The sequence below is a fragment of the Halomonas sp. A40-4 genome (genome assembly GCF_015767635.1).
Lineage (GTDB): Bacteria > Pseudomonadota > Gammaproteobacteria > Pseudomonadales > Halomonadaceae > Vreelandella > Vreelandella janggokensis.
This window is the reverse complement of the sequence record NZ_CP065230.1, coordinates 748,503-863,845: the sequence shown is the minus strand read 5'-3', so window position 1 is coordinate 863,845 and position 115,343 is coordinate 748,503. Positions and strand designations below refer to the sequence as shown.

The following is a 115,343-nucleotide window of genomic DNA, read 5'->3' as shown; positions in this document are numbered from 1 at the left end:
ATCCAGCAGCGAAAGGTTGTGAAACAGCCGACCCAGGTGCCAGTCGGCGGTGTGCAGTAGGCGCATGGCAAACTCAGCAACAAGAAGAATGACGGCATCATACTAGCAAAACGCCCCGCTGTTGGCGGGGCGTTAAAGGACAAGCTCAACCGTCAGTGAATCAGCGGCGGAAAGCGTCGGGGTAGCTGGTCAAATCAACGCCCCACATCATCGGCAGCAGGATATAGACCGCCGCGACGATCAACACCAGCGCCAGGATATTGAGCCCGAAGCCGTTGCGCACCATCTCGGCGATCTTGATTTTGCCCGTGGCGAAAATGATCGCGTTGGGCGGCGTACCCACCGGCAGCATGAAGGCGCAGTTGGCGGCCATGGCCGCGGGCACCATCAGCACGAAGGGATGCACGTTTAGCGCCAGCGCCAACGACGCCAGCACCGGCAAAATCATCGTCGCCGTGGCGGTATTCGAGGTGATCTCGGTCAGGAACAGTACCATGGCGCTGGCCATCAGAATCACCAGCAGGAAGTTGACGCCTTCCAGCACGCTCATCTGCTCGCCGATCCACTCGGCCAGTCCCGAGGCGCTGAAGCCCGCCGCAATCGCCAGACCGCCACCGAACAGCAGCAGAATGCCCCAGGGCACATCCTTGGCCACCTCCCAGTCCAGCAAGCAGCCGCCGCGACGTTTGGAGGGAATCAAAAACAGCGCAATGGCCGCCACCATGGCAATCATGGTGTCGTTGATGCCGGGAATATTGAGCAACTGTCCTTCCCATAAAAACGAGCGCGTGATCCACATAAAGGCGGCGAACAGGAACACGGCCAGCACGGCTTTTTCTTCAAAGCGCGTGGCGCCCAGGGCCTGCTTCTCCTTGTCGATCACCGCCTTGCCCCCAGGCAAATCGGCAAACCTGACGCGATAAACTACCTTGGTCAGCAACAGCCAGGCCGCAAAGAGCAGAATCACCACCACGGGAAAGGCGAAGAACATCCATTCGGCAAAGGAAATCTGAACCCCAAACAGCTCCGATACGGTGGCTGCCAGGATGATATTGGGCGGCGTGCCAATCAAGGTGCCCAGGCCACCAATGGTGCCGCCGTAGCCGATACCAAATATCAGTGCCTTGCTGAATTTATCGATATCGTCGCTGTGGTCGCCATCTGTTTTGCTCAGCTCCTGGGTAACCTGGTACACAATCGCCGTGCCAATCGGCAGCATCATCATCACCGAGGCGGTGTTGGACACCCACATCGACAAAAAGCCGGTGGCCGCCATGAAGCCAAGCACGATGCGATTGATACTGGTTCCCAGCAGGCCAATGATCACCAGCGCAATACGCTTGTGCAGCCCCCATTTCTCCATGGCCAGGGCGATCATGAAGCCGCCCAGGAACAGGAAGATAATCGGGTTGCCGTAGGCCGCTGTCACCCGACTGCTTTCCAGCGCCCCGGTGATCGGCAGCAAGACAATGGGCAGCAGCGACGTGGCCGGAATCGGGATCGCCTCGGTAATCCACCACACCGCGACCCATAGCGTCGTGGCCAGCACCATCTGGCCTTCAAAACTCAGGTCGGCAGGATGAAAGAACAACACCACAAAGGCGAACAGCAGCGGGCCAAGCAGCAGCCCTACTTTTTGCGGCTTTGTATACGCCGGTGGACGCGGCTCGGGGCCCGCGCCATTATTGCCAGACGCACTACCGCTTCCCGAACCGCCCGTGGTAGGTAGCGCGCACAGTAACAGGGTTTTTGCCTGCTGGTGGGAAGCCCAAAGCTGGTTCCACACCGTCATCATTCCATTGCTTAGCATACGACGTACTTCGCTCACCGAAAGTGTGTAAGGTTATGAAGAATACACACGACCCACCCATAGCGACCGGAACCGTCAGGGCAAGCGCCTTCTTCGGCCCCCGTTTTCCATGCCCCTGCGCCTGGCGTCCAGTGATTTATTCATCATTGATACTAAAGTATAACGACTTTAGTTTAATTCATAAGCATGGCCTCATAGGCCGGGTCGCCGCTCGGCCGGTATGTTAGCTTGCTGGTTTCATCGTCATTCTCCCCAAGGAGCGCCGTATGCTAGACCGCTGGACCATGCCCCTGACCCATCGCCCACTTGAACGGCTCGCCCATCGGCTTACCGGGCGTGCCACGCCCGACCAGGTGACCTTTATCGCTTTCCTGATCGGCATCACTGCTCTGCCCTTGTTGGCATGGGAGCATTACGCGCTTGCCTTGGTGGCAGTATTGTTGAATCGCCTGGGAGATGGGCTGGATGGCGCCTTGGCTCGGGTGAGCGGCCAGACGAGCGAGGCAGGGGGGTTTCTGGATATCGGTCTGGATTTCGTTTTTTATTCAGCCGTCGTGTTGGGCTTTGCGTTGGCCAACCCGGCAGAGAATGCCCTGGCTGCCGCTTTCCTGCTGTTTACCTTTATCGGCACCGGCACGTCGTTTCTAGCGTTTGCGATTGCCGCCAAACAGCGCGGCGTCGAGCGGCCCGACTTTCCGACAAAAGCGTTTTACTACCTGGAAGGGCTCACCGAGGGCACCGAAACCTTTGTTGCGTTGGTGGTGTTTTGCCTGTTTCCTCAGCATTTCCCGCTACTCGCCAGTATTTTCGCGGTGGCCTGCCTGATCACCACCACCACACGGCTATGGGGCGGTTACCTCACCCTTAGGCGTGATGTTTAGACACAAAAAAACCCCCTCTCGGGGGCCTTCATGCATCTCACCGACTTCCTGTCGTTTGTATCCCTCCTGGATACCTTTCCATGGCATGTGCTGTATGACGTCCTGTCATTTGATTTCCTATCGGGCTTGCTGGCTTATCCGTAAGCCTGCCTTCCTGGCGAGCCAGACGATTCCTTGTCCTACACACCGGTAACCTTAGATGCTAACCGCCAACATTGCAAAGATTTGCATAAATTTTTTACTGGGACGCGAACCATGGGTGACACTACCAGGCTCATAACTCCAGCCCCCTTCATTGAAATATAAACCCATGTTATTTAAATAAATGCGGTAGAAAATTGAAGGCAATTGCTGTTCAGGAAGGTGAATCTGCAATAACCTTTCGTTTGCATATCCCAGGTTATCGCACGATGAGAAGCATTATAATAGGCTCCACCTCGTACAATATAGGTACAACATAATAAACATCGGCAGAGCCCGATATTGACGACCCCGCATTCACAAGGAGACGTGCTATGCAACGCGAACAGCGTATTGAGATTTCACAGGCCGGACTGCAACTCGCCATTCAGGAAATCAAGGACGACATGTTTGACACCCCCGCCTGCGATTACACCGTGGCCAAGCTGCTTAGCCACTGCGGCCGCTTTAACGAAGCCGAACAGTTAATCGACACCATGCTGTTGCGCTGGGGCTCATCCCCGGACGTGGTTGCGCTGGTTGAAAAGGGCTACGCAAATATCGATGCCATGAGCGTGCCCATTGCGACGCCCTCAAAAAGCGCCGCCTTAGCCTAGCGGGCTATCTTCCCTCGCCCACTGACGACGGAGCATAGCCTAGCAAGCAGTTTGACAGCCGCCTGTTCTTTATATAGAACGTTCTATAAAAGGAACATTTATAAAGCCAAGAGGCGGCGCTCCCATGGATTCACTTTCACTCAAGACCCTTGGCCACCATTTACAAAGACTCCGCCTTGAACGTGGCTGGTCGCTTTCGCAGCTAGCCAGCGAGGCAGGCATCGCCAAATCCAACCTGTGCCGCCTCGAACAAGGCAACGGCAACCCCACCCTGGACACGATCTGGCGCCTGGCCGTGCAGTTGAATGTGCCCTTCGGCACCTTGGTCGCGCCTATTTCCGTGCCGCTCGGCGAAGACGGCGTTCAGGTACGCCTGATCGATCAGGGCAAGGATTGCCCCCAGGTGGATGCCTACTGGATGCGCTGCGCACCCCATACATTGCGGCATGCTGAAGCCCATACAGCGGGCACGCGAGAATCCCTCACGCTGATCAGCGGCTGGCTGGAAGCCGGGCCTGAGGGTGACACGACAACACTGACCCCCGGGTGCCATGTCACCTTTTGCGCTGATCAACCCCACCTCTACCGCACCCAATCAGCGGCGGCCACCCTGCTAATGACGATTACCTATGGCAAAGAAGGCGAAACACCATGAGCCAGATTGCCCAACATTCGCCCGCCCGAAGCGCGTTGCAGGGCGTTCGTGAAGCCATTCCGCTACTGGGCGGCTACATACCGGTGTCCCTTTCGTTTGGCTTGATTGCCACCCAGGCAGGCTTCAGCACCTGGGAAGCGGTCGTGATCTCGACGCTTATTTACGCTGGTGCTTCGCAGTTCCTGTTCGTGGGCATGGTGGCCGCGGGGTCTCCACTATGGCTTGTCGTAGCCATGACAATGCTGATTAACGTACGCCATGTGGTGTACGGCCCTAACCTGGCGGCGTTATTACCGCGCAGCCGCCACTGGCCCTGGCTGATGCACGGCCTGACCGATCAGGTGTTTGCGCTTGCCCTGACGCGCTTACCCCAGCTGCCTGACGCCAAACGGTTTAGCTGGTTTGTCGGCGCCTCGCTGCTGGCCTGGGGCACCTGGATCATCGGCACTGCCGTGGGCGCCACCGCCGGGGAAGCGTTTACCGCCCGCTGGCCGCTATTGGGCGAGATTATGCCCTTCGCGCTCCCCGCGCTGTTTCTTACCATGGTGGCGCCTCGCTTTACCGATAAACGCTGGGCAATGGCCATGGGGCTCACCATTCTGGCTGCGCTGGGTTTGACGCTGATCGGCTGGAGCAACGTGGCGATTCCGCTGGCGGCTGCCTGCGGCGCGCTATGCTTCTATACGGTCAAATTCGAAAAAAGGAGGCGTGACTCATGAGCACCGCGCTTTGGCTCGCCGTTGTAGTGTCGGCCTTGGGGACCCTGCTGATGCGGGTGGTGCCATTCATGTGGATGCAGCGCCGCCTGGATAGCGACACCGGTATGAATGCCATGCCCCAGTGGCTTGGCATTCTCGGTCCGCTGATGATTGCCGCCGTGCTAGGCGTTTCGATTGTGCCAGTGAGCCCTAGTCTCATTTCCTGGATAGCGACCGTCATCGGGCTTGGCGTCACGCTGTTGGTGTGGTGGCGATTACGCTCGCTGGGTTGGCCTGTTGCCGCTGGCGTCAGCGTGTTTGGCCTGGTGGAAATCGTGGCGGCGTTAGTGGGGTAAACCCTCGTCAAACCGCCGCCTACCACGCCGGGATCAATCGCTTTATCGCGTCACCAGTACGATGCCAATCAGGATAACGCCGCCGTCGGCAACAACAGCAGCACCGTCACACTCAATTGATAGCTCAGAGTGAGCTCCACGGGCGCTTCGGAAAGCGAGGTCTTGCGGATCACCACCGTCGTTGCTGCCCAAGATAGCCCTGCCAGCAACCCCTGCCCATCGCCGATCAGAATATCGATGCTATAGGCACCGCTCGGCGCCATGGCAATCACCATGCCCAGAAACGCCAGGCCAACGCCCCACCACTGGTGGCCGACCGGCTCGCCAGCGGGGTGTTGGTGCGCCCATTTGCGGAACAGTATCCGCTCGCTTCTCCGTTCGCCTATGAACTGATTCTGCCTTCTGAAGGCGTTACGCCACCGGCGGTGGCACGCTTCATCGAATGGTTAGAGCAAGAAGCGGCTCGCTTTCGTGGCGCAGCACGTTAGGATTTTGCTTCGGCTTCACGTTTATAATCCTGAAACAACCCATACTGCCACTGCCTTACCGCCAGCACAGATGTGGTGCCAAACCGCTGGTGAATAGGCAGCCCGCTTTCTCGTTCACACAGGGAGTGGAACTCTTTAGCAAGACGCTGCATGGTCTGCTGCCATTCGGCATTACCCGCGGGGGATAGCAAGCCATTGAGTACGACCAGCTTTTCGCTGTCGCTATCAAAGCGAGAGCGGAAAAACTCGTTGGCGATGTACTGCTGGAAGAAACGCTGGATCGGCCCGTTCACCCGCCAGCGAAAATTAGCGGCTAACCGCCGCCTGATACGGTTACCGGGGAGTAGCTCAATAAGCTGAAGCCGCTCAAGCTTGAGTAACTGCCGGGTACACTCCAGTTCGCTTAGCTGGTACTGGTGATGAATTTCGTCGAAGCTATAGCCATTGATAACGCAGACCGCTACCAGAAACAGCTCACGGTCATCGACGATACTTTGCTCCTGGGCCTGAGTCAGTTCCTGCAGACGCTGCTCCCCTGCCTGCATGGTCTGCACCAGTTCGACGAACTCAAGGTTAAGCTGATCACAGATGCACTCTAGCCGCGCCAAAGTAAAGTGCTTTTCAGCGAACAGGCGCTTCACCGAGGCCTCGCTCAGCCCCAACCACCGGGCAACATCGGCATAGGTTTTACCCTGAGCACGAAGCTGGCGTTTTAGCGTTTCAATCAGCGAATCGGCTTGGGACATAGACATCTCGTAAGCGGAATGAAGGCGCACCATACATAAAAAGTAGCAGATAGTGATACCAACCGGCACTTATAACACAACTTTTCGCAAACTAGTTGCAACAAGCAAGCCTTACTTAGAAAGTGCGAATACTTACAGGGACTTATAAGGCTACACAACCATGCACCGACTGCTGCAATTGAAAGGCGCTTTGCCCTACCTGATCGCCATCTTCCTCAATGCTTTTGTGGATCTGGGGCACAAGATTGTCATTCAGAACACGATCTTCAAAAGTTACGACGGTGAAACGCAGGTCGTCCTCACCGCGTTGGTCAACGGACTTATCCTGCTGCCCTTTATTTTGCTGTTTAGCCCGGCGGGGCACGTGGCAGACAGCTACCCCAAGGTGCGCATTCTACGCACATCAGCCTGGGCTGCCGTTGTGGTTTCACTGGGCATCACCGCCGCTTACTATCAAGGCTGGTTCTGGCTGGCCTTTGCGATGACGCTACTGCTGGCGATCCAATCGGCTTTCTACTCCCCGGCCAAGTACGGCTTGGTAAAAGGGCTGTTCGGCAAGCCGCGCCTGGCAGAAGCCAACGGGTTGATCCAGGCCGTCACCATTGGGGCCATTCTGGCAGGTACCGTGGCGTTTACCGCACTGTTTGAAACCTGGATAACACCTACCGATCAAACGCCAGCGCAGCTGTTGCGCCAGATAGCGCCCCTGGGCTGGCTACTGGTACTCAATAGCGCTATTCAGGTGGCAACGCTTTACCGTCTTCCGCTTGATAGCACTACGCAATCTGATACTCCATTGACTTGGCAACGCTACATTAGGGGTGCTGCACTAAAAGATAACCTGCAGATTATCGTCCGCCAGCCCGTCATCAGGCTGTCCATTATCGGCCTGGCCACCTTCTGGTCGGTGGGCCAAGTGCTACTGGCGGCCTTTCCCGCCTATGCAAAAGACGCCCTCAGTATCGATAACACCCTGGTACTGCAAGGCATTCTGGCGGCTAGCGGTATCGGGATTGCGCTGGGCTCCATGCTTGCCAGCAAGCTTTCACATAACCGCATAGAAACGGGCTTGATTCCCGTCGGTGCTGTTGGGGTAGCCGTGGGGCTATGGTGCCTGCCGCTGTTCACCACACCTGTTGGTCAAGCGCTGAACTTTGTGTTTATTGGCATGATGGGTGGACTGTTTATCGTACCGCTTAACGCGCTGATTCAGTTTCACGCCGCCGACAACGAGCTAGGCACCGTGCTGGCTGCCAACAACTGGATTCAAAACATCGCCATGCTGGGCTTTTTGGTGCTCACGGCGCTGTTCGCACTGGCAGGAGTAGACAGCCACTACCTGCTGTTGCTCATTGCCACGGTGGCGATGGTCGGCGGCGGTTACACCATTGTTAAGCTGCCCCAAAGCCTGGTGCGCTTCCTGTTGAGCTTCTTGATGACTCGTCGCTACCGGGTCGATGTGCATGGCTTGCAGAACCTGCCCGCCCAGGGAGGTGTGCTGCTACTGGGCAACCATATCAGTTGGGTGGATTGGGCCATGGTACAGATCGCCAGCCCCCGCCCCGTGCGCTTTGTCATGCTCAGATCGGTTTACCAGCGCTGGTACCTGCGCTGGTTCTTAAAATCCTTGGGCTGCATTCCCATCGAGCGTGGCAGCGGTGCCGAAAAGGCCCTGGCCGATGTTGCTGAACAACTCAACGCAGGCGAGGTGGTGTGCCTGTTTCCTGAAGGGGCGATCAGCCGCACTGGCCAGCTGGGTGAGTTCCGCCGGGGCTACGAGCGCGCCTGTGGAATGGCTAACCCCGACGTAAAAATCGTGCCTTTCTACCTGCGCGGCCTCTGGGGTAGCCAGTTTTCCCGCTCGTCCAGCAAGTTAAAGGAGCTGCGCAATGCGCCCCTGCACCGCTCGGTCGTGGTCGCCTTTGGCAAACCGCTGCCCAAAGATACCCCCGCGGATGTGCTGAAACGGCGTATTTTCGAGCAGGCGACCCGCTCCTGGCAGCAGGCCATGGACGACCTACCCACCCTGCCTAATGCCTGGATTCAAAGTGTTAAGCGTCGCCCTGGCGAACTTGCCTTGGCCGATACCCAGGGCCACCCACTCAACGCAAGCCAGGCACTCACCGCCAGCCTGCTCATGGCTAAACGGATTCGCAAACTCAACCCAGGACAGAACGTTGGCCTGCTGCTACCCACCAGCAGTGCCGGGGTTATCGCCAATATGGCCACGCTGCTGGCGGGTAAAACGCTGGTGAACCTGAATTACACCGCCGACCAGGAAGCATTGACGTCCGCCCTTTCCCAGGCGGAAATCACCACCGTATTCACCTCACGGCGATTTTTGAAGACGCTTGAGCAGCGCGGACTCGACGGTAGCCAATGGCTTGGTGAGCAGCAGGTGGTCTTTTTAGAAGACCTACAAACCAAGATTGGCCGCGCCGAGCGCTTGAGCACCTGGCTTGCAGTGAGGATATTGCCGACGTGGCTAATACAACGTTGCTTCTGCCACGGCCACGATGCCGACGCGACTGCCGCCATCCTGTTCTCAAGCGGAAGTGAAGGCGAACCCAAGGGCGTGATGTTGAGCCACCGCAACCTGATGGCCAATATCAAGCAAACTTCTGACGTGCTTAACACCCAGAGCAACGACGTGGTAATGGGCTCACTGCCACTGTTTCACGCCTTTGGCCTTACGGTCACCCAACTGCTACCGCTGATTGAAGGGCTGCCGTTGGTATGCCACGCCGACCCCACCGATGCTCCAGGTATCGCCGGCGCCATTGCCAAGTACCAAGTCAGCCTTATGTTTAGTATGCCCAGTTCGCTTCCGTTGTTTGTCGATAGCTCAGAGGTTTACCCGCCGATGCTGGATAGCTTGCGGGCGGTCGTCGTAGGGGCAGAGACGTTCGATGAGAGCGTACGCGCCAGCTTTGCTCAAAAATTCAGCACGCCTATCTACGAAGGCTATGGCGCGACTGAAACCGCACCGGTAGCATCGGTCAACCTGCCCGACGCCATGGGCGCTAACTACCAGCAGGTGCAACGCGGCAGCAAGCCAGGCACCGTGGGCATGCCACTGCCCGGCACCAGTTGCAAAATCGTTGACCCTGAAAGCTTTGCAGAACTAACTACCGGCGAGGCGGGCATGATATTGATCAGCGGGCCGCAGGTGATGAAAGGCTATCTTAGTGACCCGCAGCGCACAGACGCCGCCATCAAGGAGCTCGACGAACAGCGTTGGTTTGTCACCGGCGATGAAGGATTTATCGATGAAGATGGTTTTTTGACCTTGATTGCTCGTTAACCTTTCAGTCATTGAGCAATCGTGGTCAGGGTAAAATGATGCACAGTGAGTTATAGATGTTTTGAAAAGAAACCCATCAGCAACTCGTAATGCCTATTCTGCCCAGCGCTGCTGGGTATATGATCCTCGTCTTCGTAGTAGTGCACTTCCGGGCTGCGACCGTGCTCACGCAGGCGTTTTTCCAGGCACTTGGTCATTTCAACCGACCACACCGCCGCTTGAGTAGCCATAAGGGAACGCCAAGAAGCCATGGGCGGCGAATAGTACCGCGTCCCGGTGGCTCCCCCCACGCGCCTTCAGAGCCATGCAGCAGCATGATGTCAGGAAAGGGTCCATCAACCGGCGGGCCGTAAGTAGCGCCCCAGTCGGGCAACTCGCGCTGCACGATGTTTAAAGGCATTTAGACTCCCTGCAGGCTTCCCTCATCCTCACCCCCGTCGCCTACCGTCGACGCTGATGCATTCTATTCCGACGGCTCCCCCTCAGCGTTATCCGCCTCCGAGGAGCTTTTAACTTTCGCCCCACGCGCAACATCCTGATGACTGATAACCACGACGTCTCTCGGCCACCATTCGGGGTGATTATCGCGGATAAATGCCATGAGCTTTTCTCTTACGTTCATTTCCGCTGTCCACCCGGCCATGGGGTCAGAGGTCATTAAATAACAGGACACGGTTTGCGCCGTTGCCGTCTGGGCCGTCACATAACACAGCAGCTTGTGGTGCTCGATAACGCAGTCCTCTTCCTTTGCGAACTCCAGAAACTTGTCTCTGATCAGCCCGATATCCGCACTCAGGTGCAGGGTCAGTTCCACGTATCGGTACATCTTGATACTCTTGACCGAGAGATTCTGGAAAGGCTTGGACGTAAAGTACGTAACAGGCACGATCAACCGCCGTTCGTCCCAGGTTCTCAAGCGGATGAAGGTATAAAAAATGCCTTCTACATAGCACCACTGGTCTTCAAAGATCACCAGATCACCAATGCGAATCGGCTTGGCAAACGATAATTGAAAAGACGCTAGAATATTGCCCAACACCGCCTGACCGGCAACACCCACCAGTACCGCCAGAACGCTGGCAGACGCCAGAATGGATAACCCCATGGATTCAAAAAGCTGTATCTGGCCGAGGACATAAATCGACACGCCGGTGACGGAAACCAGGATAATGATGCGGCGTAGCGCGTAGAGCGACGTCAGTAATTTGCGATCATCCTTGGGCTTGGTGTCATCAATTTCCCCTACCATGCGTCGGGTCATGCGCAGCATCAGGGTATCCACGAAGCGCATCGCGATGGTGCCAGCCGCCCAAGCAAGAATACCAATGAGTAGAACACGAAAAGTGGTCGTCGCCACCGCCGAAAACGAGACGACGTAATTCAACAGCATTTGGGTGAATAGCGACATCACGATCAATGCCGTCGGCATACCAATCTGCTCGGCAAACATGCGGAAAGCGCCGGCGGGCAACCAGTTCGACATCAAACCGATCAAGCGATGGACCCCCCAGCCCACCATGCCCACGAACAACAAGAAAACCGGAATAGCGAGCCATTCCCACAGTCGCAATATGCCAAACGACGTCTGCAAGCGTTCAGGGATATATTGCTCCAGCATCGATGGCCCGAACTCTTCATACAGCACTGGAATATACGAGACGCTGATGGGCATGATCAGCCACATCGGTTCATCATCACCCACGCGATAGCGAGCAAGCCGGATATCATAGGTTTGCCCGTTAGCCCGTAATGATGCCAACTCCAGGTTACGCCGCGTTTCGCCAACAAGGGGGTTTTGGCCAGCGGGGTCTTCTATCACGGCGTCTTCTCGCCCCGACAGGTTATCGACGCTGATCCGTTCGCCACGCTTGAACACTTCCGCCAACTGTCGAGCCAGTTCCTGGCCTTTTTCGCGCTGCTCACTGTTGCTCAATTCCGACAGATTGAGTATGTGCGCCGCTTTTTCGTACTCCCCCTGTTCGGTGAGATCAAGAAAGCTTCGCATGGCTTCACGTGGCGTGACGCGGTTGGCTTCTTCAGGTACTTCGCCAAGCCCCGTATTGAGCGAATCAACGCTAAACCACCGACGGTTCTCGCTCTCTTCTCCTTGAGTTTGCGCCGCGCACAGGCTGGAAAAAGTGAAGGTCAGAACCAGCACTAGCCACGCGGGCCACGAGACGGTTGCTTTCATACTTACCTTATTGATTGAGATGGGCCACTTGTCTGCCGACGACAGGCCGGGAATGCGCCATTCCAGGCCTTCCTGGTCAGTGAAGTCAAGAGTACAGCCTACCTGGCTTTATGAAGCAAGGTGGAGTGCATCAATAACCTGCGGCGATGCAGGCGACTTGGACAAGGAAGTTGTTAACTTAGTCCACTCACCGCTCGCCTTTCGTTCCAATATCGCAACAATGATTCCCAAAAACCCCATCTACTGCGCCTTTTGTTCTAGCAGTATGATTTCTGCGTGACAACATATCTCTGCCAACAGGAGTACATGATGAAAAAACTGTTGCGTGTGACGAATGCGCCACGGGCTCATTGGGTAGGCGATGGATTTCCTGTTCGTTCGCTTTTTTCCTATGGTCAACGTTCAGAACAGCTGAGCCCTTTTCTGTTACTCGATTACGCGGGCCCTGCAAACTTTACGCCTGCAAAACGGCCTCGCGGCGTGGGGCAGCACCCGCACCGTGGGTTCGAAACGGTAACGATTGTTTACCAGGGTGAAGTGGCGCACCAAGACTCCACCGGTAAAGGGGGTGTCATCGGCCCCGGGGATGTGCAGTGGATGACCGCAGGCGCAGGCATTCTGCACGAAGAGTTTCATTCTCCGGCATTTACGCAGTCAGGCGGCTCGCTGGAAATGGTCCAGCTGTGGGTCAACCTGCCAGCAAAAGACAAAATGGCAGCCCCTGGCTACCAGGCTATTTTTAATGCTCAGATCCCTGTGATCGAATTGCCGGATCAAGCAGGCCAAGTACGCGTTATTGCCGGTGAGCACCTTGACCATGCAGGGCCTGCGCGCACTTACTCCCCCATGAACGTCTGGGACGTTCAGTTAAAAGGCGGCAAAGTCGCCACGCTGAACCAACCCACCGGTTGGACGACGCTTCTGGTGGTACTGCATGGCACCGTACAGGTCAATGGCGAACAGGTAGTTCGGGAAGCACAGGTTGTCGAACTCTCAAGGGAAGGAGAAGCAATGAGCATCGAAGCCAATAACGACACCTCTTTTCTGCTGCTCAGTGGTGAGCCGCTGAATGAGCCAGTCGTAGGTCACGGACCTTTTGTCATGAACAGCGAGCATGAAATCATTGCGGCAATCGATGATTTCAACTCTGGACGTTTTGGAAAGATGCCCGCCTGAAGCTCACTTTTGAGCTAACCCGCTAGCTGCCTTGGGCAGCTAGCTTTTGGTTTTATGTTCCAGGCTGCCCTGGGAAAGGAATAAATTCCGCATCATCGCCCTGGGGAAGGCGAAAGCGACCATGCTCAAAATCCGCTTCTACCCAAGCCTGCTTGGCAGCCTCCAGTTTTTCACGGGAAGAGGCGACGAAATTCCAAGAGATATACCGTGGCCCATTCAGGGTTTCGCCTCCCAGTAACATCAACCGAGAACCCGCTTTTCCTGCCACCACTGTTATCGGGTCGCCCGGTCGGAAGACCATCATGCGGCCAGCCTCAAAGGTCTCGCCTGCGATAAGGACACTGCCGGACATCACATAAATACCTCGATCTTCATGATTATCCGGTAACGGTAGCTTTGCGCCTGGCTGCAATATCGCATCCGCATAAAACATTTCGGAGAAGGTCTCTACCGGCGCCCGTTCTCCCCATGCCGTACCCAAAATCAGGCGCACTTCCTTGCCCTCGCCTTTAAGTATCGGCATTGCTTCCTCGCTGTGATGCTCAAAGCTGGCTGGCTTGTCTTCATGCGTCTCAGGGAGCGCTACCCAGGTCTGAACACCTAATAGCGGGTGTTTGTGCTGGCGAGTGATCGCACTGGTGCGCTCAGAGTGGGTGACCCCATTGCCCGCCACCATCCAATTAACCGCGCCAGGACGGATCATTTGGTCAGTACCCAGGCTATCGCGATGCTGGAACGCCCCCTGATACAGGTACGTCACCGTGGCAAGCCCAATATGCGGATGGGGGCGAACATCAATGCCTTCACCCTTCAGAAACTCAACGGGCCCCATCTGATCAAAAAAGATGAAAGGTCCCACCATCTGGCGTTTAGGAGCAGGAAGCGCACGGCGCACCTCGAAACCACCCAGGTCCCGAGCACGGGGAACAATCAGTGTCTCGATATCATTCACGCTACCGGCGGATGGGCATTTGGGCTCTAAATCAGGCATCCAGCTCATAGGATTTTCCTCCAGCAGTGAGAGGCAGACAACGATGTCGTGTGCCTGGTTGTATGAGGCAGTCAACTGCCAGTACTTGCTTCTATTACGTTAATCCATATCAGCGAAACATCCATGGGGCGACCAGACGGACGACGCGAGGCATCACCACATAGACCACCAGCCCTACCACGCTGGCCGCGACGATACCGTGCCTGATCCCCCACGTACTCAGCCAGGGGAGCAGTGCAAAAAGCGGTGTCAAAAGAACAGGAACCAGAAGGGTAAGCGGCCAGATAACCGAGGTGGTCACGAGCCACTGTTTCCAGCGCACAGGCTGCTTGTTGGTGGGCGCACTAGGTGGCGAAAACCAGTAGTCGATACCGCTCTGAATCTCGATTACCTCCTCTTCCCGAAAAGCAGGTAACGCATCATTGATCAGTGCTTTTCGCTCGGCAGACTCAAGCCATCTTCCTGCATCGGCATGGGAGGCAAACCTTAGCGCGATTTCATAGTCATTGTGCCCCTCAGCAGGGCGCAAAATATGCACGCCTAGATGCCCCGGATACTGAGCGGCCACATGAATAATTCTTTTTAACCATGACTCGTACTCGGCCCGGGCATCGGACTTTACACGATGGCATATCTTCAGTGTGATCGCCCTCGACTCGCTAGGTGGAGCTGCAAGAGATTCAGAGATCATTTTGATCTTCCATCACCAATGGACACGCGGTGGGTGCCATCCTGAAAAGCCATGACGGAGGCGCACTCGCCCCCGTCATGGGCACGATTTACTTGCTGGTCAGCGTGCTGTAACTATTCATTAAATTACGGTAGTCAGGTAGGTGGTTGGCAAACAGCGTGCCGAGACCTTCTACATCATTGCGCCAATCGCGATGCAGCTCACAGGCTGCGCCAAACCATGTCATCAGTTGTGCGCCTGCAGTGGACATACGGTCCCAGGCGGCATCACGAGTGAGCTCATTAAAGGTGCCCGAAGCATCGGTAATCACGAAGACGTCAAATTCCTCTTCAAGAGCAGAGAGCGCCGGGAAAGCCACACACACTTCGGTTACCACACCGGCGATGATCAACTGCTTTTTGCCCGTTGCTTTTATGGCGCTAACGAAATCCTCGTTATCCCAGGCATTGATCTGCCCAGGACGTGCGATGTAGGGGGCGTCTGGAAACATCGCTTTCAGTTCGGGCACCAGAGGGCCATTGGGACCGTCTTCAAAACTCGTGGTGAGAATGGTGGGCAGTCCAAAATATTTAGCCAGATCCGCCAGCGCTAATACGTTATTTTTAAAACGATCCGGATCAATGTCACGTACTAGCGACAGCAACCCGGTTTGGTGATCTACCAACAGAACAGCGGCATTTTCTTTATCAAGACGAACATAGGGCTTGGCCATGATGTACTCCTTTTTATCTACAAGGCTGCGTGAGCAGTGGCTAATGAAGTGCCAACATGCGTTTCCACATGCTTTATAGAGTGTATTCCGCTTATTCGAGGATTAGATAAAGAAATTAGGACACAGCGTTGCATAGGGAGAACACACATGACGGCCCCCAACCTTAACGATCTGTATTACTTTGTGAAGGTCGTCGACCACGGTGGTTTTTCGCCAGCGGGGCGTGCCTTAGGCATCGCAAAATCCAAGCTGAGCAGGCGCGTGGGCGAACTAGAAAATCAGTTGCATGTTCGCCTGATGCACCGCTCGACCCGCCACCTGACGCTTACCGATATTGGCCAACGTTATTACCAGCACTGCAAGGCGATGCTGGTGGAAGCGGAAGCCGCCCAACAGTTCATTGAAGAGAGCAAGCAGGCCCCTTGCGGCGTTATCCGTATAAGCTGCCCCACCGGGCTGTTGAGCTTTCACGTGAGTGCCATGCTGGCGGACTTCATGACCCTTTATCCCGAGGTAGAGGTTCATCTCGAAGGCACCAATCGGCGCATTGAGCCGCTCGTTGAGGGTATGGATATCGCCCTGCGTGCCCGCCCCTTCCCCCTTGAAGACAGCGACCTGATTCTTAAAGTGCTGTCGGATCGAGGCCAATGCCTGGTAGCAAGTCCGGCACTGCTTGAGCAGCATGGCGTACCCTCTACCCCCGAGATGCTCGCCAACCTGCCCAGCTTAAGCCGGGCGCGGCCGGAAGAACCGCATGTTTGGCGCTTGCAGCGGGACGGTGACGAGAGTGTGGTGGAACATTCACCGCGCTTTATTACCACTGACATGACCGCGCTCTATAAAGCGGCTTTAGCTGGCGTCGGCGTGGTGCAACTGCCTAGCTTGATGCTGGGAGATTCGCTCAGGTCAAAAACGTTGGTGCAAGTAGTGCCCGAGTGGGAACCACGGCGGGAAGTCATTCATGCGGTTTACCCATCGCGACGCGGCTTACTGCCTTCGGTCAGAGCGCTGCTGGATTTTCTTGCCGAACGCTATGCCGCGCTTGGTTCTGAATACTGACATGGGAGATTACCGAGCCGACGCTCCCAGCAGATTAAGCTCACTATCATGGAGAGAAACCAGTAAGGGTTCGCCATCTTCATTGATACGAAAACGGCCGTAACGGGCAGGCTCGTAGCGTTCAACATGACCTTCCTGGAAAAAGAAGGCATCAGTGGCAAAGCGCACTTGGCCATTACGAATCCGATAGCGCAGTTGCTGTTCGTCGTCGGCTAAAGAGGTGCCATCATCCAGGCGCTGAAAGTGGGCGATACGCTGTTCATCCAGGCGCACAATGACATCACCATTCTTTGCCTTTGGGGTGCCTTCTTCGTGGTGCTGACGAAGTGCGCGCTGAATAGCATTACTCAACTCAAAATTGAGCGCCATATAGTCACCCTGCATCAGTGAACGCGGGTCGACGGGCGCCAGCTCAAGGTAAACGATGTCACCCTCGGCCAGGTGGCGCTCTTTCTCCCAAATTGCCCAGTTGACCACCGCAAGAATCAGCAAGGTGGTCACAATAATGACAACGCGGCTCCACTTGGCACTAAGCATCATGACCTGGGCTCCCGCGGTGTGATGGCGCCATGCCACACACGCAGTGACTTGCGCAGCACCCAACGCAGCACGAAAGACAGTACCCCTATCACTAACAGCGTTAATGCCTTGATGAGTAGCGTCGTATCCAGCCAGTAGTAATAGCTGCCCATCCCCACCAGCAGCGACAGCACACCTAGCCCCATCAGTAGGCGATGACCTATAGCAACCCCCAGCAACATCACCACGACACCTTGCACAACCATTGGTACGTATAGAGACATCAAGAGCAACGCGGCAACCCCTACAAAGACGCTCCAATGCCGCGGTTGCGTTTTGAAAACCCTTTGCAGCAGCAGTGCCAGCGTCAGCGCTAATACGAGGGTATTCAACCACGGCGCCAACCACCCTCCGGTGCCTGTACTGTGACTTTCAAATTGAATCAATAACGGCTGCCCGACATGCGCGACTCCCTGCAATACCAGCAGGCCCACCAAGAGGCCATAGCCCCAGGCCTGGACACTTCTGATATGCCTGGGCCAGCGAAACTCATTCAGCCAGAACAGCGTAAGCGCCAACAGCACCAGCCCGCTCGCGGCTTGGTCCAAAGCACTCATCGCCAAGGCCATATACAGCGCCAAGCTGGCGGCAAAGGCAGAAAAGCTTCGATGAACCAGACTCGGCATGACCAGCGCCAGCACGACCTGCAAACCCAACAGTGGCCACCAGAGATAAGCAGACGTTTCCCAGACCATCACCCATGCCCAAGCCACTAACAGTTGGCCGACCAAACTCACTGCCAGCGCCAAGTGTTCAAGCACATCACTGCGAGCCGCACGTAATAATGCAAACGCGGCAACGATCATGGCGATTCCCAGCCCCATCGACGCCGTCGAACTTTCCACCACCGACATAGCCCCCAGGCCGATAAAGCCAAGCAGGAACAACGCCGCCAGCCAACCGGAAAATGCCTGCAACAGGCGTACAAACCAAGGCACTTCCGGGGATGCTGCTGTGTCGTGCTCGTTTAACGGGATACCCGCCTGATCCAACCGGATGATTAGAGGTGTCGTTTCGCGCGTCATTGGGTAACCTCCAAGTGTAAACGCTTCAACCACACCACGGCCCCAGCCCCCAGTGCTAACACCACAAGCGCAAGCATCAGCATACTGCCCGCCTGCCACTCGTCCTTCCCTATCAAGAACCTGGCCATCAGTAACGTCACGACACTAATCACCGATACACAGCCCCCCGCCACCAACAGTAAATCGGGGCGCCAGAGGCGATACATGCTATACAGGGCCAACAACCACAGCGGGTAAACCACTAGCGTCGGTGCAAAAGACGCCGAATTGACGATCCATGTCATCATCAGGAACGTGACAGTCACCCCACTTCCCAGCGCCAATAAGCGTATCCCCCAACGACTCGAGCGCCAGCCCCTGCGCTGTAGCCCCCACTCCCACACAGCAAGTGCGAAAGTATTGAGCGCAAATAGCCACCAGAAAATGGCATCACTGCTGATAAACCAAATATCCAGCGCCCCGCCCCAAGTTCGAAAATAAAGCCAAAGCGACACGTTAAGCAGCCCGAGCCACAACACCCAGAGCACTTCAAAACGCGCCACCCAAACCCAGGGCAGCGTAAGCACCGCCCAAGCAAAGAACAATTGCCATGGGTCAGCGCCGGTTTGATACACCTGACCCAACAACGCCAAGAGCACCCCGACCAGCAGGCACGCTGCCATTATCGCAACCCTAAAGATCAACCGCCGAGTAGTGCCCCAAACGGCAACCCCGGCTGCCAACACCAGCGCCACCTGCACCAGTGCAAAACGCGGCCAGCGGCCCATCTCTGCCCAGTTATACGCGATGAAAAACAGCACTGCGAAAGCCAGCGCCAGCCCGCCTAGCCATAACAGCAGCCGATCAATCAGCACGGCCCAGGCCCGGGAGGAAGGAGACAACTCGGCAACGTCCACCGCGCGCGCCACCTGCTCGGGCGGTAGTGTTCCCTGTTCAATTAACGACACCAGTTCACGGCGTTTTGAAGCCATGGTTTTCCTTGTCAGTCGGTCAGAGCAATAAGGTTTTGAAACTGTCTACTGAATAGGATGACCGAGCCAGCGTTCATCGTTACACCCGCTCGGCAAGAAAAAGATCACCTGCAACTTGTTTTTATAAGCTTTTGCATACAAGTTATGTAGAACCCTTCATCCAATTCAGCGTCGAATGCGTATGCTTTAAAACGATGCTGATGTTATAGCGAACCCAGCCACCCTCTGTCGACGGCTTACCCCCACAGGAGGCATCCAATGCTTATAAAGATTGCCAAACCGAGTGACTTGCACGAATCCGATGTCACGCCCGAGTCTATCTACCTATCCCGACGGCGCTTTATGGGCGGCATGGCAGGCCTGGGGGCAGGGCTCGCGCTCTCTGGTGGTGCCCAGGCCGCCGCCGACGACTATTCGGACGTTCCCGAAGGCGATGCCCCCGGTTGGCTGAAAGAAAAGATCAGCGACGCCAAGTGGGATGCCATCACCCCAAGCGACCCTGAAAAGGACAAGCTCGCGCCCTTTGATGACGCCAGCCAATACAATAACTTTTTTGAATTCGGCACCGACAAGGGCGACCCTGCCCGCCATGCGGGTAGCCTGGAAACCCAGCCGTGGAGCGTGGTGGTCGACGGTGAGGTGAACAACGGCGGACGTTTTGCGCTTGAGGACCTGGTCAAACCGTCGCAGTTTGAAGAACGCATTTACCGCCTGCGCTGCGTCGAAGCGTGGTCGATGGTGATTCCCTGGCTGGGCATCCCGCTGGCCGAAATCATCAAGCGCGCCGATCCTACCAGCAAAGCCAAGTACGTACGTTTTGAAACCCTGGTCGACCCGGAGCAGATGCGCGGTCAGCGTTCATCCTTCTCGATCATCGACTGGCCCTACGTGGAAGGCCTGCGCCTGGACGAAGCCATGCACCCATTGACGATAATGGCCATGGGCATGTATGGCCGCGAACTGCCCAACCAGAACGGCGCCCCCTTGCGGCTGGTGGTTCCCTGGAAGTACGGCTTCAAGAGCATCAAGTCGATTGTGCGCATCTCGCTGGTCGAAGAACAACCGGTCAACTCCTGGCAGAAGATTGCCTCGGATGAGTACGGCTTTTACGCCAACGTTAACCCCAATGTGGACCATCCCCGCTGGAGCCAGGCAACCGAGCGCCGCCTACCCAACACCCTCTTCAACTCCAATACCATCGACACCCGGATGTTCAACGGCTACGAAGATGAAGTCGCCGAGCTCTATGCGGGCATGGACTTGAGGAAGCACTACTGATGGCAACGCAGCGCAAATGGTTGGCCTGGCGGGTGGCAGTGTTTCTCGCTGCACTCGCGCCGCTGATAGTCTGGAGTTGGCAGGTGGCGAACAACGCCGCTGGCCCGGAGCCAGGGCGCTACCTGCTGCTCAACATCGGGATTGGCGGGCTGTGGATGCTGCTGTTTACCCTCAGCCTGACGCCGCTGACCAAGCTAACCCGCTGGAAAGGCTTCGCGCTGATCCGGCGCCAGTTGGGTTTGTGGACGCTCGCCTACGCCACCCTGCATATGCTCAGTTACGCGCTGTTTATTCTGGGGCTTAACTGGGCACTGCTGGGCAGCGAAATCGTCAAGCGCCCGTATATTATCGTCGGCATGATCGCGCTAATCGGCCTGGCCGTACTCGGGGCAACGTCCAACAAATGGTCGATGCGTCGCCTGGGCAAACGCTGGAAGCCACTGCACAAATTTTCCTACGCTATCTTGGGCCTCGTTCTGCTGCACTTTTTCTGGGTGGTACGCGCCGATATGGGCGAATGGGCAATGTATGCGGCCATTGGCGCGCTCGTCATGGCCACCCGTCTGCCCCCTGTCTCGCGCACGCTGCCCAAACTACGCCACCGGTTGAGTCGAGCGTAGGTAGCACAACGCAATGCATCTTATGATTGGCGTCTAGCCGTTATGCCGTTCACTCCAGTTTAGTGAAACGCAATTGAGCAATCCGCGAAGGCGGTAAGAACGAATCTGACCGGGCGTTTTCCCAGTAGTGCTCAAAGACTGTGTGATGGCAGTTCCCGGTCAGCAACTCGTTAGGCTTCAAGAACGTGAAAAGCTGATCGTAGGATTGAATCTCATTTTCTGACACCCGCCGGATAATGTGCTCTGGGCCCAGCTCACTGGTATGACCAAGCCCGGCGGCGGCCAGCATCTCTGCCAACGCTCTTAGGGTGTTGCGGTGGTAGTGATAGACCCGTTCAGACTTATCGGCGACATCCAAATGCTGCCCCCGCTTCGGGTCCTGGGTTGCCACCCCGCTGGGGCATTTATCGGTATGGCAGTTGAGCGCCTGAATACACCCCAGTGAAAACATGAAGCCTCGACCGGCGTTGCACCAATCGGCTCCCAGGGCGATAGTGCGGGCAATATGAAAACCGGACATGATCTTGCCCGCCGCTCCAATGCGAATTTCGTCACGCAGCCCAGCACCCACCAGCGTATTGTGAACCAGAGTCAGCGCCTCGGTTAGCGGTACCCCGAGCCGATTGATAAATTCCAGCGGCGCTGCCCCTGTGCCGCCCTCGCCTCCGTCAACCACAATAAAATCCGGCCGCTCGCCGGTTTCAAGCATGGCTTTGACAATGGCAAACCACTCCCATGGATGGCCAATCGCCAGCTTGAAGCCCACCGGTTTACCTTCGGAAAGCTCACGCAGGCGGGCGATAAAATGCATTAACGCCAGCGGCGTTGAAAACGCCGTATGGGCGGCGGGTGAGACAACATCCTCGCCTATCGGTACGCCCCGCGCCTCAGCGATTTCAGCAGTCACCTTGGCGCCTGGCAGAATGCCTCCATGACCGGGCTTTGCCCCCTGGGAAAGCTTGATCTCTATCATCTTCACCTGATCGTCGCAGGCATTCGCCGCAAAGCGCTCCTCGCTGAAGGTTCCATCGTCGTTACGGCAGCCGAAGTAGCCCGAGCCTATCTCCCACACCAAATCACCACCGTGCTTGCGATGGTAGCGGGAGATCGATCCCTCACCGGTATCGTGATAAAAGCCACCCTTGTGCGCTCCGGCATTAAGCGCCTCAATCGCATTGGCCGACAGCGAACCAAAACTCATCGCCGAAACATTGAACACACTGGTGGAATAGGGCTTACGGCAGCGGCTGCCGCCCACCTGAACACGAAAATCGTGATCGTCGATAGTGCTGGGTTGAAGGGAATGATTGATCCATTCATGGCCCGGCTGATACATGTCCAACAACGAGCCAAACGGCTTCTTGTCGCTTTCATTCTTGGCACGCTGATAGACCACCGCCCGCTGTTCCCGCGAGAAAGGCCGCGCGTCCAAGTCCGACTGGATAAAATACTGCCGAACCTCCGGGCCTATCGACTCAAGGATATAGCGTAGGTGGGCCAGGATGGGGTAATTACGGCTAACGGTACGCCGACGCTGACGTACATCGTGGACCCCAAGCGCCGACAGCAGGCCGAAGACCACCACGCCCCACAGCCACATCATTGAAAACATCAGCCCAATCAGCGAGATCGCCAACAGCAACAAACAGGCAATAAAGGTGGCATGTCGGAGAGGAATGCGGGTAAGCCCCCGGGGGTTGATCATAAGCGTACAAACTCCGTTTGAGTCGTTTCACACCACATGGCGAAACCGCCTAGCATAACGCAGAGAGTGCACGATCGACCAAGCCGCTTTTACCCCATGACGGGCGCATGCTGCGCCATCAACTCGACGACCCAATCGATGAACACACGCAGCTTGGCACTGACGTGTCGATTGGGTGGAAAGGCGATGTACATTGGCATCGGCTCCAAGTGCCAATCATCAAACAAACGTACCAACTCGCCGCAAGATACGTGATCCCTAGCCATATAATCAGGCAACCAAATAACGCCGAGCCCCGCCAGGCCCGCGGCAAGCCCAGCATTGCCATCGTCGACCGAGATCACATAGCGCCCCTGCACGGTGACACGCTCTGAGTTGCGGTGCAGGGCATAGGGAAAGGCAGAGCCTGTGCGTGCCCATCTGAAACCGACAATGTAGTGAGGCGGGAGCGACAGTTCTTGGGGGTGCGAAGGAACACCTGCCCGTTTTAGATAGTTTGGTGCAGCGTAAACACCCAGCGTCAGATCACCCACGCGACGTGCCATCAAAGATAAATCGGTAAGCTCTCCGCCCCGCACCACACAGTCCACGCTTTCATCGATTAAATCCACCATGCGATCACTGACGCCCATATCGATTTGAATATCGGGATATTGAGCGTGAAAAGCAGGTAAGGCAGGAATCAGGATCATGCGAGCGAAAGGGCTGGGCACATCTACTCTCAGTCGGCCGCGAGGCAACACCGAGGCGTTGGACAGGCTGGTTTCGGCATCATCCATATCAGCCAGCAGCTTGATGACGCGCTCGTAGTAGGCGGCACCGTCCGCCGTGACGTTAACCTTGCGGGTGGTGCGATTGAGCAGCTTGACGCGCAGGCGCGCTTCCAGTTGTTGCACGAGCCGCGTCACGCTGGTCTTGCTCATGTGAAGTGTGTCAGCCGCCTTGGTAAAGCTGCCCGTCTCCACCACCCGAGCAAAGGCCTGCATTGCATTGAAACGATCCATGGTTGCGACAAGCACCTCGTGATTGTTTGAAAACTACAAACAATGTTGAACAGAATCCCCCGTTTATCCACCACAAAGACAGGCCTAAAGTGATATCACCGTAACTCACCGGTCGAATTCGACCACTGAAGGAGATTCACATGGCTAAGCGAGACGTCGTTTTTCCCCAGGGCCGCCAGGCGCTTTATGAGCAGAACACCTATTCCGCCGCCGTCCGCTCGGGCGACTTTCTGTTTGTGTCGGGCCAGGTCGGCAGTCGTGAAGACGGCTCCCCCGAGCCGGACTTTGCATCTCAGGTGCAGCTTGCCTTCGACAATCTACACAGTGTCCTTGAAGCAGCGGGGGCAAGCTTCGACGATATCGTCGATGTGACGAGCTTCCATACCGACCCGGAAGCCCAATTCCCTATCTGGTTGGAAGCCAAGGCGCGCGTTTCCGGAAAAACCCTACCCGAACTGGACCGCGGTCGGCGTGACGTGGCTGGCGGGGTTCGACTTTGAAATCAAGGTCATTGCCAAGCTACCCGAGTAAACACCCTGATAACTCAAGCGCCTACTCATCTCGGCTGAGCAGCGCTTCTACTGGCGGCCCCGATAGTTTTCTGCAAGCGCAGCGCGTCACGCTTTGGTGGCATCTTGAAAAGGCGACCGTATTCGCGAGTGAACTGAGAGACACTCTCGTACCCGACTTCAAAGGCGGCATTGCTCGCGGTCACACCTTCGTCAAGCATCAGGCGGCGTGCTTCGATCAAGCGCAGCCGCTGCTGGTATTGGCCCGGCGTTAGCGACGTCATGTGTTTGAAATGCTTGTGAAACGAGCTAAGACTCATGCCCGCCTCAGTCGCCAACTGTTCCACCGGCACACGTGACGTGTAGTTAGCTCTGAGAATCTCGATAGCGGCCGCGAGGCGGCTTGCGTAGCTATCCGGATCGGCAATCTCACGCAGTGCATTGCCGTGAGGCCCCGAGAGCAGCCAATAATGCAGCTCCTGCATGATGCCGGGACGCAGAAGCGGCGCGGAATCGGGGCGATCCAGCAGTTTTATCAGCCGGGATGCGCAGTCAATCAACTCGGCTTCAGTGTCTTCGGCGAATAGTGTCTGCATCTCGGATGGGCGCTGGGTGCGGGTGCTGCCCATATGCGCGGTAAGCTCGCGCAATATTCTTCTATCCAGGTCAATCGCAACGGCCAGGTAGGGCTCGTCCTGACTGGCTTGGATAATCCGTCCGACGACCGGCATATCCGCGCTCACGAGCACCGACTCCCCACCAGCGACCACTCGGGTCTGGTGCCCGACCGTCATCCGCTTTGCCCCCTGTAACACCAGGCAAACCAGCGGTTTGTAGACCGATTGCAAATCACTGGCGGGGGTTTCGACGCACATCATGCTAAGCCCGGACACTGAGGTGAACACCAAGCCATCGTGATTGGCGTGGTGCTTGGCATAGACTTGAACCGCCTGTTTGAGTGAATTCATCTGCTTTCCTCTCGCCGCCTGTTGATCAACGTTAGCATCCATCAACAGGAAACTCGCTGCACTTACAGGATTAGGCAAGTTTTGCGCATGGGCTGGCAAGCCCCGCCGTCACTGAATGATTAACACTGGGGCAGCTCGGCGATCACACCCACGCCGAAGGCATTCGTCATACCGAGTTATTCAGAAATGGAGGCGTTAACCATGAAAACATCAGGCAATACCATGCTCATTACCGGCGGTGGTTCCGGGATTGGCCGCGAACTAGCCTTGCGATTCAACGCGCTGGGCAACACTGTGATCGTCGCCGGGCGGCGCATGGAGCCGCTAGAGGAAACCATTGCAGGCCAGCATGACATGCACGCAATGGCCCTCGATGTCGAAGACCCAACGGCCATTACCACCTTTGCGGAGCGCGTCGTCGCCGAGCATTCCAGGCTCAACGTTTTGATCAACAATGCGGGCATCATGCGCCGCGAGGACTTGACCAGCACCCATGACATCATTGATGCCGAACAGACGATCGTCACCAATCTGCTCGGCCCGATCCGACTGACCAATGCCCTGACCGACCACCTGGTCAACCAACCGTACGCCGCCATCGTGAATGTCTCCTCAGGGCTGGCGTTTGTGCCGTTAAGCGGCACGCCTACCTACAACGCCACCAAGGCAGCCATCCATTCCTATACGATCTCGCTCCGCGAGCAGCTCAAGGGCAAGGTTGAACTCATCGAGCTGGCCCCACCTGCGGTACAGACGGAGCTGACACCTGGGCAGTCGACCCGCGAAGGCTATATGCCGCTTAATGACTATATGGAAGAGGTCATGACACTGTTTCAAAAGCAACCCACGCCCAAGGAAATCCTGGTGGAGAACGTAAAATTCCTGCGTTGGGCGGAGCGCGACGGACACTTCGATCAGGCGGTCGAGATGCTCAGTAAAATGTAAGCCCTTTCCTCTAGCCTTCTAACTGGCAAATGCACTGTTTGCTGACGCACTGCAGTGCATTCTTCCATTGACTCCAACTGATATGGATAAAGCAAAGAGAGGTGAAGACAACTCCTTACTGCAACGCTAACTCAATATTACGCTCTATCAACTTCAATGTTTTTAATTACCCGAGCAGGATTACCGCCGACCACCACATTATCCGGCACATCCTTAATAACGACGGCACCCGACGCAATAACAACGTTATTGCCTACGCTAACGCCCGGGTTAATAATGGCACCGCCACCAATCCAGACGTTATCTCCAAACCTAATCGGCTTTGCGTACTCTTTACCCGCATTGCGCTCATGCGGATCGAGGGGATGCGTGGCCGTATAAATCTGCACATTCGGCCCCAGCATGCAGTTATCGCCAAAGCGTATTTCACAAACATCCAACAGTATGCAGTCGAAATTGGCAAAGAAGTTTTCACCAACATGAATATTATATCCATAGTCCAGGCGAATATTGGGCTCTACATAAAGACACTCCCCTGTAGAGCCAAATAACTCTTTTAACGCTTTCAAGCGCTGAGCGTCGGTTTCCAGTACTTGATTGTACTGCCTCACTTTGCGCCTTGCTTCCTCCTGCTCTTTTCTCAATACCGGGTCAGCAGGATTATAGAGTTCTCCTGCTAGCATCTTGTCTTTTTCTGTTCGCATTAGTCGCTTTCCTTGCTAGAGCCCCATGTTAATCAACCTCGGCCCTTATTGTCTCGCGCCGGTTCGTCGTCGAGCGGTGCAGCAAATTCACGATATCATCGACACCACGGTAGACAACGGGAATCACTAGCTGGCTCAGAAGCGTAGACGTGATCAATTCGCCAATGACCAGGAAGGCCATGGCGGTTTACCGCCGTTTAATAGCATACTGATACGCATAGATTACCTATAGAAACTAAACGTTTTGGGTGGTTAACATAGCGGTTCTCTCGTCTCTGCTCGCCGTTAGCCAAGCGCCTATCATTCGCGAGAAGGAGAAACGCATGATGATCACGTCACGGGAAGACCTGGATGCCATCAAGCAGTCGTGCCAGGCAATGGTCACGAACAGCTCACGCCTTTCAGCCGGCGCGCCGATCATCCCCCTGCCGGGGGTGGATGTAGGCTCAGACGTCGCCATCTTGATGCGGCTGATCCCCAGGATTAATCACCAGTTCGGGCTAACGCCTGACCAAATCGAAGGTTTGGATACCGAAGCCAAGCTGTTCGTGATGACGGCCATTTCCAACACGGGCAGCAAGATGGCGGGGAAATACATCACCAAAAAGCTGATCGTGATGCTGCTACAGAAGATGGGCGTCAGGGTCGCTGCAAAAGGCGTCTCCAAGTTCGTACCCTTCGTTGGCAGCGCCGTGGCAGGCGGCATCAGCTACACCGCCATGAAGATGATGGGCAACCGTCATATCGAAGACTGCTATCAAGTTGCCCTGGCAACGCTGGAAAATGACCGGGAACTGGTTGTTATTGCAGAGGACCCGGCAAAGTCACTAAGCCGCGATGATTAGGTTATCAGCGTCATGACGCTCACACCGGCTTGCTTCGAGCGATCAAAATAGGTGGAAGCCTCTAGCAGCGGGTAGGGGCGCAAGGAGGCAAGGGGCCTTGCTTGGCATCCTTTTGCTGTACCCTTGAGCGACAGCCAAAGTGATCTCCGATTATGGCCCCGCTGACACCAAAACCAATCGGCATCATTCGATCCCGAGCCGGTGCGTCAGACCTTTATTCCAAACAGCTTTTCTGCATTTCGGAACGCAATTTTTTCCTTGGCGTCACGGGGCAGGTCCACCGCTCTAAACCAGTCGGTGCCTTGCTTCATGTCTGCAAACGGGTAATCCGTTCCAAACATCACCCGATCCACACTGATGTACCTCAGCAAAAGATGAAGCAGTTCATCCTGGAAGAATGCGCTGGTTGTATACCAGAAATTGTCACTGAAGTATTGCCCGATAGGCTTGTTCAGCGAGTCTTCAGTCGACTCGCTCATATCACCCACTATACGCTCGTAGTAGAACGGCAGGCCCTCTCCCATATGGCCGATAATCATCTGCAGTTTAGGAAATTTATCGAACACCCCAGTGATGATCAGTCGAAGACATTGAGTCAGCACCTCCTGATGCCATCCATATCCTGAACCGCTGAAAATGTAGTTCTGGAACAATTGGTCATACCCTGGCCGCATGGTGTTGTAATAAATATTGAACACGTCTTCCGGGGGGAAGCCTGGATGCAGGTATATCGGCACATCAAGTGCCTCGGCGCGCGCCAGAAGGGGCTCGAAATCCGGGTGGTCGAGGAATTTGTTGCCAATGAATCCATTGGTCATGGCCCCCAGAAAGCCATCTTCCCGAACGGCGCGTTCCAGTTCGTCCGCTGATGCTTCCGGGTTCTGCAGAGGCAAGGTTGCATAGGCCTGGTACCGCCCCGGGTAGGTGGCCATCGGGCCATCGGCAATCATCTTGTTGAGACGATAGGCGAAATCGATGCCCTCCTGACCAGGGACATTCTGCACGCCCGGCGTATGCGCGGAGAGGATTTGAACATTGATCCCCGCCTTATCCATTGCGCCGATGCGGCCAGGGCCAAGTTCTGCAAGACCCGTTTCCCTGAGGTACTCTACGTGTTGATCGTTAATCGCGTTCAGCGCGATCAGTTCCTCGGTAGTATAGGTCTCTTCCGTGGCGATAAATGGCAGATCCTGGTCTCGCAATGCGATGACCGATTTCTCTGTCGCAGCAGCACTGGAGATAATGGCAGGCGCAGACAACCCGGCACCAACACCAAGTGCCGCCGCGCCAGTTAGAAAACTGCGGCGTCCCATTGTCAGACTCTTTAGTTTTTTTTCGATCTGTTTCATGACAATTTCTACTCCGATGTTTGCGTTGCGTGGTTTGGGCGCAGCTTGAACCGCCCCAGGATATTGCCGATGTCATCCACGTAGCTGTACACCACCGGGATAACCAGCAGGCTCAAAAGCGTTGAAGTGAGCAGCCCACCAATGACCACAAAGGCCATGGGAGCCCGGAAGCTGGGATCGCCCGCCCAGCCCAAGGCGATCGGCATCATGCCCGCCCCCATGGCAATGGTGGTCATCACGATGGGCCGGACACGTTTTTTGCAGGCATCAAGAATGGCGTCCACGCGTTCCAACCCATGCACCCGGCGGGCGATAATGATGTAGTCGACCAGCAGGATCGAGTTCTTGGTGGCGATGCCCATCAGCATGATCAATCCGATCATGGCGGGCAGCGACACGGGCGTCTGCGTGAGGAACAACGCCAGGAAAGCCCCGGGGATGGAGAGCACCAGCGCCACCAGAATGGTGACCGGCTGCGTGAAATCCTTGAGCAGCAGCACCAGCACCATGTAGATACACAGCACGCCGGTCAGCATGGCAATACCGAAGCTTGAGGCAAGCTCCTCCATTTCCTCCGCATCGCCTTCTGCGGCCTGAAACACGCCGCGCGGCAACTGACGTAAACTGGGCAGTGCCTGCACGGCCTGTTCGATTTCCCCCAAAGGCTGCCCTTGCAGGCTCACCTCGAAATTGACGTTGCGCAGACGATCATGCCGGGTAATTTCCGAAGGGCCGCTGCTCCACTCAAAGGTAGCCACGCTCTCCAGCGGCACGGGTCCGTTCGCGCCAGGCACGGGTAGCCGTTTAAGGGTCGCCATATCCTCCCGCGCGGCATCCGCCAGTCGGACCATCACCGGCACCTGACGCGAGCTGAAGTTCAACTTAGGAAGGTCCTCAGCGTTGTCGCCCACGGTTGCGATGCTCAGCGTGTCGGCGATGGCCTGAGCCGAGACCCCAAGATCAGCGGCGCGGGCAACATCAGGGCGTACAATGAGTTCAGGCCTGACCAGGCTGGCCGTCGAACTCACCGCACCGATGCCGGGAATAGCGCGCATCTCCCGCTCGACTTGGCGAGCATGCAGTTCAAGCACCCGGCTATCCTCACCGGCGAGCACCAACTCATAGCCATCCCCCTCGTCGCCTACGCGAGTTCGCACGCCGGGAAGTGTGGCGAGTGCAACGCGCAACTGCTGCTCTATGTCTTGCTGAGTAACGCCCGCGCGGGTTGCGCGTTCCGCCAAACCAATGGTCAGTTCCACAGAGGTCACATCAAAGTCACTGCTGCCGGAGTTCTCACCGATGGCCGCAAAAACGCTGACGACATGCCGTTGCGTCACCAGCCGTGAGCGTGCCTGCTCGGCAAGCGCCACCGCTTCAGACAAGGTGCTACCGGGCGGCAAGGTGAGCGTCGCCTGCGTCTGGGAATTATCATCGGGGGGTATGAAGGTTCCCGGCAGGGTCGAGGCCAGCCAGATACCGCCTGCAAAACAGGCCGCCGCCGCGAGGAGCGTTGTCTTACGGTGGCGCAGGCACCAACGGGCAACGACCAGATAGTGGCTGATCCAAGCTGGATCGCGAGGGGGGTGTTGGGGTGCGCGCAGCAGATATGCAGCCAGCATGGGCGTCAGCAGGCGCGCCACCAGCAGCGAAAACAGCACCGCTACCGAGGCCGTCCAACCGAACTGAACGAAGAATTGCCCGACGGTGCCGCTCATGAAGGCGGTGGGCAGAAACACGGCAATCAATGTAAAGGTGGTGGCGACGACAGCCAGGCCAATTTCCGCCGCCGCGTCCATGGCGGCCTGGCGCGGGGGCTTGCCCATTAGCAGGTGCCGTTCGATGTTCTCAATCTCGACAATAGCATCGTCCACCAGCACCCCGATCACCAGCGAGAGCGCCAGCAACGTCACCACATTGAGCGTGAAGCCCATCAGGTGCATGAACGCGAAGGTGGGGATGATCGAGAGAGGAAGCGTGACCGCCGCAATCAGTGTCGCCCGCCAATTGCGCAGGAAGCAGAACACCACCAGCACCGCCAGCGCCATCCCCTCGAATAGCATGTGCAAGGAGCCTTGATAGTTCTCCAGCACCGGCCCGACGAAATTGAAGGCCTCTTCGATCTCGACATGGGGATATTGCACCTGCAACGCCGCGAGCGCAGACTGCACCCCCTCGGCCACATCCACCTCGCCGTACCCCTCGGCACGGGTCATCTCGACGCCGACGACGGGCGCGCCATCAAGCAATGCCATCGAGCGCCGCTCGGCCACGGTATCGGTAACCGTCGCCACCTCATCAAGGCGAATGCGCCGACCGTCGCTGAGCGCCAGCTCCATTGCCGCCAGCTCGGCGGCGGATTCAGCGTTGGCAATGATGCGCACGGCCTGTTCGGCGCCGCCGACATCCACACGTCCACCGGGCGCCTCCAACTGCGCCTGGCGCAGCTGGCGTGAGATATCCAGCGCTGTCGTATTCAGTGCCAGCAGGCGGTCCGGATCCAATGCCACGCGGACTTCGCGATCGACCCCGCCGATACGCCGAACCGAGCCAACGCCTGGCACCGACAAGACGGCCTTGGTCATTTTGTCATCGACGAACCAGGAGAGTGCCTCATCGTCTAGATCGGAGGAGGTCACCGCGTAGCGTACAATCGGCTCACTGAAAAACTCACCCTTCCGAATCACTGGATCACGCAGGTCGGCGGGTAGCTCCGTGCGAATGCGAGCAACCGCGTCGCGCACATCCTCAAGAGCCTCTTGCAAGGACTTTTCCAGCCTGAATTCGATAGCAATGTCGGCATTGCCATCCGTCAGCGTTGTAGAGATGTTTTTGACGCCGGATATGGTAGCGATGGCGTCCTCGATCTTGCGGGCAACCTCGTTCTCCACTAAGGCAGGGGCCGCCCCCGGCAACGAGGCGGAGACCTCCACAAGGGGCAGCTGCACATCCGGCAAGTCCTGAATAAACAAGCCTCGGAAGGAAATGAGCCCCCAGAAGGTCAATAGGATGAAGAGCAGAACCACCGGAATAGGATTGCGAATCGCCCAGGATGAGGTATTCAACGTCATACCCCCTCCTCGACGTCGGTCTCAATCACCCGCACCTGGTCACCATTGCCGAGAAACGCACCGCCAGAGGCAACCACCCGGTCATCGGGCTCAAGCCCTGAGACAATTTCGATTCGATCCTCAGTGTGCTGGCCGAGGGCAACTTTCTGCTCCGTTATCTGGCCTTCATCGCTGACGCGATGGACGTAGCCAAAGCCATCGCGTAGCTGAACCGCGGCGCGGGGTAGCGTCATCACCTGGCGGGTGCCCAGCTCGAATTTACCCCTTGCAAACATGCCCGCTCGGGCGACGTCGCTTACTGGAAGGTCGACATAGACCAGGCCATTGCGGGTAGCGGTGTCCACTAGCGGCGCGATGGTGCGCAAGCGCCCTTCGAGCTCATATCCACCGGGCACGGTGACCCTGGCAGTCTGGCCCGGTCGCAGCTTATTCAGATCGGACGCGGCGACCTCTGCCCGCCACTCCAGGCGACCATGGCGCGTCAACCGAAACAGCTCCTGATCAGTGCCGATGACAGCGCCTACCGTGGCTGTACGGGAGGTAACTAAGCCATCGTCCGGGGCGACCACCTCCGTCTGCGCCAGGCGTAGCGCTTGAGCTTCATTCTCGGCTTGTGCAACATCTAGCCGCGCTCGTGCGGTGAGCTCGGCGGTTTCATATCGCTGAATCTGCTGTTCTGAAAGCGATCCGGTGGTTTTCAAACCGCGGGCACGCTGGGCGTTGGCCGTTGCTTCCGCAAGCGTTGCTTCGGCTTCCGCCACGGCGGCGCGGCTTCTCGCCAGCTCTGCGCGCACCGTGGTGTCGTTATAAACGGCCAGCACTTGCCCTTCCCTAACCTCATCACCCACATCTACCTTGACGTCTACCAGCCGCAGGCCGCTAATTTCGGTGCCGATACTGATCTCCTGCCACGCCGCGATATCACCATTGGCCGCAATCGTCGTCGGAAGTGTCTGAGATTCTAAGGTCGTCACGTTGACGGATAGTGAGGGCTGCGCCGTCGGTTCGGCGACGGCATCGCTTTCCGACGACACCGCCTGCATACACGCCAGCGCGGCAACGCTGGCGATCACGACAATCATAATGCCGAAATACATTTTTCTGGTCGGAGGTGACATAATTCAGGCCTGTTCCAAAATGTTCTGTTCGTTGATGAAAAACGACATCAAGCATTTCTTTTGAACCACTATCGGCCTGCCTTCCTTTCTCATTTCTTACTGAGGTAACGTTTTAAAAAATCCGGCACCAGTAAGAAACGCGTAAGATAGCGCTCCTGATGATGGCACTTCCATACCGTTCTCACTTACACACTATGCTAGGAGTGCAACCATGAGTTCTCATCAGTCGCTATTGCTGAACGGCCGCCTCATCACTATGAGATTGGCAACCGCCACCTTTATTGGTGGTCTTGTTATTGCCTCTCCGTTGGCGTTCGCTGACGAAGAATATTCAGACGGAACCACTTGGGGATTGGGCATAGGTGCAATAAGCGAACAGGACCCCTATGCCGGTATCGACAGGGAAAACACCCCCTTCCCCTTGTTCCAGGTCGAAAACCGGTACATTAGTGTCTTCGGTCCGGAAATCGAATTTAAACTGCCGAGTCTTGTCATCAGCAACTCACAACAGCTCAATTTCGGTATCGTCGCCCAGTACGATGAGAGCGGCTACGAGCAAGGCGACGCCAAAATTCTCAACGGCATGAACGAGCGCAAAGGGGGCTTCTGGGCGGGGGCCAACGTGGAGTGGGAAAACGAGCTGTTCGAGGTCAGCGCCGAATGGCTCACCGACGCCTCCGGCAACAGCGACGGGCAGCGCTTCGACCTAGGCCTGGAGAGAACGTGGGAATTCGGCGAGCATATAATGCTAACCCCACACGTGGGAGCGTCCTGGCAGAACGACAAGAACATCGATTACTACTTCGGCGTTCGCGATAGTGAAGTTCGCTTCGATCGCCCTGCCTATTCAGGGGAATCGGGTGTCAATATCGAGGCGGGGGTGCGCGGCGTGTACCAGTTTGACCAGCATCACTCTGTGCTGATAGGTGTTGAGGTCACGAGCCTGGCGGACGAAATCAAAGATAGTCCACTAGTGGATCGTTCGACCCAAAACGCCGTGTTAGCTGGCTATCTTTATACCTTCTGATGAGCCGCATACTGTTGATCGAGGACCACGACCGGCTAGCGCATTTGATGTGCAATGGGTTGGTGGCCGCTGGCATCGCCGTTGATGTGGTCGACCGCATTGATTCGGCTTGGGCTGCCGTGCAGCAGATGCCCTACCAGGCACTGGTGCTCGATCGCGGCTTGCCGGATGGCGATGGGCTGCTATTGCTCAAGAAGTTGCGCAACGCGGGCCTTAGCGTGCCCTGCCTGGTGTTAACGGCCCGCGATGCGCTGCATGACCGGCTAGAAGGCCTCGAAGCCGGTGCCGACGACTACCTTCCCAAACCGTTTGCCATGGATGAGATGGTGGCACGTGTCCGTGCCTTGCTGCGCCGCCCGGTGGAATTCCACCCCATCGATACGAGTTATGGCGACCTGAGACTGCATACGGAAAGCGGCGTTCTGTTTAGCGGCGACAAGAGCATTACTCTTGCCCCAGCGGAGCTGCATATTATGCAGCTACTTCTCTACAAGCACGAGGAAGTAGTTCGCCGCAGCGCGCTGGAGGCGGCGGCCTGGGGGCTAAGTGAGGCGGTGACACCGAACGCCCTGGATGTCGCCCTGCACCGTTTGCGCCGAAAGCTTCTTGCTATCGGTTCGCGCCAGCGGATCGCCAACGTCAGAGGGATGGGATATGCGCTTCGTCAAGCGGATGACGCTCAATAGCCTGAGGCTGAAGGTGCTGCTGGCCTATTTGGCGGGTATGGTGCTGAGTATCACACTGCTGGTCATTGCCGCCGCAGTGGTGCTTCAGAGCGATCTACTGCCTCGTATGGATATGGCCGACGCGGCCGAGGGGCTGGTGGATAATATCGAGTTCGACAGTCGTGGCCGGCCCGTCGGTTTCGACGCCAGCATGAACGACCGCGCTTGGCTCTACGAAGGCCCACAACGCGAGACGGCGTTCCGGATTCTGGATGATGCCGGGAACGTGGCAGTGGCCTCGAGTGCCGGAGAAGCTTTCTGGCCAGCCGACGGCGAGGCTCTACGTTTGGCGCGTGGCACCTTTTCCTTTGAGTATGATGACAGAACTTTCTACGGCGCCACGGAGCCCTTTGAGCATGGTGGAAGAACGTGGTATCTGCAGTTCGTCGCCAGTTCAAGATTCGTTGATGTCCTCTATCTCGTCGCCTTTCCACTGGTGGCAGCGGGCGTACTGGTGTTTGGCTTTGTCATGTTCGTTGCCTTCGGTCTATGCGCCTACATTACCTTGCGCTTAACCCTCAAGCCGCTGCGCGATGTTTCCAAATCGGCGGCGGCTATCTCGCCGCGCTCTATAGACGCCCGGCTCGATACGGACGCCGTGCCTGTGGAAATTGCCCCGCTGGTACATAGCTTCAATCACGCCCTGGAACGCCTTGAGCGTGGTTATCGCCTCCAGCAGGAGTTTCTCGGCCACGCGGCCCACGAGTTAAAAACGCCCCTGGCGCTGATCCGCGGGCAGGTTGAGTTGCTTGAGGAAGGGCGAAATGACCGCCAGGCGCTATTGAGCGATGTCGAGTACATGACCCGGCAGGTGCAACAACTGCTACTGCTGGCCGAAGCGAGCGAGGCGCACAACTACCAGTTTAGCGTTGTTCGAATGCACGACATCGCCCACGAAGCTTCCACCTACTTGCAACGCATGGCGGAATCCGCCGACGTTCATTTAACGGTGCTTGCCGCGGATCAAGGAGTGACATGGAAGGCCGATCGCGGGGCATGCTTCACCCTGCTCAAGAACTTGCTGGAGAACGCTATTCAGCATGCCCCCGAGCAGACGCTCGTCAGCATGGAGATCCAGGAAAATATAATAACTGTGCGTGACCGTGGCCCAGGCGTCGAACCAGAGCAATTGGCCCTGCTGTTCTCACGTTTCTGGCGTGGGGCGCATCGGCGCGACCATGGCGCTGGGTTGGGGCTGGCCATCTGCCAGGAGATTGCCATGGCACACGGCTGGGTGCTTACGGCCCACAACGCCCACCCCGGTTTGGCCATGACGCTATGCAGAGCGAGCAATGCCAATGATAGCGATTGATTTAAAAGCGCTCTGTAGCGCATCACGCCCAATGGATCGAGTGATCGTGATAACCATCAGCTTACCAACGAGGTTGCTATGCAAATCTTAAGGCGCCAACCCCTGAATCCGACCAACCTGCCCGATACCCTGGACGAGGGCCACAGCCAGGCCGTGCTGGTCCAGGGTGGATGCCGGGTGCTGATGTCCAGCCAGGTAGGCGTCGATACCCAGGGCCACTTGGCGGGGCCTGAGCTGGCAGCGCAAACAGAGGCCGCACTGGACAACGTCGAACGGTTGCTATTGAACCTTGATGGCGACCTTTCGCGGGTAGTGATGCTGAGAATCTATCTGGCCGAATCGGCCCGTTACGAGCAGGACGTGGTAATGGAAGCGCTTAAGCGCCGCTTCTCCAGTGCGCCACCAGCGGCCACATGGCTGATGGTACACGGCCTAGCCGAACCGGAATGGTTGATCGCTATCGAGGCCGAAGCGGTGCTGCCAGGGTTCACCTTGAACAACTGAATCATCGTCGGCGCTCATGGCGTCCTTGTTCTGCTTGTAAGCTAACGCCTCGCCCGTTTACCCGACCATTCCCGGTAAGCAACGCATAGCGACGCGCTGACAAAGGTAAGCACCCACCGATGGAGACTTCCATGTTTCTTCGCCTAAGCGTACTGCTTTCCGCCCTGGTATTGCTGGCCTCTTGCGCCGTACCGCCGGACTCCCCGCGTTTCCAACCTTCGGGCAGCCTGCCGCGCCATGATCAACCAAGCTTCGATGAGTACGTTCGCGACACCCGGGCGTGGATTGCCGACAATCGCGCCTTCATCGGTGACGACCGCCACCGCGAGATAGCGCTCAACGCACCGTTTGAGCGCCGTCCGGCGACACAGGCAAAACGCGGCATCCTGTTCGTGCACGGATTGGGCTCAAGCCCTTGGTATTTCACGGATATGGCCAGCGCCATGGCGGAAGACGGCTGGCTGGTACGTTCGATTCTGTTGCCCGGCCATGGCAGCCGCCCCGCCGACCTGATGTTGCCGGACCATGACGATTGGGAAAGCGCCGTTGCCCATCACACCAAGCTGCTTGCAGATGAAGTTGATGAACTCTGGTTGGGTGGCTTCTCGACCGGAGGCAACCTGGTCACCTCCCATGCGTACCACGACGACAATGTCGACGGGCTGCTGCTGTTTTCCCCAGGCTTTTACCCCGACAGCCACTACCTGTTTCTTGCCCCGGCGATTGCCCATTTCTGGGACTGGCTCGACATCGACGACGAGGACAATATCGTCACGTACCGGTCGCTGCCGTCGCGCGGTGCCTCGCTGTATTATCGCTCGGTCAGTGCCGTGCAAAAAAACCTCCATGCCGAGCGCTTCGATAAGCCCGTGCTGATGACTATGAGCCAGCACGACAGCGTTCTCGACCCCGACGCGACGCTCGATGCCTTTCAAACCCGCTTTACTCATCCGTCATCACGCTTCGTATGGTACGGCGACACCCCGGCTCACCTCGACGATCCCCGCGTTACGCCCCTCACCAGCTACCTGCCCGACCGGCGGATCAGCAACTTTTCCCACATGAATGTGCTGTTTGCGCCGGAGAATAGGTATTACGGGGAAGCGGGAAGCTACCTCATGCTGGAAAACGGCCAGGACGACCTCACCCCGCCCGATGACCCTGACACCCTGTGGTTTAGCGCATGGGGGCAGCGCGATGCGGACAAATACCATGCCCGATTAACCTGGAATCCTTATTTTCTCGAACTCCTCGATAATATCCGCGAGGTGACAGGTGACTAAGCGACGAAAAATCGACTGAAGTTAGCAGGATTCCTTGAGGTGAGCCGCCCGATCAATAGTAACGAAGGTCGAGCGATCACCGTATAGCACATGAACGTTGAGAAAAAACAGGTGAAATAACATGCTTATATCCAAGTCTTCACTATCCAAGTATTTTTTTCTAACGCGACGCGTGGAAGAGAAGACTTTATTTTCAAACGTTTGGTTATCTGATGCTCCTGAAAGCTTAAGCCATTTACAGCACTTTGCTTTACGCATAGCAACTTCTTTAACTCTTTTTCTAGCTTTACCCATTATCATGCTTAATGCAAAGTCAATTGAAATCATCATTGCCGTCTTCAGTGTTGAAGCTAGCACGACAGCCTTAATGTTTTCCAAAATAACTTCAAAAGACACGACAGCTTGGCTGCTGAGTCATATTGAGGATGAGATAGTAGAGCTCACCAATATAATAGGAGTGGCAGGTACTGGATCTCTCGTCGTTATATATATGTTGGCATAGAATTAGCGATAGAAGCTCGACAGCGCCCTGAGTACTTCGTTCGACACCCGGGCCTCAAGCTCGATATCGTCAAGCTCGTTCATGCGGTAGTCATAGACTGCGAAGGCTCCTGTCGGGTGCACGGCCACCTGATAGTCGGGCATCAAGATGCCATAACCCATGTAGCTGCCTGAAAGCATCCAGTCGCGATGGGGTTCGACGTTCAACAGGCTTTGCCCCAGGGTGTAATGCTGAGGCGCCGACTCACAGTCGAGCAGTTCCTCGAGCAGCGTCGGTGCGATATCGGCGTGGTGCGTTCGCCGCTTCAGCGCACCACCGGAGCGTCCCGGCAAATGCATCACCAGCGGGACCTGGACCTGCTCCGGCGTATAGTTGCTGCCATGCCCCCAGTAGTTCTTGCCATGTTCGTTGAAGGACTCCCCGTGGTCGGAGGTAATCACAATCGCCGTATCCTCAAGCCGCCCACGGCGTTCCAGGTCATCGAGTACCCGCCCCAATTGCTGATCCACATAGCGCGCTGCCGTGCGATAGCGGTTCCAGTAAGGTTCAGGATCAAAGTCAGGCCCCAGGCTCAGGTGGTTGATATGCTCCCAATAGGGCGTGAAGCGCGGGAAGTCTGGCGGATGGCTATAGCCGTGCACGGCGTCATAGAACAGGAAACCAAAGAACGGGCGCTCATCTGACTTTGCCTCTTCGTTGTCCATCCAGGCTAGCCAGTCATCGGTGACCTGCTGATCGCGCTCCCAGGGCTCGCCCTTTGCTGGCTCCAGCGAGACATCCTTGAGGCCGGCAAAAACGTTACGGTCAAAGGCAGGGCTCACCAACGTCGCCGAAGAGAGGACCTGAAAGCGGTAATCGGCGGCCTTTAATCGCTCCATCAGCACCGGGGGCGTCTGGCTGGCAGTAAATGCATCCCAGTAGGTGACGGGCAGGCCATAGAAGAGGCTGAAGACGCCGGCCTTGGTGGAGTTACCCCCACTGATATGCTCACGTGCCCTGAACCAACCGGGTTGATGGGCGTACCGGTAAAGATTCGGCATCACCTCAGGCGTGAGCATGTCGTGACGCAAGGTATCCAGCAGTACCAGCAGCAGGTTGTCGGTAGACACCGACGGCGAGCAGCTCAGGGGCGCGGAGGGGTAGACCAAATCCTGCGCCTCGCCCTCCGTCGCCTCGAGATCCACCCGATCACGTACCGCCTGGGGGTCGACCCACCCGTGCTTGACGAAGAAGCGCTTGGCAGTGGCCGGATAGAAGACCGGCACATGACGCGTCATGCCGGTGATGTCGCGGTCGTAGTGGGCATCCGCCCAGGCATGCCAACCGTGCACCCCCAGCAGGGCCAACAAACTCACTACCAGCATTGCGCCCACAGGCCGTGACGGTGGACGCCGCCTGAACAGCAGCCCGAGACCACCCTGCACCGCCAACATGCCCAGCACGCCACCGACGGCCAGTGCCCAGGCAACCCATGAGAAGCTGAACACGTCTCCCCCGGCGTTGAGCAGCAGGTCAAGGATGAAGCCGCTCAGGTGGAAGCGATACTGAGCGTAGACGAAAGTATCAAGCAGCAGCAACAGCTGCAGGCCACTCGCCCACAGGGTCGTCATCAGCCATAGTCCGATGCCGCGTAAAAGTGTGGCCAGCAGGAACATCGGCAGAGCGGCCAGCCATACCAGCAGCGAGAGATGGCCGAGGAAAACCATCAGCAGGTAGCTCCACTGCTCGGCCCCCTCGGGCTGGATATAGCCGACATAGCGCAGCGAGATCATCCAGGTAAGCAGCAGGTTGGCCAGGGTCCAGGCGCCAAGCCAGCGCCACCGGTGCAGGAGTCGGTAGATCATGCGCGAAGTCTCCAAAGACCAGAGGCCCTTCAGTCAACGTTGAATGGAAAGCGTGTTGACTGTCACAGCCGCTCACTTACTGAAGACTTACGCAATACTTCTTTATCGTTCCGACCCCCGCCAAGACTTCTTAAAGACGCATTACCGTACAGCCTCGTCCCATGCGACGAAGATCAATCCATGCGAGCGCTGGCGTCCGACCAAAAGGTCAGACACGGTGCCGAATAAGCCGGCACCGTCCGATTCGCATTTGTTATTGTCACTAGATTGTCGCTTTCACATTTCAGCGACGTTTTAGTCACATCCGCTTTGCTAACCTGTCAAAGTTTCATCAAGGCAGCGAGGCCGAGCCACTAATGGGTCTGCGACCGGGTTATGCCTGAAAGGGGAGATCAGCAGATGGGAAACGTGCTTGGAGCGGCACCGGTTAGAGTGCTGATTGTCGAAGACAACCGCGACATTTGCGAGAACATCGCTGCGTATCTTGAAAAGCATAGCTATGTTGTGGATTTTGCCTATGACGGTATCAGCGCGATGTACCTGGCGTTGACGAATCCATTCGACGTTATCGTCCTGGACCTGATGCTTCCGGGGATGGATGGCCTAAGTTTCTGCACAAAGCTGCGGGCCGATGCCAAAGTAGAAACGCCCGTGCTCATGCTAACGGCGAGAGACACGCTTGACGATAAGCTTAAGGGGTTCGAGGCGGGCGCCGATGACTATTTGGTCAAGCCATTCGCCTTACAAGAGCTACATGCGCGACTGCAGGCGCTTTGCAAACGTAGTCACGGAAAGACTGACGACCTGTTGACGGTTGGTGATCTGACGATGAATAGATCCACGCTGCAAGTGCATCGTGCGGGTCAGCGCATCGACCTTACCCCTGCCGGCATGCGACTACTGCAACGATTGATGGAAGAAGCGCCGTCTGTTGTGGCTCGCGATGACCTCGAAACCTTGTTGTGGGCTGAGGAGCGCCCCGATGGCGATGCGCTTCGCTCGCACTTGTACAAGCTGCGCCAGGCTATCGATAGGCCGTTTAATAGCCCGTTAATTCACACCGTGCATCGCATCGGTTACCGAATTGCAGAGGATACTCAGTAATGTACCGGCACAGTTTACGCACCCGTGTCGCCATTGCATTTGCAGTGTGCGTTGCTGTACTGAGCGTGGCCTGGGGGCTCGCTTTCTTCGCGGCGATCAGGTTTACCGAAGACCGGGTGCTCCAGCATCAGCTGCAGCGTGCCGCAGAGAGCTACCCCGCTATGCCGATGAACCTTCGCGGATACGATGAGATCGGTCGCTTGCCTGAATCACTGCGGGAATGGGCGCAAACCAATCCCCATGAAGGGTTGTACGAATTCGAAGAAAAAGAACTGCATGTCGCGGTAGTACCTACCGACAATGACCAGCAACACGGCTTTGTGGTGTTCGATGTTGCCGGGATTGAAGCGGCGTCGTCAGAGGATTGGTGGTGGCTGCTTTTTATTACCGGTGCCGTTGGAGCACTCGCGACGCTTGGTTTCGCGCTGGGCGTGGTGGTTATGCGCAAAGCCGTCGCCCCCGTGGCGCAACTCGCCGAAGCGGTCGCAGACATCGACCCGGAACGACTATCGGCCGAAGATCATAAACGCATAGAGGCCAGCCGATTCGGTGATGATGAGGTTGGCGTGCTCGCCAGGACCATCGAGAAGACGCTTGAGCGTATCAGCGCATTTGTTGAGAGGGAAAGATATTTTACCAGTTCAGCCAGTCATGAGTTGCGGACGCCGATCACGGTCATAACAGGCGCACTTGAGCTGCTGGAACAAAGCAACCTGTCAGCGACCGATGTGAAGGCGCTTGATCGAGTGAGGCGCGCAACGCTCGATATGAAAACCACGATTGAAATGTTCTTGTGCCTCGCTCGCGAAACCGACGACGGGTTATATGACGAGCAGTTTTTAGTGATGCCGCTGGTGAGCAAGGCTATTGATCAGCAGCGCTACCTGCTGACCCGCCAGTTCGTCGATGTGGATATCGACGAACTCGCAAACCCCAAAGTCAACGGACATCCGCAGGCCTTTTCTATTGCGGTCAATAATCTGGTGCGAAATGCGTTCGAGCATACGCTCCACACGCACGGCCCGATCACGATTCGTATTAAAGAGCATGAGCTCCTGGTCACCAATCAGGTGAGCAGTGACGCTGAAAAGCGGCACGCGCCGACTGAGGTGTCCTCGTCGCGGGGGTATGGTCTTGGTCTGGGTATCGTGCAACGGCTTTGTGAGCGCAATGGCTGGTCGTTTTCGCTACTCGCTGATGAGAAGCGTGTCGTCGCCCGTCTTTCATGGTGATCCAAAAGACCAGGTTAATACAATTCTTCAAATGGCGGTTCAAGGAAGTCAGCTCTGACTTTATTACGGCCGCATAGGTAGGCAACCGGGGGGGTACAGGGTGACCTTTATACGCAAGCCGCAAGCGTCCGCCGCAGAGTCCGCGCCTGTCGCGTCTCAAGGTAGAAAGAGACAAGTTTCAATGACGCCACCGATGGATATTGTCCATCTAAAGAGCATGGTAAACGCAACCTTGCTGGAGCTTATGCCAGCTCAGGAAACATCGCCCACGCATCTGCATCAAGGCATGCATTACGCCCTGTTGGGTTCAGGCAAGCGCTTGCGCCCGCTGCTTACGCTTCTAGCTGCGAATGTGGCCACTGACAGTCACACCCTCCGTATGGCCTGCGTGTCGGAACTGGTGCATACCGCTTCGCTGATTCTCGACGACCTGCCCTGCATGGACGATGCGACTATGCGCCGCGACCGCCCCTGCACGCATATACGCTTTTCCGAAAGCACCGCCATTCTTGCCTCAACCAACTTCCTCAACCTCGCGTACGGGGTTATCGCCGATTGCCCCAACGTGGATGCTTCCACCAAAGTCGCCGTTAGCGCTCACCTCAGTCATGTTATTGGTTCTATGGGGTTAGTGGGCGGGCAGATCGCTGATTTACAAAATCACCCCGTGGGCACCAAGAGCGCCATTGAGCAACTCTACCACCAGAAAACAGGCTGCCTGTTTGAGTTTGCTGTCGTTACCGGTGCACGACTTCGGGGGCTGGATGCAGAAGTGATAGACGCATTGACGCGCTTTGCCCGTGCCTTTGGTCTGCTGTTTCAGCTTTACGATGATATGTTGGATCACAGTACCTTTGTGCAGGAGACCGGTAAGGACGTGCAGCAGGATGCGGCGAAAACCACCTTGCTTTCTCTTTACACACCCGAAGAAGTTCGCGGCGCATTGAGCAATGCACAAGCCATGGCAAGAGAGCAATTGCGTAGAGCCGGATACGATGAATCCTCACTCGCAGCGCTCGTGGAGCAACAATTCGTTGCCTTCAACGGTGCGGCGCAAAGGCTTGGGGTTTAGACCTTGCGAATGACGACGACTGCAGCACTCACCATTGATCGACTAAGGGTTGTCTACGGCAGCCACAGCGCCTTAGACGACGTTTCTTTACAGGTACGTCCAGGTGAAATACTCGGTATCCTCGGGCCTAATGGTGCCGGGAAATCGACATTGTTGCGCGCCATCACCGGCAAGCTGCGCCCCAGTTCCGGGCAAATATTCATTGCCGGAAAAGCGCTTTCTCCGGGTAAGGCCTATCAACACTCCATCGGCTTCACCCCCCAGTTCCTGGGTTTATACCGGCACTTGACGGGGCGGGAGAACCTGGCGTTTTTCGCGCGCTGCACAGGTGTCAGCCGCCACCAGTTGCCCGCCCGGGTCAGTCAAGCGCTGGAAGAAATCGAGTTAACAGACAACGCCGATGTGCGGGTCGACCACTTGTCCGGTGGTATGCAGCGGCGCTTACACCTGGCAGCCACCCTGGTCTCCCATCCTTCTCTGCTCGTGCTGGACGAACCCACGGCCGGGGTCGACTTGGGTGTGCGCCTGTCAATCCACGACCTTATTCGCCGCCGCGCCGAGCAAGGTGTGGCCGTGGTCGTTGTGACCCATGAGTTAGATGAAGCTGAAGTGCTATCCCACCGCGTCGCCCTTCTTCATCAAGGCCAACTGAAAGCCCTGGACGAGCCCCAGGCGTTGATACAGGAAACCTTCGGCAACCGTCAGCTATTCGTTGTGCGTACGGTTCACATGCTGCCCCCGGAACTCTGTGAGCGGCTGCAGGAGATGGGTTTTCGCCCTCGCAGTGATGAGAGTAGTGAATGGTGGCTGCAAAGTGACCTGCCGCTGGATAGAATGATCGACCACCTCTACCGCGACCTGGGCGGAGCACGTGAGGCCATTGCCGAGGTATCGATACGCCGACCCGGATTAAAAAACGTGATGCAGCACGTTACCGGTGCCCGAAGCGATACTGCGGTGGAGACAGTGTCATGAGGGCAATTTTCCGAGTGATGGTCCTGGGCTTGTGGCGTGACCGCGGTGCGTTACTCATGGCATTTGCTTTGCCCAGCCTGGTATTCGCCATCTTTGCCAGCATCTTCTCCGGCGCCACGGAAGGCGACCTGCACTTGCGGGTCGGTCTTGTGGTGGAAACCGAAGATCAACAGATGCAAGAGTTTGCGCAGTACCTGACGCAGACCGAAGAACTGGAGATGACGGCTCTACCCGATTCGGGCCGCGCTCAACTACGGGAACAGGTGCAACAAGGCAATTTCGACACGGGGGTGATCGTTCACGGGCAACCAGACACGGACAACGATCCGCTGTTTACTATTGTCAGCGAACCCACCCGTGAAATTGCCGCTCTGTCTCTACAGGGCTGGCTGCGCCAAAGCCTGGTCTCCCAGCAACCGCAGGTTCTTGTGCAGCGTCTTGCGCAAACCACAGAAGCTCTGGTTGAGGGTTTCTCGCCCGAACAACAAGCACGCCTGGACGCCGCTCTGGAAGCCATGGCCAGGGACCCGGGCGAGGCAGCGATCGAAGACTTGCTTATCGAGCTAGATCCCGTCTATGGCGAGGCGACAGCGTCAATATCTGGGCTCAGCGGTATCGCCTACTATGCCGGCGCCACCGCCATTCTGTTCCTGTTACTGTCCGCCGTGAACGCGGGCATGGTCAGTTTGGAAGAGCGCCAAAACGGTATCGCCGAACGCCTTCTACTGAGCAAAGCGGCGCATTCGCGGTTACTGCTGGGTCGGTTTCTGTTTTTGTTGAGTCTGGGATTTTTCCAGGCCAGCGCTATCTTCCTGGTCGCCAGGTTCGGGTTTGGACTGGAGATAGAGCGCGCTTTGGCGAAAGTCATTGTCATGGCAATTGCCTGCGCCGCCGCCAGTGCCGGGCTGGCACTTTTACTCCTGTCGCTGTGTCGAACAACGCAGCAGGCGACAACCTTTTCTTCGTTTTTTGTGCTCATTGTTTCCAGCGTCGGCGGCTCAATGGTGCCACGTTTCATGATGCCTGACTGGTTGCAGACGGTGAGCCTGTTCACGCCGAATGCCTGGGCGATTGAAGGTTTTTACGGAGCGTTGATTCGCGGCGACAGCTGGGCTCAGCTAGCCCAGCCAGGCGGCATCCTGGCCGCCGTGGCACTGGTAAGCCTGCTGTTAGCTGCCCTCCCCTTATTCAAGACGCCGGCCTAAGAGAGGTTGTAAAACATGATGGACTGGTTATGGACGCTCATGCTTGTGATAGCGGCTTTCCTGGGGATGGAAGTGTTCGCCTGGTACGCCCATAAGTACATTATGCACGGCTGGGGCTGGCGCTGGCACAAATCCCATCACGAACCTACTGAGGGCGTGTTCGAGAAAAACGACCTGTATGTTGTGGTGTTTTCGCTGGTGGTGGTCGGCATGTTTGCGGTGGGGGACCTTTACTGGACGCCACTCATGGCTATCGCATCAGGCATCACGCTTTACGGCGTCGCTTACTCTCTGTTTCACGACGGTATGGTTCACCAACGCTGGCCGATTCGCTGGCAGCCAAAGAGCGGCTATTTGAAGCGTCTGGTCCAAGCTCACCGAATCCATCATGCCGTGCGTACTCGAGAGGGGGCTGTGTCCTTCGGCTTCCTTTACGCGCCAGATGTCAGGAAACTCAAAAAACGCCTAAAGCAGCAACGGGCTGCATCTCCAGCGGGAGCGCGACATGACCGATGACAGTATGGTGAAACGCAAGAATGATCATCTCGACATCGTGCTGGACGCTCGTCGGGCTAACGCTCGGACCCTTACGGGATTCGCCGACTATCGCTTCGCCCATTGCGCCCTGCCACAGCTGCACCTGGACGAGATTGATCTTAGCGCACGACTTTTCGATAAACCCATGAAGGCGCCGCTGTTGATCAGTTCCATGACCGGCGGCGCCGAACGGGCCAAAACGATCAATCATCACCTGGCAGAAGCCGCCCAACACCTGGGTATCGCCCTGGCCATCGGCTCCCAACGAGTCGCCCTGCAGTCTGGCAACGATCATGGCCTGACCAGGCAGTTACGACGCATCGCCCCGGATATTCCACTGCTTGGCAATATCGGCGCGGGTCAGCTTCGGGAGCCCCAGGGGATCGACTGGGCGCGCCAGGCGGTGGAGATGATCGAGGCGGATGCATTGATCGTCCACCTCAACCCCCTGCAGGAGGCCGTGCAACAGGGCGGCGACCGGGACTGGTGTGGCGTGCTTCAGGCCATCGGCACGCTGGTCACGTCGCTCGAAGTGCCGGTGGTGGTCAAGGAAGTCGGCGCGGGTATCTCCCCCGAGGTGGCCCGGGCGCTGGTGGAAGAAGGTGTGGCGATGATCGACGTGGCCGGCGCCGGCGGCACCAGTTGGGCGGCGGTGGAGGCGGAACGCGCGACAAATGAGCACCAGCGCCGGGTCGCCATGGCCTTCGCCGGCTGGGGCACCCCCACCGCCCAGGCCATTCGAGCGGTGCGCCAGACTCTGCCGGAGACGCCGCTGATCGCTTCCGGCGGCATTCGCGATGGAGTGGACGCCGCCAAGGCCATACGCCTGGGCGCGGACCTGGTGGGCCAGGCCGCCGCAGTGCTTGAGAGTGCCACCGAATCGAGTCAGGCGGTGATCGAGCACTTCGAGGTAATCATCCAGCAGTTGCGCATCGCCTGTTTCTGTACCGGCAGCGCCGACCTGCATGCCCTGCGTGCGGCGGTGCTGCTGGATGATCGCGGCGTCCCTCTGGAAGCGCCCCATGGCTAGGTATATCGCCGTCATCGCCCCTGTCCTGCCGCGCCGGTCACTGGCGACGAGGTATGATTCATGAACGTGCCAGGATATGACCTGATACTGGTGGGGGGCGGTCTGGCCAACGGCCTGATCGCCCTGCGCTTGATACAGGCGCAGCCAGAGTTGCGCCTGCTGATGCTGGAAAGCGAAAGTCGCCCCGGTGGTCATCACACCTGGTCGTTTCACGATGGCGATCTCTCCGCAGACCAACATGCCTGGCTGGCGCCCATGGTGGGTCGTCGCTGGCCGCGGCACCGGGTGATTTTCCCGCACCGCGAGCGACTGTTGAACGGGGGCTACGCCAGTATCTTCTCCCGGGATTTCGCCTGCGTTCTGGAAGAGGCCCTGGGCGACAACTTGTGGGTCGACACGCGCGTGGCCCGCCTTTCCACGGATAGCGTGGAACTCGAGGATGGCCGGGTGCTGCACGCGAAAGCGGTCATCGACGGCCGGGGTCCCACCGACAGCGCTCACCTGACCCTGGGCTACCAGGCCTTTCTCGGCCAGGAAGTCCGCCTGGACAAGCCCCACGGCCTGGAAGAACCGATCCTCATGGACGCCAGCGTGCCCCAGCAGGACGGCTACCGGTTCATCTACGTGCTGCCGTTCAGCCACGATACCCTGCTGATCGAGGATACCCACTATGTGGACCGCCCGGAGGCGGACGCGGCCCAACTGCGTGAGCATATCGGCGCCTACGCGCGGGATCGCGACTGGCGGATCGTCGAAACTCTGCGGGAAGAGAGCGGCGTGCTGCCGATCATCCTGGCGGGTGAGTTCGATGCCTTCTGGCAGAACGCCCAGGGCCAACCACGAAGCGGCCTGCGCGCCGGTCTGTTCCACCCCACCACCGGGTACTCCCTGCCCCAGGCGATGGGTCTGGCAGAACGCATCGCCGAGCTTGGCAAGCTCGATGCGGCGTCGCTGTTCCCGGCCATCCATGCCTTCGCCTCCCGGGAATGGCAACACCAGGGCTACTTCCGCCTGCTCAATCGCATACTGTTCCTGGCGGGCCGCCCGGCGCGGCGCTGGCAGGTCATGCAACGTTTCTACGGCCTGCCAGAACCGCTGATCGAACGCTTCTACGCCGGACGCCTGACCCGTGCCGACAAGGTGCGCATCCTGATGGGCAAGCCGCCGGTGCCGCTTGGCGAAGCGCTCAAGGCAGTGCGGGCGAATTCCCCACAAAAGATTTCATCCACCTTCTTCGGAATACGCTCATGACCCAGCCTCAACGTGCCCTGGTGATCGGCGCCGGCTTCGGCGGCCTGGCCCTGGCGATTCGCCTGCAGTCCGGCGGCTACCAGACCACCCTGCTGGAAAAGCGCGACAAGCCCGGTGGCCGCGCCTATGTCTATGAAGACCAGGGGTTCACCTTCGATGCCGGTCCGACGGTGATTACCGACCCCTCCGCCCTGGAAGAGCTCTTTCGTCTGGCGGACAAACACATGGCAGATTATGTCGAACTGCTGCCGGTCACGCCCTTCTACCGGCTCTGCTGGGAAGATGCCCCTGCCTTCGATTACGTCAACGATCAGGCCGCCCTGGAGCGACAGATCGCCGAGCGCAATCCTCGGGACGTGGAGGGCTATCGGCACTTCCTGAGCTATTCCCAGGCAGTGTTCGAGGAGGGCTATCGCAAGCTCGGCGCCGTGCCCTTTCTGGCCTTTCGCGACATGCTCGCCGCCGGACCGCAGCTGGCGAAGCTTCAGGCCTGGCGCAGCGTCTACTCCATGGTCTCGAAATTCATCGAGGATCCGCATCTGCGCCAGGTCTTCTCCTTTCATTCCCTGCTGGTGGGGGGCAACCCATTCGCTACCTCCTCCATTTATACCCTGATCCATGCCCTGGAGCGGGAGTGGGGCGTATGGTTTCCCCGGGGCGGCACCGGCGCCCTGGTACAGGGTATGGTCCAGCTGTTCAAGGATCTCGGCGGCACCCTCGAACTGAACGCGGAAGTGGCAAACATCGAGACCGCAGGGGATCAGGTAAGCGGCGTCACCCTGATGGATGGCCGACATTTCCCGACGGAGGCACTGGCCTCCAACGCGGACGTGATGCATACCTACAGCAGGCTGTTGAGCGGGCATTCCCGCGGCACCCGCCAAGCCAAGTCCCTGGGCCGCAAACGCTTCAGCATGTCACTGTTCGTGATCTATTTCGGCCTGGACAGGCCACCGCAAGGCCTGGAGCACCATACGGTGTGCTTCGGCCCCCGCTACAAGGAATTGATCGACGAGATCTTCAACGCGGACACCCTGGCGGAGGATTTTTCCCTCTACCTGCACTCCCCCTGTGTCACCGATCCGAGCATGGCACCCGAAGGCTGTAGCGCTCACTATGTCCTGGCACCGGTACCGCACCTGGGCAAGGCGAACATCGACTGGGAAACCCAGGGGCCGATATACCGCGACCGCATCCTCGACTATCTGGAGCGTCACTATATTCCCGGGCTACGGGAGCACCTGGTGACCTGTCGGCACTTCACCCCCCTGGATTTTCGCGAGGAGCTCAACGCCCACCTGGGTTCCGCCTTCTCCCTGGAGCCGATTCTCACCCAGAGCGCCTGGTTCCGACCCCACAACCGGGATGCCAAGATCGACAACCTCTATCTCGTGGGGGCCGGCACCCATCCCGGGGCCGGGGTGCCCGGCGTGATCGGTTCCGCCAAGGCCACTGCGAGCCTGATGCTGGAGCGACTCGATGACCGATAAGCTAGGACAGCATGCCGCACAGACCATCGCCGTGGGCTCCAAGAGTTTTGCCACTGCAGCAAAGCTGTTCGATCCGGCCACTCGGCGCAGCGCCCTGATGCTTTATGCCTGGTGCCGCCACTGCGACGACGTGATCGACGACCAGCAGTTGGGCTTTCGTGCTCAGGAAACCACGGGCGAAAGCAGCGAGACGCGCTTGAACGAGCTGCGACACCTGACGCGTCGCGCCTATGCCGGGGAGCCCATGCAAAGCCCGGCCTTCGCCGCCTTTCAGGAGGTGGCGCTCGACCACGGGATCCCCGAGCGCTATCCCCTGGCTCACCTGGACGGCTTCGCCATGGACGTGGAGCAGCGGCGCTATGTCACCATCGACGATACCCTGGACTACTGCTATCACGTGGCCGGCGTGGTGGGCATCATGATGGCCTGGATCATGGGTGCGAAGGATGAGGCGACCCTGGATCGCGCCTGCGACCTGGGGATGGCCTTTCAACTGACCAATATCGCCCGGGATATCATCGAGGATGCACAGATCGGTCGCTTCTATCTGCCGGCCCAGTGGCTGGAAGAAGCCGGCATTCCCCGCCAGGAGATGACCGCGCCAAGGCATCGTGAGGCCCTGGCAGGCCTGGCCCGACAACTGATCGACTTGGCGGAACCCTACTATGACGCCGCCCGTGGTGGATTGACGGCCTTGCCGCCTCGCTGCGCCTGGGCCATCGGCACCGCCCACGGCGTCTATCGGGAAATCGGGGTCAAGGTGAAAACGCACGGTGCTCGGGCCTGGGACGCGCGCATCTCGACCAGCAAGGCGGACAAAGCGCGCCTGCTGGGTCTGGGATTCGCTCACGCGATGGCATCCCGCTGGCAAAGGCCAGCGCCAAGGTCTAGCGGTCTCTGGCAGCGACCGGGCGACTGAGCGGTGGCAATAGGCTGACCCATCGCGCCACTAACGTCTACGCTGTGAGACACCCATCACGACACAGGAGGCCATGATGAGTATCGAGCAACCCGAAACGCTCCATCTGGACAGCGATGACGCGACCGGCTACCCCAACTCCTCACTGCCAGTGTTGATCTACCGGGATGTTATCGACACTCGTGACCCAGAGGCGTGTGCCGCCACCTTCGAAGCCATGTTCAAGCGCCACGGCTGGCCGCCGGCATGGCGCTACCACCTGTATGACTTTGACCACTTTCACTCCACCGCTCACGAAGTATTGGGCATCTTTCGCGGCCAAGCCCGAGCACGACTGGGTGGCCCTAACGGCCGCGAACTGATGCTTTGCGCTGGCGACGTACTGGTGCTGCCCGCAGGGGTTGGGCATGCAAGCCTCGAGGCGGATGATGATTTCTGCATGGTAGGCGCCTACCCGCCCGGCCAACAGCCAGCGATAGAGCGCGGCGACCCGGCACAGCTGGAAGCAGCGCAAGCGCGCGTGGCGAGCACGGCGATGCCAGAAAGCGACCCGGTCGGCGGTCCGTTGAAAAACCTGTGGCGCCAAACGACAGCGTAATCACCTTGACCCTGCCGATAAACGGTATTATCAACAGACCTATACGTAGCCAGAGCCATGACCCAAGCCGCTCTGGCACTCCCATGTCAGATACCGAAGGAAAGCCCTATGCCAGCCTATGTGGTGATGATCAAAGAACACACCCACGACACTGATGAAATGGAGCGCTACAGCGAAAAGGCCAAAGCCGCCCGGGAAGGCCACGACCCTGAACCGCTGGCGTTCTACGGCGATTTTAAAGTGCTCGAAGGCAGCGCCATGGAAGGGGCGGTGATTTTACGCTTCCCCGATATGGCCGCCGCCCGCGCCTGGTATGAAAGCCCCGCCTACCAGGAAGCCCGCCAGCACCGTTTCCAGGGGGCCGACTATCGGGTCTTTATCGTGGATGGCATCGAGGGCGTCTAGAAGCTTCCCATCGCCCATCAAATAGGAGGACCACATCATGATCGAGTCACGTGAAGACCTCGACGCCATCAAGCAGTCGTGCCAGTCGATGGTCACAAGGAGTTCAGGCCTTTCTGCCGGGGCGGCGATCATTCCCATCCCCGGGGTGGATCTTGGCTCAGACGTGGCCATCTTGATGCGGTTGATCCCCCAAATTAATGAAAAATTTGGCTTATCGCCTGAACAAATCGAAAGCCTGGATACCGAATCCAAGCTCTTTGTGATGACGGCCATTTCCAATACCGGCAGCAAGCTGGCCGGGAAATACATCACCAAAAAACTCATCGTGACGGTGCTCAACAAGATGGGCATCAAGGTCGCCGCGAAAGGCGTGACGAAGTTCGTCCCGCTAATCGGCAGTGCCGTGGCAGGCAGCATCAGCTTCACCGCCATGTAGGTGATGGGCAACCGTCATATCGAAGACTGCTATCAAATTGCCTTGGCAGCGCTTGAAAAAGAGCGGCTTGCGCATGAAATCGTGATCGAGCCGGAGACAGAGCCCGCAAAGAACTCTCCTCAGCCGTAATGGCTCGGTGATCAGCTTTCTTTCAACAGTATAAAATGCTCTATCAACCGTATCATCAGCGTTTTCTGATCGGGCAGGCTTTCAGCCACTAACAACGCTAGCGCCACCAAGGTGTTGTCGTTGATCAGTTGCTCAACGGGTCGAGCCAATAACGATGCATTGCGGCGCAGGTACCATAGAAACAGAAACGAGCCACAGCGCTTATTTCCATCGGCCAATGGATGATTTTTAACCACAAAGTAAAGCAGATGCGCCGCTCGGGTGGCCACGTTGGGGTAAAACAGTTCGTCTCCAAAACCTTGCTCGATGGTGGCCAAAGCCGACGTCAAACCATCGCCCCGCACCTGCCCAAACAGTTCGGTTGCCTCGCCTTTGGCGATCAAGGTTTGCTTCAACTCCCCAATGGCTCTCAAGGCTTCGTCCAACTCCAGCGAGTGCATACCGGGCTGCTTGATGTTTAGCTCGGTTAATTGCTGTTCATCATAGCCTTGTAGCAGACTCCAGGAACGCGCGTAATCGCTAATCACGCGAGCAACCGCTTTTCCTTCTGTTGAAACCAGACCATGGTTGGTCAAGGTTCGGCTGAGTAGCGTTAGAGCCTGCTCAAACTCTATGCCACGCTCGGTTAAGCGGCGCTGATTCAGGGTATAGCCTTGAACTAAATGGTCTTTTAATACTTGCGTGGCCCACTTGCGGAACTGGGTGGCACGCTTGGAGCTAACCCGATACCCCACCGAAATAATTGCATCAAGATTGTAGTGTTTGGTGCGATATCTCTGCCCATGCTCAGCCATATGTTCCAAAATGGAACATGTGCTGTCTTCATCCAGTTCACCGCTCTTATAAATATTACTCAAGTGTTTGGTAATTGCTGGGCGCTTGGTGCTAAAAAGCTCGGCCATCTGCGCCTGGCTCAACCAAACGGTCTCTTGCTCCAGGGTCACCTCCAGGTGTGCTTGCCCATCTTCACTGGTAAATATCTGTATTTGCTGGTCATTCATGAGTGTTGGCTCCCAGGTTTACATCAAGCCCCATGCATCTCCAAAGCAAGCATCACTCAATGCAGCAATATTCACCTTTGCCTACCAAAGCACGCCTGTTATCAGAGATTAAGTAAACCTTACCAAATAACTGATTATTTATACAGCTTAATATTATCATGATCCTGCCAAATAAAAGTGGACACTTCAACGCACAAAAACCATCACTGCCAGTACCATCGTTAGCAATAGCAGGTACACCCCGGCATGGATATGATCAGGAATGCGCCCGATCCATATCGACGCCAGTCGAATACCGACCCATGAGCCTATCGCGAGCACCAGCAACACGCGCAGCTCCACATAACCGGCATACCACTCCCCCAACGCTGGGTGATTTGCAGACAGCAGCACATACGTCGCGGTGCCACTTACCGCCATGGGCAACGATAATGGATTGGCCATGGCAGTAGCTGCCGTCATACTTGCGCCTCTACGGCGCATGAGCGGGACTGTCATTACGCTGCCACCCACGCCCAGCAAGGCGGCCACCGCACCAATCAATGTCCCCGTCACTGCCGTTACTCCACACCCCATAGGACGCACATCACTCTCCGCCTGATGCAGAAAACCGGGTCTAAGCACAGCATCCATAATCGTGATGCCCAGATAGCCGATAAAGGCCCAGCGCACCCAACCCCCACTTAACGACACGGCAGCCGCCGCGCCAAGCACGGCCCCCATGGCGATATAGCCCACCAGCGGCCGCACCAGGTGCCATTGCACGGTTTGCCTTAGATGGTGGCGCCATGTCGACAGGGAAGCAGCAAACACCATCAGCGCGGTCGAAGTGGCCACCGCGATATGCATGGCCGCCTGACCGATACCACTATCCGGCCCATGGACGGAAATCAGCAGGGTATACAGCAAAGGAACTACCACAAACCCACCACCGAAACCGAACAACACGGTGGTCACTCCCGCCACCCCGCCACAAAGTAGCAATACGCTATACACCGGCACTCTCCTGATGAACTCAACAGGAGGAACGGTATTCCGGTGAGGGCTGGCCGACATTCGCCATTTGGACAATAATCATTGTGTTTCGGCCAAGTTGACGACAATGCTCAATATTCCCCTGTCAGACGTAGACCATGTAGCACGGCCCCTAGTAGCCATCGGCACTGATTATAGCCCCGGCACACTGCTCGACTTTCATACCCATCGCCGTGCCCAGTTTCTCTATGGCATGACAGGCGTGATGGAAGTCAACACGGATGACGGCACCTGGATGGTGCCACCGTTCAGCGGCGTCTGGCTGCCGGAGGGCAAGCGGCACCAAGTGCGCATGAACGAGGTGAGCACCCGAAGCTTGTATATCGAGCCTCACGTCGCACCACGTACGTCGCCCAACTGCGAGGTGCTAGTCGTGACACCTCTACTGCATCACCTGCTGCTGGCTTCCGCCCACATCCCCGCGCTCTATAAGGAAAACGGCCGCGACGGTGCCCTGGCGCAACTACTCCTATACGAAACTGGAACAGGCTCAGGCCCTGCCACTGTTTGTGCCCCTGCCCCATGACCCTCCCCTCGCCCGCCTGTGCAGAGAGTTTCTCGGCCAGCCGAGCATTCACACCCTTACGGAGAAGTGGGCGCGGCATTTACATTGCAGTCAGCGCACCTTCAATCGCCTGTTCCGTCAGCAGACTGGACTCTCCTTTGGCGTATGGCGCCAACAGGCCTGCCTGATGGCAGCAATTCCCAGACTGCTCTCCGGCAGCTCCGTTACACGAACCGCACTGGAGCTCGGCTACGACAGCCCAGCCGCTTTCTCCAGCATGTTTCGCAAGGTGCTTGGTCAGTCTCCAACGACCTTCATTCGGGCAGCTAGTTGCCCGAATGAAGAGTAAAAAGCCGTTGTTTCAGGTATTAAATACTCACGATCTTGCCCAGCCTGACCCACAGTGAGCATTTAAAGGCCCACAAAAACTCTCATGGGCCTTAAATTACTCAAATTGACGGCTATCGAACTATCGAAACGTGCAGGCATCACTCGCAGCACCCTCCGCAATATCGAAAACGGCGAAGCTGATTCTGAGATCAGCCGGGATCGAGACGGAGGCTCTTTGCCGGACGGCAGTTTTTGAACAGCTATTGCGTCGAACAAGCCCTATTATCACTCATGACTCAACACCTCTCGCAGCCAACCAAGTAATGCTTCGCTGCCTTGGCGTTGAGGTGCGCCCTGGCGAGTGTATAAGGCGATGGCATCGTGCTGGTGCAAGCTCTCTGTCACCGGGCGGATCAGTTCGCCATTTTCAATTAAGCGTTGCGTTGTGCGCCGCCAACCCAAGGCGATACCGTGCCCCGCGACAGCCGCTTGCAGTAACAGTGGATAGCTATCGAACACAGTGCTCTCCGCTGATGAAAACTCAAAGTGCCCCATGGCACGAAACCAATCATCCCACTCCAGCCAGTCCGGCGGTTCAGCGTGGTGGTGCAGTAGCCGCTGGTTCAGCAACGCAGTGAGACTCAACGGCGTAGCGGCCCCTTTCAGGTAAGCAGGGCTGCAGACCGGAAATATCTCGTCCTTGGCGGTAAACACCACACGATGGCTCCCGCTGGGTCGTCCGTTGGTTTGCAGCGCAATGTCGAAGCGGCCACTAAATTCGGTAATCGGCCGTGTCGAGGTCGCCAGCTGTATCTCAATGTCAGGATAGCGTCGATTGAAGTCCGCCAGCTGTGGCATCAGCCAATAGAACGCTTCGCATAACTGGCAGAACAATACGACGCGCTTATCATCCGGATCGCCACGCAGCCCCTGAGCTCCCATAGCAATACTCTCCAGCGCCTGGGAGACCGTACGGCCAAACTCGCGCCCCTCGCTGGTAAGAAACACACGGCGATGACGGCGCTCGAAAAGCATCACGCCAAGGTCTTCCTCCAGCGCACGGATCTGTCGGCTGATAGCCGCCTGAGTAAGGTGTAGCTCATCGGCCGCGCGCGAAAAACTTTCAAGCCTGGCGGCAGCCTCAAAGGGGCGCAGCGTCGCCAGCGGCGGAAGAGACTTGATGACGTTATCCATAATCTGAGCTCATACATTGTGACGCAGAAGTCGTTTGAAGCACGGCTAGAGGCAGCGGCATTCTAGAGCGGAATTCATACCTGGAACGCTGCAATGAAGGTCACCGCTGAACCACAAGATAATATCCTACAGGGCATAAGCCTTATCATTGGGGCTGTCTTTCTGCTGGCGTTGACCGACGCCCTGGTTAAGTATCTAAGTGCCAGTATGTCGCTATGGCAACTCTATGTCATCGCCTCAGCACTATCGCTGTCGTTACTCTTTGGATTGATCATTGGCCATTCAGGCCCCCGCCCCAAGGTAAAATCACGCCGCTGGGTGGCGATAAGAAGCCTGCTTCTGTTACTGATGTGGATCGCCTACTACGCAGCACTGCCGCTGATTCCACTCTCAGTGGCAGCGGTCGCTATTTACACCACGCCGCTGTTTATTGCCGTGCTGGCTGCTTTTGGGGCGGGCGAGCATCTTTCACGCCAGGCTTGGCTGGGCATACTCTGCGGTTTCCTTGGTGTGGTGGTGGTGTTGCGGCCTGGCGGCGACGCCTTCACACCTGCCGCACTGCTACCCGTGCTTGCCGCCCTCTTTTATGCGCTAGCCATGCTGGTCACTCGCCACCACTGCCAAAGAGAGCATCCCTTACTTCTCACCCTGGGCTTAAATCTAGCCTTCCTGGTAGCAGGCACACTCTTCAGCGTGTTGGTCGCAATCAACAGCACAGCATCGCTTGCTGAACGTGCGCCCTTTCTGTTTGCCGGTTGGCAACCGCTAGACGCCATAACACTAACGATCATCGGCGCCTACGCGCTACTGCTGATCATTGTGAATACCGGGGTGGCAAGGGCTTATCAAATCGCCCCTTCGGCGTTGATCGGCACTTTTGATTACGCCTACCTCATCTTCGCCAGCTTTTGGGGCTATCTGCTATTCAGCGAAGTGCCCGATGCCATGACTTGGCTGGGAATGGGCATGATTTTAATGGCCGGTTTGATGGTGTTGCGTCAAAAGCGTATTTAATCTCGCAAAAGGAATGTCTCGATAGGGGCACAGTAGACGTTACTCAGCCTTTAAAAAAATTTAACCATTTTTGCACCAATCTCTTCCGGCTGTTCTTCAGGCATGAAATGACCGCAATCTTGAATGATTGCGACCACATAAAAATGGTCGGCAAGTATGGGCATGATGCGGCGCCACGTATACTAGCTATGCGGGAAGCCAGCCATCAGCAAAACGGGAAAGCCTTTGCCACCTAATACAGTGTGCAAACTGACATCTCCTTAGCCGAACTTATGGATGCCTCCCTTTAGACGCCTCCCCAGCATCGAGCCAAGGAGGCGTTTCTTTTCACGGACAAAAGCAGGCTTTAGTTACTGAGCGTCGCTGGGTTTATCCGGATCGGCGTCAACCAGGCAATTGACGGTCTCGCCGCCCTGGTCATTAGGTAAAACGCCCTCTGGGCGGCGGCGCTGATCATGAAGCTCAAGCGAAGCGTTCAGCCAGTCCAATAGCGTATCCCCCAGCGCGAGTGCGTCATCGGCGCGCTGCTGGCTGTAGAAGGTAAGCAACTGCCTGGCTTCGTCACGCTTACCCTGATCAATCAATGTCTTGGCGGAGGTTTCCACCCAGTTCAGGTCATCGAAGCTATCTTGTTCAAAGCCTTCCAAGAGTTCGGTAACAGAGCCGTGAAAGCGCTCAGGCTGTTCGCACATCAGGTACATGACCTGCTTGAAGCGACGTCCCGCAAAATCACTGGCTTCCTGCACCTGAAAATCGGGGTTGAGGAAGGTAGACGCGGCGCCCTTGGAAAGATAGCGGTGCTGCCCATATTCCATTGGGACCTCCTGGACACCGAGCCACCAAGGAATAAAGGGAGCCGCTAACGAGCCGGTGGGCGCCACCCAGATTTGCTGCATATCAGCGTCCGTGTTGGCCTTCAAGGTGGCGACCTGACCATAACCCGCCTCATCGTCAGCGATACGATGATCACGAACCTGCGCCATCATTTCGCGCTCAGTGATCGGCGCCAAGTCGCGCAGGGCCTCTTCCACGTCTGCTTGGGACATGTACTTGTAGCCACCGGTACGCGCTTGGGTATCCTGGCGGCCATAGACGTCAAACACATTGAAATCACCCTCGCCTGCGTACCAGCCCTGTTCCTCGGCGAAGGAAATCAGGTTGTCGGCGCCCATGTAATCGGGGTCGTTCTCGAAGTCGACAGGGAAGTCTTCAATATAGCCGGGATAGAGCACACGTACGTCATCATCACCAAGCCGCTCGGCGGCCCACAGCCCCTGACTGCCAGCAAACTCCCAAACAACCCAGCCTTCATTTTCATCGGCGATGAGGTGCGTATTGCCGCCATAGGTGGAGTAGCCGTATTGATCAATTAACTCTCCGATCAACTCGACACCTTCCCGGGCTGTCTCGGCGCGTTCAAGCACCAGCCTGGCCAAGTCGCTGTATTGAGGGCCCTGCTGCGGCGTCTCCGTCATGTCGATCAGTTCCTGGCGGTTGGTCGCCCAGACGTCACGAACGGCCACTCCATGCTCATTGATACCACCGTTGGTGAGCGGTGCAGGGAAACCCTCATAGTCGGAATACGACATCGACAGGTAGCGGAAAGTGTGTTCGGCTTGCGGAATGTCGATGAGCTCACCGGGGATGCCGGCATCAGCGGTGACACCAACACTCACTGTATCGTCAGCTGAGTGATCTTCGGCAGGCATGATCTCCAACCAGTGGCTGGAGACTTCCTCACCGGTGCCACCGATCATAACGGCGCCCTCGTCGGTCAAGTTCTTGCCTACATAGTAGGCATAACTTGCCGAGGCTACCGGGCTAAGCGCGAGTAGCGGCACGGCCAGCATGGCCGGTTTTAAGTAATAGCGTGTTCTCATAATTTTAACTCCGTGTTGATACAACTTCCTGAAGTCATGGAAAACTGAAGTATTTCGGGTCACAACGTAGAGGTAAAAGACCAGCAGCGATGATCTCTCTGCTCCAGGCATAGGATATCGGCCACTGACCCAGGCGCTACGCTAACAAATGCTGCGCAATGTTTTTAGGAATGCGGCAATGCCTACCTATCATAGCAGCCCAGAAGCGCCTCGCTGCCGTCGCGGATAGGTGCCAGAAGTAGCGGCAACGCTAGATCACAGGTAAGTCTATCTAGCCACCATCAACCCTCGCCGAGAGTAGGCGACATGCAGAAAGAGCACTAACCGCGGCGTTATCAGCCTTCGAAATGCTATTGCCCACGCGCGCAAGATACGTAAAACGGCCTTACTTCTCGCTATGATAAGGGCTAAGCACGATCACAGCGGCGATGAAACAAATCCCGCCCGCGATAAACCACAGTGCGAAATATGATCCCGTCATAAAGGCAATTAACCCGCCTAAGAAAGCAACCAACCCGGCGCCTACCTGATGAGCCACGTTGATCCAGCTAAAGGCCGAAGGCCCTTGATCACCAAAGATGTGATTGCACAAAGTAATCACCGGAGGCACCGTTGCAACATCAAAAACACCAAACACGACGGCAAAGGCTATCAGCTCCCAGCCAACGGGTTGCGACAAAATAAAAGGCAGACAAATCAAACTCACGCCCCGCAAAAAGAAGATAACGGCCAGCAGCGCCTGCTTATTGATTTTATCTGAAAGCCACCCTGCCCCAATCGTGCCCGGAATATTCAAAAGACCGATTATCAGGAGCAGATAAGATGATTCCGCTACCGATATCCCCTCTAACGATGCCGCAGGGGTAAAGCTACTCCACATCAGGCCATTCGTGGTAGCGCCACACATGCCAAAGGCTAATGCGATGACCCAGAATTTCTTGCACTTCACAAACCCTTTCAGACTGATAAACACATCAAGAAATGTACTATTCGGCTTAATATGATGAGCCGTCACCGTCCTCGCCGCCGAGAACTTCTCATTCAGCAGCAAACCCACGATTAACAATGTGATCAGGGTCAAGACAAAACAGCCTATTAATGGCGCTCGCCAGCCAAATTCATCAGCCAGCTTGGCCCAAATGGGGAGCAACACAAATTGCCCCGTCACCGAGGAAGCCGTCAATATACCTGTCGGCAAGCCCGTTTTCTCAAACCAGGAACGAGCAAAGAGAGCGCCAAACGACATCGTTAACGCGCCACAACCCAGCCCAACCAAAACACCCCATGCAAGGTTGAATATTATCTTTGAGTTCAGCGTACAGACCAAAGCGCCAGCCAACAGTATCACAAGGCTTGCGATGACAATTTTCTTGATCCCATGCTTCTCCATCAAATGAATGGCGAAGGGTGCCGTCGCACCATAAAGGATCATATTGACGGTGATGCCAAAGGTTGTATTCAGGGACGACCAACCAAGCTCCTCAATTAGCTGTGACGTCAACAACCCCGACAAGGTGACATAACTACCGGCAGTGACAACACACAGGGCGGCAACCAGAATGGCATTGAATTTCTGCTGTGAAGAAATCAGTGGAAAAGCTTGTTGCGTTTCACTCATGGCAATATTAATTTCTGTTAAAGCGTTTATCGAAACGCTATCCACCCATGATCAGCATGTAAACCATCATTAATGAGAACGAGTTTTTCATGATTGAGAATCTAAAATGGGATGACTTTAAAGTTGTGCTCGCGATCGCTGAAGAGAAAGCACTTAAACAAGCCGCGAGCAAGCTCCATGTCAGCCAAGCCACCATCTACAGGCGACTGGCTGACATTGAGGGAAAATGTGGGGTAAAGCTCTTTAATCGTGAAGATAATGCTTATGTGCCAACACTTGCCGGATTAGAGTTGGTGAGAAGTGCAAAGGAAATCGAAAAACAAGTGCTTTATGCCCAGCGAAAACTTTACTCTGCCAAAGAAACATTATCCGGCAACCTGACGGTCACTACCACAGATACATTAATGTATGGCCTGTTGGGCAATATCATTCACGACTTCAATTGCCAATACAAAGAGCTGAACATAAGCGTCATCGTCAGCAACAAACTCATGAGCCTGGAGGCACGTGACGCAGATATCGCTTTTCGCCCTGTGGTCAGCCCGAACGAAACGCTTATCGGCAAGAAAATCCTGCCTATTGACCAGGCTGTCTATGTTTCACAGGAGAGCAAACATACTGACTGGCTGGAAAGCGATATTTCGTGGATTGCGCCCAATACGGAAATGCATTACCCACTGCTCAGCGAATGGTTTTCAAAAAACAATCTACTTAAAGGCAGGCTATTAAAAAGCAACTCGATTCTTATGGATTACTTTATGGTTGCCAATTACGACTATGCAGCGGTGTTACCGACGTATCTGGAAAAAGAAGGCGCGGGCATCAAACGAATCAGCCCTATCATCCCTGAATTGAGCACGACCATGTGGGGACTAATGCATACCGACTTAAGAACGTCTCAGACTGTGACCGAGTTTCTTAACTATGTGCGTGCTCGCTGCAATGTAATTACTTAGGCCAAAGCCGCGACAACGCTTGTTCTAATTGAAGTCTGTCTGCCCGGCGTTTATCCTCGGAACGACGACTCAAATTCTGCAACTTGCGTTTAACGCCGGGCAGTTCGCGAGCCTGGGGCAGACCAATCAGACCAAATTCCGGCTGCTCATCTTCGATGGAGAACAGAAATTCTTGCGAAGGCTCATCTATCCACTCAGCAAGACGTACCAATAGCCGTTCCCGATATTTCAGTAGCTCATGCGCAGTGACAGGCTCCGACGTCATGCCCTTAAAATGAGCCTGAAAAATATCTTCAAAATCCTTAGGCATCTGCGGCTCAAGAATTTCCCAGGCGGGTTTTGGACTACAGGTCAAATAGACCAGGAATGTGTACCAAAGCGTCCTATCAGCTCGCTTGTCATCCAGTAATAGTCCTACATCGAACAAGTCGCGTGGGTGCTGACGCGATAATGCTGCTGCCAGTTTTCCTGCATACAAATCGGCAAAACTCAGCACCTGTGCAGAAGCAAACCCAAACGCCTCCTCCACCACCGGCCGAACATCCATCTCACGCACTGGATGCACCGTGCCCCGCATTACTGGTGTGGTTTCAATCTGCACAAGTGCCCTGCCGCGGCTGACAATCAACCGCGTGATACCTTGACTGCCTTGAGTCGCCGACGGCTGCACACGCATTGTTTTTGATTGAGTCCGTAACGCATCAGCCAGCATGTTCAGCGCATTATCAATCGCGGCGGCGTCTTCAGCGAAACCGTGAGTCGGCAGCCATGTAAGATCGATATCCACTGATAATCGAGGGAGATCGTGCTCGAACAGATTGATCGCCGTTCCGCCCTTCAACGCAATGCGAGGCTCCAGTGACAACACTGGGAGAATATCTACAAGTAGCTGTACGCGGTCGGTGTAGCGTTTATCCCAAGTGCTCATCCAAGTCCCTCGGTAACGTGATCTGATAAGTCGGGTGTAGACGACCACCGGGCACCAGAACGCGTTTACCGCTGCCGAGATCCACCCCCTCTAACGAGATTCGTTTAAGCCATGCATGCTGGTACCGATCCGCCAAGGCGAGAAACAGTCGTGCTGCCTTGATGCTGCTGCAATGGCGCAGCAACACCGTCAACCGCCTTGGGCTCAGTGTTGCCAAACTCTGCATAAGCGTATCAGCTTCGTAGACCAGCGCCGCGCCAGCGGGGCCATCGCAAAGCTCCAGTATCGCGCGCTCCGGCGTGGAACAAACGATGGCTCCCGCACCAGAAAGCACCTCTAGCCGCTTAAGGCCCTGCTCAGGTAGCTGATCCTTCTGCGTATCCGCAGTGAAATCAGACAACGGCCAGTCAAAGGGAGGCTTGCCGCAGAACTCAAATCGTTCAGGCAGTGCCAATTGACTGAGCCAGCCGGGCGGACGGGCATCCCCATAAAGCGTTACCGTGGCTGCTTCGCCCAGGCGCAGGTAGTGCTCATACCCTTGCATTGCCAACGCGAAACGCCCACCGACGTATAATGCCAGGCCCTCGCGCTCTTGCAGGCTTCGCAATACGCCCTGCCACTGCAACCGCCCTCCCTTTCTCAGATAGACACCACGCGCCGGGGACACCAGCCAACCGCTGGAGACATAGCGCGCCACAAGGCTTCTCGAATAGCCATGCGCCTGCAGCCAGCGGCTGGAGACTAAATCAGAGTCTCCGAGGCTGGCTAGCAACTGGTTTAATTTTGACGATTTTTGTTCACTCATAGTGAACATAATACGGCTTTCAAAAACTCTGTCCAGTGAATGCGAGGTTTACCGAAAAGGTTTTTTAATCACTATGGGTGAGCCTTCTGGATCTATCCTGAACTCGCCCTCAAGCGTTGCTTACCCACGGGGTTAAGCGGCTGCCGTTTAGACCAAAAGGAAATTAGGTTGCCACTAGCTTGTTTTGCTAAGCGCGCACTGCTGATTCACGTTAAACAGCCATTCACTACTGAATATGAACCATTGCATCAGGTTCTTTCATGGCATGGGGATACCTGTCATCCTCAGAAGCCAAATACAGCAAGGGCAGTCGCTTGGACTGCCCTTTCGCTTTATGTGTGAAGCGGGAATACGGAAATGAGAGCTGGTCAGTGCTCACCTTCAGTGCGCAACTTAGCCACTTCACGTAACGCCAAGCCTGTCGCTTCAGCAATCTGCTCATCACTCAGCACTCCCAGCTTGAGCAGATTACGGGCCGTTTTCTCAATACCCAGCTTTTCGCCTTCCTGACGCTCTTGCTGAGCCCAGTTTTCCAAATTTTCTGCCAACATGTCTTTATCCTCCACCAAACTGTTGAGCTGATTGAGGTCGACCTCAGCCCCGAGCCGCTGCAGATGGCGTTTAAGCCAGCGGGTAATAATCTTGTCGATACGTTCTTTGTGAGGATCAGCCTGAATAATCGCCACAATTCGATCCACGGCTTGCTGAAGCCCCTGGCGATTTGTGGAGGCCTTCTCGATACCGAACACCCCGCTTAGCGGCGACTGTACCAAACCTAACTGTTCATCAGTATAGCGCCCTTCATCGACTAGGTAATAACGCATCCGTGGCTGGTAGACCTGCAGGAGACCCGGTGGTTCCGGCATGATCATGTCATAGAGGTCTAACGATGCTGACCAGCGCTCTGAGCCGTTATAAAGCACTACCGGAAATACCGGCGGTAAACCCTGGCCGGGTGTGATGACCTTCTGCTTGAGCAACTCACTGTAGAAGCAAGCGGCGTAGTGCATCAGCCGAACCGGCATTGTGCGATCCACCGAGGACTGAAACTCCAACAAGATGTACAGATAGACCTCTTGGGCCATCCCCTGCCAGTTAACGTTGACTGACCACACCACGTCCTCAATTTTCTCTTCGAACAGCGGCGTAATGTAGCTGCCGCTATGGCTTTTCAGAGTGGAGAAGTCCATTAACCGGGCAATCTCAGCAGGCGCAAAGCCTTCGATAAGTTGCTGAACAAACTCAGGATAGCTGAACAGCTCTTTATAGCCGGTATCGTGATGGTTGTTGACCATGGAGACCTCTGACAATCGATCCACGCCAGAATAGCATGCTCAGCTACCCGTAAAACATTCACACGTTGTGATGAAGAGCCTACAAAGCATTGCACACACTCAATAATTGCCTACCCATCCGGTTAAGCGGCTGCTTTTTCGGCCAAAAGGCAATCAGGTTTCGATCCCGCCTCGGCGATAAAGGGCGCGTCACCACACCGGGCATTGACTTACTTGTTAACGCTAATGTGGGCACAAAGCTCACCCCGACATCGCCAGCGACCATCTGCAATAACGTGCAGGTATCGCGTACCCAAAAATCCACCTGGAAGGTTTCGGCCTCTTCCAATGAGTGGGCAAATATCTGCTGGATAAGCGCCTCACAACCGCCTGACGACATAACCAGCGGGTACTCTGCTAACTGTGCCACCGTCACGCTGGCTTGTTTGCTGAGTGGGTGATTTTCGGGCAGTACGGCAACGATCTCGTCTTTTTTTAACCGCTGCCAATCAAAGTGCTCACGCCAGTAGGTGACATTAAGCTGCGTCACATCGGTCGTTACGCCCATATTGACCACTCCGCTTTCCACCCACTCCTTTATCTCCTCCTCCATGCCTTCCAGTACAAGGCTAATCGCCTCCGGGTAGCGGCTCGTTAAGCTCGAAAGTTGCGGCGACAACCATCCCGCTAACGCACTGGGAATAACACCTATTTTCAGCGTTTCATCCGCCTCGTTATGAAACTGCCCCACCTGCTGGCTTAACACCTGAAGCTCAACTACCACCTTCCTGGCGCTAGTAAGCACTAACTCTTCTAGGGCGGTGGGTACCAGCCCTTCTGTACTTTTGATAATCAGCGGGCCACCCGCCAGCTTCTCCAGTGCCTGCATGGAATGACTCACGCCCGACTGGCTAACGTCAAGGCGCGCCGCCGCACGGGTATAAGACTGCGCTTCCGCCATTGCAAGCAGCGCGCGAAGTTGGGCAATGAAGATATCCGCCCCTCTGATCATCACAACTCCTCATGGTGACCATGACTTAATCGAGTTTCTAGCCGCATGTGAGCGGCTTCTATGCTGGCCCTTTCCTTATCATCGTGACCAGGAGCCCGCATGTCTATCGCCCTGGCGCTAAGCGCCATGGTGCTGCTCGGCAGTACACACTTTATCAATGGCTTGCTCGCCTGTTTTTACCCGCCGCTCAATATTGCGTTTTACACCCATCTGGGCGGCGCACTTGTCGGTTTTGCAGGCGCACTGCTCTTTTCCACCTGGGAACCAAGCGTGTGGATATGGGGCGCGCTGGCGGGCATCGGCTCCGCTCTTGAGGCCTGGCTGCTTTACCAAGGGCTATCTCGATCGCCCTTCGCTATCGTGGTGCCTGTTAGCGCGGTCGCGATGGTCCCCATCGCCCTCGGGCTCTCGCTAGTTTTACTTGGCGAGCGACCCAAGCTTGTAGGATTAGCGCAGTATTAACAGCAGAGATAGTTCGCACTTACTCAGTGGCGATTCGACCTTTAATAGCAGCGATCGCCACTACAAGGTGCCATCTACTTCCCGCTCAAGCAGCACCGAATAACGCGTACTGCGCCCACCACCGTGTAGCTTGGAAAGGCAGCTTTTCTCCAGCAGCTCTGCCAAATCCCGCGATGCGGTGGCTTTACTTACCTTGGCCAGCGATTGGTACTTGCGGGCGTTAATGCCCTGCTCAAACTCCTCCCCTGCGGTATCCAATAAACGGTTCAGTACCTTGATTTGCCGTTCGTTCAGCACGGTGGTGGCATGGCGCTGCCAGAAGGTGACTTTCATCCGCACACAGTCGATTCTCAATGACGCCTGTTCGAGCGCTTCTTTCGGGATATACAGAAACCACAGCAACCAGGCTGTAATATCCAGGCAGCCTTTCTGGACGATTTCGCGATGATCATATTAAGCGCTTTGTCGCGACATTATGGTCGCTCTCATCTATCCCACTATAACAAATGATAGGCTAGGTATTAGCGGTGGTGTTCAATTGAACAAGAGAGATTGCGCGTGAGCTATTTTCAGAGAAAGCTGTGGTTTGCCGACCAAAATGAGCAGCACCCACTAAAGCAAGAAGACCTGCTTATGCGCCGTGAACCAATCGTCGTGCTTGGCGAGCCTGGTATGGGGAAAACCGAATTACTTAAGGAGCTAAGCGCAGAAGAAGGCAACGCTTTCTGCCGCGCGCAGCAGTTGATTAATCGGCCGCGGCCAGAGACTCTTCTCGGCGACAATAAACGTCTAGTTATCGACGCGCTCGATGAGGTGTCCGCTCAATCCGATGGCGATGCGGTCGATCTAGTACTGCAAAAGCTAGGAGAGCTCAATTACCCTCCATTCATTTTCAGCTGCCGAGTAGCGGATTGGCGTGCTGCTATCTCAACGCAGGCAATAGCCGACCAATATGAAGATGTGACACCGCTGGAAGTGCACCTCTCACCGCTCGACGAAGATGAGCAGTACGAGCTGCTCACCCAACTTCTACTAGGCGACGCGAAGCGTGCACGAACGCTACTTGATCATTTCGTGCGGTTCGGCCTCGACTTCCTCGGAAACCCACAGACATTAAAGCTAGTAGCTGCCCTGCCTAAAGATCGGCTGTTGCCAGCAACCAGCGGAGCTCTTTTCGAAGACGCTATCGATACGCTCAGGAAAGAGCATAACCGGCTGAAAATCGAGCTACCAAATAATACGGTTCTTGATGCAGCGGGCGCAGCGTTTTCGGCTCTGATACTGACAAGCAATGCACGCATCATCGATCAACCGAGCGGTGCGATTGATCACGCTGACAAGGCACTACCACTTGCAGAGGTTGAGGCATTTGATAACGGGCATGTGAAGTTGGCGGCAAACACAAAGCTTTTCGCAACTGATCTAGACGGCCTGACCTACGCCCATCGCCGCATCGGTGAGTTTGTCGGCGCGCGCTGGCTAGCTGCGCGGGCCGATACACGAGCGAAGCGACAACGTCTTCTCAGGCTGTTCCGGTCGCACGGGCTGGTGCCCGCTTCACTGCGCGGCCTCCATGCCTGGCTGGCACGTGATCCGCAATTAGCTAACGCGGTGATCGACGCCGATCCGATGGGTGTAGTCGAATATGGCGACGCGGAGGCACTAGCGCCCGAGCAGGCACGTCAGCTATTTACGGCACTTGAACGGCTCTCTGCCAATAATCCGCGATTCAGCGGCTGGCAGGAATACCGCGCGGCGGCGTTGGTAACGCCGCCTCTGATGAGTGAAGTTGCACGCGTAATTAGTAACTCTGGGGCCGAATTCGGACTAAGGGCATTCTTGTTGCAGCAACTCAAAGGTGCACCAACGGCTGAGAGCCAACGCACGTTATTACGCGAGCTCATGCTTGATGAGGCCGAGCCCTACGGTATACGCCATGAAAGCGCTCAAGTACTGGTTGCACTTGGTGGCGAGAACTGGCCTATGCTTCTGGAAGAGTTGCGGCAACAAGTAAGGAAGGATGCACTTCGACTCGCGTACGAGTTGATTGATGATATCGGTGTGGAGGCCTTCAGCGATGAGCAGATTGTAGCAATCGTTTTCGCCCACGATGGGCTTTCTGTATGCCCAATTGGGTCTGAAGCAGAGCGCAACACTGTACTCGGACTATTTTACCATCTTGCCAGAGAGGTTCCCGTAGCAAGGCTAGACGGCTTACTTGACCATTTTGCCATTCAGGCCGAAATACTCCTTCCCGAATATGCTGATATCGAAGAAAACAGTTTGATTGACCTTCAATATGCTTTGGTGCTCAGGAGGCTCAAGAGTGACCATCCAGTGGAGCCGCTGCGGCTTTGGCAATGGCTCGAACCGTTCGATAGGCCAGCTTCATATCAACGCGACCAAGGCAGGGAAATTGGAGAATGGCTAAATGAGAATCCGTCAGTACGCCGAGCAATCCAACGGCATGTCTTAATTAACAAAGCGGGCTACAAAAATATATCGCAGAGAGCTTGGCCACTGCAGCTTGGGATCATCGACCTGCATCCCACACAGGCTGAAATTATTAGTCTGCTACAAACGTTGAACTCCAATGATCGCACCGACGAACGCTGGCGAGAAATTATTATGCTTGGCCGAACATGGGGTGAGGAGGGTAAGGCACTTCGTGAAGCGGCCAAGCCCTTCGCCCAGCACCGGCCTGACCTGCTCACCTGGGTTGATAACTTAGCCGATCGAAAGATTCCAGAATGGGAGCGCAAGCAGGAAGAAAATAAACGACAGCGCAGGGCAAAGCAGGCTGCCAAGTTCGCGGAGCACCGCCGCGACTTCTTTGCCAATATAGAGAAAGTCAAATCGGGACAATTTAGATGGATTCTCTCGCCAGCACAGGCATACCTCAAACGTTTCCATGATATTGACGACGACGTGCCAGCACATGAGCGTGTTGCGGAGTGGCTGGGCGAGGAAATTTCAGCGGCAACGCGCATAGGATTCGAGGCGTTTCTTCAAGCCTACCCACCACGACCGAACGCGAAAACAATAGCACTGAGCTACGCCAAGAGTATGCGCTGGCCGTCAGGCGACATTATCGTTGCGGCAATCGCTGAACGAGTAAGAACATTGTCGGAGCCATTCAAAGGAGTTAGCAGTGAGCGGCTGGCTGCCGGCCTGTTCGAGTGCTGGCATACGGCTATCAGTGACCACGCTGGGCTAAAGGAACTCACGGCCAAAGTCGAATCCGAATTGAAGCAACGTGGTCGATGGGAACAGGTAGTGCGTCTCTACATCCAGCCGCAATTGAAGTTACAGGTTCAGCATGTAGATCATCTTTGGGCGCTCATGCATAGCGATGATGGTGATTTCGGCGCTGATCTCGCCGAAAACTGGCTAACCCATTACCCCGACATGTCAGTTGAGGCAGAGTCAGAAATGATCGACCGATTGCTGCGTTCAAACCGCCGTGACGCGCTCCGGGAATTGGTTGTAGATCGCCAAAAGAGGGAAATTGACGACGAACGGCGGCGGAATTGGCAGGCGATAGCGCTAATCGTAGATTTCGATGTGGCGCGCGCATGGCTGGGCAATGAGATCGAGCCAGAGTTGCTTTGGCATTTCCGAGACCGATCTGGACATGGTAGGCGTTACGATGGAACCGGCTCCTTCCTGTCGATCAACCAGCTCGCCTGGTTGATAGCTACCTTTCGCGAGCAATGGCCCCAGGTTAGCTGGCCAAACTCGGAGATGATAGGCGATGTAAACCCTTGGGATGCGTCGGAATATATCCGGACGCTAATTACTAGGCTGGGAAGCGATGTCTCTACTGAGGCCGTAGCGGCGCTCACAGCACTACGAGACGCGCACGAGGATAGTTATACATGGGCGCTGCGGATGGTTTCTGCCGAGCAGTGGCAGAAGCAGGCTGACGAAAGCTATTATCCGCCAACACTGGACCAGATAAAGACGATACTAGACGCTGGCCCACCAAACAGCGTTGCCGACTTGTGCTCGATAGTGGTCGACGAAATGCGAGAACTAGCCAGGCGATTACGCGGCAGCTCAGAGGATGAGGTCAGCTTGTACTGGACCGATAACGGCCATCCACGCTCTGAGAATGAATGTCGCGACCGAACCGTTGCACTATTACGCGGCCATCTTGCACCCCTTTCGATCTATCCCGCCAACGAGGCCGACATGCCGCAGGATAAGCGCGCAGATATTGTGTTTCAACATAACGGCCTATGGTTACCAGTCGAAGCTAAGAGACAACAGCACCCAAAATTATGGACAGCGATAGATAATCAGTTGGAAGCACTCTATACAAGCCACTGGCAGGCCCAAGGACAGGGCGTATTCCTCATCTTCTGGTTTGGTTCCGGCTACCGTGTGCCAACACGGCCCTGCTTTGGATCTAAACCGAGCAACGCCGCTGAATTACAATTAGCGCTTGACCAGCATTCAGCAGTGATGACGGGCCGAGTTGAAGTTGTAGTGCTCGACTTGTCGCGTTGATGCTAGCTCTGCCAGCAGTATAAATTGGCATAAGCAGCTCTTAGCTCTATGTTTCTGCTATCTAAAGTCAGTCCTTCTGGCAGCATCGTGCAAAAAAGCCTGCCGGTAAGGGCAGGCTTTCATGTGAGGCGACAAATGTAGCAGGGCTGGATGCGTTGAACTGGCCCTGCTCAATCATTCACTCCCACTCAACAGTAGCAGGAGGCTTGCTGCTCACATCATAAGTCACCTGCGAAACACCTCTTCCAGCTCATTGATGATCCGATTGAAGACCTTCTCCAGCAGCTCATAGGGTAGGTGCGCCCAGCGGGCGGTCATGAAATCGATGGTTTCTACCGCGCGTATCACGATGACCCATTCGTAGCGGCGGCTGTCGCCTACTACGCCAACGGATTTCACCGGCAGGAACACCGTAAAGGCTTGGCTGGTTTTTTTCGTACCATCCAGAGGCGCACAGCTCTTCGATGAAGATAGCGTCGGCATCCCTGAGGATGTCGGCGTACTCTTTCTTCACTTCGCCCAGGGTACGCACGCCCAGGCCGGGGGCAGGGATGGGTGGTGGTAAACCACCTACGTTGTGTTGGGATTTCATCACGTGCGCTTTGCCGATTTTAGAGGCGGCGGATTCAATCATATCCAGGTAGATGGTCCCTGATCCAGGAACTCGACGACATCGATCTTGCTAGCCTCTTCATCGGATACATCGATAAAGGTGTTGCCAAGGAACAGCTCTTCCGCGTCCACAAAAATGACCTTCACACCCATGTGCTTGTAGAAGGTATCTCATTACGAGAACTCGCCGAGTCTACTTTCCGATGACAAAGGCTCGAATGATTTTTCGGCTTCTCTGCGCTAATGAGTATGAAAAGCTCTCCCCCGACGATAAGTGATTCGTCTACTAGAATTTTGAAGCTGAGAAACCATGTAGCCGTGCAGACCATACAACTAACAAGGTTCCTATGAGTAGGATAAGCAGTGCGGGTGGGAATGAAACGGCACCAAAACGATCCAACAATATACCACCAACGATTCCTCCACCTGCGATAGCCAAGTTCCAGGCTGTAACCAACATGGACTGCGCAACGTCTGCCGCTTCACCAGCAGTTTTGGCGAGAGCTGTTTGAAACAAAGTCGCTGCTCCGCCGAATGAGATCCCCCATGCACCGACTGCAACATACACTGCGATTGGCACATCGCCAGCTACTCCAAGCACCAGCGCTGCCAATCCGAATAAAAAAGTACTAGCTAAAGTCAGTTTGCGAAGATACCGGTCAATCAAAACACCGATGACCCAGATGCCGATCAGAGAAGAAATACCAAAGACAAGCAGAACCAGATCAGTTCGTTCGGCCAGATTGGCGTTAGCCAAAAAAGGGGCAATATAAGTATAAAGAATGTTATGCGCTAGCACGAAAGCAAGGACTACGAACAATACAGGACGAATACCAGGCATAGTGAATACCTGTCTCAGCGTGAGTCTTTTACCTGCAGACTGGCCTGCAAAGTCAGGTACTTTTACACAAACCCAAACAATCAGTACTAGCGCCATAACGCTCATTATTCCGAAGCAAGCGCGCCAACCCACCAGCGTCCCGAGGAACGTGCCTGCCGGTACACCCAACGATAGGGCCAATGGTGTGCCCACCATTGCAATCGCGATGGCACGCCCTTTTAGATGTTCAGGAACCATTCGGGCGGCATAGCCTGCCAATAGCGCCCACAGCAATCCTGCCGCTACGCCAGCAAGGAGGCGGGCAACCATGGTCAAGATGTAACTCGTTGAGATTGTTGTGATCGTATTGGCGATAGCAAAGCCTACGATAGCGGCCAGCAGTAATGGGCGGCGCCGAACCCCCTGGGTGGCGGCCACCAACGGAATGGCGGCAACAAGGGAGCCGATGGCATAGATGGTAACAAGCTGGCCAGCAAGTGAGTCTGAAACCCCAAGCCCCGCTCCGATCTGGGGCAATAAACCAGCAGGCAAAGCCTCGGTCAATATTGTAACAAACCCCGCTAATGCAAGTGCTAGCAATGCGGTAATCGGAAGACGATCCGATTGAGCGGTTTCACTGCACTCCATATTTAAGTTACTTGTTTCTGATGTGCTCATAATCATTGAACCCGTTAAAAGCGAAGGTATCTTGCTATTAATTAGCGCTTACCTTTCGTATGTGAGAGTAGATGATTACTTTAAGTGCATTGAAAAAAGAGGACAATAAAGCTATAGTTCAAAACATATCGGACAAAAATTCCTTAATGGTGAAATATGGACGCTCTCAGTGGAATTGACTACTTCGTACAAGCGGCAGAGACCCGAAGCTTTTCAGAGGCTGGACGCAATCTTGGTGTATCTTCATCTGCAGTTGGCAAAAGCGTAGCTCGATTAGAAGCCCGCTTGGGAGTCCGTTTGCTTCATCGAAGCACACGCAGCATCACACTGACTGCAGAGGGGAGATTATTTCTTGAGCGATGCCGTCGTATATTGTGTGAAGTCGAAGCAGCAGAACTCGAGTTATCAGAGATCCATAAGGAACCCAAAGGTAAACTTCATGTAAGTCTACCGCTGGTGGGCAGTTTGGTTATGCCAGTGCTTACTTCATTTATGCATCAATACCCATTAATTGAGTTAGATGTCGACTTTTCAGATCGAATGGTGGATGTCATTGAAGAAGGATTCGATGCTGTTATCCGCACCGGTGAGCCAACAGACTCAAGACTAATGTCCAGGTCTCTTGGAACATATCGCTTGTTGCTTGTCGCTTCACCGGACTACATATCCAAATATGGTAAGCCTGAGACCCCTGCCGAGCTGAGCGATCATGCTTGCTTGCAGCATAAATTCCCCAGCACAGGTAAATACGAATCTTGGCCGTTGGTTCGAACTAATACAGAATCAGAATCCATGATACATGCAGCTATGGTATGCAATACTTCTGAAGCGCTGCTTGATGTGGCAATATCTGGTTTAGGAATCGCCTGCTTACCTGACTTTATGGTGCGAGAAACCATAAACAGGGGTGAACTAACTACCTTATTGGACGACTATATTGAGCATCAAGGAGCGTTTCGTATGTTGTGGCCTACCAGCAAATATATGGCACCTAAACTACGTGTATTCATTGATTTTATGGCTGAAGAGCTATTCAAGTATTAAAAAAACCAGCCTTTCCTTAAAATGCTATAAAAAAAACAACATTGCATTTACTCTTTTAACATCTGATAGCAGCATTCGCGTCTAACAAAGTCAATACGATTACTACTCAGATTCATTAACTCAAACCATTTTTCACTTTGCCCAAGCCATTGTTCAATATCTGGTTGTGTCAGCTGCCCTAAATCAGAGCTATAGAGTGCCCTTGGCACGCTTTTAAGCACCGTTAAAAAATCTTCCCATGCCTGGTAGCCAAGCAAATAAGTCAAGGCTGTTTGCTCAGTATAGATCATCGGTGCTTGCGATAGCTTAATTAGTGCTTCAGCATCTAAAGCTGTCAATGGATTCGCGGGCTGATTAAGCATAAGCTTAGGAACTCCATAACGTACTGCTGCTTCAATTAGCATATGGATTTCCTCGGTATTGGCGTGCCCAGTCGACACTACAATAGGATAGTCACGCGACATTCGCAGAATATCAATTGTTTGCTCCGTCAACTTTCCCTCTCGACTGACGGTTAACGGTTGAATTGGATGGCTTTTGAGTATCGAGTGGGCCGTTTGGCGCTTCAGTTTGGATTGGTGATTGCGCCCAGTAACAGTTGGCAAATGTACAAGTAACCGGGCTTCACTTTCTCCATGGTGAATTAAAGAGCGTTGCACGACTCGATAGTCAATCCCCCCAGCAATTTCGTTGAGTACAACCGAACCCGAAACAGGAAAACCCTCTTGACGGGCTTCCCATGCTTGGGCAGCAGTGCAGCCAAGATGGTTTTTGAGGACAACCCAACCATTAACTTTTGCGTATTGCCTACCTGTTTCCATAACATTATGGCGGCGAATGAATGCGTCAGGCCCAGCATGGTAATGAACATCGATAAACGCACAATCGCTTAAGCTTGTTGAAGTTTTCATGTCAGTTCTCCAAGAGCAAGGCCCAAATGATTATTTAAAGCCGAAATGACCATTTGTGGAGCGTCTATCAGCGGACGCATTCCGCCATTTGGGATTTCCAAAAGATATTGGTTCTTGTGTTCATTTATCTGTACATTAACCTTACGAACTAGCTGCGAAACTTCCCCATATATGCTCAGTAGCGGTGCTGAATAAGCATCGAGGGCGCCCTCTAGATCTAAATTACAAAGCAGGCTGAATCCTCTATGCAAGCGTTCAGCCTGCAGCTTAACTTTTTGGTCATCAATGAACTGTGGGGGGGTAGCAACAATCTGATTCGCTGGCTGCACCAGCCTGTCGAGTAACTGTAATGCTTCAAGTATATCTCCTTTAGCAGCAAGATCTGCCAAGTGCCCTAGCCGAGTATTTAGAAGATCGTCAGCCCTTGCAGGTGATGATATTAGCAATGCCATTGCAACTTGTGGCCTCAAGGACTTGTTAAGCAAAGACTGTACTACTGCACCTCCAAGCGCCACACCAGCCAACAGATCAATACTCCCTAAAGGCAATAATACTTTTTCCCATCTATCGGTGAATTGGTCGAATGACTCATTCTTTTGGGGGAGCAGTGATAGCGTGTCGAACGTAATGACGCTGAAACCGGCCTGTACCAAACGACTGATCAACGGTTGAAAGAACAATCCCTGATCCCAAGTTGGCATTACTGGTGCCATCACAACAGCAGTGTGAGTTCCAGAACCATATGTATGACTTATTGCATGTATATCATTCACTTTTTTAACTCCAGTAGTTTTATTAAGCAGTTTCTGGAGATGAATGAAGTCGTTGGACTTGGCGGATAACGCGCAACGTGTCGTTTACGATATGTTCGACCAATTGGGCGGCTGGGCGCACATCTTCGATCATATCAAGCACTTCGCCTGCCCAGATCACTCGGCTATTAAGGTCATCATCTTCTACTGCCTTTGCGTAGCTCTCACGAACAAAATCGGGTGCTTGGAGTAATTCCTGATCACGACCCAGCCAAGTTTCGGAGAAATGGTTGGCAATAGCACGCCCGCTGTACTCAGCAGGCCATTCAATTCCGCGAACGAGGTCGAAGATTCGTGTACGGACAGTATTAGCGGTGGCGGAACGAACTAGGCGCTGCTTATATGCCGCAGAGGGCAATGCCTCTTCAGATGCCAAAAAGCGAGTCCCTAGCATTGCTCCATCAGCACCCAGCGTTATTGCGGCAGCCATTCCCCTACCGTCGGCGATGCCACCCGCCGCAATCAATGGGTAAGTTTCACCGACCATATCGCGTACGGCTGGTAGCAAGGGCATCAAGCCACGGCGATAGCTATGCCCCCCAGCTTCGGCACCTTGTACAATCAGTGCGTCAGCACCAGCATCAATAGCTGCCTTGGCTTGATCCAGTTCATGGATTTGTACAATCGCTTTCGCCCCGCTTTCATGGATCAGGGGCACAAAAGGCCGAGCGTCCCCGAAGGATAAAGCTACTACACTTGGCTCGTATGCTAGAGCCAGATCTAGCAACCCCATATTTTTGGCTACAGTGAACATAACCAGCCCGACACCCCATGGGTCACTGATTTGGCGCATAGGTTCAAGTTCTGTACGCATCCACTGCTCATCGCCATAGCTTGCTCCGACAAGTCCCAAACCACCTGCTTGTGATACCGCACTGGCAAGTTTTGCCCCCGATGCCCCACCCATGGGAGCGAGAATCAGCGGATGACGGATATTGAGGAGATCGGTGATGCTGGTATGGATAGTCTTCATATGGTTACTCCTGTCTTTATTGGTCAGGCGGGGATGCCTGATCTGCCCACCACTAAAAGGCTCCTCAGTTTTGAGTCGTAACCGAGTTGCATGTCGGGGGAATGAAATCCGTCACGTTATAGAGATGAAATTCCCATGTTCCGGTTTCCTTGAGCCTGGAATAACGAGACAAGAATTCAGAGTCTTCAAATAATGATTCAAACTCTTCTTTGCTACTCCACTGAGCTTGATTAATGACGGTCTTACCATCAATACTTTTAAACAAGCGACTCCATTTAAAACAAGAGTAAGTGCGAGCAACATACTCCACAGCAGAACGCAGTATTTCCAACGCTGCATCTTGCTTTCCAGGCTCAACATGAACCACGTTCACCAAAAATATATCGTTTATCTCATCAGAGTGAGGAGCCAGGCATGGCTTTTGTTCAGAAGGCATTGTGCTTCCCCTAACGTGAAATAATTAAAAGAATTACTGCGGTATTTGTTTGGAAATAGCGGGTTGTCCGTTTTCCCACAACAAAGGATTAACTTTCTTTAAGAACTGTACCGTTTGAACTCGTCCAATAATCACATCATGACTGCCGTAGCTCATGAGTTTTTCTAGAATGCAGATTAGGTTCGACTGCGCTCCCTGAAGAAGCGGCAGACCATCGACGACTTTCCATTGTCCATACTCAAAGCGAGCACTACCCTTAACTTGTCCTGCGAAGATTGGTATTAGATCGGCTTGAGCAGCACTCAGTAAGTTCACACTGAAGCGCCGTTGTTGTAGCAAAGGAGCATGCAAGCTAGCTGATCGGTTAACGCAGATAAGCAATGCAGGTGGTGCTGTGCTGACCGATATTACCGCCGTGGCAATCATTCCTGCTGAAACATTCCCCTCACTAGTCGCTATGATTGCAACACTAGAGGTGAGCCTGCGCATTGCACCTTTGAACTGATCGGATAGTTCTGCAGATTTGCTATCTGAAGAATTATCTATTGCTGGTTTTTCTTCGGTATTCGTGGGGGTCGAGGCTTGGATATTCATACAAGCACCTCCGTTTTTACTAACTGAGGCGTGTAAGCGTCGCGTTGACCAGCCTTCTCCATCAGAGGCAACACTTCCCTGATGAATCGATCTAATCCGTTGCGGTAATCCAGCCAAGTTAGATTTATGCCGTCTACCCCAAGCTCTGACCAACGTTGCATCTGTTCTACGATCATCTCGGAGGTGCCAACGAGAGGGATTCCTGCAAATCCAGCCTTGAAATGGAAGCGAAAACGCTCAGCGTCTACCGTATCCTTGAACATTCCACTTTGAATGCCAATCTCCCGCGTGACATTATCCAGCGCTGAGTCATCGCCATGCTGGTTCACGTAGTAGTCGAGCTTTTTATGAGCATCCTCAAGGGTATCTTCATGCACCACGTAAGCGTAAACCCATATCTGTAGTTCTCGACCGAATTCCAATCGAGCCTGATCACGGTATGAATTAATTTGCGAGCGAATAACCTCGTCATCATCTTCGTGCTTGAGGATCAAAAAAGCTGCATCACAATGTTGGGTACAAAAGCGGCGACCTCTTGTCGAACCACCAGCGTTCATCAGGAAGGGGCGATTGATAGGCTTAGGCTGCGAATAACCCTGTTCGATATTGAAGAACTCACCATTAAAGTCGAAATAGGATGATTCCTGCCACGCGGATTGAGCAATGTGTAGCCATTCATCCGCGTGATCATAACGACGGTCATGATCAAGTTGGCTCTCGCCGAACATACCCATTTCTTTACCGAACCAACCACAGATAATGTTGAGACCAAACCGACCTCCGCTAATGTGATCTATAGTTGCCGCTTGCTTCGCAGCAAAAAGGGGGTGAACAGTAGATAGGTGAGAAGTAGTGAATAGAGCGATCTGGTCGGTCGCCGATGCCAAACCAGCAGCCCAAGTGTAGGTTTCAAAAGACTCCCCCATAGGGTTACTTTTGCCATCCCAGCCCCGCCAGCGGCCAACAGGAAGCAACATCTCCAAACCAGCACGATCAGCCATAGTGGCAATGGCCAAGTTGTTATGCCAGTCTGCGGCTTGATGGCGCTCAGGTACACTTGTTAATGTACAGCCCCCTTCGATATTGAATCCAAAAACTCCAAGCTTGATCCGGTTTTTGCTCTCGCGGACGGGGTTGGGCTTATGAGAAAAAACTTCTCTAGTTGTCATGCTGAATCTCCTTACCTCAATGATATGAATAGCGGTTCAGGACTCGGCTAGCTTCTCCTGAGTTGAAAGCCAAGGCTGATCGTAGCGGTGAAGTTCACGAGCCTCCTCAAGCGAGGCCCCCCGGTTGATACTGTCAATAATTTTGTGCTCAGTTTGTTCAACAGCCTGAGCACGCTGGATCACTTGCTCAGCTTTGTCTCGTGGTATGGCTAAACAGCCGCTGCTATCGCATACCACCAAATCACCAGGAGAGACCGTGACTCCTGAAATTTCTATGGGTATTTGTGTGGCTTTGAGCTGAACCCGGTTTTTGGCGGACTGCATGAAGCGAGCGCGGCTGAATAGGGGGTAGTTGAGACGCTGAACTGTATCAATGTCGCGTGCTGCACCATCAATGAGCGTACCTCGGATCTTCTTGCTGATAGCGACATAGGTGAGGATATCTCCCCAGGTTGTGCAGTCGGCACGCTCTGGGTTGCTAGAAACAATGACTGAATTGGCGGGAACGTCATCAATATAGTTGGCGGCGTTCTTAAATCCCTTCTGCTCGTACACTGGTTCATACAAGACTGTGTAGGCAAAGCCAGCACATCGCGTACCTGACACTTGCTGATTGAGCCCAGCAATCCCACCCGCTATGTTCAAACTGTCCAGCGCGTCAGAAAGCGAGGCAGTGTCCAGTTTTTGGCAAGATTCTAAGAGGATGCTGTCGCTAGCTGGATAATTATTTGCAATGCTCATGAAGCTTCTCCTGTGAGAACTACTCAATAACCTTCACTTAAAGCAGATGCTCAGCTTGCGCCACAGTCTGTCTTACTATGGCCGATGCCATTTCAGAAGTACTGGCGGTACCATCGAGATCGGATGTTCGGCATTCACTTCGGGCAACGTGTGTCACTGCACATCGAATTGCATCAGCTGAGGAATGATGTCCTAAGTGCTCCAACAGCAGAGCAACTGTCAGAAACATGGCGCAAGGATTGACGCGATCTTGTCCTGTGTATTTCGGCGCACTACCATGAACAGGTTCAAAGTACGCACCTTTCAAGCCAATATTCGCGCTAGGTGCTAAACCTAAGCCGCCCATCACACCGGCACCCAAATCGGAAAGAATATCGCCAAACATATTCTCGGCGACAATGACCCCAAAGCGTTCCGGCCGACGAACCATCCACAATGCGACAGCATCAACGTTTTCAATTTGGGCACTAATATCTGGGTAGTCCGCAGCAACTGTTTCGAGAATGTCCCTTGCAAACGCGCCACTATGACGGAGCACGTTGGGTTTATCGGCAAGAGTTACTCGCTTGAAGCCCTGACGCTGCGCATAATCGAATGCAAACCTGAATAAACGGATTAGGCCATCGCGTGTCTGTAAACGAACACTCATCGTTGCGTCTTTAGAGCCCTGGCGTTTCCATACCGCACCATTTTGTTCATGCCTGGCTAGTACTGGCTCAAACTCTGCCGGTATTGAATCAAAATCAAGCCCCGCATAAAGACCTTCAGTGTTCTCGCGAATCACCGTGAACTGATAACGCTTGTCCCCCAAAATATCTGTGATAGGTCGGACATTTGCGAATAACTCGAGCTTTTGACGAAGCTGTATTACAGGAGAAACGTATGATAAACGGGAGCCTCGTAAACTGAATCGCAACTCTTCCTCAGCTTCACGCAAAGGCTTGCTGGTGACAGCACCCAATAGTGTTGCATCACAACTGGAGATTATTTCCCAAGTTTGTGCAGGAACTGGATCGCCATATTTTCTCCAGCAGTCCCAACCAATCTGGCCGAACTTTAAATCAATGGGTAAACGCAGAGCTTCAAAAATTGGCAACACTGCTTCAGTTACTTCAATACCCACGCCATCACCAGGTAATACGCAAATTTGTTGTCGACTCTTCATGACAGCCCCCTTTGCGCAGCGGGTGAAATCGAGGCTACTTGAAAAGCACTTTTTGAAACTTTATTTTGTTTTCGGTTGCATTGATCATATATGGCCTGAAGAGCGTGGAAGACCGACGGCATCTCATTCTCTAGCATGAACTCATCTATTTTTTTCTGGATATCGAAAGACAAGTTATAGGAACCCATCATTACATCCAGTAAAGGAGCGGGCAGGCTGCTCGACGGCACGCTTTCAGCGGTTAGTTGAGAAAGTTGCAATGCGCTGATCATGTCATAGTCATTATCCATGCCTATGCGATGCAGATAAGCAATAAGCATGCTCAGATGCAGATTTCCTGCGCCTTTACCCATGCCACAAATTGAAGTATCAATATATTTGGCACCGGCTTCGATTGCTGATATTGAGTTTGAAAGTGCAAGCGATAGGTTGTTATGGGCATGAAAGCCTAAAGGAATAAGCACTCGGTTAGAAATGCGGCTAATTAATTGGTATACGTCGGCCGGTATCATGTTTCCATTGGAATCTGCAAATACCAGGAGATCAGCACCAGATGCCTCGGCGCGCAAACACATACTGGAGATGTCACTAGGAATTAAAGTTGTAATATGTGTAATATTAGCACTAACTTCAAAACCAAAAGACTTTGCGAGCGCTATAGTGGCCAAGCCTTCGTCAATATGATTTCTGTGCAAACAAACTCTGATTAAAGATACACCTTGTTCTCGCAGAACTTCAAAATCAGAGGCATCGACATTATGGGGATGAACCATGACACACAATCCGATACGCTCTGCTGCTACGTCTCGTAGAGCACTGATATAATCCGCTGCAACAGAACTGGTTAGACCATGTTCTTGCTTTCTTTTAAATGAGCCATTTCGATAACCAATCTCACAATATTGAACCCCTGTTTTTGCAAGCTGTGCTATGGCTTTTTGTGCATATTCAATAGTGAAGTTAAAATTATTTCTATAGCCACCGTCTCTTAAGGTGACATCAACGATTTTTACCTGGTTCATTGCACACCCCCTTAGCCTTTAAATCGTTAAATGTTGAATTTTATCTTGTGGGCAAAAATTCCCGAAAATTTTAACTTTCAGCTACTTCTTCAGAATATGAATAAACAGTCAAGCAGAAACCTACTTAATCTTATAGCTCACTGCCATTTTATTCATGCATAATCACATCCCTACACAATGAGTAGCTTTAACATATGATGCTATATCTGCATCTCTTTAGATTCACGATAGGACAATGTTCCGCAGCTAAAAAGGGGCTATTCTTCCTATGACTAGTGACTTTTTGTCCGTAATACAAATAACGAAACACAGTCCAAGCAACATTTCTTTACTAAGCGGACTACATTGCAATGTAATAACATTAGAAAAAACTTTTAAACCGTCATCAAGTGATGTCTAATAGCGTTGTTTTTATTAATAAAAACTAATATAAACGAATACTTAACGCATCAACACAATATCAATCAAATGCCATATCAATTCACAAATCTCTACAAAGGATGGGTAACACATAGCCTAACCCGGATTTCTCACTGCATCTCAATGGGCTGTATAAATAGGTCGTAATGCCGCCAACGGCCTATGACGGCTGCTCATATTGTCTACTATTTAAGTAAGCGCGCCATAAAACCCATCTACCCAAGCTAACCAGCGCTGATCACACAGACGATCTCTTTGGTTTGGAGATCATCATGCGCTGTGAACTCAACCCGACCCAGGCCTTTTGGCTAGGGCATCTTTACCATGCTTCGGTGCTGAACATGCCGTTAAGTGATTACGCCAACGCGCAGGCGTTAACCCTCACTGACCTGCTAACATGGGAGAAGCGGTTAAGCGTGCAAGGCTTGCCAGTACCACCACGCTGCCGCCCCGCCCGATTTTGTCGGTAGAGGTAGTGACATGATCCGCCCCGGTTCCGATCTGACGGTGTACTTGTGTCGCGAGCCTGTGGATATGCGGAAACAAATCGATGGGTTGGCCCTGCTGGTTCAGGAGGCCATGGACTTGAATCCGTTCGATCAGGCGCTGTTTGTGTTCGGTAACCGCCAGCGCGATAAGGTCAAGCTGCTGTTCTGGGCTCACCTACGTAGCGTTGCCCTGTTTTTAATTGAACCAGGAAAACCCAACCAAAACGCCTATATCGAATCGTTCAATGGGCGTTTTCGAGATGAGTGCCTAAATAAGCATTGGTTCACCAGCCGGTAAACACGCCCAGGTAGTCATCGAAGCATGGCGATGGGAATATGACGAGGAAAGACTGAAGAAGAGACTGAGAGAGTTAACGCCTTCCACCTATGCCGAGCAATTGGCGTTAAAAAACGATAAAGTACCTTCAGACTCTAACCCCGAATGCTACTGAGGATGGGGTGGCGTAGCCTCGTACCTACATGAGTACCTTGGAGCACGTCTCTCAGCAAGCTAGCCGAACAATGCGAGGTGATGGAGGTGCATCCGCTTACGTTGTTGACGTTGGCTTATGCTGGCGACAACGAAACGGCGGCCGATCAGCTTTTGGCGCAGGTTAAAAAAGAATTACAAGAAATTATCAAATAACGCGATAGTTGATTGTCGGCAGTGCCTACCCACTCACAATAAAACCAGAGGCCCGCTAAGATTGAATAACATTGTGGCGAAACAAGGAGTAGAGGCGCTGCCAACTGCTGCGAAGCTTATGGCGTTCTACCTAAGTCGTGACCGTGTCCTGGGGCTGCTGAACCCTCAACACCTGCCCGCGCACGTAGTAGCGGCGCTTCAGGGGCACGACGTTCAGATGTCTGCCGCAATCCTTTCGAATGCTGCCGGTTCATACCTGTTGCAAACGATCGCTGCAGGCAGGGTAAAAACTCTGCCACAATTGGCCTTCGAAGGCGAACTGAAAGAAGGCACTCCGTTCATCTATAACGGTCATTTCACAGGCAAGGGCTTCGCGGCAACTAACAAGACCCCTGCTTTGAATCTCACAGAAAGGCTCGACGAACCTCTTGTCGGCAAGAAGCTCGTCTTCGAGTTTTCCAAGAACGGGCTGGTGAATGACACTGCATACACACGCATGTCTGGCTCGACGCGCCTGTTCGCATTTGGCTACATCACGGGTATCGACGACACCACCATCCGTGCCGTGCCTTACGTTATAGGAGATTTGGTCGCGAGCAGCCATGCGATGACTTCACCTTTCGTGCCGACACTCGAACTGCGCCCGGAAGACATCGAGCAGTTTGCCGGAATGGACGAGACTTGGTTTCCCTCCCAGGCCGAGTTCAAGCGCATGGCCATGGTCTCGGAACAGGCCATTAAAGAGCTGATCTGTTGGCTATTGGGCGAGTATTCAGTGCCCAGCGATTGGGGTGGAGAGGAAAGCGATGTGTTGTCGGCCAACTTGCTTGTTGACGGCTACCGTCACACTGGGGCGTTCTTGCTGAAAGGGCCAGCACGGTTTCACCCTATGAAGCCAACCGATCTTGGAAAAAATGGCGACCAACTCTATCGCCTCTTCAACATTCCTGCCCAGATCTACGTCGTGCAGCATTGCCATACCATTGGCGCCGCCGTCCGCAAACAGGCAGAGGCGTTTGCGCTTGCACGCAGTTTTGTCTCCCCCTGTAGGATCGTTTTCATGGATGGCTTCACGACAGCGCGCCTGCTGCGAGCCCATGAACTTTGGCCGGCGACAGCGCCAATTTCGAGAATAGGCAAGCCAGCATGACAGTACGGTCACCCCATCGCGACGCGCTGCGAATTCTATTCGTCTTGAGGGCAGGAGGTAATCCCGTCGAACCACCAACGGCTGAGCATGCACTCATCTTCAAAGGCGAAGCACGCCTACAAGCATTCGACTTCTGGATGCGAAATCCAGACTATCTTGCGGCTGAGTTGCTTGATTTGTTCACAGAAACGAAGGACAAGAGTTACTACGAAGCAGCGCAAGCGATCTTGGACGATGAGGAACCAGACCTTCGCCGCGTTCCGATGACCAGGTACTTTTTTGGCGCCTATGAACGCTTGGATGATGCCTTGTCGCTACTGAGGTCCCGCGATCTCGTTCGCATCACTGGTATCAAAGGAGCAAACAACAAGGTCTTGGAGACAGACTTCGTTCTCACTAAGACCGGCTATGAGACATGCTCGACCGCAGTATCGCAAGAACCAATCCTTCAATGGTACGCGGATAGGGCCAAATTGGTAGCGAAGGTTGCCGGGACCATGGGCGGAACAGCTTTGAAGCAAAAACAGTATCAGCGCGCGAGTTATGCGGAGACCAAGTTGGGAGGGGTCATTCCTGCCATCACCGAAGATGTGCAACTTCGCCTCACGCAGCTGCAATCCGACTAGCGGGGAGGAAAGATGGCGAAACCCAAGGAAGAATGGCTACAAGCGATAGCCACGAGGGCAAAGGTGGAAACTTCCGAGGTTGAAGGAGTCCTTTCCGCCCACCAAATTCAACCATCACCTGTACTCGCCCAGCCTCGCAGGCTTGTTCTGCGAGAGATCGAGTTTTCTGGCGAGAAGGACGGCGTTGCGAACGCTGGCACTTTCGCGTTTTCATGGAAGACCCTTGATCACGGCCTGTGGGCCATGCTCTCTGAGCACAACTTGCGGGGCAAATCAACCATCATCGAGATCGTTCGATGGATGATAAGAGGAAGACCGTCAAGCAACCTGCAAGACGATGTGCGGCGATGGGTTCATGCCGTGCGACTGAGTTTCCTCCTTGACTCAGACGAATATGAGATCGTTGCCAAGACTCAGGGCGAGCCTATCGGCAGCCTGTGCCGTATTCGTGCACCCAGCACTGCCGAAGGCGAACGAGAGAGAACCGTTCTTGCCAGCTTCGCCACCGATGGCGAGTTCGAAGCGGTCATGGCGGATTTTTTCATGCACACGTTCGCTATGGATCCAATATCGAGTTGGAGAAAAGGCGGAGAAAACGAGGGGCAGTCGGTAACACATAGTTGGGTAGCCTTCTCAGGAGCAATGTTCATCGGCACTAATTACGAGGTACTTCTTGGTGACATGCCCGTTGCCACTGGCCTCACATCACGACTGATGCAGATGTACCTAGGAGTTCCATGGGTTTCGACACTCGCTACTGCTAAAACCGCATACCAGGGCGTCGAGCAAGCTGTTCAAGTTTCTACTCGAAAAGCAGAGCAAGCACATGAGGCGACCAAGGAGCGCATTGCAAGTATTAGAGCCCAACTGGCAGAGAAGCGTGCTGAGCTAGCAAAGATCCCAAGCGATGAGGCAGTACGCAACGCCATTGATGCCGATGCAATCGAGCTGGCCGATGTTCGTCGCCAAGAGCGGGGCATGGCCGAACATACGGAACGTGCCGTGACCGCGCTTCGAGAACTAAGCACCGTCTATCAGGAAGATCGGCGGGACCTCCAGACCCACATAGATGCCATGTCTGCGTCGGCAGTGTTTCGTCGCTTGGAGCCGAAGTGCTGCCCTCGCTGCGACCATACGATATCCAAGGCGAAGAAAGAGCTTGAGAGTTCTACTCACTCATGCTCTGTTTGCGGTGAGTCAATCACGAACTCCGAAGACGGTGAGGCAATCAAGGCTGAACTCCAGGAGCGTGTAGCAGCATCCGAGGCTGTAGTAAAAAGCGCCTCGGCCAAGAAAGAGGAGGCGGAGAATGAACTGGCAGCCCTTCGCGAAAAGATTGATCTCCTACAAAATCGTCTTGAGTCAGCTTCTAAAGAGCTAGGTTCCGCAGTGCGGCGGCAGGAGGCTGCAACAGCCGTGGCGGTCCTGGAGGGTCGATTGGAGGAAGCCGAAGCCTCGATAAACCCGGGTGTACAATCTGATGACCGAAGCGACGAGTTAAAAATTCTGTCTGCTGTCGTGACGGAAACAGAGTCTCGAGTTAAGGCCGTCCGGGATGGATTGCTAGAAGATGTTTCTGAGCGCTTGGTCGAGTACGCCAATGCCTTCGGAATGGAGAACTTGTCGAAAGCATCATTGAAGGGAAATGCGTCGCTCTCGTTGACCAAAGGCGGAGTACCCACAAGCTACGGCAAGGTAACGGAAGGCGAAAAGTTGCGCCTGAAGGTGGCGACCGTTCTTGCGATGATCGAAATTGCCGAAGCACGGGGAATCGGCCGGCATCCAGGATTGCTCATAATTGATTCGCCTGCTGCTCAAGAGGTGTCACCCGTTGACGTGGATCACCTTGTTGCTGGACTTCAGGCAGTTTTCACCAAGTTGCCGCATTTTCAGGTGTTTGTTGCTGGCATCTCATCTAAGGCGATAACCGATCACATACCAAAAGCGCATCGCCGTGAGGTTTCCGGGAACGCTTTCCTATGGTAACCGGCATGCATCCGATCGAAGCAGAGCTCATAGAGATCGTGAAAGACCGGCGAGACTGGCAGTTGGGAGATCTTGGAGGGATAGAGAAACTCGCACCGGCAGCACGATCGCTCGGCACTACACCCATGATGCCCGAGCTGCTTCACCCACTTGTGTTGGGGTGGAGGAATGCTAAGGCGGGTGATCGAGAAGTGCACAAGGGTGTCCTACACGATCTATTGGAGGTCGCGACAACAGACTTCATACTCCTTGAAGCGGTCGACATCCTCGAACATCATCGGCCGCTGCCAGACGACGGAGATGAGTGTTGTTTCATGCTCTTTCTGACGAAGGCATCAACAGGAGACCATTCGCTATCTGGATTAGCGCGCGGCGCAGCGCTGGATGGCGCGTTTCGCTGGGCCAGTGACAACAGACGCTGGCAGCTTCGCTTACTGGACTACTTCCTCGGTCTCGCTCCAAGCGACGATACAGAGTTCCTGCGACGGGCCGCCAAGATTGTCGGCGTCGCTTATTCCCACTGGCGTGACAAGGAACTGGTCGAAGTTCTGCACAAGCTCTCTCAACTCGAAGCGGTCCGACCTGAGGCCACTTTCGAGCTGGGGATGGCGGCTCTTTCTGAAGCCATGGATAGAGCGGACAGCAACGCGGCAGCCACCGCCTTCCGTGAGGCTAGAGAATGGTTTGGTGAGTCCGACGGAGCATCCGAGCGCCGTCCAGAAACTAGCTTGTACATCGATGGGCTTGACCTACTCCTGAGCTTCCACAGTGGTGCCGCAAGCACATCGTTCGGCACCGTGAGCGCTTGCGTTCAGCAGCACGCGTTCGAGCTGCACGCCTGGTCCGGAGGCTCCGGCCCTCCATGGTTGGGGGCAAGACAGACTGAGGCGGCGTGTTGGAGCGCCTTGGCCAGTGCCATTGCAGGACTGGCAGGTTCACTTGACGAGCCGAGTTGGTGGGAGCCGGCAACTGTCATAGAGGAGGGGCTCCTGTCTGTGTATAGCGCAGGTCGATCGATCTTGCGTCGAGATCAGCACGGTGGTGTCGAATCGATGGTCAGACCTCGAATACGCGCAAGCGTCGCCACGCAAGCTGGACAGACGCATCAAGTGCGCATGTGGCTCCAACAAAACACGACCCACGAATGGGCCAAGGAAGCCCAAGATCTGATTGCGCAGGTTGATACTTTCGTTGAACAGTCAGGCAACCCGAAAAACCCTCCTGAGGCGGCGAGCGAACGGACCTCGCTCGCCGCCATCATCGCAAGATCCAACATCCCAGAAGAAAAGAAGAATATCCTCTCCGGCGTAGTCGAGAGCGCTGTGTCATTGCAGCTTGCCAACCTGACAGGCTCCGAAGCCGATGTCATCGAACGTTGCTGTCAGGAGGCACAGGGGCACACCGACTATAGCGCGAATACGAATGGGGCACGTCTCTTCGATACCGTGCTTCTCTGGATGGTCCGTTTTATTTTTAATCGCCTGGAATTGACTAAGGGCGACGATCCAACTGGCGCCTACCTCTTCGAACGCGATGACGGCTCCCTTCCTCACGAAAACGAACTACAGCAGGACTTTTTTCGCTGGGTGGCAACGTATGCCGCAGGGAGCGATCTTGAACCGACAAACATTGCGAGTGGCAGAGCCGACATACGCCTGAAGTCCGGCCCCGAACGTCTCGTTGTCGAGGTGAAGCGAGAGGAAAAGGACTGCTCCTTCGATGCACTCTTCAAGTCGTATGCAGCACAAACGACGGACTACCAGAATGTCAGTGTTCGCTTGGGTGTGTTGTTGGTGCTCGACCTGGCGACACCCAACCGCGAAGGTACGCCGCATCTAACAAGCTTGTTCGAGATGCGCCACGTACGCCGCTGCGACGAATCCCAGTCACGGCTGATTTTGATCGTCAAGGTTCCAGGCCGGAGAAAGAGGCCGAGTGACCTCACAAAGTTTGCCAAATCTAACCGACCCTAAGCGACGTGAATGCAGTGATATGGTGAGGTGACAGCAAGAACGCCTTGCTACCTTCAACGAAGGCGTGGGCAGACAAGCACAACACGCCCCCCAGTGCCCGTGAGTTCGACACGACAAGGGCATCAAAAAAGGGGCCAAAGCCCCAAGATCAGATCAGGCCACGTTCGGCAAAGGACGTGGTGTCTCTATCGGCCACAATAACATGATCCAGTGTGCGCACACCCACCAGTGCTAGCGCTTCTGTGAGGCGCTTGGTGATGGCATCATCGGCACGACTCGGCTCGGGATTCCCACTGGGATAGTTGTGCGAGAAAATCGCCGCTGGCGCATTGAGCCGCAGAGCTTCCTTGACCACTTCTCGCGGATACCGACGCACTGTCGATGGTGCCACGGAACATCTCGCTGTATTCGATCAGGTGATGCTGCGAATCGAGGAACAGTACCGCAAAGACTCCATGCTCAAAACCAGCCAGCTTGGCACACAGGTACTCTTTGACGAGCGCCGGTGAGACGAAGGACATCCCCCGCTGTATTTTCTGGTCGATGAACTGGCGCGCGGCGTCAAGAATTTGGTCTATCGATGCCGGCAGATAGCGCCCCTGCGCGTCACGCACCAGAAGAGAGGAATCAAACGAGGAAAAGGACAGTTGCGTCATGATCGTACTCCGGTTACTCGGGCGGAATTGCCTGAAACCGGCACCAGCACTGCGCATCGCAAGCTGTCACAGGGTCATAGACGGCCATGGCCGCAAGCGTGCATAGCACGTGCAGCCCTTGACGGCGAGAACGCCGTGATACGGTGAAGGGAACAACAAGACCGTCCATTCCATACCCACTACACACACTCGATCATACCAAGCGGAGCGCGCAGGCCCTTTTGGGCCGGAGGCGTCAGGTATCAAAGCCGGATGGCCACGATTCGGCACGAAGCACGGGGCGTAGCCCGCAAGTCAACGGCGGCAAGCAGGGATGAATGGACGATGTAGCTAGAACTAGATATTGTCTGTTTTGCCCTGCCTTATCCACAACTGCGCCAGCTGCATCTTTTGTTGCAATCGCCCCATCAGCATCGCGCACGGCAGCAAGGTGGTCAGGTACACTGCTTCAAAGATTGACGCTACTTCTAGCGCAATTGCCCTGCAACGGCAAATGACCTATAAGGCCAGGAAGCCAAAGATGACATCGAATCATATTTCTGACAGGCACGCTCTTGCCCTCACCAGCCGCAGGCTGACCTCATTTCTATCGCACACTGTCGGCTCCTTGGCCCAGCAGATTCGGGCAACAGAACAGGAAATCCGTCGTATCAAAGGCTTAGCCTTTCGAAGCGAGGAGCAAGAACGCGAGACAGCCCTCTCGCCAATGCGTACCCAGACCGTAACACTCAGGAAACGCTTTCTCAGTATTAGACAGAAAAGTGGGCTAGGCTGGATCCTCTCTCCCGTGAACACATTTCGGGCATGGCGCGATTGGCGGCATACCAAAGACCAGTACGCGCAAGCTGAACGTCAATTCGACGAACCAGAGGTTCAAGCACAGCGAACCAGGGACATCGCCGTACACAACCGCGATGTAGAAGAGCAACGGAGCAAACTGCTTACGCTGAATGAAAACCTTTCGTCCTATCAGGCACGGCATGCAGTGCTAGCCAAATTCCAGAAGGTAGCAACTGCGCCGATGGCCGCCGCATGCGGCGAAGGTTGGTTGGCCGCAGACTTTGCCAAGAATTTCGAGAGCATTGCCGGTTTGGTGCAAACAGATCGCGTAGCGGAAGCCACAAAACTTCTGGAGAAGCTCGTTTTCCAGATTCGTCCTTCTGCAGCTGTTTACGCAGGTTGGCAGCAAGAAGCCCAGGACATGCGGGATAGGGCTTATAGCGACCATGCTGGCATTCCCGCTACAGGCGCATTTACCGAAATTGCCGAGGCCTCGGCCAAACTTGCAGCCGCCAGCATGCTAGGTGAACCAGCCAGGAAACTAGCGCTCTGTTCCCATCCGGCGGATCAGTGGCAGCTTCTCCCGCTGCTAGCGACATCGCCACAGCACTTTACTGTCGATGTGCTCTGGACTATCTACTGGCCTATGTTCCAGTGCGCACAACAAATGGCGGACTTCCTTTCCGACACCGAGGCGCATGAGGATCCGCTCAACGGCCGGTTCAGTACCAACGTAGAATCTTGGCTGTCAGGATGGGCCGCCAAACGGATTCCGAAATTCGGCTATCCAAAGTCCTCATCTTATCTGGGTACACTTCAACTCGCGAGTAAGGCCGAAGAATCCCGTGTGGGGGCCGACCTTGGCATCATCATATCGCTGAACGTAGGCGGATTGAGGTGCCGGAAGGCCGTGCTTCTACAGGCCAAGCGAGCCAAACAGGGCATTGCCAACATAGGGAGTAGCAAAGGCCAGCTTTCCAAGCTTTCCAGATTGCCTAGGGCGGGTTACTACCTGTTTTACCACGAGTCACCGTTTACTCTTTATCCTCCAGTGCCAACAGTCAGCTCAGCTGAAGCCCTGCAGCAGTGCGCGCTCAATGCGCAGAAGGATCCTGGTTCCCCCTACCTTCGACTAGATGTGCGGAAAGATGGCTGGGACTGGGCCAGCTTCGTTAGCTTCGGCTTGTGTAATGCCGAATCCGACTTGGGCGAACCGTTTGATACGATTGAGGATGCGTTTGGCATCCTCGGAAGTGGAACGACAGGAGGTCTCCCTCGACATTTATTTCTAGTCGCCATTGAGGATGAGCCCTATGTCCTTGAGCTGAGGAAAAGGCTGCGCGAATATTATCGCGACACGCCGGAAAAGGGATACCAGAAGATTATACATAAGCATCGGCACCATCCCCGCTCCCACGATGGGCCAGAGTTTAGCTTGTAGCGTTGAGTTATCAGTCGAGCTACCAGTTGCTCAAGCTGGCACGTAAGGCGTATCCAGCTAGCTCCGTCCAGCTTCGTAATCTAGAAGTGAATGAATTGCAAGGGAGCAATAGCTGCGTACTGACCCATGACGTCAGGAGCTACGACCGAATGGACCCCTAGCTGAGACAAGCATCTTCGAAATGGAGTAGCGGATCGAACTCGCTTGCCGCTTCCGGCTCACCGAGCGCTGTGTGGTATGGGATCTAGAGGAAGTGCTAGCGTGGACGCGGGCCAATGCATATCTGACGCATCGCCATCCACAACAGCTGCTTCCAGCTATGCACTGTCTCATTTCGTCATGGATAGGCCAGAAGCTCCTTCAATTGCTCGGGTCTCGCATCTTTGCATTCGAAATTTACCTCACCGCGGATAGAATCACCGTCAAATCGGTAGATGCCCCAGTAAGTAAGCATCCCACCCCATCCACGGCCATGGGGCTGCCCACCGTGCGCACTTTTCTCGCCAGTGAAAACCCACACTATCTCTAGTCCCTCAGCGTCTAGGAAAGCACGGAACGCATCACGATCAACGACCGCCGCACTAAACCCCGGCTCATTAACCGAAGGGTCTTTGAAAAGAATTTTTCCATTGGCTGAAGAGTAGCCAAGCGAACGCCCGTCAGCTAGACGAAGATGGAGGCCATGCATTAGCGCTGGCGCGGGAATCGTAAGATTAAAACTCTCCTCCACCGAATAATTGTGGCCGGCGCGTTCGACAAACCAATCAGCTACAGTCGCTTGAGTCTGGATCGCGGGATCACTACCAAGTGCCCAGATACCATCAATGTTCTCGAATGCAGGATGCCAAGGATATTCGCCAAGATAGCCACCCCAAGGCATCTCAACTTCTGGTGGGTGCTCTCGATCTCTCGCCGAACACGCGAGATGCTTCTCCAAACGCTCAGCATCATTTCGTGCAACAAGCATAGACTTGACCTTATGCCAGGTCATCCGATGAATCACGCGCTCTCCGTTGACCATACACCATTGATTGCGGCCAACAGTCGTATTGAGCACTAACCAGCGTCGGCCATCAGAATCGGCGACATCAATCTGTTGAATAGGATTGGGAATATCTCGTGATTGATCTTCCATCCACGCGACCCGAGCCTCAGGTGGTTCCTCTCGCCAATGTAAGGCATGGGGCGACCACCAGGTCGCGCCTTGCCGGTCAGAGTCGTGCTGATTGGTGCGGGTCACGAGATTGGTTGGATCCATCTCACGCGTCCCAACTTGCCATGGCCCATGATAGAGCTCAGGATCATCCTGGAAACGACCTTCTACAAGAGCGATGTCAGACAAACGTCCTGTCAATTCATGGTAAGCAATCCATTGATACTTTTTCCCGATGCGCTCAATACGGTGCTCCATTCGACCGTGGCTGGCCATCTGGCGATCAAATTCGGCGAAACGCTCAGGGGTCCAACCAAGCTCATGTGCTCGCCATGCAACCCAGTGGCGCGACTGTTCACGGGCGTAAGTCGGATGCCAAACGGCGGCACGCTCGTCCCACATACGACCGCGAAGATAGTTGGCCGCGCGAATCCTAAATTCCTGAACCTCGTTCTCGTCCAGCAGGCGCTCGAACTCTTCGATCGCACTCTCGCGTGCCTTCTCTGCAGCGCGTCGCGCCTTGAGCAGTTCATCTGCACCGCTACCATGTCCCCAGACCTCGAAGCTGTCAGGCATCTCGGAGACACGTCCCGCGATATCGACCACGCGAGCGAACGCCGCCTCACGATCGGGATACGGCGCAATAACATCTCCGTGCCATTCCTCATAGATGTCTCGCATCGATCGACCATGCTCCTCACGGGGGAGCCGCAGAAAGTCACTCGCGAGTGAATCGATCTCGTAACGTGCGAAATCGCCGTCCTCGACTGCCGAGCCGCAGATCTGATTACGAAACACGCTTCGACCGTAGTCCTGAACATACGTGCTAAGCGCTTCATCAGTAATAGTTTCGAGCGGCTCGCCGCGTGGGTAAGGAGGTCTGGCGCAATCAAGTGGCACATCGTCAGGCAGGACGCCGCGGCTGGCGGCGAGCTCGACGATACCACGCGCGTGATCGCGGACAAGGGCGTGGGTCGGGAGCGGGTTGCGCGCAAACACCGCAGCAAAGGCGGCACGGGAAAGCTCAGCGAGCCCCTCGTCGCTCGAACAGCGCGTCGCCGCGCCATAGGCGGCGGCGAGCACGCGATCGATGACATAGGCGTCATCGACATCGGCGAAATGATCAATCAGCGCAGCGGCGAGTTCGCGTCGATCGACCAGCAACGTCGCGAGTGCTTTGGTCGCCATGTCGCGGACCCAACGATGGCTGAGACTGGTGAGCCAAGCGAGCGTGATTGCAGCGAGCCGCGCGCGAGCCGGCTCAATCTGCTCTAGACCATTGGCGAGTATCCATTCGATCAACGTGTTGATCACTTCCTCTCCGGCCTCACTCTCCTCAATGAGGAGCATGGCTCGGGTCGACCATTGAGCGTCGCGCTCGGGCATCAAGAGCGGGTGCAGCCAACGGTCGAGATGATCAGCGTTGAAGCGATTGTTGGGCTCGGTGGCTATTGCGAGAATTGTCTCGAGTACTGCATCAACGCCGATTGCATCGGCCCATTCCTCTACTAGCTCGAGGGTTCGCTCGGAGAAGACGTCCTGGCGGCGCCACAGCAGGCTGAGCTGAAACGCATGGACGAGATCCCAGGGGGCGAACTTGTCATCGATCGCATCGATGAGTTCAATGCCGTAGCGTTCCGGGAGTTGGACGGCGAGCGCCTCAGCGATTCCTGCAAATTGGTATGAGTCCCGCCCCGCCACATATGGCACGAGCGGGCCTCCAGTGGAGAAGGCCGACGCGGGATCGCCATCATCGACATGGGTATCGAGCAACCGCTGGGCAATAAGGTGATCGCTCATCCGTTCGAATGTGAAGCGAACCATCTCAATAATCGCATCTCCCTCACGGACCGGTTCGACCGCAATTACTCCCTCGTTCTCTAGCTGGAAAAATAGGTCCTGATTGGTACTTCCAGCAGATGGATGAACCTCATCTAGGATCGCAATTGCTGTGTCGATCGGCAGGTAGCCTACACCCGCCGCGACCATGGCCTCAGTGAGCGCGCTAAGGCCTGTCTCCACAAGCTTTCGCCTGGACACCAACCCCATGCGCTGATTGAGAGTTTCGACGACTGCGCCGAAATAAAAATCGAAGATACTCGATACCCCGTCGAGGCCTCGCGGCAACTCGCGCGCCCTCCGCCGCTCGAGCATATCGCAGCAGGTGCGTAGGAACAGCGGATTCTCGAACTCGGGCGCGAAGTACGGGGCTGCCATGCGCACGATGCCACGCTGGTCGAGATAACGTCGCGCAGCCTCAGCAGCCTTCCCTGCGAAGCCGGGATGCTCGAGTCGGGGTAACGTATCCTCTTCGAGGTTGCGCACGATATAAGGTAGGAACGTGGTGCGGCACGAGACCAGTATCGCGACATGACTGAAGCGGTCGGCAACGGCAAAGAATGTAGCGAGTCGTTCGGACCAGACCGCGATACCGTTACGTTCGTTGATCGCATCGACCATCACCAGCGCACGCGTGCCAGCGGCCTCGGCGGCGGCGTCAAGAGCGCCGAGGATCGCGTCTGGCGGGGTATTGGTGAGGCCCGACTGCTCGGCAATCTGTCGCCAGGGCTCAGCATCGCTGAACTCGCCGCCGAGCGTGAGCACAGCGGGAAAGCCACGTGCGATGTGATGCTCGGCAACATCGGCAAGCAAGTGGGACTTTCCAACGCCTGCCTCGCCGCTGAGCAGCAAACGGTGTGCGTTGGCGAGGCTGACCCATGGGGCATTGAGCGACTCGGCGATCCGATCCAGTGCCTCCCGCAAATGCGCAGCAAAATAAAGACCGTTGCGCACACTCTCGCGATTGCCGCCAGGCTGACGGCGCAGCTCCCAGACCCCCGCCCAACAACGATCGAGTGTTGTGGTCGCCGCCGTCACCAAGGTGCGCCATTCGTCAAGTGGCAGCGGGTCTGTGGGACCGAGCGGCGCGGTGCGAATCGCCGCAGAAATCGCAGTCACTTGATCGTTGAGCATCGCCACATCGACATCATCCGTGGTCTCCAACACGGCGCCGATATCACGCAGCGAGCGATGCCGCGCCTCGTCGAGATCATCCACCCAATCGATGATCCGACGCACGAATTCGGGATCGCGCGCGAACGCAGCTAAGGCCTGGCGGATTGGCAGTTCGACATTGAGCTCGGGAGTGTAGCGACGGCCGAGCCCCACGCGGGTGATCTCGAACCTGTCCCTCAGCCACTCGACCCCAAAATGTGGGAGATCGAACCAATAGGTACGGCGTCCGACGTGCAGCGGATCATTCCGAGACAGCCGTTCAGTCAACTGGAAACCACCCCAGAGTTCGATCTCAACCACTCGGGGCGCAATGGAGGCTTGACGTGCATTCACCCAGTCGTTCCAGCGATCGCGTTCGGACTTGCGTGCACCTACACGCCCGTCCGACAAGTCGAACGGTAGACAAACAATGAAGCGGGCTAGTGAAGGATGCTTGTCTACGGCAGTATCGAAGGATTCTTTTAGCTGCGCAGTTTCGCCGCTACCAAGCTCGAAGAAATACTTTGCCTGCCAACCAATCTCCGATTCGTCGCGCTCGACGCGATAGCATTCGAGCCCTGCGTCTGCACCGGCTCCTTTGCGGTGAAAGGGTACGCCGACTGTAGTGTCCAGCGCGGCGAGCTGGCATACGAGTTCTTCGAACCCGCCATGCTGGCTTCCGTGGTGGGGTCGGATAGCTTGAAAATTGATCGTTGGTGTTGGCATCAGCGGGATATGAGCTCAATTGGGGGGTTGACTAGATCCGATGTTCACGAGCTTAACGCAAAGAGCCTATAAATCGAATTTTTGTTCTCTGGTGCTACGGATCTATTTATTTAGAGTCATGGAAAACAAGACCAAGAGCATCGACCCAGCCAGAGGGGGGGACACCGGCACCGGCAACCCTTGTACGCTTAACCACTTCACCCACATCAGCAGGTCGGTGAGGGTTAACGTCTGTGAGGCGGCGTAATCACTTAACGGCATGTTCAGCGCCGAGGCATAGTAAAGATGGCCAAGCCAAAAGGCCTGGGTCGGGTTGAGTTCAAAGCGCATGATGATCTCCAAACCAAAGAGATCGTCAGTGTGATCAGCACGGGTTAGCTTGGGTAGATGGGGTTTATGGAGCGCTTACGTTGATCGTGCTTGCATATGGAAGTAACGCGGGAACATATGCAACGTTTTCGTACCTTGCCAGCACCATGCCAAAGTTCGGCCCGGATACTCAATCTGGGGGTGACGTCGCCTGGGTAAAATAATCAATAAGGTTACGCGCTGCCGCTAGAGGATAACTCCTATGGCTTAATCTATCATCCAGCCTCTTACACTTTGTCAGGAGACCCTAGAAGCCAGTAAAAATCTGAGTTACACATCTATTTTTTCCTATTTTTCTTTTTTGATTTCTTTATCATCTCCTTTCTATTGCTTTTATTCTTCTTCTGCTTTTTAATTGGCGAGACTTTAAAAATTTTTCTTTCTTGCTTACCATACTCTTTGGCATCTACCTCAAAATCTTTTACCGTAAAGGCTACTTCATCGTCTGCAATCCACCATCTATACTCAGCCTTTCTCGAGTAAAAAAATGGAATTAACTGGATAGGATTTTCAAAATGCCTAATTATGTCTTTTGAACACAGCAAATCACCTTCCCATTGCTTGTATAAGGACTTTATATTCTCCTGCCCCTTCGAGCTAGACACAACCATATTGATTTCTGAGCTTTTTAACAGCCTAGAGAATGATGAAAAGTCAGTTACATAAACCCCCTCAACCTCTCCTCTCCAGGAAAATGGCAAGCAATTAAAAACAACAGGAACAATCTTAAGGCTTAAAGATTCGATACCAAAGTGCTCTTCCACCACTTCAGGGTACTTTATTAAAGCATTTTTCAGCCTCTTAACTTGTCGAACTGAATCTGATAAAACCTTTCTATTTCTGTATGACTTTACCGGATTATACCAAGACAAGGACTTGTTCTTACACTCCAAGAGAAACAAATGATCATCTAAAGCAAATACAGCATCATATTCATACTCACTTTCACCTCTTTTGAACTTAAAAGATTTACAATTCCCAATCCTATCCCGAACGAGGTCATTAACCTCAGACTCAAACCTATAACCTTTACCACTTGAATCCGTATCTAAAGATGAAAGCCTAGATATAACAATATTAGAAATATTAGCATACAAGAGGCTATTAAAAGAAATATAATAACTATCACTGGAAACTTTTATTAACGGGCAGTCGTAAAGATCAACCGCATCTTTCGAAAATGACACCAAACTTATAAATTTTAAACCTTTAACTCTAACCACCCCTGACTCTTCCAATGCTCTAGTAATTTCTTTTTCAGTCAATACGCACCCAGCATTATCTTCTACTATTTTTCTTGAAATATACTGAAAAACAAAGTAACACCGTACCCATTCTGCAAGAGTCAGACCATGATAAGTTTTTTGTCTTCTAACGTGCTCACACAAAAAACATCATCCAAGATAGAGCATGTTAGTATTTCCTCCTCACACAAAAAACTTCTTTCTTCTATTTTTCCAACATTTTTTAGCTCTGGTACCACTGCACTCCTAAAAGATTGTCTAGAAATTATATTCACAAATTCTTGAAGAGATTTTCGCTTTACTCGTTCACAGGCTATTGAATCATGGAGCTCATATTCGGATTCTAACCTTTCAAAATGATAAGAAGCCTTTACGCCATTCATCTTGGCTTCTTCTGGAACGTCCTCTCCTTTTCTCTCCTGAACATAGCCTCCAAAAAGTAAACACCTCTGGCTAACTTCCTCCAGCTCCATCCATGAGCGGGCCAAAAGTTCAATTGAACCTGCTTGATATAAGTTATCTTCTTCAACAACCACTTGATCCGGAATTACAACTTTATCATCACAAAACCAATCAAACTTGTACGAAAGAAGCTTTAGAGTTATAGATAAATACTTAATCAGATTTTCAGACGCACCATCTGCTGAAAAAACATTCCCATCCTCATCTTCAAGAGACACATAAGGTGAAAGATTTTTATTTTTGGGCTTCTTATCTAATTTATCCTCCAAATAGCCATGGATACTTTTAAACCCATCCTCAACTCTCTTTATATGCGACCAAACCTGAACAGCTTCATCTTTCTTACTTATATCGCACTTTTCCATAAACGAAGACAATCTATCAAAAAGGCTTTCTGAACATTTCATCATAGCATTCTTAGAGGCAAGCATATCATGAATATTGTCAGATTCTTTTGGAATTACTTGCATCAAAGCCTGTATAAACTCATCCCTCCTTTTTCGATTCTTTCTTTCTCTTATATAAATCATACCGGGTTGACTCAAAACATCTTCAAGAACCCTGAAAAGATATTCATTATCAAAAACACCGCTACATATATATTCTTTTAGTGCCTCTGTTTTAAAATCATTCAGTTCATCCAGAATATCTCCCTCATCATTAACTATTTTTTCTTCCCAACTGCATTCTTGGCTCATAGGAACAACCCTTCCGAAACTTCATGACAAATCAAAGATAGTAGAACAAGTAAACCAAGAACTACTGAGCTTTTATACTCTCCAGCCCACTCATCTATCATATCAGCCCAGTCCTGCAATATCGCTATGCACTGCTCGAGATACTTAGCTTTGTTATATATCGCCTTCCCCATTTTGCTCATGCACCAGATACTTCTCTATCCAGTCGGTGTTATATCCAGATTCATGAAGCAAGGTACTGGCCTTGCACAGCACGACATGCAGCTAGAACTTGTAAAGTGGCCACCTTTTTTTGATCCAGCTTGTAGGCCATCATCATGGCGGGTTCAGCATGGCACTATTCATGGGTACGCCTGAGTCGTAACGCGACGGCAGGATACAGACCGAGCAGCGCATATCTCGGTTAGAGTCAGCCATCTGGTAGTTTCGTGGCCATTTTTCGGCCCAGGCAATGAGCGGCTATCACTTTAGCTTGCACCTTATCACGAGCTTTATCATTCACTGAAGACTTACCATAGGCCACACATCCGCTTGGCTTCGCAAGTCTGCTAGCGGACTTCCGCCAGAGTTATGCAACCGACGGCATAGCGACCAAAGGTGATCGTTTCTTATCTGCCATCAATTGAGTAGTTGTAACGGAACGAGATAGTGCCGACAGGGGTAAGAGGCCATCCCGGCTATTAACCTTGTGGAGTTTTCTCTCGACGCGAGGGTGGGCAGTTTTGGCATAAGTCTGCAAGAATTTTATCCTTTTTTAGTTCGGATAACATGCAAAAAAACACCTAAAACCCAGGAAAAAAATTTAAAATCAAATGATTATAAATAACTGATCTCATAAAGGCATAAGGGTAAGCCGCATGGCATCGACTTTCGGTCATGGCATCAGGATTCGTTAATACAACCTTAGATATCACGCTCAAGCCGGTGCTTGGCACTTCTAAAAGCTCCAAGACGTGAAAAAGCCCATAAAAAAATGGGCTTATTCTTTATTAATTACCTTTTAGTGCCAGCTATTGCCTAACGCGTTATCACTCCCACTCAATAGTAGCAGGCGGCTTGCTGCTCACATCATAAGTCACCCGCGACACCCCTTCCAACTCATTGATAATCCGGTTGGATACCTTCTCCAGCAGTTCATAGGGCAGGTGCGCCCAGCGGGCGGTCATGAAGTCGATGGTTTCGACGGCGCGTAGCGCGATGACCCATTCGTAGCGGCGGCCGTCGCCGACGACGCCAACTGACTTGACCGGCAGGAACACGGCAAACGCCTGGCTGGTTTTTTCGTACCAGCCGGCATTGCGCAGCTCTTGGATGAAGATGGCGTCGGCTTCGCGGAGGATGTCGGCGTACTCTTTTTTGACTTCGCCGAGGATGCGTACGCCCAGGCCCGGCCCCGGGAAGGGGTGGCGGTAGACCATGTCGTAGGGCAGGCCGAGTTCCAGGCCAAGTTTGCGCACTTCGTCCTTGAACAGTTCGCGCAGCGGCTCGACGAGCTTGAGCTTCATGGTTTCCGGCAGGCCACCCACGTTGTGGTGGGATTTGATCACGTGGGCCTTGCCGGTCTTGCTGGCGGCGGATTCGATCACGTCCGGGTAGATGGTGCCCTGGGCGAGGAAGTCCACATTTTCGATTTTACTGGCTTCATCATCGAACACGTCGATGAAGGTGTTGCCGATGATCTTGCGCTTCACTTCCGGGTCTTGTTCGCCCTTCAGCTTGTCGAGGAACAGGTCTTCGGCGTCCACACGGATGACCTTTACGCCCATGTGCTTGGCGAAGGTTTCCATGACCTGGTCGCCTTCCGCCTTGCGCAGCAGGCCGTTGTCCACGAACACGCAGGTCAGTTGGGTGCCAATCGCCTTGTGCAACAGCGCGGCAACCACGGATGAATCCACGCCGCCGGAAAGGCCGAGCAGCACGTGGCGGTCACCCACTTGCTCGCGAACGCGCTGTACCTGGTCTTCGATGATCTGCGCGGGCGTCCAGAGCTTTTCGGCCTGGCAGATATCCAGCACGAAGTGCTCGAGAATGCGCTGGCCCTGCAGCGTGTGGGTCACTTCCGGGTGGAACTGCACGCCGTAGAACTGTTTCTCTTCCCAGGCCATGGCGGCGATCGGGCAACTCGGTGTGGAAGCGGTCACGGTGAAGGTGTCCGGTGCCTGGGCGACTTTATCGCCATGGCTCATCCATACGTCCAGCAGCGCTTTGCCAGTCTCGTGGTCAACGTGGTCTTTAATATCCTTAAACAACGCGGTGGGCTCGTCCAGGCGGATCTGGGCGTAGCCGAATTCGCGCTGGTGGGAGCCTTCTACCTTACCGCCCAGCTGCTCGGCCATGGTCTGCATGCCGTAGCAGATGCCAAAGACCGGCAGGCCCATGTCAAACACGCACTGCGGCGCACGCGGGGAATCCAGCTCGGTGACGGATTCCGGCCCACCGGCCATGATGATGCCGTTGGGGTTGTACTCGCGAATCTCTTCTTCGGTGATATCGAAGGCGCGAACTTCGGAATACACACCGATTTCGCGGACCCGGCGGGCGATCAACTGGGTGTACTGGGAGCCGAAGTCGAGAATCAGGATCTTGTGGGCGTGAATGTCACTCATGGCGGTATCTCATTAAGCGGGGCGGGGCCACGGTAAGGCCAAAAAGCAAGCGGCGAGCCATGCCCGCCGCTATTGAACTAAAGCGCTGGTTAGCTCACCCGGTAGTTGGGAGCTTCTTTGGTGATCTGCACGTTGTGGACGTGGGATTCGTTGAAGCCAGCGCCGGTGATTTTCACGAACTCCGGCTTGGTGCGCATCTCTTGAATGGTGCTGCAGCCGGTGTAACCCATGGAGGCACGCAGGCCGCCCATCAGCTGGTGGACGATGGCGCCCATCACGCCTTTATAGGGTACGCGGCCTTCGATGCCTTCCGGCACCAGCTTTTCGGCACCTTCGGCTTTGTCCTGGAAGTAGCGGTCGGCACTGCCCTGATTCTCGGACATGGCACCCATGGAGCCCATGCCGCGGTAGGCTTTGTAGGTACGGCCCTGGTAAAGCTCCACTTCGCCCGGGGCTTCTTCGGTACCGGCCAGCAGGCCACCCACCATCACAGCGCTTGCGCCAGCGGCAATGGCTTTTGAAAGGTCGCCGGAGAAGCGGATGCCGCCGTCGGCAATCAGCGGAATGTCGAACTCTTTGAGCGCTTCTGCCACGTTGGAGACGGCGGTGATTTGCGGTACACCCACGCCTGTGACGATCCGCGTGGTGCAGATAGAACCGGGGCCGATGCCGACCTTCACCGCATCGGCACCCGCTTCGGCCAGCGCCTTGGCGGCGGCGGCGGTGGCGATGTTGCCGCCAATCACCTGAATGGCCGGGAAGTGTTCCTTGATCCAGCGAACGCGGTCAATCACGCCTTCGGAGTGGCCGTGAGCGGTGTCTACCACGATCACGTCAACACCGGCTTCGGCCAGCGCCGCGATGCGGTCCGGGGTTTCCGGGCCGGTACCCACGGCAGCGCCTACCAGCAGACGGCCGTCGCTGTCCTTGGCGGCCATCGGGTAAGTGCGGGCTTTTTCGATGTCCTGGAAGGTCACCAGGCCGCGCAGGTGGAAGGCATCGTCAACAATCAACATTTTTTCGATGCGGTGTTCGCGCATCTTGGCTTTGCTTTCTTCAAGCTGGGTGCCTTCCGGCACGGTGACCAACCGATCGCGGGGGGTCATGATGTCGGCCACGCTGTCGCCGTGGTTGGGCTGGAAGCGCATGTCGCGCTCGGTCACAATGCCCACCAGGGTTTCGCCTTCGACCACCGGGAAACCGGAGAACCCGTACTCGCGCGCCATGGCGAGCAGGTCCTCGAGCTTGGCTTTGGGGCTGACGGTAATCGGGTCTTTAACGATCACGCTTTCGTGCTTCTTCACCTTGCGCACTTCAGCGGCCTGCTGCGACATGGTCATGCTTTTGTGAATGATACCAATGCCACCTTCCTGCGCCATGGCAATCGCCAGTCGCGCTTCGGTCACCGTGTCCATCGCGGCGGAGACAAGCGGAATGTTAAGCGAGAGATTGCGGGTCAGGCGGGTTTTAAGGTTAACATTCTTGGGGAGAACGTCCGAATAACCGGGCAGGAGGAGTACGTCGTCGAACGTAAGTGCTTCTTGAGCCATACGTAGCATAGCGGCAACACCCAATTTGAAGTGGAAGACGGGGCGTGAAAAGTTAATCCCCCATTATAACGGGTAGAGGGCCGTCCCAGCAATGCAGAGACGCCATTACGCTTATACCAATGGATAATGACGATTGGTGGTAGCCTGATAGCCGATTCATTTACCGACCCAAGGGGTGCGTGTTGACCCAGCAAATCATTGTTTACAGCGATTACGTCTGCCCATTCTGCCTGCTGGCCGAAGAGGTGCTTGCCGAGGCCACCGAAGGCCTGGACGTCGACATCCAATGGCGCCCGTTCGAGCTGCGCCCGGCGCCGGTGCCCACCTTGAAGGTCGAAGACCCGTACCTGCCCAAAGTGTGGCGCGAGGCGGTCTACCCCATGGCAGAAAAACTGGGCGTGCCCATCAAGCTGCCCAATATTTCGCCGCAGCCGCGCACCGACAAGGCCTTTGAAGTCTTCGCCATGGCTGAAGAGCACGGCCTGGGCCACGCCTATTCGATGGCAACGTTGAAGGCGTTCTTCCAGCAGGAACGCGATATTGGCGACCCTGACGTGCTGGCCGACATTGCCGACTCCGTCGGTCTGGAGCGCCAGGCGGTGCTCGATGCGCTTGCCGAGGGCCGCTACCGCGAGCAGCACCAGGCCGCGCTGCGCCACGCCATGGAAGAAGCGCGCATTCAGTCGGTGCCCACCTTGATCATCGACGGTGAAACCATCCAGGGCGTCCCCGACCCGGCGGCGCTGAAACACTTCCTCACCGAGCGCGCTTAACCTATGTCCTCTGCCACGCCCCAGGCGCTTTCCGTCAGTCAGCTCAATCAGCGCGCCAAGCAGACACTCGAGCGCGACGTGGGCGAGGTGTGGGTAGAGGGTGAGCTTTCCAACGTCTCGCGCCCGGCGTCCGGGCATGTTTACTTCACCCTGAAGGATGACCGGGCGCAGATCCGCTGTGCGCTGTTTCGTCAGCGGGCACGGTTTGTGTCGGCGCCGATGCGCGACGGCGACCAGGTCAAGCTGCGCGGGCGGGTGTCGCTGTTCGAGCCCCGTGGCGATTACCAGCTGATTGCCGAGGCCGTTCAGGCAGCGGGGCTGGGCGAACTGCTGGCGGCGTTCGAGCGCTTAAAAGCCCAGCTCGACGGTGAAGGCGTGTTTGCCAACGCCCGCCCCCTGCCCTTTCCGCCGCGCAAGCTGTTGATTTTAAGCTCGGCGACGGGCGCGGCGATTCGTGACGTATTGGCGGTATTGGCCGCCCGCTGGCCGCTGGCGGATGTCACGCTGATTCCGGTGCCGGTGCAGGGGGCCGAGGCAGCACCGGCGATGATATCGGCGCTGGCCCTGCTCAATCGCCAGGCGCGGCTGGATCCCGAGCGCGATGCCATTCTGATCACCCGCGGCGGCGGCAGTCTGGAAGACCTGTGGGCGTTCAACAACGAGCACCTGGCCCGGGCGATTTTTCACTCCCGGCTGCCGGTGATGTCGGCGGTGGGTCACGAGGTGGATATCACCCTGGCGGATTTTGCCGCCGACATGCGCGCGCCCACGCCTTCCGCCGCGGCCGAGCGCCTGGTGCCGGACCAGCACACCCTCAAGCGCCAGCTTGAACACCATGAAAACCGATTGATGCGGGCCATGCAGGCGCGCCTGGAGCGGGACAGCCAGCGGCTGGACACCCTGCGTGCCAAACTGCGCCACCCCGGCGAGCAGCTCAATCGCCAGCGCCAGCATTTAACCGCGCTCCACCAGCGCTTGAGCCGCGCCATGCAGCAAACGCTCACCCAGCAGAAAGCTCAGGTATCGCAATTGAGCAGGCGCCTGGCCAGCCAGGACATGGTCAAACTACACCGTGCCGAGCAAGAACGGGTAAGCCTGTTACGTCGCCGCCTGGGCGTTGCCATGCAGCGCCAGCTGGAAAGCCGCCAGGCCCGGTTAACCAGCGCCGCCCGGGAGTTGAATGCCATCAGCCCGCTTGCGGTATTGGGCCGTGGCTACGCCATCGCTCAGGACGAGCAGGGTCAGATCGTGCGGCGCGCGGACGATACCTCGCCGGGGCAAAAACTCAAGCTGCGCCTGGGCGAAGGCCAACTCAGCGTGGAAGTAAAACGGCGCTACAAGGGGTAGCGCCGCGATTACTGAGTTGACGGGATCAACCTGGCTTACTACTTGTCTTTTTGCCTGTCCTTGCCCGGTTTCTGGGGCGAGTCTTCGGACTCAGGGTTTACATGATGCGTATCCGGCATCGGATTGGCTTCACTGTAGTGTTCGTCCTGAGGTTTGGGTGATTTCTCGTCTTTCCTGTCGGGATGAGACATAACGCGTACTCCTTACGGTTAATGGTGCTCGGCATTACGTTGCCTGTCTTCACTGTAGTGCGTCACGCGTAACTTGCAATTAAGCACCTCTCGCCCATCCATCCCCTTCGAATTAAAAAACAATTTAAAAACAATGCCATATAAAAACCATGGTATTCAGCAAGGTGATTAGCAAACTGAATAAGGCACATCGTCTGTCACTATCGTCGTGGATTCCGGCTTACGCCATGCTGTAGATGCCCCGGTTTGCCCCTACTGGCGAGCCGGGTCTACATTAAAAAACGGGTGTCCAAGGAGGCCGGCACCTGCTGCATCTTACTTTTTGATGTTTGTGCCAACAAAGGAGTGACCGCACATGAGCAATCAGCAACAACCCCCTCAGCATCAAGCCAAACAGCCGGGCGACGAACACATCATGCACCCGGAACCCGAGTTTATTCGCGAAAGCTACCGAGGTGCCGACAAGCTGCTGGATAAAGTGGCAATCATTACCGGCGGCGACAGCGGTATTGGCCGCGCGGTGGCAGTGCACTATGCACGCGAAGGCGCCGACAGCGTGATCGTGCATTTGAAGGAAACTCAAGATGCCAAAGAAACCCAACGACTGGTTGAGGCTGAAGGCCGTCGCTGCCTGGTTGTGAAAGGTGACGTAGGAGCTCCCAGCTTCTGTCGTGAGATTGTGAAGCGCGCCCTGAAAGAATTCGGCAAGCTCAATATCGTCGTCAATAACGCGGCTGAGCAGTACGACTGGCGCGATATTACCGAGATCCCCGACGACCAGTTGCAGCGTACCTTTCAAACTAACCTGTTCAGCCACTTTTACATGACCAAGGCCGCGCTACCCCACATGAGCGAGGGCGATACGATCATCGCCACCTCGTCGATCAACGCCTTCAAGGGCAACGACACGCTGATCGACTACACCGCCACCAAAGGGGCGATTCAGGGCCTGGTGCGCTCGCTTGCCATGTCGCTGATGGACCGCGGCATTCGGGTCAACGCCGTTGCCCCCGGGCCGGTATGGACGCCGCTGATTCCCGCCAGCTTCGACGACGATAAAGTCGCCGGATTTGGCGGCCAAGTGCCGATGAAGCGCGCTGGCCAGCCCAGCGAAATGGGGCCTGCCTATGTGTATCTGGCAAGCGAAGAGTCGTCCTACATGACCGGACAAACAATGCACCTGAACGGCGGTGTGATCCTCAATACCTAACTCGCCAGCGTTTTGACCAGCACCTTGGATTTACGCGCGTGGTTGTAGGTTTCACGCTTCAGCGTCGGCAGCTCTTCAAGGCTGGCGGCGCGGAAGCCCCGCTCCACAAACCAGTGCGCCGTGTGGGTGGTCAGCACAAACATCTCCTGCACCGCGCGCTGGCGGGCACGGCGCTCCAGCGCCTCGACCAGACGCTCACCGCGTTCGCCACCGCGGTAATTGGTATGCACCGCTACGCAGGCCAGTTCGGCCACGCCCGTATCAGGGAAGACATGCAGCGCCGCGCAACCGATCACCATGCCGTCGCGCTCAATTACCATGTAGTCATCGATTTCGTGCTCCAGCCGCTCGCGGGAGCGTGCCACCAGCATGCCTCTGTTTTCCAGCGGCTCCAGCAGCTCCAACAGGCCCGCCACATCGTTGAGCGTGGCCGGGCGCAGCTGTTCATAGCGGTGCTGGGTAATCATGGTACCCACACCGTCGCGGGTGAAGAGTTCTCCCAGCAAGGCATCGTGATTGCGCCAGGAAAGCAGGTGAGTGCGGGCCACGCCTTCCCGCGCGGCGGTACAGGCGGCGTTGAGATGGCGGGCCAGTTCACTGCCCGGCGCGGCATGCTGGATGCGCGGCTCGGCATCGGCGGGAGACAGCTGGCGCAGCAGTGCACCTTGCTCGTCTTCCAGACCTTCGGACTCGCCCAGCAGAATCAGCTTGTCGGCCTTGAGCGCCACCGCGGCATGTTGGGCCACTTCGGAAGCATCCAGGTCGAATACCTCGCCGGTGCTGGAAAACCCCAGCGGCGGCAACAGTACCAGCGAGCCTTTTTCCAGCAATCCTTCAATGGCGCTGGCGCGCACCCGGCGCACCTCGCCGCTGTGGTCGAAATCCACCCCTTCGCGCACGCCCAACGGTTTGGCGGTCACCAGGTTGCCGGAAATCACGCTTAGCTCCACGCCATGCAGCGGCGTACTGGGCAGGCCCAGCGAAAGCCGCGCCTCCAGCCACAGGCGCTGATGGGCAGCCACCTGTTCCACATGCGCCATAACCGCGCGGTCGGCGACCCAACGGCCGTTGAGACGCGTCGGTTCAACCCCCGCCGCACTCAGCGCCTCGTGCACCTGGGGGCGAATGCCAAACACCACCACCAGTCGCACGCCCAGCGTATGCAGCAGCGCCAGGTCCTGGATCAACTGCTCCCCTCGGCCAGACGCCATGGCTTCGCCTTCGATCAAGATGACAAAGGTTCGCCCCCGGTGCGCATTGATATAGGGGGAGGCATTACGAAACCAGTCGACAAAGGGGAAGCGTGTATCCAAGGGGCCGCTCTCCGGCAGCAGGTGAATGGAAGAACTATGGTTAATAACTACGGTTACTTTACCAGAGCACAAAAAATAGCGGCACCTTCTAATGCACTTATGCATAAAGAAGATGCCGCTTTGGGGTACCAGGCGTTTGCGTGCCGGGTCAGTTGTACTGCCCTCGCCGCTTAACCGAACATACCCTTGAACATAAAGAAGAACAGAATGGAGAGCGCCGCGCCTGCGGGCAGCGTAATCAACCACGACATGGCGATCGTACCGATCACCCGCAGGTTGAGCGCCGTCATGCCGCGCGCCAGGCCAACCCCCAGAATGGCACCAACCAGGGTATGGGTGGTGGAAATCGGCAAGCCGGTGCCTGACGCAAGTACGACGGTGGTGGCCGCCGCCAGGGTCGCGGCAAAGCCGCGGCTCGGCGTCAGCTCGGTGATGCCTGTACCCACGGTGGCAATCACTTTATGACCGTAGGTCACCAGACCGGCCACGATACCGCCACCGCCTAGCACCAGTACCCACCAGGGGACCAGCGCCGAGCCGCCAATCTCACCACCGGTCTGCACCACGCTGATCACCGCCGCCAGCGGGCCAACCGCGTTGGCCACGTCGTTAGAGCCGTGCGCAAAGGCCATGGCGCAGGCGGTAAAGATCATCAACACACCAAAAGCGCGCTCCACGTTGGCATAGCCAAAGTGATCATCGCTGCTTTCTACGTACTTCACACGGCGTTCCATCAAGACACCGACACCGGCGAGCAACCCGCCCAGGATCAACGAGATCACCAGGCTCTGGCCAAACGAAAGATTCAGGCCAACGTGTTTCAGGCCCTTGGTCATGGTGACCATGGAGACGACAAAGCCTACCAGGAACACATAGGCGGGCAGATAACGCTTGGCGGCTGCCAGTGGGTTGCGGTCTTCAAACACCAGGTGATGGACCGACTTAAACAGCACGAAACCGGCCGTACCGGCCAATAGCGGCGACACCAGCCAACTCGCGGCGATATTACCGACCGCCCCCCAGTCGACGGCCTCGGCCCCCAGGCCTGCCACTGCAAAGCCGACAATCGCACCCACAATCGAGTGAGTGGTCGAAACCGGCCACCCCTTCATCGAGGCAACCAACAGCCAGGTGGCCGCTGCCAGCAGCGCCGACAACATGCCGTACACCAGCAGTTGTGGTTCCCCCTGCAGCAGTTCAGGATCGATAATGCCCTTGCGGATGGTATTGGTGACTTCGCCGCCCGCAAGCCAGGCACCTAGAAACTCAAACACAATGGCAATCAGGATTGCCTGTTTGATGGTGATGGCCTTGGAGCCGACCGAGGTACCCATGGCGTTGGCCACGTCGTTGGCCCCCACGCCCCAGGCCATGAAAAAGCCGAAAAGACAGGCCAGGATGATAAAAATATCACCGTGCTGAGCAATGATCTGCATAACGCTTCCCTTGGTTGGGATCAGGTATTAGGTTTGGATCACAAATTAGTTGGCGGTCATGATCTGCAGGCGGCTACCGACCCGTTCGGCGCGGTCGGAAAGTTCGCCTACCCAATCAATGATCTGGTAGAGGAAGACCACATCGACCGGCGGTAGCTCGCTTTCCAGACTGAACAACTGACGGCGGATCGCGACTTGCTGACCATCGGCCTGGTGCTCAAGGGTATGCAGTTCGCGGATCATGTTGTGCATGACATCCGATACGTTGCGCCCAAAGCCTGACTCCAACAGGTCCTTGAGTTCTTCCAGCGCCTGGCGGGCTTGCGCCACACAGGCCACGCTGGTGCGGATATAGTCACGCATGGGGTCAGCCAACTCGTCAGGCACGGTCATTTTACGGCCCAGCATAATGCCGGTAATGTCGCGTGCTTTATTGGCAATCTTGTCCTGTACGCTGATCAGGTCGAGCAGATCGGAGCGCGAAACAGGCAAGAACATGGTGTTAGGCAGGTTCAGACGTAACTCGGTCTTGAGTACGTCGGCATCGTGTTCTAAACGGGTGACGTTTTCGCGTAGTTGCGCAGCGCTCTCCCAATCGCCTGCCAGCGTCGCTTCGAAGAAGGGCAGGAGTTGATCGGCACATTCGTTTGCCTTGACGATGTGAGCGAGCAGCGGCTGGAATGGCGAGCGGCCAAACATCGAGGAAAAAGGGTTGGAAGTAACCATAAAGCCTTTACGCCTTTTTTCGGGAAGCCGGGAAATGGCGGCAATAGTATAGAGAGTGCATCTGCCGCCGTCATGAAAAGTTCATAACGTCATTAAAATTTAACCTAAATGTCATAGTATAGAGGTGGCAATTGTCATGAAACCCTCAGAGCCAACCGAGATTGAACTGAAGCTTGCCCTGTCCCCAGAGGGGCCGGTGGCCCTGCGCCAGTACCCCCTGTTGCAGACCCTGACACCCAGTCGGCAAACCCTGACCAACACCTATTACGACACCCCTGGGGGAGCACTTGCCCAGGCGCGCATCGCGGTGCGTCTGCGTCAGGTGGACGATCAGGTGCTGCATACCGTCAAGACCGCCGGCCACGGCGGCGGCGGGTTTTCGCAACGCCATGAGTGGGAATGGCCGCTGACGACACGCCACCTGGATACCCAAGGGCTTGCCGAGCTCCCGCCGTTTCAGGGCGCCCTGGGCGAGGCAATTCCCACGCTGCAGCCTCAGCTGAGCACCGATTTTGAACGGTGGAGCTGGCAGGTGATGTGGCAGGACAGCCATATCGAACTGGCACTGGATGAAGGCAGGATTCACAGCGGCGGGCATCAGGCGATCATCTGCGAAGCGGAACTCGAGCTTAAACACGGCGCGCCCGAGGCACTCTGGTCGCTGGCCCAGGCGATCGCCGAAAGCGTTCCCCTGCGCCCTTCAGACACCAGCAAGGCCGCCCGTGGCAACGCCCTCGCCGCCCAGCAATGGCCGCTTCCCGACGCTGACGCCGCCGCGCAATGGATGCACCGGGCAACGCTGGCGCTTGATGCCTACCATGACAGCCACCGCGCCGAGCACTTGGCGGCAGCTCAGGAGGCACTTGCCATGCTGGCCGCCGATCCGGCGCTCACCGACCAGGCCCGTGATGACGCAAGCGCCATGCGCGATGCGCTGGGAAGCACCGGCCAGCCAAGCGTGACGTATGCCAAGGCCGCACTGGCCCTTGCCCATCGCATGGCGCATCAAACCGCGCTACGCTAGCGCTCACAGCCTTTTTCAGGACGGCCTGATGAATCTTTCATTAAAACCTGGCGCAGAGGGACTTCGCGCGCAGCTTTTCCACATCATTTTCGAGTCCGATACGCCGGGTGCCAAAGCCTTTGACATTGGCTTGATTCTGGCGATCCTGCTCAGCGTCGGGGTCATATTACTGGATAGCGTTGAGGCCTATGCCGAGCGCTACGGCATGCTTTTTTATGTCCTGGAGTGGATATTCACCATCCTGTTCAGCATCGAGCTGTTGCTGCGCCTTTACTGCCTTGAGCGCCCCACGCTCTACCTGAAAAGCTTTTACGGTATTGTCGATCTGATCGCCATCCTGCCCACCTGGCTGGTATTGCTGATACCCGGCGCCCACGGTCTGGTGATTGTGCGAATCCTGCGGGTATTGCGGATCTTCCGCATTCTGCGGTTGATGGAGTTTGTCGGTGAAGCGCGGCTGCTGATCGATGCGTTAAAGCGCAGCCTGCGCCAGATCCTGCTGTTCTTCTTCAGCATTTTCATGGTGGTCACGCTGTTTGCGGCGCTAATGTATGTGATCGAATCGCCAGAAGCCGGTTTTACCAGTATTCCCATGTCGATCTACTGGGCGATCGTCAGCATGACCACGGTAGGCTACGGCGACATCGTGCCGGCAACGCCGTTAGGCAAATCCATCACCGTGGTGCTGATGCTGCTCGGTTACTCGATCATCGCCGTGCCCACCGGGGTGTTCTCCGCCCAGGTCATACGTTCGATCCGCGAGGATCGCTACTCTGAAGAAGCCTGCCCAGGTTGCGGCCACGAGCGCCACGAAAAACGCGCCTACTATTGCCTGCGCTGCGGCACCTGGCTGGATGAACACAGTGAAGACCCGCGCAAGAAAGAGGAAGAAAAGAAAGAAGAAAAGAAGAAAGACGACAACGGCGACGACACAGATAAAAACGCGCCCCAGGATAGTGACACCTGAGGCGCGCCGTTAGACGATGAGGACGTTAAGCATTCAAGCGCTTAACAGATCAACCACTTAAACGGTAAAGGGCGTGACATCCCCGCGGCCTTCGCGGACGATCTTGGGCGGCAGTTCGCGCAGGTCGATGACGCTGGTGGGGTCCAGGTGGCAGGCGCCACCGTCAATGATCAGGTCCAGGTGTGCCCCAAAGCGCTCGCGGATATCCTCGGCGTCGCTCATTGGCAGGTCCTCGCCGACGGGAATCAGGGTGACGCTCATCAGCGGCTCGCCCAGTGCATCCAGGAGCGCGTGGGTGATGCGGTGGTCGGGCACGCGAACACCGATAGAACGCCGTTTGGGGTGCAGGAGCAGGCGTGGCACTTCGGTGCTGGCGTCTAGAATGAAGGTGTAGGGGCCAGGCGTATGCGCCTTGAGCAGCCGGAACACGTCGTTATCGACCTTGGCGTAGGTGCCGATCTGCGACAGGTCCGAGCACACCAGGGTGAAGTTGTGCTTGTCGTCCAGCGAGCGCAGCCATTTGATTTTCTCGATGGCTTTTTTCTCGCCCAGGTGGCAACCCAGCGCGTAGCCGGAATCGGTGGGGTACGCCACCACGCCGCCTTTGCGAATAATCTCGATGGCTTGGTCGATCAGGCGTTTTTGCGGATTCTCGGGATGAATCTGAAAGTATTGGCTCATGGCGTACTCCTGCCTGTGGATATTAGTGGTCCTACCGCCTACCTTAGCTTATGCAGCGGCGAGAGGCCCAGCCGGTGCGTCCTGCAGGTGGCGTAAACGCGGATGCTGCCAGATAGGCGGCGCTGCGGTTCGCGGTATCATGCTCATGCTGCCAGGGGCGGCGTGGCTGCCGGGAAAGTGAAAGTCACTGCCCATCGAGGCGTATAACTCGCGTTCGACCAGTTGGCGCGCCAGATCCCGGGTGCTGTCCGGATTTTGCTGGCCGCTGACCAGTTCCACCGCCTGGCCGCCGGCTGCCTGAAAGGTATCCATCAACAGGCCACGCTTGCGCCGGGTCAGGCCGTGTCGCAGCGGATGAGCCAGCACCGCCACGCCGCCTGAGGCGACAACCCAGCCCACCGCGTCGCTGATTTCAGGCCAATGGGCCTTTACATCGCCTTTCTTGCCGCTGCCCAAAAAGCGCTTAAAGGCGCTGGCCCAATCGGCCACCATGCCGTCTGCCACCAGGGCTCGGGCAAAGTCGGGGCGACCTAGTGGCCGGTCGCTACCGGCCTGCTCGCGGGCCTTGGCCAGGGCGTCAGTCAGACCGGCCTTTTCAAGCCGCTCGGCAATCACCTCGGCGCGTTTGATACGCGCCTCACGCTGATGGATCAACCCTTCCACCAGCGGGCCCTGGAGGCCGCCCGGCATCAGCGCCACCATGTGAATATTGATACCCTGCCAGCGAGTGGATAACTCACAACCGGGCAGCAGGCACATACCTGTGGATACCGCCGCCTGGCCCGCCTCCGCTATGCCATCCATGGTATCGTGGTCGGTCAACGCCATGTGGGTAAGCCCACGTTCGGCGCACAGCGTGACGAGTTGCGTCGGCGTCAAGGCACCGTCGGAGGCCGTCGAATGCATATGCAAATCAACGGGGTAACGCTGGTCGGTCTCAAACGTGGCAGGAAGTCGGAGCATAGGCATGACGCCGTGTGGCGAGTTTGTCAGAATAAGGCTTAGGTTGATGCGATATGGTGCTCGCTTATACCGATCCGGTCAATTGAAGCCGTGGTTACCTACCTTTTTGTTCCTTCTTTCATTCAAGGAGTTATGCACATGCTATATGCCATCATCAGTGAAGATACGGCTAACAGTCTGGAACGCCGCCTGGCCGCCCGGCCTGACCATTTAGCGCGGCTGGAAGCCTTGCGCAACGAAGGGCGCCTGGTGCTCGCAGGCCCCCACCCGGCCATTGATGCCAATGACCCTGGCGAAGCGGGCTTCAGCGGCAGCCTGGTGATTGCCGAGTTCGGCAGCCTGGAAGACGCCAAAAGCTGGGCCGATGCCGACCCCTACGTCATTGCCGGTGTTTATTCCCAGGTGACCGTCAAGCCGT

105 protein-coding genes and 5 pseudogenes (2 of these 110 cut by a window edge) are annotated in these 115,343 nt (G+C 55.4%); 55 read left to right on the top strand and 55 right to left on the bottom strand.

The window, feature by feature from the left end; genetic code table 11:
* Positions 1-66 carry the 5' portion of an exonuclease SbcCD subunit D gene (locus IT895_RS04125; protein ID WP_199284786.1) on the bottom strand. Its footprint begins 1,080 nt before the window's first position, so only the first 66 of its 1,146 coding nucleotides appear in the window; it begins with the start codon at positions 64-66; its stop codon lies off the left edge, out of view.
* Positions 67-160: 94 nt separating this feature from the next.
* Positions 161-1,792, bottom strand: coding sequence for an SLC13 family permease (locus IT895_RS04120; protein WP_199285405.1), 1,632 nt, complete (start codon positions 1,790-1,792; stop codon positions 161-163).
* A gap of 284 nt (positions 1,793-2,076) precedes the next feature.
* Here IT895_RS04120 and IT895_RS04115 point away from each other — a divergent pair, with 284 nt between their 5' ends.
* The 5 genes from IT895_RS04115 (at position 2,077) to IT895_RS04095 (ending at position 5,197) form a co-directional block, all read left to right on the top strand.
* The gene (locus IT895_RS04115; protein ID WP_085920207.1) at positions 2,077-2,691 is read left to right on the top strand and encodes a CDP-alcohol phosphatidyltransferase family protein; all 615 of its coding nucleotides are present in this window, start codon (positions 2,077-2,079) and stop codon (positions 2,689-2,691) included.
* Between the two features lie 515 nt (positions 2,692-3,206).
* Positions 3,207-3,488 carry a hypothetical protein gene (locus IT895_RS04110; RefSeq protein WP_085920206.1) on the top strand — a complete coding sequence of 94 codons (282 nt, stop codon included), beginning with the start codon at positions 3,207-3,209 and terminating at the stop codon, positions 3,486-3,488.
* Between the two features lie 124 nt (positions 3,489-3,612).
* Positions 3,613-4,143, top strand: a complete 531-nt coding sequence (locus tag IT895_RS04105) for a helix-turn-helix domain-containing protein (RefSeq protein ID WP_199284785.1) — start codon at positions 3,613-3,615, stop codon at positions 4,141-4,143.
* Positions 4,140-4,862 carry an AzlC family ABC transporter permease gene (locus IT895_RS04100; protein ID WP_085920204.1) on the top strand — a complete coding sequence of 241 codons (723 nt, stop codon included), beginning with the start codon at positions 4,140-4,142 and terminating at the stop codon, positions 4,860-4,862. The genes IT895_RS04105 and IT895_RS04100 overlap by 4 nt, the downstream gene beginning before the upstream one ends.
* Positions 4,859-5,197 carry an AzlD domain-containing protein gene (locus IT895_RS04095; protein ID WP_199284784.1) on the top strand — a complete coding sequence of 113 codons (339 nt, stop codon included), beginning with the start codon at positions 4,859-4,861 and terminating at the stop codon, positions 5,195-5,197. The genes IT895_RS04100 and IT895_RS04095 overlap by 4 nt, the downstream gene beginning before the upstream one ends.
* A 68-nt stretch (positions 5,198-5,265) precedes the next feature.
* On the opposite strand, the gene IT895_RS04090 is transcribed toward IT895_RS04095, so the two are convergent.
* The gene (locus IT895_RS04090; protein ID WP_233337360.1) at positions 5,266-5,472 is read right to left on the bottom strand and encodes a hypothetical protein; all 207 of its coding nucleotides are present in this window, start codon (positions 5,470-5,472) and stop codon (positions 5,266-5,268) included.
* A gap of 63 nt (positions 5,473-5,535) precedes the next feature.
* On the opposite strand from IT895_RS04090, the gene IT895_RS04085 reads away from it, so the two are divergent.
* Positions 5,536-5,685: a hypothetical protein gene (locus tag IT895_RS04085; protein ID WP_233337359.1), complete on the top strand. Its 150-nt coding sequence runs from the start codon at positions 5,536-5,538 to the stop codon at positions 5,683-5,685.
* On the opposite strand, the gene IT895_RS04080 is transcribed toward IT895_RS04085, so the two are convergent.
* Positions 5,682-6,431 carry a helix-turn-helix domain-containing protein gene (locus tag IT895_RS04080; protein WP_199284783.1) on the bottom strand — a complete coding sequence of 250 codons (750 nt, stop codon included), beginning with the start codon at positions 6,429-6,431 and terminating at the stop codon, positions 5,682-5,684. The two genes, IT895_RS04085 and IT895_RS04080, sit on opposite strands and share 4 nt — an antisense overlap.
* A 160-nt stretch (positions 6,432-6,591) precedes the next feature.
* Between IT895_RS04080 and IT895_RS04075 the strand changes: the two genes are divergently transcribed.
* Positions 6,592-9,735, top strand: a complete 3,144-nt coding sequence (locus IT895_RS04075) for an acyl-[ACP]--phospholipid O-acyltransferase (protein WP_199284782.1) — start codon at positions 6,592-6,594, stop codon at positions 9,733-9,735.
* A 193-nt stretch (positions 9,736-9,928) separates the two neighbouring features.
* Here IT895_RS04075 and IT895_RS19325 read toward each other — a convergent pair whose 3' ends face one another.
* Together IT895_RS19325 and IT895_RS04065 are read right to left on the bottom strand one after the other, a co-directional pair.
* Positions 9,929-10,135, bottom strand: a complete 207-nt coding sequence (locus tag IT895_RS19325; RefSeq protein ID WP_233337358.1) for a hypothetical protein — start codon at positions 10,133-10,135, stop codon at positions 9,929-9,931.
* A gap of 63 nt (positions 10,136-10,198) precedes the next feature.
* Positions 10,199-11,926, bottom strand: a complete 1,728-nt coding sequence (locus tag IT895_RS04065; protein WP_085920200.1) for a mechanosensitive ion channel family protein — start codon at positions 11,924-11,926, stop codon at positions 10,199-10,201.
* 309 nt (positions 11,927-12,235) lie between these two features.
* Between IT895_RS04065 and IT895_RS04060 the strand changes: the two genes are divergently transcribed.
* Positions 12,236-13,102, top strand: coding sequence for a pirin family protein (locus tag IT895_RS04060; RefSeq protein ID WP_085920199.1), 867 nt, complete (start codon positions 12,236-12,238; stop codon positions 13,100-13,102).
* A 52-nt stretch (positions 13,103-13,154) separates the two neighbouring features.
* On the opposite strand, the gene IT895_RS04055 is transcribed toward IT895_RS04060, so the two are convergent.
* The 3 genes from IT895_RS04055 to ycaC all read right to left on the bottom strand — a co-directional run bounded on the left by IT895_RS04055 (position 13,155) and on the right by ycaC (position 15,496).
* Positions 13,155-14,102 (bottom strand): pirin family protein, encoded by a 948-nt coding sequence (locus IT895_RS04055; RefSeq protein WP_199284781.1) that lies wholly within the window; start codon positions 14,100-14,102, stop codon positions 13,155-13,157.
* Between the two features lie 100 nt (positions 14,103-14,202).
* Positions 14,203-14,784 carry an antibiotic biosynthesis monooxygenase gene (locus IT895_RS04050; RefSeq protein WP_199284780.1) on the bottom strand — a complete coding sequence of 194 codons (582 nt, stop codon included), beginning with the start codon at positions 14,782-14,784 and terminating at the stop codon, positions 14,203-14,205.
* An 88-nt stretch (positions 14,785-14,872) separates the two neighbouring features.
* Positions 14,873-15,496, bottom strand: coding sequence for an isochorismate family cysteine hydrolase YcaC (ycaC, locus tag IT895_RS04045; RefSeq protein ID WP_085920196.1), 624 nt, complete (start codon positions 15,494-15,496; stop codon positions 14,873-14,875).
* Between the two features lie 147 nt (positions 15,497-15,643).
* On the opposite strand from ycaC, the gene IT895_RS04040 reads away from it, so the two are divergent.
* Positions 15,644-16,555 (top strand): LysR family transcriptional regulator, encoded by a 912-nt coding sequence (locus tag IT895_RS04040; RefSeq protein WP_199284779.1) that lies wholly within the window; start codon positions 15,644-15,646, stop codon positions 16,553-16,555.
* A gap of 9 nt (positions 16,556-16,564) precedes the next feature.
* Here the strand turns inward: IT895_RS04040 and IT895_RS04035 are convergent, their stop codons facing one another.
* The 3 genes from IT895_RS04035 to IT895_RS04025 are packed head-to-tail and all read right to left on the bottom strand — an operon-like array spanning position 16,565 to position 19,130.
* Complete coding sequence (locus IT895_RS04035; protein ID WP_199284778.1) at positions 16,565-17,095, bottom strand: GDYXXLXY domain-containing protein; 531 nt, start codon at positions 17,093-17,095, stop codon at positions 16,565-16,567.
* Entirely contained in the window at positions 17,092-18,159 is a 1,068-nt protein-coding gene (locus IT895_RS04030) for a DUF4401 domain-containing protein (RefSeq protein ID WP_199284777.1), read from the bottom strand. The genes IT895_RS04035 and IT895_RS04030 overlap by 4 nt, the downstream gene beginning before the upstream one ends.
* Positions 18,156-19,130, bottom strand: coding sequence for a DUF2157 domain-containing protein (locus tag IT895_RS04025; RefSeq protein ID WP_199284776.1), 975 nt, complete (start codon positions 19,128-19,130; stop codon positions 18,156-18,158). Before IT895_RS04025 ends, IT895_RS04030 begins: the two co-directional genes overlap by 4 nt.
* A gap of 258 nt (positions 19,131-19,388) precedes the next feature.
* On the opposite strand from IT895_RS04025, the gene msrP reads away from it, so the two are divergent.
* Together msrP and msrQ are read left to right on the top strand one after the other, a co-directional pair.
* Entirely contained in the window at positions 19,389-20,408 is a 1,020-nt protein-coding gene (gene msrP / locus IT895_RS04020) for a protein-methionine-sulfoxide reductase catalytic subunit MsrP (protein ID WP_199284775.1), read from the top strand.
* Positions 20,408-21,028 carry a protein-methionine-sulfoxide reductase heme-binding subunit MsrQ gene (msrQ, locus tag IT895_RS04015; protein WP_199284774.1) on the top strand — a complete coding sequence of 207 codons (621 nt, stop codon included), beginning with the start codon at positions 20,408-20,410 and terminating at the stop codon, positions 21,026-21,028. Before msrP ends, msrQ begins: the two co-directional genes overlap by 1 nt.
* 49 nt (positions 21,029-21,077) lie before the next feature.
* On the opposite strand, the gene IT895_RS04010 is transcribed toward msrQ, so the two are convergent.
* A complete protein-coding gene (locus IT895_RS04010) occupies positions 21,078-22,733 on the bottom strand; it encodes an FMN-binding glutamate synthase family protein (RefSeq protein WP_199284773.1) in 1,656 nt (551 codons plus the stop codon).
* Between the two features lie 89 nt (positions 22,734-22,822).
* The gene (locus tag IT895_RS04005) at positions 22,823-23,737 is read right to left on the bottom strand and encodes a LysR family transcriptional regulator (RefSeq protein WP_199284772.1); all 915 of its coding nucleotides are present in this window, start codon (positions 23,735-23,737) and stop codon (positions 22,823-22,825) included.
* A 140-nt stretch (positions 23,738-23,877) separates the two neighbouring features.
* Between IT895_RS04005 and IT895_RS04000 the strand changes: the two genes are divergently transcribed.
* The gene (locus tag IT895_RS04000) at positions 23,878-24,237 is read left to right on the top strand and encodes a Rid family hydrolase (protein ID WP_233337357.1); all 360 of its coding nucleotides are present in this window, start codon (positions 23,878-23,880) and stop codon (positions 24,235-24,237) included.
* Between the two features lie 56 nt (positions 24,238-24,293).
* Here IT895_RS04000 and IT895_RS03995 read toward each other — a convergent pair whose 3' ends face one another.
* Complete coding sequence (locus tag IT895_RS03995) at positions 24,294-25,214, bottom strand: AraC family transcriptional regulator (protein ID WP_199284771.1); 921 nt, start codon at positions 25,212-25,214, stop codon at positions 24,294-24,296.
* Positions 25,215-25,415: 201 nt separating this feature from the next.
* On the opposite strand from IT895_RS03995, the gene IT895_RS03990 reads away from it, so the two are divergent.
* A complete protein-coding gene (locus IT895_RS03990; protein WP_233337356.1) occupies positions 25,416-26,159 on the top strand; it encodes an SDR family oxidoreductase in 744 nt (247 codons plus the stop codon).
* A gap of 137 nt (positions 26,160-26,296) precedes the next feature.
* On the opposite strand, the gene IT895_RS03985 is transcribed toward IT895_RS03990, so the two are convergent.
* Positions 26,297-26,863 (bottom strand): sugar O-acetyltransferase, encoded by a 567-nt coding sequence (locus IT895_RS03985; RefSeq protein WP_199284770.1) that lies wholly within the window; start codon positions 26,861-26,863, stop codon positions 26,297-26,299.
* A 323-nt stretch (positions 26,864-27,186) separates the two neighbouring features.
* Here IT895_RS03985 and IT895_RS03980 point away from each other — a divergent pair, with 323 nt between their 5' ends.
* A complete protein-coding gene (locus IT895_RS03980; RefSeq protein ID WP_325073189.1) occupies positions 27,187-27,708 on the top strand; it encodes a hypothetical protein in 522 nt (173 codons plus the stop codon).
* A gap of 206 nt (positions 27,709-27,914) precedes the next feature.
* Here the strand turns inward: IT895_RS03980 and IT895_RS03975 are convergent, their stop codons facing one another.
* Genes IT895_RS03975 through IT895_RS03965 form a run of 3 tightly spaced genes read right to left on the bottom strand, consistent with a single transcriptional unit; the run spans position 27,915 to position 33,243 of the window.
* Complete coding sequence (locus IT895_RS03975; RefSeq protein ID WP_199284769.1) at positions 27,915-29,057, bottom strand: amidohydrolase family protein; 1,143 nt, start codon at positions 29,055-29,057, stop codon at positions 27,915-27,917.
* A gap of 8 nt (positions 29,058-29,065) precedes the next feature.
* Complete coding sequence (locus IT895_RS03970; protein WP_199284768.1) at positions 29,066-32,125, bottom strand: efflux RND transporter permease subunit; 3,060 nt, start codon at positions 32,123-32,125, stop codon at positions 29,066-29,068.
* Positions 32,122-33,243 carry an efflux RND transporter periplasmic adaptor subunit gene (locus tag IT895_RS03965; protein ID WP_233337355.1) on the bottom strand — a complete coding sequence of 374 codons (1,122 nt, stop codon included), beginning with the start codon at positions 33,241-33,243 and terminating at the stop codon, positions 32,122-32,124. Before IT895_RS03965 ends, IT895_RS03970 begins: the two co-directional genes overlap by 4 nt.
* Before the next feature lie 211 nt (positions 33,244-33,454).
* Between IT895_RS03965 and IT895_RS03960 the strand changes: the two genes are divergently transcribed.
* The 6 genes from IT895_RS03960 (at position 33,455) to IT895_RS03935 (ending at position 38,596) form a co-directional block, all read left to right on the top strand.
* Positions 33,455-34,270 (top strand): MipA/OmpV family protein, encoded by an 816-nt coding sequence (locus tag IT895_RS03960; protein WP_199284767.1) that lies wholly within the window; start codon positions 33,455-33,457, stop codon positions 34,268-34,270.
* Positions 34,270-34,956, top strand: a complete 687-nt coding sequence (locus IT895_RS03955; RefSeq protein WP_199284766.1) for a response regulator transcription factor — start codon at positions 34,270-34,272, stop codon at positions 34,954-34,956. Before IT895_RS03960 ends, IT895_RS03955 begins: the two co-directional genes overlap by 1 nt.
* Positions 34,925-36,307 (top strand): ATP-binding protein, encoded by a 1,383-nt coding sequence (locus IT895_RS03950; RefSeq protein WP_199284765.1) that lies wholly within the window; start codon positions 34,925-34,927, stop codon positions 36,305-36,307. The genes IT895_RS03955 and IT895_RS03950 overlap by 32 nt, the downstream gene beginning before the upstream one ends.
* Positions 36,308-36,385: 78 nt before the next feature.
* Entirely contained in the window at positions 36,386-36,811 is a 426-nt protein-coding gene (locus IT895_RS03945; protein ID WP_085920260.1) for a Rid family hydrolase, read from the top strand.
* A 131-nt stretch (positions 36,812-36,942) separates the two neighbouring features.
* Positions 36,943-38,094, top strand: a complete 1,152-nt coding sequence (locus IT895_RS03940) for an alpha/beta hydrolase (protein ID WP_199284764.1) — start codon at positions 36,943-36,945, stop codon at positions 38,092-38,094.
* Positions 38,095-38,215: 121 nt separating this feature from the next.
* On the top strand, positions 38,216-38,596 hold the full coding sequence (locus IT895_RS03935) for a hypothetical protein (protein ID WP_199284763.1): 381 nt from the start codon (positions 38,216-38,218) through the stop codon (positions 38,594-38,596).
* Between the two features lie 2 nt (positions 38,597-38,598).
* Here IT895_RS03935 and IT895_RS03930 read toward each other — a convergent pair whose 3' ends face one another.
* Positions 38,599-40,440: a DUF3413 domain-containing protein gene (locus IT895_RS03930; RefSeq protein ID WP_085920263.1), complete on the bottom strand. Its 1,842-nt coding sequence runs from the start codon at positions 40,438-40,440 to the stop codon at positions 38,599-38,601.
* A 399-nt stretch (positions 40,441-40,839) separates the two neighbouring features.
* On the opposite strand from IT895_RS03930, the gene IT895_RS03925 reads away from it, so the two are divergent.
* From IT895_RS03925 to IT895_RS03865, 13 genes and pseudogenes are all read left to right on the top strand, one after another.
* Positions 40,840-41,544, top strand: coding sequence for a response regulator transcription factor (locus IT895_RS03925; RefSeq protein ID WP_085920264.1), 705 nt, complete (start codon positions 40,840-40,842; stop codon positions 41,542-41,544).
* On the top strand, positions 41,544-42,776 hold the full coding sequence (locus IT895_RS03920; RefSeq protein WP_199284762.1) for a sensor histidine kinase: 1,233 nt from the start codon (positions 41,544-41,546) through the stop codon (positions 42,774-42,776). The genes IT895_RS03925 and IT895_RS03920 overlap by 1 nt, the downstream gene beginning before the upstream one ends.
* Before the next feature lie 181 nt (positions 42,777-42,957).
* A complete protein-coding gene (locus IT895_RS03915; RefSeq protein ID WP_199284761.1) occupies positions 42,958-43,848 on the top strand; it encodes a polyprenyl synthetase family protein in 891 nt (296 codons plus the stop codon).
* A gap of 84 nt (positions 43,849-43,932) precedes the next feature.
* Positions 43,933-44,823 (top strand): annotated as a pseudogene (locus tag IT895_RS03910) (ABC transporter ATP-binding protein); the annotation flags it as partial.
* Positions 44,820-46,028 (top strand): ABC transporter permease, encoded by a 1,209-nt coding sequence (locus IT895_RS03905; protein ID WP_199284759.1) that lies wholly within the window; start codon positions 44,820-44,822, stop codon positions 46,026-46,028. The pseudogene IT895_RS03910 and the gene IT895_RS03905, both read left to right, overlap by 4 nt.
* A 15-nt stretch (positions 46,029-46,043) precedes the next feature.
* Positions 46,044-46,544 carry a sterol desaturase family protein gene (locus IT895_RS03900; RefSeq protein WP_233337354.1) on the top strand — a complete coding sequence of 167 codons (501 nt, stop codon included), beginning with the start codon at positions 46,044-46,046 and terminating at the stop codon, positions 46,542-46,544.
* Positions 46,534-47,595, top strand: coding sequence for a type 2 isopentenyl-diphosphate Delta-isomerase (gene fni / locus IT895_RS03895; protein WP_199284758.1), 1,062 nt, complete (start codon positions 46,534-46,536; stop codon positions 47,593-47,595). The genes IT895_RS03900 and fni overlap by 11 nt, the downstream gene beginning before the upstream one ends.
* Before the next feature lie 60 nt (positions 47,596-47,655).
* A complete protein-coding gene (gene crtY / locus IT895_RS03890; protein ID WP_199284757.1) occupies positions 47,656-48,846 on the top strand; it encodes a lycopene beta-cyclase CrtY in 1,191 nt (396 codons plus the stop codon).
* Entirely contained in the window at positions 48,843-50,336 is a 1,494-nt protein-coding gene (locus IT895_RS03885) for a phytoene desaturase (protein ID WP_199285400.1), read from the top strand. The genes crtY and IT895_RS03885 overlap by 4 nt, the downstream gene beginning before the upstream one ends.
* Complete coding sequence (gene crtB / locus IT895_RS03880; protein ID WP_199284756.1) at positions 50,326-51,255, top strand: 15-cis-phytoene synthase CrtB; 930 nt, start codon at positions 50,326-50,328, stop codon at positions 51,253-51,255. Before IT895_RS03885 ends, crtB begins: the two co-directional genes overlap by 11 nt.
* Before the next feature lie 76 nt (positions 51,256-51,331).
* Positions 51,332-51,853 carry a cupin domain-containing protein gene (locus IT895_RS03875; RefSeq protein ID WP_199284755.1) on the top strand — a complete coding sequence of 174 codons (522 nt, stop codon included), beginning with the start codon at positions 51,332-51,334 and terminating at the stop codon, positions 51,851-51,853.
* 108 nt (positions 51,854-51,961) lie between these two features.
* Positions 51,962-52,258, top strand: coding sequence for a DUF1330 domain-containing protein (locus tag IT895_RS03870; protein ID WP_199284754.1), 297 nt, complete (start codon positions 51,962-51,964; stop codon positions 52,256-52,258).
* Positions 52,259-52,295: 37 nt separating this feature from the next.
* Positions 52,296-52,694: a hypothetical protein gene (locus IT895_RS03865; RefSeq protein ID WP_233337353.1), complete on the top strand. Its 399-nt coding sequence runs from the start codon at positions 52,296-52,298 to the stop codon at positions 52,692-52,694.
* 140 nt (positions 52,695-52,834) lie between these two features.
* On the opposite strand, the gene rhuM is transcribed toward IT895_RS03865, so the two are convergent.
* Both rhuM and IT895_RS03855 read right to left on the bottom strand, forming a co-directional pair.
* Positions 52,835-53,740 (bottom strand): RhuM family protein, encoded by a 906-nt coding sequence (gene rhuM, locus IT895_RS03860; RefSeq protein ID WP_233337352.1) that lies wholly within the window; start codon positions 53,738-53,740, stop codon positions 52,835-52,837.
* 270 nt (positions 53,741-54,010) lie between these two features.
* On the bottom strand, positions 54,011-54,820 hold the full coding sequence (locus IT895_RS03855; protein ID WP_199284752.1) for a sulfite exporter TauE/SafE family protein: 810 nt from the start codon (positions 54,818-54,820) through the stop codon (positions 54,011-54,013).
* A 106-nt stretch (positions 54,821-54,926) separates the two neighbouring features.
* On the opposite strand from IT895_RS03855, the gene IT895_RS19320 reads away from it, so the two are divergent.
* The 3 genes from IT895_RS19320 (at position 54,927) to IT895_RS03845 (ending at position 55,950) form a co-directional block, all read left to right on the top strand.
* Complete coding sequence (locus IT895_RS19320) at positions 54,927-55,385, top strand: AraC family ligand binding domain-containing protein (protein ID WP_233337351.1); 459 nt, start codon at positions 54,927-54,929, stop codon at positions 55,383-55,385.
* Entirely contained in the window at positions 55,309-55,713 is a 405-nt protein-coding gene (locus tag IT895_RS19315) for a helix-turn-helix domain-containing protein (RefSeq protein ID WP_325073188.1), read from the top strand. Before IT895_RS19320 ends, IT895_RS19315 begins: the two co-directional genes overlap by 77 nt.
* An 84-nt stretch (positions 55,714-55,797) precedes the next feature.
* On the top strand, positions 55,798-55,950 hold the full coding sequence (locus IT895_RS03845) for a helix-turn-helix domain-containing protein (protein WP_199284751.1): 153 nt from the start codon (positions 55,798-55,800) through the stop codon (positions 55,948-55,950).
* A 29-nt stretch (positions 55,951-55,979) separates the two neighbouring features.
* Here IT895_RS03845 and IT895_RS03840 read toward each other — a convergent pair whose 3' ends face one another.
* The gene (locus IT895_RS03840; RefSeq protein ID WP_199284750.1) at positions 55,980-56,888 is read right to left on the bottom strand and encodes a LysR substrate-binding domain-containing protein; all 909 of its coding nucleotides are present in this window, start codon (positions 56,886-56,888) and stop codon (positions 55,980-55,982) included.
* 93 nt (positions 56,889-56,981) lie between these two features.
* Here IT895_RS03840 and IT895_RS03835 point away from each other — a divergent pair, with 93 nt between their 5' ends.
* Positions 56,982-57,902 (top strand): DMT family transporter, encoded by a 921-nt coding sequence (locus tag IT895_RS03835; protein ID WP_199284749.1) that lies wholly within the window; start codon positions 56,982-56,984, stop codon positions 57,900-57,902.
* A gap of 50 nt (positions 57,903-57,952) precedes the next feature.
* On the opposite strand, the gene IT895_RS19500 is transcribed toward IT895_RS03835, so the two are convergent.
* From IT895_RS19500 to IT895_RS03820, 3 genes are all read right to left on the bottom strand, one after another.
* The gene (locus tag IT895_RS19500; protein ID WP_199284748.1) at positions 57,953-58,066 is read right to left on the bottom strand and encodes an alpha/beta hydrolase; all 114 of its coding nucleotides are present in this window, start codon (positions 58,064-58,066) and stop codon (positions 57,953-57,955) included.
* Positions 58,067-58,252: 186 nt separating this feature from the next.
* On the bottom strand, positions 58,253-59,782 hold the full coding sequence (locus tag IT895_RS03825; protein ID WP_233337349.1) for a C69 family dipeptidase: 1,530 nt from the start codon (positions 59,780-59,782) through the stop codon (positions 58,253-58,255).
* Between the two features lie 385 nt (positions 59,783-60,167).
* Positions 60,168-61,400: an MFS transporter gene (locus tag IT895_RS03820; protein ID WP_199284747.1), complete on the bottom strand. Its 1,233-nt coding sequence runs from the start codon at positions 61,398-61,400 to the stop codon at positions 60,168-60,170.
* An 89-nt stretch (positions 61,401-61,489) separates the two neighbouring features.
* On the opposite strand from IT895_RS03820, the gene IT895_RS03815 reads away from it, so the two are divergent.
* Positions 61,490-62,356, top strand: a complete 867-nt coding sequence (locus IT895_RS03815; protein ID WP_199284746.1) for a LysR family transcriptional regulator — start codon at positions 61,490-61,492, stop codon at positions 62,354-62,356.
* Here the strand turns inward: IT895_RS03815 and IT895_RS03810 are convergent.
* From IT895_RS03810 to IT895_RS03795, 4 genes are all read right to left on the bottom strand, one after another.
* Positions 62,349-63,284 (bottom strand): nucleotidyl transferase AbiEii/AbiGii toxin family protein, encoded by a 936-nt coding sequence (locus IT895_RS03810; RefSeq protein WP_199284745.1) that lies wholly within the window; start codon positions 63,282-63,284, stop codon positions 62,349-62,351. The two genes, IT895_RS03815 and IT895_RS03810, sit on opposite strands and share 8 nt — an antisense overlap.
* The gene (locus tag IT895_RS03805; protein ID WP_085920278.1) at positions 63,268-64,089 is read right to left on the bottom strand and encodes a type IV toxin-antitoxin system AbiEi family antitoxin domain-containing protein; all 822 of its coding nucleotides are present in this window, start codon (positions 64,087-64,089) and stop codon (positions 63,268-63,270) included. The genes IT895_RS03810 and IT895_RS03805 overlap by 17 nt, the downstream gene beginning before the upstream one ends.
* 368 nt (positions 64,090-64,457) lie before the next feature.
* Positions 64,458-65,384, bottom strand: a complete 927-nt coding sequence (locus IT895_RS03800; RefSeq protein WP_199284743.1) for an Rpn family recombination-promoting nuclease/putative transposase — start codon at positions 65,382-65,384, stop codon at positions 64,458-64,460.
* Between the two features lie 79 nt (positions 65,385-65,463).
* A complete protein-coding gene (locus tag IT895_RS03795; protein ID WP_233337348.1) occupies positions 65,464-66,375 on the bottom strand; it encodes a LysR family transcriptional regulator in 912 nt (303 codons plus the stop codon).
* A 99-nt stretch (positions 66,376-66,474) separates the two neighbouring features.
* Here IT895_RS03795 and IT895_RS03790 point away from each other — a divergent pair, with 99 nt between their 5' ends.
* On the top strand, positions 66,475-66,837 hold the full coding sequence (locus IT895_RS03790) for an EamA family transporter (protein WP_233337347.1): 363 nt from the start codon (positions 66,475-66,477) through the stop codon (positions 66,835-66,837).
* A gap of 60 nt (positions 66,838-66,897) precedes the next feature.
* On the opposite strand, the gene IT895_RS03785 is transcribed toward IT895_RS03790, so the two are convergent.
* Positions 66,898-67,239: a DeoR family transcriptional regulator gene (locus tag IT895_RS03785; protein ID WP_233337346.1), complete on the bottom strand. Its 342-nt coding sequence runs from the start codon at positions 67,237-67,239 to the stop codon at positions 66,898-66,900.
* A 156-nt stretch (positions 67,240-67,395) separates the two neighbouring features.
* On the opposite strand from IT895_RS03785, the gene IT895_RS03780 reads away from it, so the two are divergent.
* A complete protein-coding gene (locus tag IT895_RS03780; protein WP_199284741.1) occupies positions 67,396-71,349 on the top strand; it encodes a hypothetical protein in 3,954 nt (1,317 codons plus the stop codon).
* A gap of 178 nt (positions 71,350-71,527) precedes the next feature.
* Here IT895_RS03780 and IT895_RS03775 read toward each other — a convergent pair.
* Positions 71,528-72,132, bottom strand: a pseudogene (locus IT895_RS03775) (GMP synthase (glutamine-hydrolyzing)); the annotation flags it as partial.
* Positions 72,133-72,247: 115 nt separating this feature from the next.
* A complete protein-coding gene (locus IT895_RS03770) occupies positions 72,248-73,459 on the bottom strand; it encodes an MFS transporter (protein WP_199284740.1) in 1,212 nt (403 codons plus the stop codon).
* Between the two features lie 156 nt (positions 73,460-73,615).
* On the opposite strand from IT895_RS03770, the gene IT895_RS03765 reads away from it, so the two are divergent.
* A complete protein-coding gene (locus IT895_RS03765) occupies positions 73,616-74,503 on the top strand; it encodes a LysR family transcriptional regulator (RefSeq protein WP_199284739.1) in 888 nt (295 codons plus the stop codon).
* A gap of 47 nt (positions 74,504-74,550) precedes the next feature.
* Here IT895_RS03765 and IT895_RS03760 read toward each other — a convergent pair whose 3' ends face one another.
* The 9 genes from IT895_RS03760 to IT895_RS03720 form a co-directional block, all read right to left on the bottom strand.
* On the bottom strand, positions 74,551-75,414 hold the full coding sequence (locus tag IT895_RS03760; protein WP_199284738.1) for a DUF6282 family protein: 864 nt from the start codon (positions 75,412-75,414) through the stop codon (positions 74,551-74,553).
* Complete coding sequence (locus IT895_RS03755) at positions 75,411-76,187, bottom strand: alpha/beta fold hydrolase (protein WP_199284737.1); 777 nt, start codon at positions 76,185-76,187, stop codon at positions 75,411-75,413. The genes IT895_RS03760 and IT895_RS03755 overlap by 4 nt, the downstream gene beginning before the upstream one ends.
* A 22-nt stretch (positions 76,188-76,209) precedes the next feature.
* Positions 76,210-77,199, bottom strand: a complete 990-nt coding sequence (locus IT895_RS03750) for an NAD(P)H-dependent flavin oxidoreductase (protein WP_199284736.1) — start codon at positions 77,197-77,199, stop codon at positions 76,210-76,212.
* A 64-nt stretch (positions 77,200-77,263) separates the two neighbouring features.
* Positions 77,264-77,635, bottom strand: a complete 372-nt coding sequence (locus IT895_RS03745; protein ID WP_199284735.1) for an antibiotic biosynthesis monooxygenase family protein — start codon at positions 77,633-77,635, stop codon at positions 77,264-77,266.
* Between the two features lie 33 nt (positions 77,636-77,668).
* Positions 77,669-78,229 carry a flavin reductase family protein gene (locus IT895_RS03740; protein ID WP_199284734.1) on the bottom strand — a complete coding sequence of 187 codons (561 nt, stop codon included), beginning with the start codon at positions 78,227-78,229 and terminating at the stop codon, positions 77,669-77,671.
* Entirely contained in the window at positions 78,226-79,398 is a 1,173-nt protein-coding gene (locus IT895_RS03735; RefSeq protein WP_199284733.1) for an LLM class flavin-dependent oxidoreductase, read from the bottom strand. Before IT895_RS03735 ends, IT895_RS03740 begins: the two co-directional genes overlap by 4 nt.
* 36 nt (positions 79,399-79,434) lie before the next feature.
* Positions 79,435-80,139, bottom strand: a complete 705-nt coding sequence (locus IT895_RS03730; protein WP_199284732.1) for an RraA family protein — start codon at positions 80,137-80,139, stop codon at positions 79,435-79,437.
* 37 nt (positions 80,140-80,176) lie between these two features.
* Positions 80,177-81,304, bottom strand: coding sequence for an isocitrate/isopropylmalate dehydrogenase family protein (locus IT895_RS03725; protein WP_199284731.1), 1,128 nt, complete (start codon positions 81,302-81,304; stop codon positions 80,177-80,179).
* Positions 81,301-82,326, bottom strand: coding sequence for a hypothetical protein (locus tag IT895_RS03720; RefSeq protein ID WP_199284730.1), 1,026 nt, complete (start codon positions 82,324-82,326; stop codon positions 81,301-81,303). The genes IT895_RS03725 and IT895_RS03720 overlap by 4 nt, the downstream gene beginning before the upstream one ends.
* A 692-nt stretch (positions 82,327-83,018) precedes the next feature.
* On the opposite strand from IT895_RS03720, the gene IT895_RS03715 reads away from it, so the two are divergent.
* The 7 genes and pseudogenes from IT895_RS03715 to IT895_RS03680 all read left to right on the top strand — a co-directional run bounded on the left by IT895_RS03715 (position 83,019) and on the right by IT895_RS03680 (position 89,615).
* Positions 83,019-83,216 carry a hypothetical protein gene (locus tag IT895_RS03715; protein WP_233337345.1) on the top strand — a complete coding sequence of 66 codons (198 nt, stop codon included), beginning with the start codon at positions 83,019-83,021 and terminating at the stop codon, positions 83,214-83,216.
* Positions 83,217-83,226: 10 nt separating this feature from the next.
* Positions 83,227-83,346: pseudogene (gene tnpB / locus IT895_RS19550) on the top strand (IS66 family insertion sequence element accessory protein TnpB); the annotation flags it as partial.
* A 45-nt stretch (positions 83,347-83,391) separates the two neighbouring features.
* Positions 83,392-83,686: pseudogene (locus tag IT895_RS03705) on the top strand (integrase core domain-containing protein); the annotation flags it as partial.
* A 255-nt stretch (positions 83,687-83,941) separates the two neighbouring features.
* Positions 83,942-85,030: a hypothetical protein gene (locus tag IT895_RS03695; protein WP_199284729.1), complete on the top strand. Its 1,089-nt coding sequence runs from the start codon at positions 83,942-83,944 to the stop codon at positions 85,028-85,030.
* Entirely contained in the window at positions 85,027-85,656 is a 630-nt protein-coding gene (locus IT895_RS03690; RefSeq protein ID WP_199284728.1) for a hypothetical protein, read from the top strand. The genes IT895_RS03695 and IT895_RS03690 overlap by 4 nt, the downstream gene beginning before the upstream one ends.
* A gap of 12 nt (positions 85,657-85,668) precedes the next feature.
* The gene (locus tag IT895_RS03685; RefSeq protein WP_199284727.1) at positions 85,669-87,642 is read left to right on the top strand and encodes a hypothetical protein; all 1,974 of its coding nucleotides are present in this window, start codon (positions 85,669-85,671) and stop codon (positions 87,640-87,642) included.
* 5 nt (positions 87,643-87,647) lie between these two features.
* On the top strand, positions 87,648-89,615 hold the full coding sequence (locus IT895_RS03680) for a hypothetical protein (protein WP_199284726.1): 1,968 nt from the start codon (positions 87,648-87,650) through the stop codon (positions 89,613-89,615).
* 148 nt (positions 89,616-89,763) lie between these two features.
* On the opposite strand, the pseudogene IT895_RS03675 reads toward IT895_RS03680, so the two are convergent.
* A pseudogene (locus IT895_RS03675) lies at positions 89,764-90,136 on the bottom strand (JAB domain-containing protein).
* A 655-nt stretch (positions 90,137-90,791) separates the two neighbouring features.
* Here IT895_RS03675 and IT895_RS03670 point away from each other — a divergent pair.
* Positions 90,792-92,492 carry a hypothetical protein gene (locus IT895_RS03670; RefSeq protein WP_199284725.1) on the top strand — a complete coding sequence of 567 codons (1,701 nt, stop codon included), beginning with the start codon at positions 90,792-90,794 and terminating at the stop codon, positions 92,490-92,492.
* Positions 92,493-92,829: 337 nt separating this feature from the next.
* Here the strand turns inward: IT895_RS03670 and IT895_RS03665 are convergent, their stop codons facing one another.
* The 6 genes from IT895_RS03665 to guaB form a co-directional block, all read right to left on the bottom strand.
* Positions 92,830-97,365, bottom strand: coding sequence for an ATP-binding protein (locus IT895_RS03665; protein WP_199284724.1), 4,536 nt, complete (start codon positions 97,363-97,365; stop codon positions 92,830-92,832).
* A gap of 102 nt (positions 97,366-97,467) precedes the next feature.
* Positions 97,468-97,695 carry a hypothetical protein gene (locus IT895_RS03660; RefSeq protein ID WP_199285534.1) on the bottom strand — a complete coding sequence of 76 codons (228 nt, stop codon included), beginning with the start codon at positions 97,693-97,695 and terminating at the stop codon, positions 97,468-97,470.
* A gap of 317 nt (positions 97,696-98,012) precedes the next feature.
* Positions 98,013-98,999 carry a hypothetical protein gene (locus tag IT895_RS03655; RefSeq protein ID WP_199284723.1) on the bottom strand — a complete coding sequence of 329 codons (987 nt, stop codon included), beginning with the start codon at positions 98,997-98,999 and terminating at the stop codon, positions 98,013-98,015.
* Positions 99,000-99,079: 80 nt separating this feature from the next.
* Positions 99,080-100,138, bottom strand: coding sequence for a hypothetical protein (locus IT895_RS03650; RefSeq protein WP_199284722.1), 1,059 nt, complete (start codon positions 100,136-100,138; stop codon positions 99,080-99,082).
* A gap of 1,028 nt (positions 100,139-101,166) precedes the next feature.
* On the bottom strand, positions 101,167-102,744 hold the full coding sequence (guaA, locus tag IT895_RS03645; protein WP_199284721.1) for a glutamine-hydrolyzing GMP synthase: 1,578 nt from the start codon (positions 102,742-102,744) through the stop codon (positions 101,167-101,169).
* A gap of 89 nt (positions 102,745-102,833) precedes the next feature.
* Complete coding sequence (gene guaB / locus IT895_RS03640; RefSeq protein WP_085918118.1) at positions 102,834-104,303, bottom strand: IMP dehydrogenase; 1,470 nt, start codon at positions 104,301-104,303, stop codon at positions 102,834-102,836.
* 173 nt (positions 104,304-104,476) lie between these two features.
* Between guaB and IT895_RS03635 the strand changes: the two genes are divergently transcribed.
* Both IT895_RS03635 and xseA read left to right on the top strand, forming a co-directional pair.
* On the top strand, positions 104,477-105,067 hold the full coding sequence (locus tag IT895_RS03635; RefSeq protein ID WP_199284720.1) for a DsbA family oxidoreductase: 591 nt from the start codon (positions 104,477-104,479) through the stop codon (positions 105,065-105,067).
* Between the two features lie 3 nt (positions 105,068-105,070).
* Positions 105,071-106,414, top strand: coding sequence for an exodeoxyribonuclease VII large subunit (gene xseA, locus IT895_RS03630; RefSeq protein WP_199284719.1), 1,344 nt, complete (start codon positions 105,071-105,073; stop codon positions 106,412-106,414).
* A 38-nt stretch (positions 106,415-106,452) separates the two neighbouring features.
* On the opposite strand, the gene IT895_RS03625 is transcribed toward xseA, so the two are convergent.
* Positions 106,453-106,605, bottom strand: a complete 153-nt coding sequence (locus IT895_RS03625; RefSeq protein ID WP_176243645.1) for a hypothetical protein — start codon at positions 106,603-106,605, stop codon at positions 106,453-106,455.
* A 355-nt stretch (positions 106,606-106,960) separates the two neighbouring features.
* On the opposite strand from IT895_RS03625, the gene IT895_RS03620 reads away from it, so the two are divergent.
* A complete protein-coding gene (locus IT895_RS03620; protein ID WP_199284718.1) occupies positions 106,961-107,815 on the top strand; it encodes an SDR family oxidoreductase in 855 nt (284 codons plus the stop codon).
* On the opposite strand, the gene argA is transcribed toward IT895_RS03620, so the two are convergent.
* From argA to IT895_RS03605, 3 genes are all read right to left on the bottom strand, one after another.
* On the bottom strand, positions 107,812-109,128 hold the full coding sequence (gene argA / locus IT895_RS03615; protein WP_199284717.1) for an amino-acid N-acetyltransferase: 1,317 nt from the start codon (positions 109,126-109,128) through the stop codon (positions 107,812-107,814). The genes IT895_RS03620 and argA overlap by 4 nt on opposite strands.
* A gap of 170 nt (positions 109,129-109,298) precedes the next feature.
* Positions 109,299-110,564, bottom strand: coding sequence for an inorganic phosphate transporter (locus tag IT895_RS03610; RefSeq protein ID WP_199284716.1), 1,266 nt, complete (start codon positions 110,562-110,564; stop codon positions 109,299-109,301).
* Between the two features lie 45 nt (positions 110,565-110,609).
* Positions 110,610-111,290 (bottom strand): TIGR00153 family protein, encoded by a 681-nt coding sequence (locus IT895_RS03605; RefSeq protein WP_085918124.1) that lies wholly within the window; start codon positions 111,288-111,290, stop codon positions 110,610-110,612.
* Between the two features lie 136 nt (positions 111,291-111,426).
* On the opposite strand from IT895_RS03605, the gene IT895_RS03600 reads away from it, so the two are divergent.
* Both IT895_RS03600 and IT895_RS03595 read left to right on the top strand, forming a co-directional pair.
* Positions 111,427-112,314, top strand: a complete 888-nt coding sequence (locus IT895_RS03600) for a CYTH domain-containing protein (protein ID WP_199284715.1) — start codon at positions 111,427-111,429, stop codon at positions 112,312-112,314.
* Positions 112,315-112,342: 28 nt separating this feature from the next.
* Positions 112,343-113,281 (top strand): ion transporter, encoded by a 939-nt coding sequence (locus IT895_RS03595; protein ID WP_199284714.1) that lies wholly within the window; start codon positions 112,343-112,345, stop codon positions 113,279-113,281.
* 57 nt (positions 113,282-113,338) lie between these two features.
* On the opposite strand, the gene IT895_RS03590 is transcribed toward IT895_RS03595, so the two are convergent.
* Positions 113,339-113,962 carry an L-threonylcarbamoyladenylate synthase gene (locus IT895_RS03590; protein ID WP_085918128.1) on the bottom strand — a complete coding sequence of 208 codons (624 nt, stop codon included), beginning with the start codon at positions 113,960-113,962 and terminating at the stop codon, positions 113,339-113,341.
* A gap of 48 nt (positions 113,963-114,010) precedes the next feature.
* Complete coding sequence (locus IT895_RS03585) at positions 114,011-114,925, bottom strand: PHP domain-containing protein (RefSeq protein ID WP_442786528.1); 915 nt, start codon at positions 114,923-114,925, stop codon at positions 114,011-114,013.
* Positions 114,926-115,063: 138 nt separating this feature from the next.
* Here IT895_RS03585 and IT895_RS03580 point away from each other — a divergent pair, with 138 nt between their 5' ends.
* Positions 115,064-115,343, top strand: the 5' portion of a protein-coding gene (locus IT895_RS03580) for a YciI family protein (protein ID WP_199284712.1). 20 nt of this gene lie beyond the right edge of the window; only the first 280 of its 300 coding nucleotides appear in the window; the start codon lies at positions 115,064-115,066; its stop codon lies beyond the right edge, outside the window.

Bases quoted from the DNA above. Each gene is read 5' to 3' on its own strand.
- IT895_RS03760 (WP_199284738.1), bottom strand. From the start codon at position 75,414: ATGAAAACTTCAACAAGCTTAAGCGATTGTGCGTTTATCGATGTTCAT.
- IT895_RS04100 (WP_085920204.1), top strand. From the start codon at position 4,140: ATGAGCCAGATTGCCCAACATTCGCCCGCCCGAAGCGCGTTGCAGGGC.
- crtY (WP_199284757.1), top strand. From the start codon at position 47,656: ATGAACGTGCCAGGATATGACCTGATACTGGTGGGGGGCGGTCTGGCC.
- IT895_RS03665 (WP_199284724.1), bottom strand. From the start codon at position 97,365: ATGCCAACACCAACGATCAATTTTCAAGCTATCCGACCCCACCACGGA.
- IT895_RS04035 (WP_199284778.1), bottom strand. From the start codon at position 17,095: ATGATGCTTAGTGCCAAGTGGAGCCGCGTTGTCATTATTGTGACCACC.
- IT895_RS03925 (WP_085920264.1), top strand. From the start codon at position 40,840: ATGGGAAACGTGCTTGGAGCGGCACCGGTTAGAGTGCTGATTGTCGAA.
- IT895_RS04010 (WP_199284773.1), bottom strand. From the start codon at position 22,733: ATGATCAACCCCCGGGGGCTTACCCGCATTCCTCTCCGACATGCCACC.
- IT895_RS04040 (WP_199284779.1), top strand. From the start codon at position 15,644: ATGACGGCCCCCAACCTTAACGATCTGTATTACTTTGTGAAGGTCGTC.
- IT895_RS03835 (WP_199284749.1), top strand. From the start codon at position 56,982: ATGAAGGTCACCGCTGAACCACAAGATAATATCCTACAGGGCATAAGC.
- IT895_RS03815 (WP_199284746.1), top strand. From the start codon at position 61,490: ATGATTGAGAATCTAAAATGGGATGACTTTAAAGTTGTGCTCGCGATC.
- IT895_RS04050 (WP_199284780.1), bottom strand. From the start codon at position 14,784: ATGATCTCTGAATCTCTTGCAGCTCCACCTAGCGAGTCGAGGGCGATC.
- IT895_RS04030 (WP_199284777.1), bottom strand. From the start codon at position 18,159: ATGACGCGCGAAACGACACCTCTAATCATCCGGTTGGATCAGGCGGGT.
- guaA (WP_199284721.1), bottom strand. From the start codon at position 102,744: ATGAGTGACATTCACGCCCACAAGATCCTGATTCTCGACTTCGGCTCC.
- IT895_RS03600 (WP_199284715.1), top strand. From the start codon at position 111,427: ATGAAACCCTCAGAGCCAACCGAGATTGAACTGAAGCTTGCCCTGTCC.
- IT895_RS04065 (WP_085920200.1), bottom strand. From the start codon at position 11,926: ATGAAAGCAACCGTCTCGTGGCCCGCGTGGCTAGTGCTGGTTCTGACC.
- IT895_RS03820 (WP_199284747.1), bottom strand. From the start codon at position 61,400: ATGAGTGAAACGCAACAAGCTTTTCCACTGATTTCTTCACAGCAGAAA.
- IT895_RS04095 (WP_199284784.1), top strand. From the start codon at position 4,859: ATGAGCACCGCGCTTTGGCTCGCCGTTGTAGTGTCGGCCTTGGGGACC.
- guaB (WP_085918118.1), bottom strand. From the start codon at position 104,303: ATGCTACGTATGGCTCAAGAAGCACTTACGTTCGACGACGTACTCCTC.
- IT895_RS03730 (WP_199284732.1), bottom strand. From the start codon at position 80,139: ATGAGCATTGCAAATAATTATCCAGCTAGCGACAGCATCCTCTTAGAA.
- IT895_RS03720 (WP_199284730.1), bottom strand. From the start codon at position 82,326: ATGAACCAGGTAAAAATCGTTGATGTCACCTTAAGAGACGGTGGCTAT.
- IT895_RS03940 (WP_199284764.1), top strand. From the start codon at position 36,943: ATGTTTCTTCGCCTAAGCGTACTGCTTTCCGCCCTGGTATTGCTGGCC.
- IT895_RS03840 (WP_199284750.1), bottom strand. From the start codon at position 56,888: ATGGATAACGTCATCAAGTCTCTTCCGCCGCTGGCGACGCTGCGCCCC.
- IT895_RS03920 (WP_199284762.1), top strand. From the start codon at position 41,544: ATGTACCGGCACAGTTTACGCACCCGTGTCGCCATTGCATTTGCAGTG.
- IT895_RS03715 (WP_233337345.1), top strand. From the start codon at position 83,019: ATGCGCTGTGAACTCAACCCGACCCAGGCCTTTTGGCTAGGGCATCTT.
- IT895_RS03905 (WP_199284759.1), top strand. From the start codon at position 44,820: ATGAGGGCAATTTTCCGAGTGATGGTCCTGGGCTTGTGGCGTGACCGC.
- IT895_RS19320 (WP_233337351.1), top strand. From the start codon at position 54,927: ATGCTCAATATTCCCCTGTCAGACGTAGACCATGTAGCACGGCCCCTA.
- IT895_RS03870 (WP_199284754.1), top strand. From the start codon at position 51,962: ATGCCAGCCTATGTGGTGATGATCAAAGAACACACCCACGACACTGAT.
- IT895_RS03735 (WP_199284733.1), bottom strand. From the start codon at position 79,398: ATGACAACTAGAGAAGTTTTTTCTCATAAGCCCAACCCCGTCCGCGAG.
- IT895_RS03660 (WP_199285534.1), bottom strand. From the start codon at position 97,695: ATGCGCTTTGAACTCAACCCGACCCAGGCCTTTTGGCTTGGCCATCTT.
- IT895_RS04105 (WP_199284785.1), top strand. From the start codon at position 3,613: ATGGATTCACTTTCACTCAAGACCCTTGGCCACCATTTACAAAGACTC.
- IT895_RS03680 (WP_199284726.1), top strand. From the start codon at position 87,648: ATGCATCCGATCGAAGCAGAGCTCATAGAGATCGTGAAAGACCGGCGA.
- IT895_RS04055 (WP_199284781.1), bottom strand. From the start codon at position 14,102: ATGAGCTGGATGCCTGATTTAGAGCCCAAATGCCCATCCGCCGGTAGC.
- IT895_RS04110 (WP_085920206.1), top strand. From the start codon at position 3,207: ATGCAACGCGAACAGCGTATTGAGATTTCACAGGCCGGACTGCAACTC.
- msrP (WP_199284775.1), top strand. From the start codon at position 19,389: ATGCTTATAAAGATTGCCAAACCGAGTGACTTGCACGAATCCGATGTC.
- IT895_RS03915 (WP_199284761.1), top strand. From the start codon at position 42,958: ATGACGCCACCGATGGATATTGTCCATCTAAAGAGCATGGTAAACGCA.
- IT895_RS03770 (WP_199284740.1), bottom strand. From the start codon at position 73,459: ATGAGCACATCAGAAACAAGTAACTTAAATATGGAGTGCAGTGAAACC.
- IT895_RS03995 (WP_199284771.1), bottom strand. From the start codon at position 25,214: ATGAATTCACTCAAACAGGCGGTTCAAGTCTATGCCAAGCACCACGCC.
- IT895_RS04000 (WP_233337357.1), top strand. From the start codon at position 23,878: ATGGCTAAGCGAGACGTCGTTTTTCCCCAGGGCCGCCAGGCGCTTTAT.
- IT895_RS03750 (WP_199284736.1), bottom strand. From the start codon at position 77,199: ATGAAGACTATCCATACCAGCATCACCGATCTCCTCAATATCCGTCAT.
- IT895_RS03650 (WP_199284722.1), bottom strand. From the start codon at position 100,138: ATGAGCCAAGAATGCAGTTGGGAAGAAAAAATAGTTAATGATGAGGGA.
- crtB (WP_199284756.1), top strand. From the start codon at position 50,326: ATGACCGATAAGCTAGGACAGCATGCCGCACAGACCATCGCCGTGGGC.
- IT895_RS03610 (WP_199284716.1), bottom strand. From the start codon at position 110,564: ATGCAGATCATTGCTCAGCACGGTGATATTTTTATCATCCTGGCCTGT.
- IT895_RS03845 (WP_199284751.1), top strand. From the start codon at position 55,798: ATGGGCCTTAAATTACTCAAATTGACGGCTATCGAACTATCGAAACGT.
- IT895_RS04115 (WP_085920207.1), top strand. From the start codon at position 2,077: ATGCTAGACCGCTGGACCATGCCCCTGACCCATCGCCCACTTGAACGG.
- IT895_RS03825 (WP_233337349.1), bottom strand. From the start codon at position 59,782: ATGAGAACACGCTATTACTTAAAACCGGCCATGCTGGCCGTGCCGCTA.
- IT895_RS03625 (WP_176243645.1), bottom strand. From the start codon at position 106,605: ATGTCTCATCCCGACAGGAAAGACGAGAAATCACCCAAACCTCAGGAC.
- IT895_RS03930 (WP_085920263.1), bottom strand. From the start codon at position 40,440: ATGATCTACCGACTCCTGCACCGGTGGCGCTGGCTTGGCGCCTGGACC.
- ycaC (WP_085920196.1), bottom strand. From the start codon at position 15,496: ATGGCCAAGCCCTATGTTCGTCTTGATAAAGAAAATGCCGCTGTTCTG.
- xseA (WP_199284719.1), top strand. From the start codon at position 105,071: ATGTCCTCTGCCACGCCCCAGGCGCTTTCCGTCAGTCAGCTCAATCAG.
- fni (WP_199284758.1), top strand. From the start codon at position 46,534: ATGACCGATGACAGTATGGTGAAACGCAAGAATGATCATCTCGACATC.
- IT895_RS03950 (WP_199284765.1), top strand. From the start codon at position 34,925: ATGCGCTTCGTCAAGCGGATGACGCTCAATAGCCTGAGGCTGAAGGTG.
- IT895_RS03585 (WP_442786528.1), bottom strand. From the start codon at position 114,925: ATGCTCCGACTTCCTGCCACGTTTGAGACCGACCAGCGTTACCCCGTT.
- IT895_RS03805 (WP_085920278.1), bottom strand. From the start codon at position 64,089: ATGAGTGAACAAAAATCGTCAAAATTAAACCAGTTGCTAGCCAGCCTC.
- IT895_RS03765 (WP_199284739.1), top strand. From the start codon at position 73,616: ATGGACGCTCTCAGTGGAATTGACTACTTCGTACAAGCGGCAGAGACC.
- IT895_RS03975 (WP_199284769.1), bottom strand. From the start codon at position 29,057: ATGAAACAGATCGAAAAAAAACTAAAGAGTCTGACAATGGGACGCCGC.
- IT895_RS19325 (WP_233337358.1), bottom strand. From the start codon at position 10,135: ATGCCTTTAAACATCGTGCAGCGCGAGTTGCCCGACTGGGGCGCTACT.
- IT895_RS03590 (WP_085918128.1), bottom strand. From the start codon at position 113,962: ATGAGCCAATACTTTCAGATTCATCCCGAGAATCCGCAAAAACGCCTG.
- IT895_RS03990 (WP_233337356.1), top strand. From the start codon at position 25,416: ATGAAAACATCAGGCAATACCATGCTCATTACCGGCGGTGGTTCCGGG.
- IT895_RS03795 (WP_233337348.1), bottom strand. From the start codon at position 66,375: ATGATCAGAGGGGCGGATATCTTCATTGCCCAACTTCGCGCGCTGCTT.
- IT895_RS04120 (WP_199285405.1), bottom strand. From the start codon at position 1,792: ATGACGGTGTGGAACCAGCTTTGGGCTTCCCACCAGCAGGCAAAAACC.
- IT895_RS03670 (WP_199284725.1), top strand. From the start codon at position 90,792: ATGACATCGAATCATATTTCTGACAGGCACGCTCTTGCCCTCACCAGC.
- IT895_RS03595 (WP_199284714.1), top strand. From the start codon at position 112,343: ATGAATCTTTCATTAAAACCTGGCGCAGAGGGACTTCGCGCGCAGCTT.
- IT895_RS03960 (WP_199284767.1), top strand. From the start codon at position 33,455: ATGAGTTCTCATCAGTCGCTATTGCTGAACGGCCGCCTCATCACTATG.
- msrQ (WP_199284774.1), top strand. From the start codon at position 20,408: ATGGCAACGCAGCGCAAATGGTTGGCCTGGCGGGTGGCAGTGTTTCTC.
- IT895_RS03740 (WP_199284734.1), bottom strand. From the start codon at position 78,229: ATGAATATCCAAGCCTCGACCCCCACGAATACCGAAGAAAAACCAGCA.
- IT895_RS03725 (WP_199284731.1), bottom strand. From the start codon at position 81,304: ATGAAGAGTCGACAACAAATTTGCGTATTACCTGGTGATGGCGTGGGT.
- IT895_RS03800 (WP_199284743.1), bottom strand. From the start codon at position 65,384: ATGGTCAACAACCATCACGATACCGGCTATAAAGAGCTGTTCAGCTAT.
- IT895_RS04060 (WP_085920199.1), top strand. From the start codon at position 12,236: ATGAAAAAACTGTTGCGTGTGACGAATGCGCCACGGGCTCATTGGGTA.
- IT895_RS03605 (WP_085918124.1), bottom strand. From the start codon at position 111,290: ATGGTTACTTCCAACCCTTTTTCCTCGATGTTTGGCCGCTCGCCATTC.
- IT895_RS03885 (WP_199285400.1), top strand. From the start codon at position 48,843: ATGACCCAGCCTCAACGTGCCCTGGTGATCGGCGCCGGCTTCGGCGGC.
- IT895_RS04025 (WP_199284776.1), bottom strand. From the start codon at position 19,130: ATGGCTTCAAAACGCCGTGAACTGGTGTCGTTAATTGAACAGGGAACA.
- IT895_RS04005 (WP_199284772.1), bottom strand. From the start codon at position 23,737: ATGGATCGTTTCAATGCAATGCAGGCCTTTGCTCGGGTGGTGGAGACG.
- IT895_RS03965 (WP_233337355.1), bottom strand. From the start codon at position 33,243: ATGTCACCTCCGACCAGAAAAATGTATTTCGGCATTATGATTGTCGTG.
- IT895_RS03985 (WP_199284770.1), bottom strand. From the start codon at position 26,863: ATGCGAACAGAAAAAGACAAGATGCTAGCAGGAGAACTCTATAATCCT.
- IT895_RS03980 (WP_325073189.1), top strand. From the start codon at position 27,187: ATGATGATCACGTCACGGGAAGACCTGGATGCCATCAAGCAGTCGTGC.
- IT895_RS03690 (WP_199284728.1), top strand. From the start codon at position 85,027: ATGACAGTACGGTCACCCCATCGCGACGCGCTGCGAATTCTATTCGTC.
- IT895_RS04075 (WP_199284782.1), top strand. From the start codon at position 6,592: ATGCACCGACTGCTGCAATTGAAAGGCGCTTTGCCCTACCTGATCGCC.
- IT895_RS03900 (WP_233337354.1), top strand. From the start codon at position 46,044: ATGATGGACTGGTTATGGACGCTCATGCTTGTGATAGCGGCTTTCCTG.
- IT895_RS03745 (WP_199284735.1), bottom strand. From the start codon at position 77,635: ATGCCTTCTGAACAAAAGCCATGCCTGGCTCCTCACTCTGATGAGATA.
- IT895_RS04090 (WP_233337360.1), bottom strand. From the start codon at position 5,472: ATGGTGATTGCCATGGCGCCGAGCGGTGCCTATAGCATCGATATTCTG.
- IT895_RS19500 (WP_199284748.1), bottom strand. From the start codon at position 58,066: ATGCCCATACTTGCCGACCATTTTTATGTGGTCGCAATCATTCAAGAT.
- IT895_RS03790 (WP_233337347.1), top strand. From the start codon at position 66,475: ATGTCTATCGCCCTGGCGCTAAGCGCCATGGTGCTGCTCGGCAGTACA.
- IT895_RS03875 (WP_199284755.1), top strand. From the start codon at position 51,332: ATGAGTATCGAGCAACCCGAAACGCTCCATCTGGACAGCGATGACGCG.
- IT895_RS03935 (WP_199284763.1), top strand. From the start codon at position 38,216: ATGCTTATATCCAAGTCTTCACTATCCAAGTATTTTTTTCTAACGCGA.
- IT895_RS03620 (WP_199284718.1), top strand. From the start codon at position 106,961: ATGAGCAATCAGCAACAACCCCCTCAGCATCAAGCCAAACAGCCGGGC.
- IT895_RS03970 (WP_199284768.1), bottom strand. From the start codon at position 32,125: ATGACGTTGAATACCTCATCCTGGGCGATTCGCAATCCTATTCCGGTG.
- IT895_RS04080 (WP_199284783.1), bottom strand. From the start codon at position 6,431: ATGTCCCAAGCCGATTCGCTGATTGAAACGCTAAAACGCCAGCTTCGT.
- IT895_RS03955 (WP_199284766.1), top strand. From the start codon at position 34,270: ATGAGCCGCATACTGTTGATCGAGGACCACGACCGGCTAGCGCATTTG.
- IT895_RS03685 (WP_199284727.1), top strand. From the start codon at position 85,669: ATGGCGAAACCCAAGGAAGAATGGCTACAAGCGATAGCCACGAGGGCA.
- IT895_RS03865 (WP_233337353.1), top strand. From the start codon at position 52,296: ATGATCGAGTCACGTGAAGACCTCGACGCCATCAAGCAGTCGTGCCAG.
- IT895_RS03945 (WP_085920260.1), top strand. From the start codon at position 36,386: ATGCAAATCTTAAGGCGCCAACCCCTGAATCCGACCAACCTGCCCGAT.
- IT895_RS03810 (WP_199284745.1), bottom strand. From the start codon at position 63,284: ATGAGCACTTGGGATAAACGCTACACCGACCGCGTACAGCTACTTGTA.